The organism is uncultured Bradyrhizobium sp. (assembly GCF_936943645.1).
In the GTDB taxonomy this organism is placed as follows: domain Bacteria; phylum Pseudomonadota; class Alphaproteobacteria; order Rhizobiales; family Xanthobacteraceae; genus Bradyrhizobium.
The window spans coordinates 115,344-229,066 of sequence record NZ_CAKZJO010000057.1; the positions used below are offsets into that span (position 1 = coordinate 115,344).

At 64.0% G+C, this 113,723-nt stretch carries 102 protein-coding genes and 1 tRNA gene (1 of these 103 only partly in view); 33 read left to right on the top strand and 70 right to left on the bottom strand.

The window, feature by feature from the left end; translation table 11 throughout:
• Positions 1-37: 37 nt before the first annotated feature.
• The 4 genes from Q0743_RS16875 (at position 38) to glsA (ending at position 5,679) form a co-directional block, all read left to right on the top strand.
• Positions 38-259: a biotin/lipoyl-containing protein gene (locus Q0743_RS16875; RefSeq protein WP_128917705.1), complete on the top strand. Its 222-nt coding sequence runs from the start codon at positions 38-40 to the stop codon at positions 257-259.
• Positions 260-426: 167 nt separating this feature from the next.
• Complete coding sequence (locus tag Q0743_RS16880) at positions 427-1,593, top strand: TAXI family TRAP transporter solute-binding subunit (protein WP_298242640.1); 1,167 nt, start codon at positions 427-429, stop codon at positions 1,591-1,593.
• Between the two features lie 141 nt (positions 1,594-1,734).
• Complete coding sequence (locus Q0743_RS16885; protein ID WP_298242641.1) at positions 1,735-3,810, top strand: TRAP transporter permease; 2,076 nt, start codon at positions 1,735-1,737, stop codon at positions 3,808-3,810.
• Between the two features lie 21 nt (positions 3,811-3,831).
• On the top strand, positions 3,832-5,679 hold the full coding sequence (glsA, locus tag Q0743_RS16890; RefSeq protein WP_298242642.1) for a glutaminase A: 1,848 nt from the start codon (positions 3,832-3,834) through the stop codon (positions 5,677-5,679).
• Between the two features lie 5 nt (positions 5,680-5,684).
• On the opposite strand, the gene Q0743_RS16895 is transcribed toward glsA, so the two are convergent.
• From Q0743_RS16895 to Q0743_RS16960, 14 genes are all read right to left on the bottom strand, one after another.
• A complete protein-coding gene (locus Q0743_RS16895) occupies positions 5,685-5,987 on the bottom strand; it encodes a nucleoside triphosphate pyrophosphohydrolase family protein (RefSeq protein WP_298242643.1) in 303 nt (100 codons plus the stop codon).
• A gap of 26 nt (positions 5,988-6,013) precedes the next feature.
• A complete protein-coding gene (locus tag Q0743_RS16900; protein ID WP_298242644.1) occupies positions 6,014-6,541 on the bottom strand; it encodes a carboxymuconolactone decarboxylase family protein in 528 nt (175 codons plus the stop codon).
• A 482-nt stretch (positions 6,542-7,023) separates the two neighbouring features.
• Positions 7,024-7,383 (bottom strand): OB-fold domain-containing protein, encoded by a 360-nt coding sequence (locus Q0743_RS16905; protein ID WP_298242645.1) that lies wholly within the window; start codon positions 7,381-7,383, stop codon positions 7,024-7,026.
• Positions 7,380-8,516, bottom strand: coding sequence for a thiolase family protein (locus Q0743_RS16910; RefSeq protein WP_298242646.1), 1,137 nt, complete (start codon positions 8,514-8,516; stop codon positions 7,380-7,382). Before Q0743_RS16910 ends, Q0743_RS16905 begins: the two co-directional genes overlap by 4 nt.
• 28 nt (positions 8,517-8,544) lie before the next feature.
• Positions 8,545-9,744: a CoA transferase gene (locus Q0743_RS16915; protein ID WP_298242647.1), complete on the bottom strand. Its 1,200-nt coding sequence runs from the start codon at positions 9,742-9,744 to the stop codon at positions 8,545-8,547.
• 126 nt (positions 9,745-9,870) lie between these two features.
• Entirely contained in the window at positions 9,871-10,077 is a 207-nt protein-coding gene (locus Q0743_RS16920; RefSeq protein WP_035674530.1) for a hypothetical protein, read from the bottom strand.
• Between the two features lie 122 nt (positions 10,078-10,199).
• Positions 10,200-11,369, bottom strand: coding sequence for an acetyl-CoA acetyltransferase (locus Q0743_RS16925; RefSeq protein ID WP_298242648.1), 1,170 nt, complete (start codon positions 11,367-11,369; stop codon positions 10,200-10,202).
• A gap of 60 nt (positions 11,370-11,429) precedes the next feature.
• Positions 11,430-12,080, bottom strand: a complete 651-nt coding sequence (eda, locus tag Q0743_RS16930) for a bifunctional 4-hydroxy-2-oxoglutarate aldolase/2-dehydro-3-deoxy-phosphogluconate aldolase (RefSeq protein ID WP_298242649.1) — start codon at positions 12,078-12,080, stop codon at positions 11,430-11,432.
• Positions 12,081-12,112: 32 nt separating this feature from the next.
• Positions 12,113-13,081, bottom strand: coding sequence for a sugar kinase (locus Q0743_RS16935; RefSeq protein WP_298242650.1), 969 nt, complete (start codon positions 13,079-13,081; stop codon positions 12,113-12,115).
• A gap of 24 nt (positions 13,082-13,105) precedes the next feature.
• A complete protein-coding gene (gene denD, locus Q0743_RS16940) occupies positions 13,106-14,092 on the bottom strand; it encodes a D-erythronate dehydrogenase (RefSeq protein ID WP_298242651.1) in 987 nt (328 codons plus the stop codon).
• A gap of 64 nt (positions 14,093-14,156) precedes the next feature.
• Positions 14,157-15,080, bottom strand: coding sequence for a carbohydrate ABC transporter permease (locus Q0743_RS16945; RefSeq protein WP_298242652.1), 924 nt, complete (start codon positions 15,078-15,080; stop codon positions 14,157-14,159).
• Positions 15,073-16,026, bottom strand: coding sequence for a carbohydrate ABC transporter permease (locus Q0743_RS16950; protein ID WP_298242653.1), 954 nt, complete (start codon positions 16,024-16,026; stop codon positions 15,073-15,075). Before Q0743_RS16950 ends, Q0743_RS16945 begins: the two co-directional genes overlap by 8 nt.
• Before the next feature lie 64 nt (positions 16,027-16,090).
• A complete protein-coding gene (locus Q0743_RS16955) occupies positions 16,091-17,410 on the bottom strand; it encodes an ABC transporter substrate-binding protein (RefSeq protein WP_298242654.1) in 1,320 nt (439 codons plus the stop codon).
• A 47-nt stretch (positions 17,411-17,457) separates the two neighbouring features.
• Positions 17,458-18,525: an ABC transporter ATP-binding protein gene (locus Q0743_RS16960; RefSeq protein ID WP_298242655.1), complete on the bottom strand. Its 1,068-nt coding sequence runs from the start codon at positions 18,523-18,525 to the stop codon at positions 17,458-17,460.
• Positions 18,526-18,727: 202 nt separating this feature from the next.
• On the opposite strand from Q0743_RS16960, the gene Q0743_RS16965 reads away from it, so the two are divergent.
• From Q0743_RS16965 to Q0743_RS16995, 7 genes are all read left to right on the top strand, one after another.
• On the top strand, positions 18,728-19,828 hold the full coding sequence (locus Q0743_RS16965) for a LacI family DNA-binding transcriptional regulator (protein WP_298242656.1): 1,101 nt from the start codon (positions 18,728-18,730) through the stop codon (positions 19,826-19,828).
• 136 nt (positions 19,829-19,964) lie between these two features.
• A complete protein-coding gene (locus tag Q0743_RS16970; protein WP_298242657.1) occupies positions 19,965-21,794 on the top strand; it encodes an IlvD/Edd family dehydratase in 1,830 nt (609 codons plus the stop codon).
• 153 nt (positions 21,795-21,947) lie between these two features.
• Entirely contained in the window at positions 21,948-22,679 is a 732-nt protein-coding gene (locus Q0743_RS16975) for an SDR family oxidoreductase (protein ID WP_298242658.1), read from the top strand.
• An 18-nt stretch (positions 22,680-22,697) separates the two neighbouring features.
• Positions 22,698-23,444, top strand: coding sequence for an SDR family NAD(P)-dependent oxidoreductase (locus Q0743_RS16980; RefSeq protein ID WP_298242659.1), 747 nt, complete (start codon positions 22,698-22,700; stop codon positions 23,442-23,444).
• Between the two features lie 7 nt (positions 23,445-23,451).
• The gene (locus tag Q0743_RS16985; protein WP_298242660.1) at positions 23,452-23,844 is read left to right on the top strand and encodes a GFA family protein; all 393 of its coding nucleotides are present in this window, start codon (positions 23,452-23,454) and stop codon (positions 23,842-23,844) included.
• A 156-nt stretch (positions 23,845-24,000) separates the two neighbouring features.
• Entirely contained in the window at positions 24,001-24,681 is a 681-nt protein-coding gene (locus tag Q0743_RS16990) for a site-2 protease family protein (RefSeq protein ID WP_298242749.1), read from the top strand.
• Positions 24,682-24,741: 60 nt separating this feature from the next.
• The gene (locus Q0743_RS16995; RefSeq protein ID WP_298242750.1) at positions 24,742-25,164 is read left to right on the top strand and encodes a hypothetical protein; all 423 of its coding nucleotides are present in this window, start codon (positions 24,742-24,744) and stop codon (positions 25,162-25,164) included.
• Here the strand turns inward: Q0743_RS16995 and Q0743_RS17000 are convergent.
• The 6 genes from Q0743_RS17000 to Q0743_RS17025 all read right to left on the bottom strand — a co-directional run bounded on the left by Q0743_RS17000 (position 25,152) and on the right by Q0743_RS17025 (position 30,975).
• Positions 25,152-25,982, bottom strand: a complete 831-nt coding sequence (locus tag Q0743_RS17000; protein WP_298242661.1) for an energy transducer TonB — start codon at positions 25,980-25,982, stop codon at positions 25,152-25,154. The genes Q0743_RS16995 and Q0743_RS17000 overlap by 13 nt on opposite strands.
• Before the next feature lie 8 nt (positions 25,983-25,990).
• Positions 25,991-26,449 (bottom strand): biopolymer transporter ExbD, encoded by a 459-nt coding sequence (locus Q0743_RS17005; RefSeq protein ID WP_298242662.1) that lies wholly within the window; start codon positions 26,447-26,449, stop codon positions 25,991-25,993.
• A 3-nt stretch (positions 26,450-26,452) separates the two neighbouring features.
• Complete coding sequence (exbB, locus tag Q0743_RS17010) at positions 26,453-27,418, bottom strand: tonB-system energizer ExbB (protein ID WP_298242663.1); 966 nt, start codon at positions 27,416-27,418, stop codon at positions 26,453-26,455.
• Positions 27,415-28,104, bottom strand: a complete 690-nt coding sequence (locus tag Q0743_RS17015; protein WP_298242664.1) for a Fe2+-dependent dioxygenase — start codon at positions 28,102-28,104, stop codon at positions 27,415-27,417. Before Q0743_RS17015 ends, exbB begins: the two co-directional genes overlap by 4 nt.
• 2 nt (positions 28,105-28,106) lie before the next feature.
• Positions 28,107-30,512 carry a TonB-dependent siderophore receptor gene (locus Q0743_RS17020; RefSeq protein ID WP_298242751.1) on the bottom strand — a complete coding sequence of 802 codons (2,406 nt, stop codon included), beginning with the start codon at positions 30,510-30,512 and terminating at the stop codon, positions 28,107-28,109.
• Positions 30,513-30,735: 223 nt separating this feature from the next.
• Positions 30,736-30,975 carry a hypothetical protein gene (locus Q0743_RS17025; protein ID WP_027571757.1) on the bottom strand — a complete coding sequence of 80 codons (240 nt, stop codon included), beginning with the start codon at positions 30,973-30,975 and terminating at the stop codon, positions 30,736-30,738.
• Between the two features lie 377 nt (positions 30,976-31,352).
• Between Q0743_RS17025 and Q0743_RS17030 the strand changes: the two genes are divergently transcribed.
• The 3 genes from Q0743_RS17030 to Q0743_RS17040 all read left to right on the top strand — a co-directional run bounded on the left by Q0743_RS17030 (position 31,353) and on the right by Q0743_RS17040 (position 36,299).
• Positions 31,353-32,522 carry an efflux RND transporter periplasmic adaptor subunit gene (locus tag Q0743_RS17030; protein WP_298242665.1) on the top strand — a complete coding sequence of 390 codons (1,170 nt, stop codon included), beginning with the start codon at positions 31,353-31,355 and terminating at the stop codon, positions 32,520-32,522.
• Complete coding sequence (locus tag Q0743_RS17035; RefSeq protein WP_298242666.1) at positions 32,519-35,665, top strand: multidrug efflux RND transporter permease subunit; 3,147 nt, start codon at positions 32,519-32,521, stop codon at positions 35,663-35,665. The genes Q0743_RS17030 and Q0743_RS17035 overlap by 4 nt, the downstream gene beginning before the upstream one ends.
• 64 nt (positions 35,666-35,729) lie before the next feature.
• Positions 35,730-36,299 carry an invasion associated locus B family protein gene (locus tag Q0743_RS17040; protein ID WP_298242667.1) on the top strand — a complete coding sequence of 190 codons (570 nt, stop codon included), beginning with the start codon at positions 35,730-35,732 and terminating at the stop codon, positions 36,297-36,299.
• An 11-nt stretch (positions 36,300-36,310) separates the two neighbouring features.
• On the opposite strand, the gene Q0743_RS17045 is transcribed toward Q0743_RS17040, so the two are convergent.
• A complete protein-coding gene (locus tag Q0743_RS17045; RefSeq protein WP_298242668.1) occupies positions 36,311-38,599 on the bottom strand; it encodes an arylsulfatase in 2,289 nt (762 codons plus the stop codon).
• A gap of 117 nt (positions 38,600-38,716) precedes the next feature.
• Between Q0743_RS17045 and Q0743_RS17050 the strand changes: the two genes are divergently transcribed.
• Positions 38,717-39,373 carry a TetR/AcrR family transcriptional regulator gene (locus Q0743_RS17050; protein ID WP_298242669.1) on the top strand — a complete coding sequence of 219 codons (657 nt, stop codon included), beginning with the start codon at positions 38,717-38,719 and terminating at the stop codon, positions 39,371-39,373.
• On the opposite strand, the gene Q0743_RS17055 is transcribed toward Q0743_RS17050, so the two are convergent.
• Together Q0743_RS17055 and Q0743_RS17060 are read right to left on the bottom strand one after the other, a co-directional pair.
• A complete protein-coding gene (locus Q0743_RS17055) occupies positions 39,368-39,853 on the bottom strand; it encodes a hypothetical protein (protein ID WP_298242670.1) in 486 nt (161 codons plus the stop codon). The genes Q0743_RS17050 and Q0743_RS17055 overlap by 6 nt on opposite strands.
• 136 nt (positions 39,854-39,989) lie before the next feature.
• Entirely contained in the window at positions 39,990-40,352 is a 363-nt protein-coding gene (locus Q0743_RS17060; protein ID WP_298242671.1) for a DUF1428 family protein, read from the bottom strand.
• Positions 40,353-40,414: 62 nt separating this feature from the next.
• On the opposite strand from Q0743_RS17060, the gene Q0743_RS17065 reads away from it, so the two are divergent.
• The 3 genes from Q0743_RS17065 to Q0743_RS17075 are packed head-to-tail and all read left to right on the top strand — an operon-like array spanning position 40,415 to position 44,967.
• Positions 40,415-41,614, top strand: coding sequence for a DUF3616 domain-containing protein (locus Q0743_RS17065; RefSeq protein WP_298242672.1), 1,200 nt, complete (start codon positions 40,415-40,417; stop codon positions 41,612-41,614).
• Positions 41,615-41,646: 32 nt separating this feature from the next.
• Positions 41,647-43,680 carry a hypothetical protein gene (locus tag Q0743_RS17070; protein WP_298242673.1) on the top strand — a complete coding sequence of 678 codons (2,034 nt, stop codon included), beginning with the start codon at positions 41,647-41,649 and terminating at the stop codon, positions 43,678-43,680.
• A 60-nt stretch (positions 43,681-43,740) separates the two neighbouring features.
• Positions 43,741-44,967: a peptidase S8/S53 subtilisin kexin sedolisin gene (locus Q0743_RS17075; RefSeq protein ID WP_298242674.1), complete on the top strand. Its 1,227-nt coding sequence runs from the start codon at positions 43,741-43,743 to the stop codon at positions 44,965-44,967.
• Between the two features lie 87 nt (positions 44,968-45,054).
• On the opposite strand, the gene Q0743_RS17080 is transcribed toward Q0743_RS17075, so the two are convergent.
• The 7 genes from Q0743_RS17080 to Q0743_RS17110 all read right to left on the bottom strand — a co-directional run bounded on the left by Q0743_RS17080 (position 45,055) and on the right by Q0743_RS17110 (position 52,047).
• Positions 45,055-45,128: transfer RNA gene (locus Q0743_RS17080), tRNA-Gln, on the bottom strand.
• Positions 45,129-45,344: 216 nt separating this feature from the next.
• On the bottom strand, positions 45,345-46,316 hold the full coding sequence (locus Q0743_RS17085) for a tripartite tricarboxylate transporter substrate binding protein (protein WP_298242675.1): 972 nt from the start codon (positions 46,314-46,316) through the stop codon (positions 45,345-45,347).
• Positions 46,317-46,373: 57 nt separating this feature from the next.
• Positions 46,374-47,504 (bottom strand): iron-containing alcohol dehydrogenase, encoded by a 1,131-nt coding sequence (locus Q0743_RS17090; RefSeq protein WP_298242676.1) that lies wholly within the window; start codon positions 47,502-47,504, stop codon positions 46,374-46,376.
• 10 nt (positions 47,505-47,514) lie between these two features.
• Positions 47,515-48,552 carry a 4-hydroxythreonine-4-phosphate dehydrogenase PdxA gene (gene pdxA / locus Q0743_RS17095; protein ID WP_298242677.1) on the bottom strand — a complete coding sequence of 346 codons (1,038 nt, stop codon included), beginning with the start codon at positions 48,550-48,552 and terminating at the stop codon, positions 47,515-47,517.
• Positions 48,549-49,655, bottom strand: coding sequence for a four-carbon acid sugar kinase family protein (locus Q0743_RS17100; RefSeq protein WP_298242752.1), 1,107 nt, complete (start codon positions 49,653-49,655; stop codon positions 48,549-48,551). The genes pdxA and Q0743_RS17100 overlap by 4 nt, the downstream gene beginning before the upstream one ends.
• 2 nt (positions 49,656-49,657) lie before the next feature.
• Positions 49,658-51,097, bottom strand: a complete 1,440-nt coding sequence (locus Q0743_RS17105) for an FAD-binding oxidoreductase (RefSeq protein WP_298242678.1) — start codon at positions 51,095-51,097, stop codon at positions 49,658-49,660.
• 26 nt (positions 51,098-51,123) lie between these two features.
• Positions 51,124-52,047 (bottom strand): dihydrodipicolinate synthase family protein, encoded by a 924-nt coding sequence (locus Q0743_RS17110; RefSeq protein ID WP_298242679.1) that lies wholly within the window; start codon positions 52,045-52,047, stop codon positions 51,124-51,126.
• A 122-nt stretch (positions 52,048-52,169) separates the two neighbouring features.
• On the opposite strand from Q0743_RS17110, the gene Q0743_RS17115 reads away from it, so the two are divergent.
• Complete coding sequence (locus tag Q0743_RS17115) at positions 52,170-53,003, top strand: IclR family transcriptional regulator C-terminal domain-containing protein (RefSeq protein WP_298242680.1); 834 nt, start codon at positions 52,170-52,172, stop codon at positions 53,001-53,003.
• 16 nt (positions 53,004-53,019) lie between these two features.
• Here Q0743_RS17115 and Q0743_RS17120 read toward each other — a convergent pair whose 3' ends face one another.
• From Q0743_RS17120 to Q0743_RS17135, 4 genes are read right to left on the bottom strand one after another with little or no spacing between them, the layout of a single operon-like run.
• Positions 53,020-53,925: a ribonuclease Z gene (locus Q0743_RS17120; protein ID WP_298242681.1), complete on the bottom strand. Its 906-nt coding sequence runs from the start codon at positions 53,923-53,925 to the stop codon at positions 53,020-53,022.
• 51 nt (positions 53,926-53,976) lie between these two features.
• Complete coding sequence (locus Q0743_RS17125; RefSeq protein WP_298242682.1) at positions 53,977-54,960, bottom strand: antibiotic biosynthesis monooxygenase; 984 nt, start codon at positions 54,958-54,960, stop codon at positions 53,977-53,979.
• A gap of 11 nt (positions 54,961-54,971) precedes the next feature.
• Positions 54,972-56,369 carry a guanine deaminase gene (gene guaD, locus Q0743_RS17130; protein WP_298242683.1) on the bottom strand — a complete coding sequence of 466 codons (1,398 nt, stop codon included), beginning with the start codon at positions 56,367-56,369 and terminating at the stop codon, positions 54,972-54,974.
• A gap of 15 nt (positions 56,370-56,384) precedes the next feature.
• The gene (locus Q0743_RS17135) at positions 56,385-57,602 is read right to left on the bottom strand and encodes a multidrug effflux MFS transporter (RefSeq protein ID WP_298242684.1); all 1,218 of its coding nucleotides are present in this window, start codon (positions 57,600-57,602) and stop codon (positions 56,385-56,387) included.
• A 375-nt stretch (positions 57,603-57,977) separates the two neighbouring features.
• Here Q0743_RS17135 and Q0743_RS17140 point away from each other — a divergent pair, with 375 nt between their 5' ends.
• Positions 57,978-59,468: an amidase gene (locus Q0743_RS17140; RefSeq protein WP_298242685.1), complete on the top strand. Its 1,491-nt coding sequence runs from the start codon at positions 57,978-57,980 to the stop codon at positions 59,466-59,468.
• Between the two features lie 286 nt (positions 59,469-59,754).
• Here Q0743_RS17140 and Q0743_RS17145 read toward each other — a convergent pair whose 3' ends face one another.
• Positions 59,755-60,783: a transglycosylase SLT domain-containing protein gene (locus tag Q0743_RS17145; protein WP_298242686.1), complete on the bottom strand. Its 1,029-nt coding sequence runs from the start codon at positions 60,781-60,783 to the stop codon at positions 59,755-59,757.
• 244 nt (positions 60,784-61,027) lie between these two features.
• A complete protein-coding gene (locus tag Q0743_RS17150; protein WP_298242687.1) occupies positions 61,028-61,630 on the bottom strand; it encodes a TetR/AcrR family transcriptional regulator in 603 nt (200 codons plus the stop codon).
• Positions 61,631-61,829: 199 nt separating this feature from the next.
• Here Q0743_RS17150 and Q0743_RS17155 point away from each other — a divergent pair, with 199 nt between their 5' ends.
• Complete coding sequence (locus Q0743_RS17155) at positions 61,830-63,071, top strand: efflux RND transporter periplasmic adaptor subunit (protein ID WP_298242688.1); 1,242 nt, start codon at positions 61,830-61,832, stop codon at positions 63,069-63,071.
• 187 nt (positions 63,072-63,258) lie between these two features.
• Entirely contained in the window at positions 63,259-66,459 is a 3,201-nt protein-coding gene (locus Q0743_RS17160) for an efflux RND transporter permease subunit (protein WP_298242689.1), read from the top strand.
• Here the strand turns inward: Q0743_RS17160 and Q0743_RS17165 are convergent.
• From Q0743_RS17165 to Q0743_RS17235, 15 genes are all read right to left on the bottom strand, one after another.
• The gene (locus Q0743_RS17165; protein WP_298242690.1) at positions 66,456-67,184 is read right to left on the bottom strand and encodes a sulfite exporter TauE/SafE family protein; all 729 of its coding nucleotides are present in this window, start codon (positions 67,182-67,184) and stop codon (positions 66,456-66,458) included. The two genes, Q0743_RS17160 and Q0743_RS17165, sit on opposite strands and share 4 nt — an antisense overlap.
• A 14-nt stretch (positions 67,185-67,198) precedes the next feature.
• The gene (locus tag Q0743_RS17170) at positions 67,199-67,432 is read right to left on the bottom strand and encodes a hypothetical protein (protein WP_298242691.1); all 234 of its coding nucleotides are present in this window, start codon (positions 67,430-67,432) and stop codon (positions 67,199-67,201) included.
• Positions 67,371-67,607: a hypothetical protein gene (locus Q0743_RS17175; RefSeq protein WP_367184921.1), complete on the bottom strand. Its 237-nt coding sequence runs from the start codon at positions 67,605-67,607 to the stop codon at positions 67,371-67,373. The genes Q0743_RS17170 and Q0743_RS17175 overlap by 62 nt, the downstream gene beginning before the upstream one ends.
• A 251-nt stretch (positions 67,608-67,858) precedes the next feature.
• Complete coding sequence (locus Q0743_RS17180; RefSeq protein ID WP_298242693.1) at positions 67,859-68,977, bottom strand: helix-turn-helix transcriptional regulator; 1,119 nt, start codon at positions 68,975-68,977, stop codon at positions 67,859-67,861.
• A 112-nt stretch (positions 68,978-69,089) separates the two neighbouring features.
• Positions 69,090-70,208 carry a helix-turn-helix transcriptional regulator gene (locus tag Q0743_RS17185; RefSeq protein ID WP_298242753.1) on the bottom strand — a complete coding sequence of 373 codons (1,119 nt, stop codon included), beginning with the start codon at positions 70,206-70,208 and terminating at the stop codon, positions 69,090-69,092.
• Between the two features lie 145 nt (positions 70,209-70,353).
• A complete protein-coding gene (locus Q0743_RS17190) occupies positions 70,354-73,566 on the bottom strand; it encodes an autotransporter domain-containing protein (RefSeq protein WP_298242694.1) in 3,213 nt (1,070 codons plus the stop codon).
• Positions 73,567-73,786: 220 nt separating this feature from the next.
• Positions 73,787-76,525, bottom strand: a complete 2,739-nt coding sequence (locus Q0743_RS17195) for an autotransporter outer membrane beta-barrel domain-containing protein (protein ID WP_298242695.1) — start codon at positions 76,523-76,525, stop codon at positions 73,787-73,789.
• Positions 76,526-76,824: 299 nt separating this feature from the next.
• Positions 76,825-77,073, bottom strand: a complete 249-nt coding sequence (locus Q0743_RS17200) for a hypothetical protein (RefSeq protein WP_298242696.1) — start codon at positions 77,071-77,073, stop codon at positions 76,825-76,827.
• Positions 77,074-77,173: 100 nt separating this feature from the next.
• Positions 77,174-78,139, bottom strand: coding sequence for a helix-turn-helix transcriptional regulator (locus Q0743_RS17205; protein WP_367184924.1), 966 nt, complete (start codon positions 78,137-78,139; stop codon positions 77,174-77,176).
• Between the two features lie 237 nt (positions 78,140-78,376).
• Complete coding sequence (locus Q0743_RS17210) at positions 78,377-79,516, bottom strand: LuxR C-terminal-related transcriptional regulator (protein ID WP_298242697.1); 1,140 nt, start codon at positions 79,514-79,516, stop codon at positions 78,377-78,379.
• A gap of 304 nt (positions 79,517-79,820) precedes the next feature.
• Positions 79,821-80,318 (bottom strand): hypothetical protein, encoded by a 498-nt coding sequence (locus tag Q0743_RS17215; RefSeq protein ID WP_298242698.1) that lies wholly within the window; start codon positions 80,316-80,318, stop codon positions 79,821-79,823.
• Between the two features lie 428 nt (positions 80,319-80,746).
• Positions 80,747-81,169, bottom strand: coding sequence for a hypothetical protein (locus Q0743_RS17220; protein ID WP_298242699.1), 423 nt, complete (start codon positions 81,167-81,169; stop codon positions 80,747-80,749).
• 12 nt (positions 81,170-81,181) lie between these two features.
• Positions 81,182-81,403: a hypothetical protein gene (locus Q0743_RS17225; protein WP_018319783.1), complete on the bottom strand. Its 222-nt coding sequence runs from the start codon at positions 81,401-81,403 to the stop codon at positions 81,182-81,184.
• 185 nt (positions 81,404-81,588) lie between these two features.
• A complete protein-coding gene (locus tag Q0743_RS17230) occupies positions 81,589-82,404 on the bottom strand; it encodes a lytic transglycosylase domain-containing protein (RefSeq protein ID WP_298242700.1) in 816 nt (271 codons plus the stop codon).
• A 120-nt stretch (positions 82,405-82,524) separates the two neighbouring features.
• The gene (locus Q0743_RS17235) at positions 82,525-83,328 is read right to left on the bottom strand and encodes a shikimate dehydrogenase (protein WP_298242755.1); all 804 of its coding nucleotides are present in this window, start codon (positions 83,326-83,328) and stop codon (positions 82,525-82,527) included.
• A 149-nt stretch (positions 83,329-83,477) separates the two neighbouring features.
• Here Q0743_RS17235 and Q0743_RS17240 point away from each other — a divergent pair, with 149 nt between their 5' ends.
• On the top strand, positions 83,478-84,818 hold the full coding sequence (locus Q0743_RS17240) for an AAA family ATPase (RefSeq protein WP_298242701.1): 1,341 nt from the start codon (positions 83,478-83,480) through the stop codon (positions 84,816-84,818).
• A gap of 10 nt (positions 84,819-84,828) precedes the next feature.
• Here Q0743_RS17240 and Q0743_RS17245 read toward each other — a convergent pair whose 3' ends face one another.
• Entirely contained in the window at positions 84,829-86,646 is a 1,818-nt protein-coding gene (locus Q0743_RS17245) for an NAD(P)/FAD-dependent oxidoreductase (RefSeq protein ID WP_298242702.1), read from the bottom strand.
• Positions 86,647-86,824: 178 nt separating this feature from the next.
• Between Q0743_RS17245 and Q0743_RS17250 the strand changes: the two genes are divergently transcribed.
• The 4 genes from Q0743_RS17250 (at position 86,825) to Q0743_RS17265 (ending at position 91,808) form a co-directional block, all read left to right on the top strand.
• Positions 86,825-88,450: a long-chain fatty acid--CoA ligase gene (locus Q0743_RS17250; protein ID WP_298242703.1), complete on the top strand. Its 1,626-nt coding sequence runs from the start codon at positions 86,825-86,827 to the stop codon at positions 88,448-88,450.
• Between the two features lie 102 nt (positions 88,451-88,552).
• Positions 88,553-89,662, top strand: coding sequence for a glycoside hydrolase family 172 protein (locus Q0743_RS17255; RefSeq protein WP_298242704.1), 1,110 nt, complete (start codon positions 88,553-88,555; stop codon positions 89,660-89,662).
• A 27-nt stretch (positions 89,663-89,689) separates the two neighbouring features.
• Positions 89,690-90,901: an acyl-CoA dehydrogenase family protein gene (locus tag Q0743_RS17260; RefSeq protein ID WP_298242705.1), complete on the top strand. Its 1,212-nt coding sequence runs from the start codon at positions 89,690-89,692 to the stop codon at positions 90,899-90,901.
• A 13-nt stretch (positions 90,902-90,914) separates the two neighbouring features.
• A complete protein-coding gene (locus Q0743_RS17265; RefSeq protein ID WP_298242706.1) occupies positions 90,915-91,808 on the top strand; it encodes a CoA ester lyase in 894 nt (297 codons plus the stop codon).
• Here Q0743_RS17265 and Q0743_RS17270 read toward each other — a convergent pair.
• From Q0743_RS17270 to Q0743_RS17310, 9 genes are all read right to left on the bottom strand, one after another.
• Positions 91,805-92,671, bottom strand: coding sequence for an HlyD family secretion protein (locus Q0743_RS17270; protein ID WP_298242707.1), 867 nt, complete (start codon positions 92,669-92,671; stop codon positions 91,805-91,807). The two genes, Q0743_RS17265 and Q0743_RS17270, sit on opposite strands and share 4 nt — an antisense overlap.
• A complete protein-coding gene (locus Q0743_RS17275) occupies positions 92,668-92,874 on the bottom strand; it encodes a DUF1656 domain-containing protein (RefSeq protein WP_298242708.1) in 207 nt (68 codons plus the stop codon). Before Q0743_RS17275 ends, Q0743_RS17270 begins: the two co-directional genes overlap by 4 nt.
• The gene (locus Q0743_RS17280; protein ID WP_298242709.1) at positions 92,871-94,922 is read right to left on the bottom strand and encodes an FUSC family protein; all 2,052 of its coding nucleotides are present in this window, start codon (positions 94,920-94,922) and stop codon (positions 92,871-92,873) included. The genes Q0743_RS17275 and Q0743_RS17280 overlap by 4 nt, the downstream gene beginning before the upstream one ends.
• Before the next feature lie 3 nt (positions 94,923-94,925).
• The gene (locus Q0743_RS17285) at positions 94,926-95,399 is read right to left on the bottom strand and encodes a MarR family transcriptional regulator (protein ID WP_298242710.1); all 474 of its coding nucleotides are present in this window, start codon (positions 95,397-95,399) and stop codon (positions 94,926-94,928) included.
• A gap of 136 nt (positions 95,400-95,535) precedes the next feature.
• Positions 95,536-96,444, bottom strand: a complete 909-nt coding sequence (locus Q0743_RS17290) for an amino acid ABC transporter substrate-binding protein (protein WP_298242711.1) — start codon at positions 96,442-96,444, stop codon at positions 95,536-95,538.
• Positions 96,445-96,590: 146 nt separating this feature from the next.
• Complete coding sequence (locus Q0743_RS17295) at positions 96,591-98,030, bottom strand: amidohydrolase family protein (protein ID WP_298242712.1); 1,440 nt, start codon at positions 98,028-98,030, stop codon at positions 96,591-96,593.
• 16 nt (positions 98,031-98,046) lie between these two features.
• Positions 98,047-99,072 (bottom strand): ABC transporter substrate-binding protein, encoded by a 1,026-nt coding sequence (locus Q0743_RS17300; protein WP_298242713.1) that lies wholly within the window; start codon positions 99,070-99,072, stop codon positions 98,047-98,049.
• A 40-nt stretch (positions 99,073-99,112) separates the two neighbouring features.
• The gene (locus tag Q0743_RS17305) at positions 99,113-99,889 is read right to left on the bottom strand and encodes an ABC transporter permease (RefSeq protein ID WP_298242714.1); all 777 of its coding nucleotides are present in this window, start codon (positions 99,887-99,889) and stop codon (positions 99,113-99,115) included.
• Positions 99,889-100,752 (bottom strand): ABC transporter ATP-binding protein, encoded by an 864-nt coding sequence (locus tag Q0743_RS17310; protein ID WP_298242715.1) that lies wholly within the window; start codon positions 100,750-100,752, stop codon positions 99,889-99,891. Before Q0743_RS17310 ends, Q0743_RS17305 begins: the two co-directional genes overlap by 1 nt.
• 192 nt (positions 100,753-100,944) lie before the next feature.
• Here Q0743_RS17310 and Q0743_RS17315 point away from each other — a divergent pair, with 192 nt between their 5' ends.
• Positions 100,945-101,703 carry a GntR family transcriptional regulator gene (locus Q0743_RS17315; RefSeq protein WP_298242716.1) on the top strand — a complete coding sequence of 253 codons (759 nt, stop codon included), beginning with the start codon at positions 100,945-100,947 and terminating at the stop codon, positions 101,701-101,703.
• Here Q0743_RS17315 and Q0743_RS17320 read toward each other — a convergent pair.
• The gene (locus Q0743_RS17320; protein WP_298242717.1) at positions 101,700-102,116 is read right to left on the bottom strand and encodes a nuclear transport factor 2 family protein; all 417 of its coding nucleotides are present in this window, start codon (positions 102,114-102,116) and stop codon (positions 101,700-101,702) included. The two genes, Q0743_RS17315 and Q0743_RS17320, sit on opposite strands and share 4 nt — an antisense overlap.
• A gap of 149 nt (positions 102,117-102,265) precedes the next feature.
• On the opposite strand from Q0743_RS17320, the gene Q0743_RS17325 reads away from it, so the two are divergent.
• The 3 genes from Q0743_RS17325 (at position 102,266) to Q0743_RS17335 (ending at position 105,261) form a co-directional block, all read left to right on the top strand.
• Positions 102,266-103,507 (top strand): amidohydrolase family protein, encoded by a 1,242-nt coding sequence (locus tag Q0743_RS17325; RefSeq protein WP_298242718.1) that lies wholly within the window; start codon positions 102,266-102,268, stop codon positions 103,505-103,507.
• A 74-nt stretch (positions 103,508-103,581) separates the two neighbouring features.
• A complete protein-coding gene (locus Q0743_RS17330; RefSeq protein ID WP_298242719.1) occupies positions 103,582-104,787 on the top strand; it encodes an amidohydrolase family protein in 1,206 nt (401 codons plus the stop codon).
• A gap of 156 nt (positions 104,788-104,943) precedes the next feature.
• Complete coding sequence (locus Q0743_RS17335; RefSeq protein WP_298242720.1) at positions 104,944-105,261, top strand: hypothetical protein; 318 nt, start codon at positions 104,944-104,946, stop codon at positions 105,259-105,261.
• Between the two features lie 13 nt (positions 105,262-105,274).
• Here the strand turns inward: Q0743_RS17335 and Q0743_RS17340 are convergent, their stop codons facing one another.
• The 8 genes from Q0743_RS17340 to Q0743_RS17375 form a co-directional block, all read right to left on the bottom strand.
• Positions 105,275-106,192, bottom strand: coding sequence for an NAD(P)-dependent oxidoreductase (locus Q0743_RS17340; RefSeq protein ID WP_298242756.1), 918 nt, complete (start codon positions 106,190-106,192; stop codon positions 105,275-105,277).
• Positions 106,189-107,058 carry a hypothetical protein gene (locus tag Q0743_RS17345; RefSeq protein WP_298242721.1) on the bottom strand — a complete coding sequence of 290 codons (870 nt, stop codon included), beginning with the start codon at positions 107,056-107,058 and terminating at the stop codon, positions 106,189-106,191. Before Q0743_RS17345 ends, Q0743_RS17340 begins: the two co-directional genes overlap by 4 nt.
• 24 nt (positions 107,059-107,082) lie before the next feature.
• Positions 107,083-107,766: a 4-carboxy-4-hydroxy-2-oxoadipate aldolase/oxaloacetate decarboxylase gene (locus tag Q0743_RS17350; protein ID WP_298242722.1), complete on the bottom strand. Its 684-nt coding sequence runs from the start codon at positions 107,764-107,766 to the stop codon at positions 107,083-107,085.
• Positions 107,763-108,476: a PIG-L deacetylase family protein gene (locus tag Q0743_RS17355; protein WP_298242723.1), complete on the bottom strand. Its 714-nt coding sequence runs from the start codon at positions 108,474-108,476 to the stop codon at positions 107,763-107,765. The genes Q0743_RS17350 and Q0743_RS17355 overlap by 4 nt, the downstream gene beginning before the upstream one ends.
• Before the next feature lie 69 nt (positions 108,477-108,545).
• Positions 108,546-109,847, bottom strand: coding sequence for a C4-dicarboxylate transporter DctA (gene dctA, locus Q0743_RS17360; protein ID WP_298242724.1), 1,302 nt, complete (start codon positions 109,845-109,847; stop codon positions 108,546-108,548).
• Positions 109,844-110,728, bottom strand: a complete 885-nt coding sequence (locus Q0743_RS17365; protein ID WP_298242725.1) for an amidohydrolase — start codon at positions 110,726-110,728, stop codon at positions 109,844-109,846. Before Q0743_RS17365 ends, dctA begins: the two co-directional genes overlap by 4 nt.
• Positions 110,728-111,681 carry an amidohydrolase gene (locus Q0743_RS17370; RefSeq protein ID WP_298242726.1) on the bottom strand — a complete coding sequence of 318 codons (954 nt, stop codon included), beginning with the start codon at positions 111,679-111,681 and terminating at the stop codon, positions 110,728-110,730. The genes Q0743_RS17365 and Q0743_RS17370 overlap by 1 nt, the downstream gene beginning before the upstream one ends.
• 75 nt (positions 111,682-111,756) lie before the next feature.
• The gene (locus Q0743_RS17375; RefSeq protein ID WP_298242727.1) at positions 111,757-112,467 is read right to left on the bottom strand and encodes a TetR/AcrR family transcriptional regulator; all 711 of its coding nucleotides are present in this window, start codon (positions 112,465-112,467) and stop codon (positions 111,757-111,759) included.
• Positions 112,468-112,584: 117 nt separating this feature from the next.
• Here Q0743_RS17375 and Q0743_RS17380 point away from each other — a divergent pair, with 117 nt between their 5' ends.
• Together Q0743_RS17380 and Q0743_RS17385 are read left to right on the top strand one after the other, a co-directional pair.
• Complete coding sequence (locus Q0743_RS17380) at positions 112,585-113,565, top strand: tripartite tricarboxylate transporter substrate binding protein (RefSeq protein ID WP_298242728.1); 981 nt, start codon at positions 112,585-112,587, stop codon at positions 113,563-113,565.
• A 10-nt stretch (positions 113,566-113,575) separates the two neighbouring features.
• Positions 113,576-113,723, top strand: the 5' portion of a protein-coding gene (locus tag Q0743_RS17385) for an ABC transporter substrate-binding protein (protein ID WP_298242729.1). 653 nt of this gene lie beyond the right edge of the window; 148 of the gene's 801 nt are visible here — the first part of the coding sequence; its start codon is at positions 113,576-113,578; its stop codon lies off the right edge, out of view.

Sequence of the window (113,723 nt, forward strand, 5' to 3'; positions counted from 1 at the left end):
CTCAGGCATTTTGCGACGACAACAAAAAGGCGATGGCATGCCAGAAATTAAGATCGTCACGGAGGTCGCCGGACGCATCTGCGCAACTCCCGTGCAAGTTGGAGGAACCGTCGCGGATGGCGATGACGTTGTGGTGGTCGAAGCCATGAAGATGGAGATACCGGTGCCCTCGCCTGCGAACGGCACGATCACATCACTTCTGGTGAAACTCGACGACGTCGTTGCGGAGGGGCAGGCGATCGCAATCGTCGCGAGCTGACTGCATTCTCCGTCATTTCCGCGACAATCTGTCAGCGTCATTCCTCCATGCGCGGTACGGCGTTGCCATCGCTTGATGGCGATGACATGATCTCTTGCAAACAAAACGTTGTTTCAAACAAAGAAAGAAAGCCCTCGCAGCAAAGCGAGGGATCATTGGAGGGAAACATGCTTCGTGGGCTGTTCATGCTCGCGCCTGCCTTGGTTGCGGGCATTTCTTTTGCGTCTACACGCTATGCATCCGCCGAAGACATCAAGCTGCCGGCGACGCTGACCTTCACCGCCTATGACACCGGCACCGCCGGCTTCAACATCGCGGTCGGCGTCGGCAAGATGATGAAGGACAAGTTCGGCACCGACGTGCGCGTGCTTCCCGCGGGCAACGACGTCGCCCGCCTCGCGCCGCTGCGTTCCAAACGCGCGGCATCTGCGGCGATGGGATCGGGCACCTATTTCGCGCAGGAAGGCATGTTCGAATTCGGGGCAAAGGAGTGGGGCCCGCAGCCGCTCCAGATCATGCTCTCGACCGTCGACTGCAACTGCGGCTCGCTTGGCGTTGCCGCCGACACCGGCGTGAAGGAGTTGAAGGACCTGAAAGGCAAGCGCGTCGGCTTCGTGGTCGGCTCGCCCGCGCTGAACCAGAACTCGCTCGCGGTGCTCGCCTTCGCCGGGCTGACGCAGAAAGACGTCAAGGCCGTCGAATTCGCGAGCTATGGCGCGATGTGGAAGGGCCTGATCAACAACGACGTCGATGCCGCCTTCGGCACCACCATCACCGGCCCCGCCAAGGAAGCCGAGACCTCGCCGCGCGGCCTGATCTGGCCGCCGCTGCCCGCCAAGGACAAGGAGGGCTGGGCACGGATGCAGAAGGTCGGCTCGTTCTTCTTCCCGCAAACCGCAACCTGTGGCGCCGGCATCTCGCCGGAGAAGCCGGTCGAGCTCGGCAATTATCCTTACCCGATCTTCGTTACCTACGCCTCGCAACCGGCCGACCAGGTCTATGCGATGACCAAAGCGATGATCGTCAACTACGACGTCTATAAGGACTCCGCCCCCGGCGCCGGCGGGCTGGCAGCCGACCGCCAGACCAAGAACTGGGTGGTACCCGTGCATCCCGGAGCGGTGAAGGCCCTGAAGGAAGCCGGTCAATGGAGCGATGCGCAGGAGGCGCACAACACCAAGCTGATCAAGCGGCAAGAGGTGCTCGGCGCCGCATGGACGGAGTACGGCAAGTCCAATCCGCCGTCGGACGACAAGGCCTTCCTTGACGGCTGGATGAAGGCGCGCGCCGCGGCGCTTGCCAAAGCCGACATGCCGAATGGATTTGAGAACTAGAACAGGATGGGTTCGTTTGTGGCCTAGCGCGAGAAGAGTGCCCTCTCCCGCTTGCGAGAGAGGGTGAAGAATGCGCGGCCCTATCGATCCAACCGACGGCCATTCGCTCAGTTAGTTACCAGCCCATGCCCGGGGTCGATGATGTCTTCTGCTCCCATCTCCACCGCCCCTCAAGACGAACCCAAGAGGGTCGTGTTCGACGACCCGCATGGGGCTGCCGGCAACATGCAGGAAGCCGAGGTCACGCGCGTGCGCGCGCTTCGCGGCGCCTGGCGCTGGCTGCTGGTGGCCGCGACCGCGGCGACCATCCTGCTCTGCATCAACCAGCAATTCTCGCTCCGCTTCTTCATCGGCTACACCCAGCTCAACACGGAGTATTTCTATCTCCTGATCGCCCTGATGCTGCCGTTCACCTTCCTGATCTTCCCGGGCACCGAGCGCGCGCCGCTCGACCGCATTCCCTGGTATGATCTCGTCCTGTTCGTCGTGACCTTCGCCGCGGCGCTTCTGTTGATGTCGAACGTGCGGAAGGCTGCCGAGGCCGGCTGGGAATTCGGCGGGGCGCCGAACAACGTGATCGCCGCGGGCCTTGTGATGTGGGTGATGCTGATGGAGGCACTGCGCCGCACCGGCGGCTGGAGCCTGCTGCTCAGCGTGCTCCCCTTCACCGTCTATCCGCTGTTCGCCGAGGCCGGCTGGCTCGGGCCGTTCCGCGGCACGCAATCGACGGTCGAACAGGCAACCGCCTATCACGTGCTGTCTGGCGAGAGCCTGCTCGGCATTCCGATCCAGGCTTTTGCCGACACCGTGATCGGATTCCTGGTGTTCGGCACCGCGCTGATGATGACCGGCGCCGGTAAGTTCTTCATCAACCTCGCCTTCGCGCTGTGCGGCACGTTCCGGGGCGGCGCGGCGAAGGTCTGCATCTTCGCGAGCGGCCTGCTCGGCATGATGTCGGGCTCGATCATCTCCAACGTGCTGACCGCCGGCACCATGACCATCCCGGTGATGAAGAAGAGCGGCTTCCGCGCCTCCTATGCCGGCGCCATCGAGGCCTGCGCCTCGACCGGCGCGGTGCTGGCGCCGCCGGTCATGGGCGCGACCGCCTTCGTGATCGCCCAGTTCCTCAACGTCAGCTATGCCGACGTCGCGCTCGCCGCGATCATTCCGGCCGTGCTCTACTATATCGGCCTGTTCATGCAGGTGGACGCCTATGCCGCGCGCCACAAGCTGAAGGGCATTCCGCGCGCCGAGCTGCCGCGCATCATGGATACGATCAAGGACGGCTGGTACTACGTCTTCGTGATCGCGCTCCTGATCGTGATGCTGCTCTACTTCAAGCGCGAGAGCCATGCCCCGTTCTATGCGACAGCGCTGTTGCTGGTGCTCAACCAGCTCTTCTCCAAGGACACGCGCTGGACCTTTGCGACGATCGGCAAGTTCCTCGAGGTCAACGGCCGCACTTTCGTCGAGCTGGTCGGTATCCTCGCCGGCTGCGGTCTCCTGATCGGGGCATTCTCGATGACCGGTGTGGTGTCGAGCCTCGCCAACGACCTCTTGCACATCGCCGGGGACAATCCGTTCCTGCTGCTCGCCATGTGCGCGCTGACCAGCCTCATTCTCGGCCTCGGGCTGACGACGACGGCCTGCTACATCTTTCTCGCCATCCTGGTCGCGCCCGCGCTGGAGAAGCTCGGGCTGAACAGGATGGCGGTGCACATGTTCATCTTCTATTGGGGCATGCTGTCGTCGATCACACCGCCGGTCGCGATCGCGTCCTTCGCAGCCGCAGGCATTGCCGGCTCGCCGGCGATGAAGACCGGCTGGGAATCGATGTGGGTCGGCAGCATCATCTATTTCATCCCGTTCTTCTTCGTGCTCAATCCGGCGCTGGTGCTGCAGGGGCCGAGCCCCTATTTGGCCGGCCTCGGCCTGATGGGGCTCGCCGCATTCGGCACGCTGTTCATCTGCGGCGGCATCCAGGGCTACCAGCCCTTCGTCGGTGACCTCCGCGGCACTGGCAGCCTGGAATGGCCGATCCGCGTGCTGCTGGTGATCGGCGGCTTCGTGGTGGCCACACCCGGCGGCGGGATCATGCCGCTGTCGCAGCTGCAGGTGACGCTGCTCGGGCTCGCGATCCTGCTGCCCACGATACTGATTGCCCTCTTGCTGGTAAGACGGCAGTCGCCCTTGCCGAACGGGTTGCGCGTGCCCTGATTGCGTTGCACAAGTGAGGCGATGACACCGCCCTCGCCTCTCGCCGCCGCCTGGACCCGTTCGAAACCGCCCTTGCTGCGGTTTCTGGACAATTGCCTGAACGAATTCTCGGCCGAGACGTCGGGCCACGTCGCCGATTACATCCCGGAGCTGAGCAAGGCCGACCCTGCCTATTTTGGCATCAGCCTCGCCACCCTCGACGGCCACGTCTACGAGGTCGGCGACTCCAGGGTGCCCTTCACCATCCAGTCGATGTCGAAGCCGTTCGTGTTTGCGCTGGCGCTGGACCTGCTGGGCGCAGGCCGGGTCGAGAGCGCGATCGGCGTCGAGCCCTCGGGCGATCCCTTCAATTCGATCCGGCTCAACGCCGAGAACCATCCGTTCAACCCGATGGTCAATGCCGGCGCCATCGCCTGCACTGGCTTGATTTACGACCGCAAGGGCGCGGAGGCCTTCGAGCAGATCCGCCTCGCGCTCAGTCGTTTTGCCGGGCGCGACCTTGCCGTGGACGAGGCCGTCTACGCCTCGGAAAACCAGACCGGCGACCGCAACCGCGCTATCGGCTATCTCCTCAAGACCAATGCGGTGATCTCGGACAACGTCGCGGCCGTGCTCGACGTCTATTTCCGGCAATGCGCCGTGCTGGTCACCGCGCGCGACATCGCGGTGATGGCGGCAACGCTCGCCAATCGCGGCGTCAATCCGGTCACCGGCGAGCAGGTGCTGAGCGCTTACGCGATCTCGCGCACCCTGTCCGTGATGACGTCCTCGGGCATGTACGACTATGCCGGCGAATGGATCTACCGGATCGGCATTCCCGCCAAGAGCGGTGTCGGCGGCGGCATCCTGGCGGCACTCCCTGCCCGGCTCGGCCTCGGCAGCTATTCGCCGAAGCTCGACAAGCACGGCAACAGCGTGCGCGGCATCAAGGTCTGCGAGGCGCTGTCCTCGCATTACGACCTGCACATGCTCAACCGCAGCGACGATGCCCGCAACGCCGTCATCGCCGATTACGACATCGGCAAGAGCCCGTCGCGCCGCGTGCGCCGGGCGCAGGAACGGGAGATCTTGGCCACACACGAGCAGGAGGTGCGGGTCATCGAGCTGGTCGGCACGTTGTCGCTGTCGGCCGTGGACTACGTCTCACGGCGGCTGGCCGGGCGACCGCGGCCGCAAATCGTCGTGTTCGACCTGCACCGCGTCACCTCCACCACCCGCGCGGGCGCCCGGCTGATCGCCGAAGCGTTCGAGGAGCTCGCGGCGCTGAATGTCACCGTCGTGATTTCGGGCGTCAGGCGTGCTTCCAAGGAATGGGACTCGTTGCGGGAATGGACCGCCGAACTGAAGAACGTCCGCGACTTCTATCTGCTCGACACCGCGATCGAATGGGCCGAAGACCAGATCGTCTACCGCTATGGCGGCTCGATCGACTTTCACGAAACCACCGAGCTGGCCGAGCAGCCGCTGCTCGAGGGCATGAGCGAGGAAGAGCTGACCGACCTCGCCTCGATCTGCACGATCAGGACCTTTCAGTCCGGCGCGAAGATCCTCACCAGCGGCGATCCCGCCGACTCCCTGTTCTTCCTGCGCAGCGGCGCGGTGCACGTCACCTTGCCCGACGGCGTGCGCCTGGCGACGCTCACCGCCGGTATGGCCTTTGGCGAAATGGCGCTGCTGGAGCCGACGCGCTCGGCCGACGTGTTTGCAGACATGGCAGCGACCGCGTTCGAGGTTCCGCTGAGGGATTTTGAGCGCTTCCGCAAGCAGCACCCCCGCGCCAGCGAGCGCGTCATGCGCAACCTGGCGCAGCTCCTCGCCGACCGCCTGATCGTCGCCAATGCGAAGGTGGACATTCTGACGTCGACGTGAGCGGCCTACCGGCTCGCCGCCTCGCTCAGCCGCCGCTTGATCTTCGCCGCACTCCTGTCGAGCAGCTCGGACGGCTGCTGGCCGGTGGCCGCGCACAGGCAGGCCCAGTAGTAGACGACATCGCCGAGTTCATCGACAAGGCCTGCCTTGTCGAGCCAGTCGTCGCGCAGCAGCTTCTTGATGTGCTCGGCGACCTCGCCGGCCTCACCGGCGAGGCCGAGCCCGAGATAGGACAGCCGCTCGTTGGACGGATGCTCATCGACCTTGGCAATGGTTGCGGCCCATGCCGCGTATTCGTCGATTGTCATCGGCATCCCTCGCCGTGTCTTTGGGGTCAGCCTACCACGTCGGTGACCGGCTGGAGGTCGATCTCGAACGTCTCCAGGAATTTCGAGGTCATGATGTAGAAGCCGACCGAGAGCTGCAGCTCGACCAGGGCGGCTGGCGTCAGCTTCGACGCGATCGCCTTGAAGGTCGCGTCCGTCGGCTTCTTCAGCTTGACGATCTCGTCGGTGAAGGCGAGCGCGGCGCGCTGCACCTCATCGAAGCAGGTCGCGGCCTGCCAGTTCTCGAGCGCCTCGTTCTGCGCGTCCGTGACGCCGACATTCTTGCCGATGCGCTTGTGCGCGACGATCTCGTAAGGCGCCTCGCACAGAATGCCGGTGCGCGTGATCGCGAGCTCGCGCACGATGGGATCGAGCTCGCCCTTGTGGCGGATCGCACCGCCCAAGCGGCAGTACTGCTCGAAATAGCTCGGCGAGTGCGCCATCATCCGGAAGATGTTGGCGTTGCGGTTCTTGTCGAGGATTTCGCAGGTGCGGTCGGAGGCCTTGGACGGGTCGCTGTAGTTGATGCGGGCCATGATTTTCCTGAAGTTTTCCCTGAATTTTGATGCTTTTTGTCGTCGTCCGCGCAAGTTCCCAAAGACTCTATTCGCGCGAGGACGCCGGAGCAACATCATCGAGTCAAATTGCCGCCGCATTGCTGATCGACCTTGAGACAGTCGATATTCGCCGTGTGGGGACAAATCGCGGTGAGTACTCGCAAATGGGGTGTTCCGAGTAAAACAATTGGCCGTCGGGTGCGCTAGCCGCACAACGATGAGTCACGCCCAAGTCTAGGGAGAAAAAGGCATGAAGGAAGCCACCAAGGGGGCGGCCTCGGGAGCGCTCGCGCATATGCTGGCGGTGACGGCGATGCTCGTCATCGCTAGCATCTTGTTCTACGGGCGTTGAGTTCAGAGTTTTAGCGTTTTCGTCATTCCGGGGTGGCCCTCGCACAGGCCAGGCCCAGAATACCCGTTCCAGGCTCGGTCCTATGACCGCCCCCGAATGACGAATCCCGTTACGTTTCCTTCGCGAAGAACGGCACGAGTTTTCCGGCAAACGGCTTGAAGCTCACGACAACCGAATCGCCGATGGCGAGATCGTTCCCGCCGTGCGCCATCATGCGGAACCCTTCCGCGCAATCGACCAGCAGGATGTTGTAGGGCACGTGCGCCCGTGTCTCGGGCGTGGCGGCGCGGCAGACCAGCGAGGTGGCGTAGACCTTGCCCTTGCCGCTGGCGCGCTGCTCGCGCGGATCCGATTCGCCGCAAGCCGCGCAGAAGGCGCGATGGAAATACTGCACATGCCCGCATGAGCTGCAGGTCTGGTAGGTGATGGCCTCTTCACCCTTGGTCCAGTCGGCCAGACGCTCGCTCATCGCACCCGCTCCAGGAACATGCTCACATGGGACGACAGCACGCCGCCGTCGCCATGCAGCAGCGCGACGGAGGCGTCGCGCACCTGCCGATCGGCCGCCCGCCCCGTCATCTGCAAATGCGCCTCGACCAGATGCGCCATGGCGCCGCCGACGCCGCAATGACCGTAGCTGAGTAGCCCGCCATGGGTATTCAGCGGCATGGCACCATCGCGACCGAAATGTCCCGCGCGCACCCGCGCGGCCGCCTCGCCGCGACCGGCAAGACCGAGGTCTTCGAGCAGCATCGCGAGCGTGATGGTGAAACTGTCGTAGATGGCGGTGTAGCGCACGTCGGAGATCGCAAGACCGGTTTGCTTCTTCGCACGCGCGATGGAAATCTCTGCACCGAGCTCGCTCAAGCCTGGTGCGGCCGTGACATGCTGATGCGTGTGAGCCTGCGCGCAGCCGCGGATGCTTACGCCCGCCTCGCCGGTCCGCTCGCGGCTGATGACGAAGGCAGCGCCGCCGTCCGACACCGGACAGCAATCGAGCAGCTTCAGCGGCATCGCCACAGGCTTCGAGGCCATGACGTCGGCAACCGTGATGGGATCGTGGAATTGCGCGCCGGGATGGGTGCAGGCATGGGCACGCATCAGCACCGCGAACTCGGCGAGATCTTCTTCGCTCACGCCATATTCGTGCATGTACCTGTTGGCAACGAGGCCGTAATAAGCGGGAATGGTCGGCCCCAGCGGCACTTCGTGGTCGGGATGGCCGACCTGCGCCAGCGCCTGGATCGAGGCATCGCGGCTCTGCCCGGTGAGGCGGTTCTCGCCGGCGACGACAAGCACGTTGCGGCAGACACCCGATACGACGAGATGATGGGCCAGCATCGTCATCGCAAGGCCTGTGGCGCCGCCGCCCTGCACGGCGTGGGCGTAGGACGGGCGGATGCCAAAGTGCTCAGCGAAGACGGTGGCAAGCATGATGTGCGGCGAGACCGTGGAGTAGCCGCAGAGGATGCCGTCGATCTCGCTGCGCTTGAGGCCGGCATCGTCGAGCGCGGCTTGCGCGGCCTTGCTCATGAGGTCGAGCGAGGACGAGCCCTCATGCTTGCCGAAGGACGTGAGGCCGACGCCGGTGATGAAGCTCATGCTTTCTCCTCCTCGTCATTCCGATCCCCTACTCCGGCGCCGAGCGCGTGACGCCGTCGCGGACCATGGCGGCGATGTCGTCGGCCGAATAACCGATCTCGCGAAGAATCTCCGCGCCGTGCTCGTTGAGCCGGGGCGCCAGTCGCACCGGCTCGGCCTCGGTCTCCGACCAGGTCGCCGTCACCTTCATGCTGCGGATCGCCCCTTCGGTCGGATGCGTCACCACAGGAAAGAAGCCGGTCGCCTCCAGATGCTCGTCATGCAGGATGGAGCCGAGGTCGTGCATCGGCATGACAGGCACGTCGGCCTTGGTGAGCAGATCGATCCATTCGGCCGTGGTGCGCGTCTCGAAGATGCGGGCGAGTTCGGCGTAGACGACGTCGATATTCGCGGCGCGGCCGGCGAAGGTGGCGAACTTCGGATCGGCGCGGAGATCCTCGCGGCTAGTTGCCTTGAAGAAATTCTCCCACTGCTTGTCGTTGTAGACGATGACGCTGAGATAGCCGTCCGAGGTCTTGTAGGGCCTGCGGTCGCGCGAGAGGTGGCGGGCATAGCCGCCCTTGTCGAGCGGCGGCTCGTAGGTGAGCCCGCCCATGTGGTCGCCCATGACGAAGCCGGCCATGGTCTCGAACATCGGGATATCCACGCGCTGGCCACGCCCGGTGCGGTCGCGGTGCACGAGGCTGGCACAGATCGCGCCGACCGCGGTGAGGCCGACGATGCGGTCGACCAGCGCGTTGGGCACATAACGCGGCACGCCGTCGCCGGTCTGCGCCATCAGCGCGGGCAGCGCGGTCGCGCCCTGGATCAGATCGTCATAGGCGGGCTTTGCCGCATAGGGCCCGTCCTGTCCGAATCCGAACACGCCGGCATAGACGAGGCGCGGATTGACGGCGGAGACGACGTCGTAGCCGAGCTGCAGCCGCGCCATCGCCTGCGGACGGACGTTATAGACCAGCACGTCGGCGTCCTTCAAAAGCCGCAGCACGGCCTCGCGCCCGGCAGGCTTCTTCAGATCGAGGCAGATCGAGCGCTTGCTGCGGTTGGTGTTGAGGAACACCGGGCCCATGCCGGCATGCCGCATCGGGCCGATCAGGCGGGTGACATCGCCGTCGAGCGATTCCACCTTGATGACATCTGCGCCGTAATCGCCGAGCATCTGGGTCGCATAGGGCCCCATCAGCACGGTGGTCATGTCGATGACCTTGATGCCCTTCAGCGGCCCCATCGTTCGCTCCCGATTGCGCAGGCGCCAAGGCGCGGCCCCGCGATTTCGGTCAGCTAAAGGCAGTGATGCCGCGCGCGCAAGGGCGGCCGGCGTATGGCCGCATGCGTCGCGCGGTGATATCGGCCGCTATTTCTTCTGGCGGGATTCGCGGATCTTGAGCAGCCGGTCGAGCTCTTCGTTCTGCTGGCTGATCCGGTCGGCGATACGCGACTCGTTCTGTTCGCCCGAAGCGGCCGCGGCCTGCTCGATGAGCTGGCGAATATTGTCCTCAAGGATCGCAATACGGTCGTTGAGTGCGTCCATCGACAGCGAGTCTTCGTAGTCAGTGCTCATGATGCTTTTCCGCCAATCAATCAGGAGCCGTAGGGTGGGCCAAGCGAGGCAGGCCCACCATGATCTAACGCAAGGAAGGCGGTGGGCACGGCACCTTGGCGCCTTTGCCCACCCTGCAAGGCCTATTTCAACGGCTCCAGCACGGAGACGTAGTTCGCAACCGCAGCACCGCCCATGTTGAAGATGCCGCCGAGCTTGGCGTTCTTGAGCTGCATGCCCTCGGGCGCCTGGCCGGCGAGCTGCATCGCGGTCATCACATGCATGGAAACGCCGGTGGCGCCGATCGGGTGGCCCTTGGCCTTGAGGCCGCCGGACGGATTGACCGGCAGCTTGCCGTCCTTGAGCGTCCAGCCTTCCTTGATGGCGCGGGCGCCCTGCCCCCGCGGCGTCAGGCCCATCGCTTCGTACTCGATCAACTCGGCGACGGTGAAGCAGTCATGGGTCTCGACGAAGGAGAGATCGTTAAGCGTGACACCCGCCTTCTCCAGCGCGCGTTGCCAGGCGACGGTGCAGCCCTCGAATTGCAGGATGTCGCGCTTGGACATCGGCAGGAAGTCCTGGGCGTGCGCGGTGGCGCGGAAACCGATCGACTTGGCCATGCCCTTGGCGGTCTCGGCATCGGCCAGCACCAAAGCCGCGGCGCCATCGGAGACCAGCGAGCAGTCGGTGCGCTTCAGGGGGCCGGCGACGTAGGGGTTCTTCTCGCTCTCGGCCCGACAGAAATCGAAGCCGAAATCCTTGCGCATCTGGGCGAAGGGATTGGCGACGCCGTTCTTGTGGTTCTTGGCCGCGATCAGCGCCAGCGCATCGGACTGGTCGCCGTATTTCTGGAAATAGGAGCTGGCGATCTTGCCGAACACGCCGGCGAAGCCGCCGACCGTGTCGCCGTCCTCGGGAAGGTACGAGGCCTTGAGCAGGTTCTTGCCGATCTCGGGACCGGGGGTGCGGGTCATCTGCTCGACACCCACGACCAGCACGATCTTGGCAGCACCTGCGGCGATCGCGCGCAGGCCCTGATGCACGGCTGCAGATCCCGTGGCGCAGGCATTCTCGACCCGCGTTGCGGGCTTGAAGCGCAGCTTCGGGTCGGCCTGAAGCACCAAGGAGGCGGTAAAATCCTGCGGTGAGAAGCCGGCGTTGAAATGGCCGAGCACGATCTCGTCGACGTCGGACGCCGAAATGCCGGCATCGGCCATCGCCTCATTGGCGACGCGGGTGACGAGGCTTTCGACGGTTTCGGTGTCGAACTTGCCGAACGGCGTATGCGCCCATCCGACGATGCTGGCGGTCATGGTCATGTCTCCCTGGGGGTCTTGTCCTGAGCCAAGTCTTAGCCCAGCGATGGCAAGACTTCACGCAGGTTTAAGGGCCTGAAGCGTGCGCTGGCAGATGGCAGTTATGCCGGCCCAGTTCCCGGCCTTGATCTCTGCCGTCGGGCACAGCCAGGAACCGCCGACCGCGACCACATTGGGTTCGGCGAGCCAGGTTGCCGCATTGGCCTCGCCGACCCCTCCGGTAGGACAGAATCGCACGTTCGGGAATGGGCCGCCCAGCGAGCGCAGGCCCTTGATGCCGCCGGCCTGCTCGGCCGGGAAGAATTTTGCCACGTCGAAGCCGTGGGACAGCGCCATCATCAGCTCGGAGGCCGTGGCGATGCCCGGCGCGAACGGCAGGGAGCTGTGGGCTGCGGCCTTCAGGAGATCGGGCGTCAGGCCCGGGCTGATGCCGAACGCGACGCCGAGCTTCTCGACCCGGGTGAAGTCGGCCGGATTGAGGATGGTGCCGATGCCGACCACCGCCTCGGGCACTTCGGCCATCACCGCCCTCGCCGCTTCGATCGCAACGGGGGTGCGCAGGGTCACCTCCAGCGTGCGGACGCCGCCGGCGACCAGCGCACGCGCCAGCGGCACGGCATCCTGGATGCGCTCGATGGTGAGAACGGGAATGACGGTCGCAACCTTGAACAGCGCGACGAGATGATTCTGTTGGGCAGCTGTGGGCATCTCAGGGATCTTTTCGTTCTAGGTGCGTCGCTTTACTTGGTCGCCTGACGCGTCGGCGTCGACCGATGCCGTTTCTTCGGCGGCATGGCATAACCCGGAATGATGGCGCCAGCATAGCAGATCACAACGCTGGCGAGGCGATGTCCTGATAGTGCCGCCTCGACCGGATCGGAGCCGGCGAGCCGGGCTGCGATATAGGCTGCGGCAAAGCTGTCGCCGGCCGCCGTGGTGTCGACGACGGGGTTCGTCATGGGGTCGGCGCGGACCTCGCTGGTGCCGCCGGGGAAGCGCAGCAAGCTCACGGGCTCGGCAAGGCGGAACACCAGCTCCGGGGTCGGGATGCGCGCCATCAGCTGCTCATGACTCTCGCCGGGATAGAGCGCGAGCAGATCCTCGGTCGAGGTCAGCACGATGTCCGCGGCCGCGAACGCCGCGGCGAAGACCTCGCGGGCGACGTCGCGATCCGGCCAGCCGCGTGCGCGAAAATTGGTGTCGAACACGAAGCGGGTGCCGAGCAGGCGCGCGCGCTTGATCGCCGCGAACAGGCGATCACGGCCGGCCTGATCGTAGATCGAGAGCGTGATCGCGGAGAGATAGACGATGTCGTAGCTCATCAGCGAGTTGAGCAGCTCGTCGGTCTCCGGCAGGCTCATCAGCTGCCGCGCCGCCGCGCTGTCGCGCCAGTGAAAGAACTGGCGCTCGCCCTTCGCATCCGTCTGGATCATGTAGAGGCCGGGCAATTTGCCCGCGAGCCGTGCGACGCGCCGCGTGCCGACGTTCTCCGCATTCCAGGCGGCGATCATCTCATCGCTCAAAGCGTCATCTCCGAGCGCTGTGAGATAGTCGACCTTGACCTCGAGCCGCGCCAGATACACGGCGGTGTTGAGCGTGTCGCCGCCGAAGCCGCGCGAGTACAGCCCGCCGCCCTGCCCGGCAGACGCGCCGCCTTGCGCCTGCCGAAGTTCGACCATGCACTCGCCGATGCAAGCAACGCTCGCCATCACCAGGGCCCGCTCTGCTGGAGATCAGGCGACGAAATTGCCGCCGAGCTCGTCTTCGATGTGAATGCGGATGATGTCGTCGAAGTTCTTCTCGGCGGTGGTGAAGCCGAGCTCGAGGGACCGCTTGGCGTTGAAATTGCGCGGCCAGCCGCCGACGATGCCGACGATGAAGGGATCCGGCTCGCGCTTGATGCGCGCGGCAACCTTTTCACCCGCAACCCGCTTCAACGCGGCGATCTGCTCGCCGACCGTCGCCGACAGGCCCGGCATGGTCAGGTTGCGGCGCGGGCCGACCTTTTCGAGGTCCATGGTGCCGGCGTGGAGCAGGAAGCCGACGGCCGAGCGCGGCGTGGCATGCCAGTGACGAACATCCTCGGAGACCGGGAGTACCGCTTCCTTGCCGGCCAGCGGCTCGCGCAGAATGTTGGAGAAGAAGCCCGATGCCGCCTTGTTGGGCAGGCCGGGACGGATGCAGATGGTCGGCAGGCGGATGCCGATGCCGTCAAGGAAGCCGCGGCGGGAATAGTCGGCCAGCAGCAATTCGCCGATCGCCTTCTGCGTGCCATAGCTGAGCAGGGGCGTGTGGAAGAACTCGTCGCCGATGGCATCCGGGAACGGCGCGCCGAACACCGCGATCGAGGAGGTGAACACCACGCGCGGCTTGTAGCCGCCGCCGACCAGCCTGATCGCGTCGAGCAGCATCCGCGTGCCGTCGAGATTAATGCGATAGCCCTTGTCGAAATCGAGCTCGGCTTCGCCCGAGACGATCGCGGCAAGGTGGAAGATCACGTCGGGTCGGCCGGCGATCAGCTTTTCGGCCGCGCCGGGGACTGCGAAATCGCCAGATACGGTCTCGACCGGGAAACCGGCCTTCTCCGGCTTCTTCGGCTCGACCACGTCATGCATGGTGAGCTTGGTGATGTCGCTCTTGCCGAGCCGGCCGTCGCGCAGCAGCCGTTCACAGAGTTTGCGGCCGACCATGCCGGCGGCGCCCAGAACCAGAATGTGCAAGAGCTCAACTCCTTCTTATTGGCCGGAACGCGCAGCCTCCGGCGCGCTCCCGTGGCAGCGCCCGTTATTCCTTCACGGCGCCGGTCATCGCGGACACATAATGCTCCACGAAGAAGGCGTAAAGGATGACGAGCGGCAGCGAGCCGGCCAGGGCTCCCGCCATCAGCGACCCCCAGCGATAGATGTCGCCATCGACGAACTCGTTGACGATCGCGACCGGCACCGTCTTGTTGCTGGTCGATTGCAGGAACGTCAGGGCGTAGATGAACTCGTTCCAGCACAGCGTGAAGCAGAAGATGAAGGCCGAGATCAGGCCGGGGATGGCGAGCGGCAGAACGATCTTGATCAGGATCTGCCAGCGGCTCGCCCCGTCGATCAACGCGCATTCCTCGAGCTCGAACGGGATGGTCTTGAAATAGCCCATCAAGAGCCATGTCGAGAACGGGATCAGGATGGTCGGATAGGTCAGGATCAGCGCCAGCGGCGAGTCGAACAGGCCGTACTGGAACACGACGGTGGCGAGCGGAATGAACAGGATCGACGGCGGCACCAGATAGGCGAGGAAGATCAGCCCGCCGACCAGATTGGCGCCCTTGTAGCGCAAGCGCACGATCGCGTAGGCCGCAAGCACCGACGCGATGATCGAGAGGATCGTGGCGCAGATCGCCACATACATCGTGTTCCAGAGCCAGTGCGGATAGTAGCTTTCGAACAGCAGCTTGTGGAAATGCTTGAAGGTCGGATTCCAGGTCCAGAACGGATTGTACTTGTCGAGGTCGAGCAGCTGGTCGTCCGGCTTCACCGAGGTCAGCGCCATCCAGTAGAACGGGAACAGCAGGACCACGACGATGATCGTGAGCGGCAGGTACAGCGTCACGAGCCGGCGCGGCACCGACTGCAGGTAGCTCATGCCCTCGCTGTTATCGACCCGCGCGGGCGACGATATGACCGTTTTGAGGTCGACTTTCGCGGCAGGAAGATCAGTCATTGTTCTCTCCCTGTTGCCATTTCCTTCGCTGCAGGCCGAACCAGGACACCATGATCGCAGCGAGCAAGAACGGAATCATGGCACTGGATATCGCCGCGCCCTCCCCGAGCTGCCCGGCGATGATCGCGCGCTGGTAGGACAGCGTCGCCATCAGATGGGTGGCGTTGACCGGGCCGCCGCGCGTCATCGCCCAGATCAGCTGGAAGTCGGTGAAGGTGAACAGCACCGAGAAGGTCATCACGACGGCGATGATCGGCGTCAGCAGCGGATAGGTGATGAAGCGGAAATTCTGCCAGCGCGTGGCACCGTCGAGCGTTGCCGCCTCATAGAGCGACGGGGACACCGTCTGCAGGCCTGCCAGCAGCGTGATCGCCACGAACGGCACGCCGCGCCAGATATTGGCGAAGATCACGCAAATCCGCGCCCAGGTCGTGTCGCCGAGGAAGTTGATGTTCTGGTCGATCAGGCCGAGATGCCTGAGCGACCAGGAGATGATGGAGAATTGCGAATCGAAGATCCACCAGAACGCCAGCGCCGAGAGCACCGTCGGAACGATGAAAGGGATCAGGACCATCGCGCGCAACATCGCCTTGAACGGCATGTTCTCGTTCAGCAGCAGCGCGAGATAGAGTCCGATCGCAAATTTGAGGGCGCTGGCAACGAAGGTGTAGAGCAGCGTGTTGAACACCGACAGCCAGAAGATGGAATCGTCCCACAGCCACTCATAGTTCTCGGTGGCGACGAAGTGCCCGACCCTGCCGATACGGGTGTCGGTGAACGACAGCCAGATGCCGAGCCCGAGCGGATAGGCCAGGAAGAAGATCAGGAAGGCCATGGCCGGCACCATGAACCAGAAGCCGAGCCAGTTGCGATTGTGTTTGAGCTGGGTCCAGGCGCTGTCCTCGCTGATCTGAGGCTTGGCCCGGGGAATTGCGACATCAGCCATGCCCGATATCCCTGATCGAAATGTTGAGGAGCGGGCGGCACGACGGCCGCCCGCTCCGTGACCCTCAGCGATAGATGCGCTTCAGCTGGCGCTCGGCTTCCGCCATCGCGCCCTTCGCATCCTTGGTGCCGGTGCAGTAATTGGCGAACATGTCGACGACGATGAAGTCGGCGATTGCCGTTGCCGCCTTCTCGCCGACGTGGCCGATGCCGGAGGCCGGGAGCGTGCGCTTGGAGGCCTGCGAGAACACCTCGTTCTTGGGATCGGCCTTCCAGATCGGCGCCGATTCATAGGCGTTCAGGGTCTGTGTGAGATAGCCCTGCGCACCGTCCAGCCACTTCTCGTAGTTCTCCTTCTCCAGCATGAAGGCGACGAAGGCCTTCGCTGCATTCGGATATTTGGTGAAGTTGAAGGCGAGGATCGGCAGCGCCAGCTGCAGCTCGGTCGGCTTGCCGACCGGTCCGACCGGCCAGAGCGCGTGATAGGTGTCCTCGGCCAGCTCCTTCTTGCTGGCGTCGGTCTTCTCGGCCACATAGATCGAGATGCCGTTCGCCGTGCAATAGAGCTCGCCGGCGAGGAACGCCTTGTTGTTGGAGGAATCGTTCCAGGACGCGGTGCCCGGAATGAAGCTGTCATACAGCGCCTTGCAATATTCCAGCGCCTTCGCCGTCTCCGGCGAATTGATGATGATCTTGTCGTTCTGGTCGACGGTGTAGGCGCCGTGGCCCCACAGCACCCAGTGCAGCCACGAATTGCCGTCGCCCGAGGCATGACCGAGCGCAAAGCCGGCCGGGGTGTTATTCTTCTTCAGGGCCTTGCACATCTCTAGGAAACCCGGGAAATCCTTCGGGAATTCCTTAAAGCCTGCCTTCTCGAGCGCCGATTTGCGGTAGGTCATGTAACCGCCGTTGGTGGCGACGGGAATACCGAGCCAGTCATTGCCCTGCATACAGGTCTTGGCCGCCGCATCGGTCCAGCCACCGTACTTCTTGCCGAGATAATCGGCGACGTCGTTCATCTTCAGCACTTTGGTCGGGAACAGCTGCGGCAGCGTGTGCAGGCCCCAGGCAAGGTCGAGCCCCGAGCCGGTATTGGCCGCAACCGAGGCCTTCGGCTGCACGTCCTCGAAGGATTCGCTGAACACGTTCATCTCGGTGCCGGTCGCAGCCTTGAACGCTGCCACCATCGCGTTGAACGCATCGTCCTCCTGCGGCACGAAGCGCTTCCAGCGCATCACGGTGAGCTTGGCGCCCGCCTCCGCCTTCCAGGGCGAAGTCTGCGCCCAGGCCTTGGCAAAGTCGAACAATGCCGGCCCGGTGAGCATGCCGGTTGCAGCCAGTGCCGTTCCGCCCTGAAGCAGAGTCCGGCGGGTAAAGTCTTGCATGTCGTCCTCCCTGTGATGCTTTTTTATTGTCTCAACTCAAACCTACGCTACGCGTTCAGGCGTTTTCCCGTCGCGTCATCGAACAAGTGCACCAATGCCGGGTCCGGCTTCAGCCGCACCTTGTCGCCGGGATTGAACTGGTGACGCTCGCGGAAGACCGCGACGACCTGCTCGCCGCCGATCTTGGCGAACACTTGCGTCTCCGAGCCGGTCGGCTCGACCACGACGATCTCGGCTTCGGCGCCGTCGTCGGCAATGGTGAAATGCTCGGGCCGCACGCCGTAGACCGCGGGGCGCCCGTCGGAGGCCGCAGGCGCGGTCTTGAGCGGCAGCTTGACGCCGTTCGGCCCTTCGAAGGTCGCCACGCCGTTGACGCGCACATGGCCCTTCAGGAAGTTCATCGCGGGCGAGCCGATGAAGCCGGCGACGAACTGGTTGTCGGGCTTGTCGTAGAGTTCGAGCGGCGTGCCCATCTGCTCGACGATGCCGTCATGCATGACGACGATCTTGTCGGCCATGGTCATGGCCTCGATCTGGTCGTGGGTGACGTAGACGGTCGTGGTCTTCAGCCGCTGGTGCAGCTCCTTGATCTCGGTGCGCATGGCGACGCGCAGCTTGGCATCGAGGTTCGACAAGGGCTCGTCGAACAGGAAGACCTGCGGATCGCGCACGATGGCGCGGCCCATCGCCACGCGCTGGCGCTGGCCGCCGGAGAGCTGGCGCGGGTAGCGATCGAGCAGCGGCGCCAGCGCGAGGATCTCGGCGGCGCGCTTGACGCGCTTGTTGATCTCGTCGGCGCCCGCATTCCGCAGCTTCAGCGAGAAGCCCATGTTGTCGGCGACCGTCATGTGCGGATAGAGCGCGTAGTTCTGAAACACCATCGCAATGTCCCGCTCCTTGGGCTGGACATTGTTGACGACGCGGTCGCCGATCGAGATCGTGCCGGAGGTGATGTTCTCGAGACCGGCGAGCATGCGCAGAAGCGTCGACTTGCCGCAGCCGGAGGGGCCAACCAGGACAACGAACTGTCCATCCTCGATCGGTACAGTCACGCCGTGCAGGACTTCAAAATTGCCGAACGATTTCCGCACGTCGCGGATTTGCACAGACGACATCTAGCTCCCTCCTCGAAAGTCCACGACGCCTTGCGCGCCGCGACCGTCTTGTTTTTTCAGACTTCGCCGAACGAAGCCCGATCTTAGCGGGCAACATTGTCGGCAGTTTGTGCGGTTTTGGCAATTTGTCTTTGGTTAGTCGTTGCTGGTAGCGCTGTCAACGTTCCTTTGTTTGCGGGACTGACTGTGTTAAGAGCAGCAAATGGGTCGAAAACGCACCAAGTCAGGCAAAATCCGGTTGGCGGAAGTCGCCGAGCTTGCCGGCGTCAGCCCGATTACGGCGTCCCGCTTCTTTCGTAATCCCGAAGCCTTATCGGTCGCCAAGCGGACGCGGGTCGAGAGCGCGGCCAAGGAGCTCGGCTATGTGCCGAATCTTGCGGCACGCGCGCTGGCTTCGCAACGCACCGAGGTGATCGGTGTCCTGATCCCCTCTCTCACCAACAACGTGTTCTCGGACGTGCTGCGCGGCATCTACGACGCCTCCGAAGGCAGCCGCTACTCGATCCAGTTGTCCAACACGCGCTACAGCATTCTCCAGGAAGAAAAGCTGCTGCGGCTGTTTCTCGCGCAGAAGCCGGCGGGGCTGATCGTCACCGGCATCGACCAGACCACGGAGTCGCGCGCGATGCTGGAGGCCGCCGACTGCCCGATCGTGCAGATCATGGAGATCGGCCCCGATCCGGTCGACATGATGATCGGCTTTTCGCACTATGATGCGGCCCGCGCAGCGGTTGCGCACCTGTTCGAACAGGGGCGCCGCAGAATAGGATTCGTCGGCGCGCGCATGGACCCGCGCGTGCAGCGGCGGCTCGACGGATATGTCTCCGCCATGAAGGACGCCGGACTGTTCGAGCAGCGCCTCGTCGTCACGACGGCGACGCCGACCTCGGTGACGCTCGGCGGTGCCCTGTTCACCGATCTGCTGGCGCGAGAGCCCGACCTCGATGCGGTGTTCTGCGCCAATGACGACCTCGCGCTCGGCGTTCTGTTCGAATGCCGGCGCCGCGAGATCGCGGTCCCCGACCAGATCGCGATCGTCGGCTTCAACGACCTCGAATTCATGGCGTCCGCCGTCCCCACCCTCACCAGCGTGCGCACCAACCGCTACGAGATGGGCAGGACGGCCGCCACCATGCTGATCGAGGCGATCGACGGACGGCGTCCCGAGCAGGCGGTGCTCGATCTCGGCTTCAAGGTGATCGAGCGGCAAAGCTCGACCTCGCGCCATTCGGACAGCAGGCCGTCCACTTCAGGCGCGGGTGCGGCGAACAAAATGGTAGCGTTACCAAGTAGCCATGACTAGTATCGGATTTGTGAGGAAACGACCCGCCAGCGGGCCAGCGATCCATCATTCGCGCCGTTCGGCATCGCACAAGCGGACGCCCCAGGACTGATGTAAGTGGACGGACGCCAGTGCGTTTGCATTGCAGGAGAAACCAATGACAAAAAAGCCAACCAATGGGCATGCCCCCGCCGGCAACGGCTCGCGCCGCCACCTCCGTTCGCAGGAATGGTTCAACAATCCGCATAATCCGGGCATGACCGCGCTCTACATGGAGCGCTACCTGAATTACGGCCTCACCCGCGCCGAGCTGCAGTCCGGCAAGCCGATCATCGGCATCGCCCAGACCGGCAACGACCTGTCCCCCTGCAACCGCCACCATCTCGAGCTGGCCCACCGCGTCCGCGAGGGCATCCGCGAGGCCGGCGGCATCGCGATGGAATTCCCGACCCATCCGATCCAGGAAACCGGCAAGCGCCCGACCGCGGCACTCGACCGCAACCTCGCCTATCTCGGCCTCGTCGAGATCCTCTACGGCTATCCGCTCGACGGCGTCGTGCTCACCACCGGCTGCGACAAGACCACGCCGGCCTGCATGATGGCGGCGGCGACCGTCAACCTGCCCGCGATCGTGCTGTCGGGCGGCCCGATGCTGAACGGCTGGCACAATGGCGAGCGCACCGGCTCCGGCACCATCGTCTGGAAGTCGCGCGAGCGGCTTGCCGCAGGCGAGATCGACTATGAAGAATTCATGGAGATCGTGGCCTCCTCGGCGCCTTCGGTCGGCCATTGCAACACCATGGGCACGGCATCGACCATGAACGGGCTTGCCGAAGCGCTCGGCTTCTCGCTGCCGGGCTGCGCGGCGATCCCCGCCCCCTATCGCGAGCGCGGCCAGATCGCCTACGAGACGGGAAAGCGCATCGTCGAGATGGTGTGGGAAGACCTCAAGCCTTCGGACATCCTGACCCGCAAGGCGTTCGAGAACTGCATCGTGATCAATTCGGCGATCGGCGGCTCGACCAACGCACCGATTCACATCAATGCCCTCGCCCGCCATATCGGCGTCGAGCTCTCGATCGAGGACTGGCAGAAGGTCGGTCACGACGTGCCGTTGCTGGTCAATATGCAGCCGGCCGGCTTCTATCTCGGCGAGGAATTCCACCGCGCCGGCGGCGTGCCGTCGGTGGTGCGGGAATTGATGAAGCACAAGCGCATCCATGAAGACGCCGTCACCGTCAACGGCCGCGGCATCGGCGAGAACTGCAAGGATGCGCCCAAGCCCGACAACGACGTGATCTGGACCTACGACAAGCCGCTGGTGAAGGACGCCGGCTTCCTGGTGCTGAAGGGCAATCTGTTCGATTCCGCGATCATGAAGACCAGCGTGATCTCGAAGGAATTCCGCGACCGCTATCTCAGCAACCCGAAGGACCTCAACGCCTTCGAGGGCCGCGCCATCGTGTTCGAGGGCCCGGAGGACTATCACGAGCGGATCGACGATGCCTCGCTCGACATCGACGAGCGCTGCGTGCTGTTCATCCGCGGCACCGGCCCGATCGGCTATCCCGGCGGTGCCGAGGTCGTGAACATGCAGCCGCCTGCGGCGCTGATCAAACGCGGCATCCTGTCCCTGCCCTGCATCGGCGACGGCCGCCAGTCCGGCACCTCGGGCTCGCCCTCGATCCTGAACGCCTCGCCGGAAGCCGCCGCCAACGGCGGCCTTGCCATCCTCAAGACCGGCGACAAGGTCCGCATCGACCTCAACAAGGGCAGCGCCAACATCCTGATCTCGGACGAGGAGCTGAAGAAGCGTCACGCCGAGCTGAAGGCCGCCGGCGGCTTCAAGCATCCGGCGAACCAGACGCCGTGGCAGGAGATCTATCGCAACACCGTCGGCCAGCAATCGACCGGCGCATGCATGGAGCTCGCCACGCGCTATCAGAACGTCGCCGGCACCTTCGGTGTGGCGCGGGATAATCACTAGGAAAGACCGTCATTCCGGGATGCGCCGCGAGGCGCAGGCCCGGAATCCATACTCCCGATCGTGGTTATGGATTCTCAGATGCGCAATTGCGCATCGTAGCTCGCGACTGCGTCGCGCCCCGGAATGACGGCGGACACATCAAAGGAGAACAACATGGCAGACCGCCTCAAGGGTAAACGCGCCGTCGTCACGGCAGCAGCCGCAGGTATCGGGCGCGCCTGCGCCCTCGCATTCGCGCGTGAAGGCGCAACCGTCATCGCTACCGATATCAACGAAGCCGGCATCGCGGGCCTACCTGCGGAAGGTATCGCCGAGGTCGCAAAGCTCGACGTCCGCAACACCGCCGACGTCAACGCCTTCGCCAAGCGCGTCGGCAAGATCGACATCCTGCTCAACGCGGCCGGCTTCGTGCATCACGGCACCATCCTCGAGTGCTCGGAGGAGGATTTCGACTTCTCCTTCGACCTCAACGTCAAGTCGATGCACCGGACCATCAAGGCCTTCCTGCCCGACATGATCGCAGGCGGCGGCGGCAGCATCGTCAACATCTCGTCCTGCGCGGCCCTGCGGCCGCCGGCGAACCGCTACGTCTACAGCTCGTCGAAGGCGGCGGTGTCGCTGCTGTCGCGTGCGGTCGCCCTCGACTTCATCACCAAGGGCATCCGCTGCAACTCGATCTGCCCCGGCACCGTCGAGACGCCCTCGATGCTCGACCGCGCCGCAGCCCAAGGGCCGCAGGGCAAGGAGATGTTCATCTCCCGCCAGAAGATGGGCCGGCTCGGCACCGCCGAGGAGATCGCCAACATGGCGGTCTATCTCGGCAGCGACGAGAGCGCCTTCACCACCGGCGTCGACCTCGTCGTCGACGGCGGCTACATGCTCTGACGTCAGGGGGCAGCGGGCATGAACAAGATCGATCTCAACGGCCGCGTCGCCATCGTCACCGGCGGCGCGCAGGGCTTTGGCCGCGCCATCACCGAGCGCCTCATCGCCTCCGGTGCCAAGGTCGCGATCTGGGATTTTGACCAGGCGCTGGCCGAGAAGACGGCCAAGGAAGTCGGCGGTGACACGAAAGTGTTCAAGGTCGACGTCACCGACACCGCAGGTGTCGAAGAGGCCCGCGACGCAACGTTCAAAGCCTTCGGCAAGATCGACATCCTCGTCAACAATGCCGGCATCGCCGGGGTCAACAAGCCGGTCTGGGAGACCGACCTCGAGGAATGGCGGAAAGTCCTGCGCATCAACCTCGACGGCCCTTTCATCGTCTGCAAGGCGATCGTGCCGACCATGCTCAAGCAGAAGTATGGGCGCATCGTCAACATCGCCTCGATCGCCGGCAAGGAAGGCAATCCGAACGCGGCGCACTATTCGGCCTCCAAGGCCGGCCTGATCGCGCTGACGAAATCGCTCGGCAAGGAGCTCGCCGCGCATGACATCCTCGTCAACGCGGTGACGCCGGCGGCTGCCAAGACCGCGATCTTCGACCAGATGACGCAGCAGCACATCGACTTCATGCTGTCGAAGATCCCGAAGGCTCGCTTCGTCCTCGTCGAGGAGCTCGCCGCGATGGTGGCCTGGCTCGCGTCCGAAGATTGTGCCTTCTCGACCGGCGCGGTGTTCGACATCTCGGGCGGACGCGCAACCTATTGAGGACAGCATGATCCGCGAAGGTGGATGCCTGTGCGGCGCGGTGCGCTTCAAGGCGGAGGGCGAGCCGCTCAACGTCCGCGTCTGCCATTGCCGCCTCTGTCAGAAGGCGATGGGCTCGCCCTTCTTCGCCCGCGCGCAATTCGACCAGCGCGCACTGAGCGTCGAAGGCGACACCGGGCGTTATGCCTCGTCCGAGAACATCGACCGCGTGTTCTGCAAGCGCTGCGGCACCCGCCTGTTCGCGTGGCGCCGCAACGGCACGCTGGCGGGCGTATCTCTCGCCGTTTTCGATGATCGCAACGCCTTCGCGCCGACCGAACACATCTGGGTCTCGGAGAAGCCCGCCTGGCTGAAGCTCGACGACGGCCTGGTGCAGTATCAGGGAACGATCCCGGCGTGACATCGTGCGACGGCCGGCCGCGGCGCGGCACGGCTCGCCGGTCATCGACGCCGTGGCATTTCGGAACCGGCCATCCTATCTTGAGCCGAAGCGTTGCTGCACCGCCGGTTGGCTGGGACGGCTGCAAGGCCGCAGGCAAACCGGGACGGACGAGCCGTGAACATTTCCTTTTATGACCTCTCGGTGTGGGTGCTGCCACTGGTGCTCGCCATCACCTTTCACGAGGCCGCGCACGCCTTCGTCGCGGACCGGCTCGGCGACGACACGGCCTCGCAGCTCGGCCGCGTCAGCTTCAACCCGGTCAAGCATATCGACCCGTTCGGCACCCTGATCTTGCCGGCGATGTTGCTGTTCGCGCACTCGCCGTTCCTGTTCGGCTATGCCAAGCCGGTGCCGGTGAACTTCCGCAAGCTGAACAATCCCCGGCTCGACATGGTGTGGGTGGCGCTGGCGGGGCCCGTCACCAACATCCTGCTGGCGCTGGCCGCGGCCCTCGCCTTTCATGCCCTGCCCCTGGTCCCGGCCAGTTCGGCGAAATGGGTGGCCGACAATCTCAAGAATGCGCTCATCGTCAACGCCATCCTCGCCGTGTTCAACATGATGCCGATCCCGCCGCTCGATGGCGGCCGCGTCGCCGTGGGGCTGCTGCCTCGCGCCCTCGCCATGCCGCTGGCCCGGCTCGAGCCATTCGGGATGCTAATCCTGATCGGCCTGTTGATCCTGCTGCCTCTTGCAGGTTCCCAGTTCGGTCTAAATCTTGATGTTATTTCAGGAATACTGCGAACGTTGACCGGTCATGTGATTCAGGCTGTTCTCTTCCTGACCGGCAATGCGTAGTTGAACAGCACCACCCGAACAGCCGAAGGGCCCGAGGCCGACTTGGTCAAAGCTGCCGATATGCTCATCGCGCGACGCGCCGACACCCGCGCCCGCGCCGATTTTGCCACCTGGAAGATGATGGCCAAACTCAACGGGGCGTCCGCATTGCCTCCGGAAGCCCAGGAATTCCTGGTGAGCTACCAGAACCTGCTGGCGCAGATGAGCGAGGGTGAGGCCACCGAGGCGACCATCGGCGCGATCTACAAGGCCTACTATGCCGAGATGGGCGGCGCGGGAACCCCGCCTGACGTCCGGCCCCGCCCGGCAGAGCCGGCAGCGGACAATGTTACCGCCTTCCGTCGCCCGGCACCGGCGCCAAAGACGACCAGGTTCTTCGGAGCAGGCGCGGCGAGTGGAGCCCAGAAGCGGCCCCTCCCCGTGGCGCTGATCTTCGCCTGCCTGGTCGTGGTCTATGTCGGGATCAGGCTCTACTGGCGGTGAGCCGTCTTCTTCTTCTTTTTCTTGTCTTCCGGCGGCTTGAAGACGATGTCGACCGTGCGCTCGAACTTGTCCCCGCCCAGCTCGGGGCTTGGGCGGGGGAAAGGATCGGACTTCCGGACCATCGCTATCGCGGTCGCGTCAAATGTCGGGTCCTGGGATGACTCCAGAACATCGACGGAAAGCACATTGCCCACGCGATTGATGACGAACCTGACCTTGACCTTCTGATTGTTCTGCTTCCTGTCTTCCCGCTTGATCTGGTGGGCCAGGAGGTGGGCGCTGATCTGAATGTTCCAATCATCCGTCAGCTTCTTGTTGTCCTTGCCCATGCCACTGTTCTGAGCCGTAGGCTTCTTGGACTCGCGCGCCGCGTCTTCGAAAGTCTGCTGTTCCATATCAACCGACTTCTGAGACGCTTCCATGGCCGGCGTTTCGACGGCTGCGACCTTCGGAGTTTGGTCCTGCTCCTTCTCCGGCTTGTTTTCAGTGACGACGGTGTCGGGATCGTCCTCCTGCTGTGGCCGATCCTGCGGAAGCTCAGTCTGCTTCGTTTCAGCTTTCTGCTCGGGAAGCGCCGGGCGCTCCTCCTGCGCGACGGAGTCCATCGGGCCAGGAGGCAGGTCGGATTCCTTCGCCTCCGGCGAAGTCATCTCGATTGCAAAGTCCGCCCCGGCAGCACCCAGCCCTTCATCACCGGGATCGGCACGCAAATTTGCCAGCGCCAAAGCCGCCCCGCCCAAATGGAGCGCAAGCGCCGCCACCGCTGCCAAAATCCACAGCTTGCGGGACGGCTTGGCTTCGATGTCGATGTTCGACATAGCGGCTTCTATCGCTTCGAGGCGGCTTCGGGCGCCGACGCGGGCGGACCTTCGAGCGCGACCAGCTTCACATGTGTATAGCCGCCTGCGCGCAGCAGCTCCATGACGGGCCACATTTCGCCGTAGGGCACAGAACGATCGATGCGCAGGAACACGTACTTGTCCTTGGTCATCTCCGGTGTGCCGTCGAGCGTCGTCGCCAAATCGGCTCGCGCCACCGGATTTTCCCCGATCGCGAGCGTCAGGTCAGACTTGATCGAGACGAAGGTCGGCTTGTCCGGCTGCTTCTGCGGCGGTACCGCGCTCGTCTTGGGCAATTCCACGGGCAGATCGACCGTGGAAAGCGGCGCGGCGACCATGAAGATGATCAGCAGGACCAGGATGACGTCGATGAACGGCGTGACGTTGATGTCATGCGTTTCCGAGAAATCGTCGTCGTCATCATTGTCTGCGAGCGAGACGGCCATGGTTCACTCCGCCGCACGCGAATGCACGCTGCCGTGGCTGCGGTCGAGATCGCGCGAGAGCAGCCGCGCCGCGGCACCCGAGGCGCGGCTGACGAGCTCGAGATAGCCCTTCGTCACACGCGAGAAGTGATTGTAGATGATGACGGCGGGAATGGCGGCGACGAGGCCGATCGCGGTGGCGAGCAGCGCCTCGGCGATGCCGGGCGCGACGACGGCAAGGTTCGTGGTCTGCGACTTCGAGATGCCGATGAAGCTGTTCATGATGCCCCAGACCGTGCCGAACAGGCCGACGAAGGGCGACGTGGAGCCGATGGTCGCAAGCACACCCATGCCGATCCGGATGCGCCGCGCCTCGGCGCGCACGATCTCGGAAAAGCTGGAGGCCGCGCGCTCCTTGATGCCGGCGTCGCTGGACAGGCCGGCCGACATCCGCGCCTCGCGCAGGGCCGCCGCCAGGAAGGACGGCAGGATGCCCTCCTTGGCACCGAGCGCCATTTGCGCTTCGGCAAGCGAGCGCGTCTCCGCGACCTTCTTCAGGGCAGAACGAAGCTTGGTGGATGCGACCGACAGCTCGATCGACTTGGCGATGAAGACGGTCCAGGTCATCAGCGATGCGAAGGCGAGCCCGATCATCACCGCCTTCACGATGACGTCCGCCGACATGAACATCACCCAGGGCGACAATTCCTTCATGGCCGGCGCGATCGCGGCGGACGCATCGGACTTGGCCGAGGTCGAAACGCTGGCCGCGGGGGACGGTGCCGGAGCCGCCGGGGCGGTCGTCGCGGAAGGCGCCGGGACAGCAGGCGTTGTGATTGCCGGTGCCGCCGGAGCGACCGGGGCTGGCTGAGGGACCGATTGCGCCGGTGCCGAAGGGGTTTGTGTCTGGGCAGAAACGGGGGATGCGAGCCAGGCAGCCGCCAGCATCGCGGCGGCGGCAAGGCTTGCTCTAGAGGTCATGGTCTTCATACTTCGGCCCAGTAGCGAATGAGATTGTGATAGATACCCGTCAATTTGACCGTTTCGGGATCGTCACGCCCGAGCCGTTCCACCAGCGCCTGTATCGCGGTGTCGAGGTCGAAGATCATGCTCCGGGCTTGATCGTCCCGTATCATGCTCTGCAGCCAGAAGAAAGACGCAACCCGCGTTCCCCTCGTCACGGGGGTGACGAGGTGGAGGCTGGTCGAGGGATAGAGCACGCAGTCGCCGGCCGGCAACTTGACTTCGTGCGAGCCGTAGGTGTCCTCGATCACAAGTTCGCCACCATCGTACTCTTCCGGCTCGGCGAGGAACAGCGTCACCGACAGGTCTGTGCGGATGCGAAGTCCGGTCAGCCGGTCGCCGCGGATCGCATTGTCGACATGCAGGCCGAAATGATGGCCGCTGCTCGCCGCATAGCGGTTGAACAGCGGCGGGAAGATCTGCAGCGGGACCGCCGCCGCGATGAAGCGCGGGTTCGACGTCAGCGCCGAGATGATCCGGTTGCCGAGCTTTCGCGCGACCTCGCTGTCGGGCGGCAATTGCTCGTTGCGCTTGACCATGGCCGACTGCGCGCCCGCGGTGGAGCGGCCGTCTTCCCATTCGCTGGCGTCCATGATGCGGCGGAAATCCGCCACATCGTCCTTGCTCAGAATGCCAGGCAGGCACGTCAACATGATCAGAACTTCGCCGTCGTGACGATGTAGAAGGCCCGGCCCGGAGCGACCGACACGAAGGGCACTGCGCTGCGATACAGCGTGTCGTAGTACAGCTTGTTGGTCAGGTTCTGGGCGTAGAGCTTCATGGTCCAGTTCTTGTCGATCTTCTTCTCGACAAAGGCGTCGAAGCGCCAGTAGCTCGGCAATTCATTGCCGGTGTTGGCTGCGAACGTGCCGCCATAGACCTTCGATCGGTACACCGCCTGGCCACCGAGCTCCCAGCCGTCGTCAAATTTGTACTTGGTCAGCAAGCTGAACGATTGGTGGGCGACGTTGGCAAGCTGCAGGCCGAGATTCGAGGCAACGCCGCTCTGCGTCACCTTGGATTGCATCAAGACGAGACCGCCGAAGATGCTCCAACGATCGGTGATCCGGCCCTCTGCTTCGATATCGATGCCCTGGATTCTGTAGGCCGCGCCCGATGTGAGCAGGCCATTGACCGTCTCGCGCGCATTGTCCTTCGTGGTCTGGAACAGCGCACCGGTCACCAGCAAGTGGCGATCGGCAAGCTCCCATTTAGTGCCCACTTCAATCGCCTTGTTGCGCTCGGGTCCGAGCAGGATAGTCGAATTGGCAGGCACGCCGCCGTAATCGGTACCGGTCGCGTCGAGCTCTGACCCGAACGGATTGGCCGAAGTTGCGTAAGCCGCATAGACGCTACCGATCGACATCGGCTTGTAGACCGCGCCGACGTTGTAGTTGACGAGGTCGCTGCTCTGCTTGAGGAACGCCGAATTGGTCGAAGAGCTCTGGCTGTAGCCGTCGTAACGGATGCCGCCATTGAGGATGACGGTGTCCTGCCAATTCGCGGTGTCCATGACGTACACGCTGCTGGTGTTGACTCCGTAGCGCGTCGGGTTCCCAACCAGCGAGGGCGTGTTGCTGAAAGGAATGTTGGTGTATTGCGGCGAGTAAAGATTGACTCCTGTGACGGCGCCATTGCTAGTCGAACCACCGCCGAACAGCTCGGACGAGAGGCCGGTGTAACGGTCGATCGAGATGTTCTCGTTCGAATATTCGACGCCGAACACCGCGGTGTGCTTGACCCCGCCGGTGTCGAGCTTGAACGTAGCCTCGTTCTGGTTGGCCCATACGTCCACGTTCTGGTACCGGCTCTGCGCGCTCGCCGTCGTGGTCCAGAGCAGCGGATTGGAGCTCGTCGTGATCGGATTCTGCGGCAACGTGCCGATATAGTTGAGCAGCGAATGCTCGCCGCGCACCTTGCTGGTCAGCGTGATGGCCTCGTTGACCTTGTACTCGATGGTACCGGTGCCGAAATCCTGCCGCGCCGTCTGGAAGTCGCGGTTGAGGAATCCATACCAGTTCTGACGCGGAATGCCGGCTGAGGTCACCGGCACGTTGCCCTGCTTGTAATAGGGCACGCCGAAATCAGGATAGCCGCTGAGGTCGGTGTGGACGTAGTTGGTCGTGATCTTGATGTCGCTGGTCGGGGTGTATTTGGTCGAGATGAAGCTACCCCAGCGATTGTCGGTGACGTAATTGCGTCCGGCGACGTTGGCGTCCTGGAACAGACCACCGGTGCGAACCGAGAAGGTGGGATCGATGACCTGGTTGACGTCGAGCGTGACGCGCTTTGTGTAGTCGGTCCCGAACTCGGTATCCATGCGCTGGAAATTGCGATCGCCGGCCTGCTTGGTGACGATGTTGATGGCGCCGCCGGCGGTGCCGCGGCCGGCATAGGAAGACGCGGGACCGCGCAGGATCTCGATCTGCTCGGTGAAGAAGTTCTCGCGGATGGACACGGCGGGATCACGGATGCCGTCGATGAACACGTCGTTGCGCGCATCGAAGCCACGGATGAAGAAACGGTCGCCGAACGCGTTGCCGCCCTCGCCCGAGCCCAGTGTCACGCCCGCGGTCGAGCGTCCGATCTCCTTCAGCGTCGTCGCGTTCTTGTCCTCAAGCACTTCCTTGCTGAGCACCGTGATGGTCTTGGGCGTGTTCAGCATCTTCTCGGGAAACTTGCCCGAGGCCTGGACGTGGTCGATCTTGTAGGGCGCGGCCGCATCGGCATAGGGATTGCCGTCCGGAGCGCCCGACGGCGTGGCCGGCGCCGCCTGCTGCGCCGCCTGCTCGCGTTGCGCGGCGCGCCGAATCGCGTTGCGGGCGCGGACCTGCTCCGGCGAGGGCTTTGATGCCGTCGGACGCGGCCGCTCGACAGGCGCGTCGACCGCGACCGGCGGCAAGTTCGACTGCTGCGCCTGCGCGCCGCTCGACACCGACGCCACCGCGATCAAGCTCGCAACTGCAGAAGCCTTCTTGCCGGAAACGCCCGCGAACTTTTCATCCACCAGATCGAATGCTGCGACCGAACGCAACGACTTCGGTGCGACCACCTGCCCCATTACCAAACGCCCCATCTTTCTGTTCGCTCATTCCCTTCGGCGAACCATGCGATGTTGGTATCGGCAGCAAAATAACGGGTCAATGCGAGCGGCTCGCAAGAACCCTTGAATCGATCCAGATCAAAACAATTCTAAACTACAGTTTGAAACCGTTCTAAACTTAGATTGGACTCGTTCTAAGAAGCACGCCGCAAGCGATGCAATCGCAGCCTTCTGCGCAGCATCAATCGCTGCTCGGTGGCTTCATCAGCGAAAACAATTCATCGACGGTTTTCTGTGCGACGGCGCGCACGCGATCGGTCGAGTCCATGCCGGCGATGTTGACGCCGTTCACGACGGCTTTGATCTCGTCGCGAAAGTCGGTGAGGAAGCGCAAGGGATCGCGCTGCTCGTTGGCCACGCGCGCGATCAATCCCGTGATCAGAATCTGACATGCGATCAGCTTGCCGTTCAATTCGTCCATCCTACGCTCCCTGTGTGGCGGCGCCGATATGGACGATGCGGAAATTCCTGACAACCGAAACAGCCTCCGCGCGATTTAGAACCATTCTTCACACCGGGCACCGGACGACGGTTCGGCGCGGCACCGGGCGGGCCGGGTTCACCGTCTGCGAGTGCCGCACGAGACTTGCGCGCCGGTCGCATAGCCGGGAAAATGCAGCACTGCACATCGCCGCGCCACGACACTGCCCAGGCGGTGCAAAGCTTTCCAATTGTTTAGGATTCTCAACGGATAGTGCTGTTTACACTGGAACTTGGCGTGTATTATACAAACGCGCTGGAACCCTGCGATTGCCCTATAATTCGTAAGCGAGGGCACAAGAGCCGACACGAGACAACATGAAAAAGTCCCGGCCGATCCTCTGGCTTCTGACCGTCGCGGCCGTGGCCACGGCGGGTTACTATGGGTGGCAGACATTCCGGCACGGGGCCGGCAAAGCCCAGACCGCCCAGAAGGGCCCGACCCGCCCGGCCGCCGTGCCGGTGAGCGTTTCGCCGGTGCAGAAGGTCGACTTTCCGGTCTACCTGACCGGTCTCGGCACGGTTCAAGGTTTCAACACCGTACAAGTCCGGACCCGCGTGGACGGTCAGATCGACAAGCTCGCCTTCAGGGAGGGCCAGATCGTCCAGCAGGGCGAGCTTCTGGTCTCGATTGACCCCCGTCCCTATCAAGCGACGCTCGACCAGGCCAAGGCCAAGAAGGCGCAGGACGAGGCTAGTCTCGCCAACGCCAATCTCGAACTGCAGCGCGCCATGAAGCTCGGCGAATTCGCGACCGCACAACGGGTCGATACCCAGCGCTCGACCGTCGCCCAGCTGACCGCCCAGATCGCCGCCGACGAGGCCGCGATCGCCAACGCCCAGACCCAGCTCGACTACACGCAGGTCAAGGCGCCGATCACCGGCGTCGCGGGGCTTCGCCAGGTCGACGTCGGCAACATCGTCAACGCCTCGACACAGACCGGCATCGTGACGATCTCGCAGGTCGAGCCGATCGCCGTGATCTTCACGGCGCCGGAAGACCAGCTTCCCTATGTCAGCGAGGGCCAGAAGAGCGGCGCGCTCAAGGTGATCGCCTTCACCACCGACGGCAAGAAGACTCTGGCCGAGGGCAAGCTTGCGGTCATCAACAACCAGGTCGACACGAGCAGCGGAACGATCCGGCTGAAAGCGGTGTTCGACAACAAGGAGCACACGCTGTGGCCGGGTCAATCGGTCTCGACGCGGCTTCTGGTGCGGACGCTGAAGGACGCGACCGTGGTTCCCGATGACGCGGTCCAGCATTCCACCAACGGCCTCTACGCCTATACCGTCAATCAGGACAACAAGGCCGAGGTCCACAAGGTCAAGGTCAGCTACGCCATCGACGGACGGTCGGTCATCGAGGAAGGCCTCAGCCCAGGGCAGCAGGTGATCGTCGGCGGTCAGTTCAAAGTCCAGCCCGGGAGCCTCGTGTCGACGGCGGTGGCAAGCTCGGATCCGGCCCAGAACAAGGTACGACAGGAATGATCGGCGGCGGGATTTCGGCACCTTTCATCCGTTATCCCATCGGCACGTCGCTGCTGATGGCCGGCATTCTCTTCGTCGGTCTCGTCGCCTATCCCCTGCTTCCGGTCGCACCGCTGCCGCAGGTGGATTTTCCCACCATCCAGATCACCGCGAACCTGCCCGGCGGCAGTCCTGAAACGATGGCCTCGTCGGTGGCGCAGCCGCTCGAGCGCCAGTTCGCCCAGATTCCCGGCATCGCGCAGATGACCTCGACGAGTTATCTGGGCACCGCTTCGGTCACCATTCAGTTCGATCTCAACCGCAGCATCGACGGTGCCGCCAACGACGTTCAGGCGGCCATCAATGCGGCCTCCGGACAGTTGCCGAAGAACCTGCCGTCGCCGCCGACCTATCGCAAGGTCAACCCCGCCGACGCACCGATCCTCATCATGTCCGCCACATCGGACACTCTGCCGCTGACCACTGTCAGTGATTCCGTCGATGCGCAACTGGCGCAGCAGATCAGCCAGATCTCCGGAGTCGCGCAGGTCATCATCGGCGGCCAGCAGAAGCCGGCGATCCGCATCCAGATCGATCCGGCCAAGCTCGTCGCCAAGGGCCTGTCGCTGGAGGACGTGCGCAGCCAGATCGCGATCACAACGGTCGACAGCCCCAAGGGCAATATCGACGGACCGAAGCGCGCCTACACGATCTACGCCAACGATCAGCTCACCCACTCCAAGGACTGGAACGACGTCGTCATCGCCTATCGTAACGGCGGGCCGCTGCGCATTCGCGACATCGGGCAGGCCGTCACCGGTCCGGAAGACGCCAAGCAGGCGGCCTGGGCGAACGGCAAACGCGGCGTCTTTCTGGTCGTGTTCAAGCAGCCCGGCGCCAACGTCATCGAGACAGTTGACAAGATCAAGGCCGCCCTCCCCCGCCTGGTGGCGGCGATCCCGCCCGCCATCAAGATCGAGTTGATGAGCGACCGAACCCAGACGATCCGGGCCGCGGTCGAGGACGTCCAATTCACGCTACTCCTGACCATCTTCCTGGTGGTCATGGTGATCTTCATCTTCCTGCGCAGCTTCTGGGCGACGGTCATTCCCACGATCACGGTGCCTCTTGCGCTGCTCGGCGCTTGCTCGCTGATGTGGGTGGCCGGCTATACGCTGGACAACCTCTCCCTGATGGCGCTGACGATCGCGGTCGGCTTCGTGGTCGATGACGCCATCGTCATGCTCGAAAACATCTCGCGCTACGTCGAGGAAGGCGAAACGCCGATGGCGGCCGCCTACAGGGGCGCGAAGGAAATCGGTTTCACCATCGTATCCATCAGCATCTCGCTGGTCGCCGTGCTCATCCCGCTGCTGCTGATGGGCGGCATCATCGGGCGCCTGTTCCGCGAGTTCGCGGTCGTGCTGGCGATGACCATCTTCGTCTCGATGATCGTCTCGCTGACGCTGACCCCGATGATGGCCTCGCGCTTCCTGCGCGCCCATGGTGAGGTCAAGCACGGCCGCTTCTATCAGTGGAGTGAAAGCGCCTTCGACGCGATGCTGCGCGGCTACGAACATGTCCTCGACATCGCCCTGAGCTGGAAGCGCACCACGCTCCTCATCTTTTTTGCGACCCTCGCCTTGTCGGTCTATCTCTTCGTGCTGATCCCGAAGGGCTTCTTCCCGCAGCAGGACAACGGCCTGATCACCGCGACCTCCGAGGCCTCGCAGGACATTTCGTTCGCAGCCATGAAGGAGCGGCAGGAGGCACTTGCCAAGATCGTGCAGGCCGATCCCGGCGTCGCCAGTGTCGCCATGGCGATCGGCGGCAGCGGCAGAGCCGGCAACAACGGCAATCTCTTCATCACGTTGAAGCCGCGCAATCAGCGCGACGCTTCGGCACAGGAGATCATCGCGCGCCTCCGTCCCCAGCTCGACAAGGTGCCCGGCGCCCGCCTCTACATGCAGGCGTCCCAGGACGTCCGCCTCGGGGGCCGGCCGACGCGCACTCAGTTCGAATTCACGCTGCAGGACGCCAATCTGGACGAGCTCAACGAATGGGCGCCAAAGATCCTCGCCAAGATGCAGACGCTGCCGCAGCTGCGCGACGTCGCGACCGACCAGCAGACCCAAGGCACCACCGTCCAGCTCAGGATCAACCGCGATACCGCCTCACGCTACGGCATCCAGCCGCAGCTGATCGACGACACGTTATATGACGCCTTCGGACAGCGACAGGTCACGCAGTATTTCACCCAGCTCAACACCTACAAGGTGATCCTGGAGATCCTGCCGGAGATGCAGGGCAACCTCGACACCCTGAACAAGCTGTACTTGAAATCGCCGCTGACCGGCGACCAGGTCCCGTTGTCGACGTTTGCGACCTGGACCACCGATCCGGTCCGTCCGCTCTCGATCAGCCATCAAGGCCAGTTCCCGGCGACCACGATCAGTTTCAACCTCGCACAAGGCGTCGCGCTCGGCCAGGCCACCGAGGCCGTGCAGAAGGCGATGGCCGATCTCGGCGCGCCGCCGACGCTGAACTCGAGCTTCCAGGGCACCGCGCAGGCGTTCCAGCAGTCGCTCGGCACCGTGCCGCTGCTGATCCTCGCCGCGCTCGTCGTGGTCTACCTGATCCTCGGCATCCTCTACGAGAGCTACATCCACCCGATCACGATTCTGTCGACGCTGCCCTCGGCCGGCGTCGGTGCGCTCGCGATCCTGATGGCGGCCGGCTTCGACTTCAGCCTCATTGCGCTGATCGGGATCATCCTTCTGATCGGCATCGTCAAGAAGAACGGCATCATGATGGTCGACTTCGCCATCGCGGCCGAACGCGACGAGCACAAGACGCCGGAGGAATCGATCCGCCAGGCCGCACTGCTGCGCTTCCGTCCGATCATGATGACAACGATGGCAGCGCTCCTCGGCGGTGTGCCCTTGATGCTCGGTCACGGCACCGGCGCGGAGATCCGCCAGCCGCTCGGCTACGCCATGGTCGGCGGCCTGATCGTCAGCCAGGCGCTGACGCTGTTCACCACACCCGTCGTCTACCTCTATCTCGACAAGCTCAACAACTGGTTCTCCACCTGGGGCCGATCGGATGACGGCGAAAGCGGCGAGCCGTCCGAGCACGGTGGCGTCAAGCAAGCCGCCGAGTAAGCTTGCACCGCGCCTCCCGCAACGCTACAGCGAGACCTCCGGTTCACGCCAACGCGGTTTCGCCATGCTCATGCAATCCAGACTTGTCGCCCTCGCCGCTGCTCTCCTGTTACCCCTGGGCGCCGCGCATGCCCAGCAGGGCGCCAAGAAGAACGCCGCCCCTGCCCCGGCAGCGCAACCCGCGCCGGCCCCGACGCAGGCACAGGCTGACGGCGCGCAGGCGCACCAGCCCGGCTGGGTCGTGCGCTGCACCAGCGTGAGCCGCGATGCGCCACTCGAATGCGCGATGGAGCAGAATGCGGTGCTGACCAAGACCGGCCAGACCGTCGTCCTGATCAACATCCGGATCGCGCCCGACACCCGCACGCCGATCGCGCTCCTGCAATTGCCGCTCGGCCTCAACCTACCCGTCGGCGCCAAGCTTCAGGTCGACGAGGGCAAGACGGTCGACCTCCAGATCCAGACCTGCGAGAACCGCGGCTGCTACGCCTCGACACCGATCGCGGCGGACCTGCTCGCAGCGTTGCGGTCGGGCAAGCAGCTGAAGGTCTCCTTCCAGAACATGGCCAAGGAGACGATCGCGATCCCGATGCCACTCGGCGATTTCGCGGCGGCCTACGACAAGATCAAGTAGCCGGCCTCTCGTTACTGCCGCGCCATCTGCGCGTTGCCGACGGCTTCGCCGTCGAGCTTCTGGTCGCCATGCATGGTGACCGTGACGCGCAGAAGCCGGCCCTCGAACTCGAACGGCGCCTCGTAATGTGACACGGGGCTGCCGCGGTCGCGGCCGATGTCGAGGCCCGACCACGAGATCAGCGTGTGGAAGCCGAGCTGGGTCTGCAGCGATCCCGCCTTCTCGCCGTCGATCAGCAACGTGTATTCACTGACGCCGGTGCGCGAGCCCTTGGCCGGCGGCTCCTTGCGCACGAGACGTTCGACATGCACGCCGAGCCGGCGCGCGCCGGAGAGCACCTTGCGATCCGATCGCACGAGCTGATGGCTGCCGCCGATGTTGAGATCGTGCACGAGATGGCCGTCCTTGACATAGAGGCTGTAGCCCGACGTCGCATCGCCGTGCGAGATCAGCACGCCGTCTGCGCTCTCTTCGTCGATCTCGACATCCGCCTCGATCGTATAGCTGCGGCTGCGCACGTCGGGCGCGACGTCGGTCGGCACATGGCCCATGCCCGCGTGGAAAACGAAACGGTGGCGCGCACCGTGGAAGCGCGCGGCATTCTCGGCAAAGCGCGGCCCGAAGCGGTCGTCGAGCGGCAGCACCTTGTGCTTCTCGGCCTCGTCCCACCACATCGCGATCATCCGGCCAAGGCGCTCCGGCTCCGTAGCCGCAAGGTCGTTGGTCTCGGAGAAGTCCGCGTCCAGATGGAACAGCTCCCATTTGTCGTTCTCGAACGGCGTCCCCGACGGATGAAAGGCGACCGCCTTCCACCCGGCGTGCCACAGACCGCGATGGCCGAACATCTCGAAATATTGCGGCGAGCCTTTGGACGGCGCCGATGCATCCGTGATCGAGCGCGCAAAGCTCTCGCCTTCGAGCGGCATCTGCGCACAGCCTGCAATCGTTCCGGGAGGCTCGATGCCGATCAGTTCGAGCAGCGTCGGCGTGAGATCGCAGGCATGGACGAATTGGTGCCGCAACTCGCCATTGGCCGCGATGCGCCTCGGCCAGTTGATGACGAAGGGATCACGGATGCCGCCGCCATGGGTGTTCTGCTTGTAGCGCCGCAGCGGCGTGTTCGAGGCCATCGCCCAACCATGCGGGAAATTGCTGTGGGTGTCGGGGCCGCCGATGTCGTCGATGCGGGCGAGCTTCTCGGCGATCGGCTCCGGCTTGAAATTGAACGGGCCCATCGCATTGACGAAACCGAGCGGCCCGCCCTCCTGGCTCGCGCCATTGTCGGACATTACGATGATCACGGTGTTGTCGCGGATGCCGGATGTATCGAGGAATGCGACGAGGCGCGCCAGATGACGGTCGGAATGGTCGAGCATGCCGGCGAAGGCCGCCTGCAGGCGCGTGAACACGCGGCGCTCGTCGGCCGAATGCTCCTCCCAGGCCTTCACGCCGTCATTGCGCGCCGGCATCCGTGTGTCCTGCGGCACCAGACCCATCGCCTTCTGGCGCGCAAGACGCTGCTCCCGCTCGACGTCCCAGCCATTCGCAAAGGCGGCATCATAGCTCCGGATGATCTCGGCCGGCGCCTGGTGCGGGGCGTGGCAGGCGCCCAGCGCGACCCAGGTCAGCCAGGGCACATCAGGTCGATCGGCGAGGTGATCGCCGATGAAGCGGATCGACTGGTCGATCAGATCCTCGGTGAGATGATAGCCGTCGGCATAGGTCCCCGGCGGATCAATATGCGTGTTATCCGAGACGAGCTCTGGCGCATACTGGTCGGTCTCGGCGTCGAGGAAGCCGTAAAAGCGATCGAAGCCGCGCCCGAGCGGCCAGCCGTCGAACGGACCGGTGGCGCCGCTCTCGGTCAGCGGCGTGACGTGCCATTTGCCGATCATGTAGTTGCGATAGCCGTGCCCACGCAGCATCTCGGCCAGCGTCCCCGCCTCGCGCGCGATCTTGCCGCGATAGCCGGGGTAGCCGGAATCGAAATTGGCAAGACACCCGACGCCGACGGAATGATGGTTGCGCCCCGTAAGCAGCGCCGCGCGCGTCGTCGAGCACATTGCGGTGGTGTGGAAGCCGGAATAGCGCAGCCCTTCGGCGGCGAGCTTGTCGATGGTCGGCGTCCTGATCGCCGAGCCGTAGCAGCCGAAATCGGAGAAGCCGACGTCGTCGAACAGCACGATGAGGACGTTCGGCGCGCCCGCGGGCGGCTTCGGCGCCTCGGGCCACCAGGGCTTTGACTGCGCAACCGTCTTGCCGATGCTGCCGCCGAACGGCGTGGCGCTGCCTGCGCTCATCTGATCCTCCCTGCTGGCCTCAGTGTTCGTCTCGGCGCCTGCGGTTGACCCGCAGCGCGTCCGGTTCTAAATTATAATCAGAACTATGATTATGATTTTTGGCGGATGCAAGCCCAGATGCGCCCACGGTCAGACCAGCCGGAGCTTCGCGATATCGACCTGCCGGGCGTCGCCCCGTCCCGTCAGAAGCGCAGTCGGAAAACGACGCTGGCGCTGCTGCGCGCGGGCGCCGCGATGCTGCGAGCGCGCAGCCTGGCGGAGCTTTCGATCGAGGCGCTCTGCACCGAAGTCGGGGCCACCGTCGGCGCCTTCTACAGCCGCTTCGAGAGCAAGGAGACCTATTTCAACGCGCTGATGGCGCTGGCCGCCCGTGATGGCGAGCAGCGCCTCGACGAGATCAGGCCCCCGTCGCAGGACGCAAGCGTTGACCAGCTCTGCCACATCATCGTCGGCGGCATCATCGCCTGGATGCGCAGCCACGAGGGCGTGCTGCGCGCTGCGCTCCAGCATGACGACACCCGCCCCGACAAATGGACGCCGTTCAAGGCGCTCGCGCAGGCCACCACTGCACGCGCCACCCCTCTCCTGCTGCCGGCCATGGGCAAAGGCCGCAAGGCGGCAAAGACCCGCACCATCGCCTTCGGCTTCCAGATCGTGCTGGGCACGCTGGTGAACGCGATCCTCAACGACCCCGGGCCGCTATCGCTGTCGTCGAAAGAGATGGAAGCGCGGCTCGCCGGCTGCCTGTCGCTGCTGCTGCAGGCCGAGCTATGACAGACCTTCCTCGCGAAGGATCTGCTGCGCTTCCGCGTCTCCGAGAGCAGCGGCTTTTCTGAGCCAAAAGCTGGCGCGTTCGCTGTCTTTCGGGGCTCCGTTGAAGGCATGAAGACAATTCATGATCATCTCGCGGATGGTCGCCAAATGGCCCGCCTCTGCAACTCGTTCCTTCAGAGCCGAGGATCTGAAGTATCTCTCCTTGGCTGTCCCGGCCCCGAGCCCCCTTCGTAAGGCTCCGGCGAGGAAGAGCAGTGTCTCGAAATCGTCCGCGGCAATCGATGCCTCGGCTCGTTCCATCCATGCCAGGCTGGAGGCCGAATCCCCCTTATCATCAAGATGTTCAGCCATCTCGATCATGGCCATGACCGATCCCTTCCCGATGAACTGCTCGAGATAGGCGACGCCCTCGCTCTCCTCACCCTGCTTCAAAAGACATCTGGCAGTCCCGACATCGAAGCCGAGCGCGTCTGAGAACACGATGCAGTCTCCCGGTCGCCTCGCGAGCTGCGCAAGCTATCATTATTCGCTGCCGCCTGTCGCTGTTGTTCCGGTGGAAGATCGTTCGGCCCGCGCGAGATGCCGGCCGGCCGAACGCCTCGTGCATGAATTGCCGTCAGCCAACGATATCGCTGGCGCGGAGCAGCGTCGTGAAGCCGCCATAGATCATGCGCTTGCCGTCGAACGGCATGCCCTCCATCTTCAGCCGCGGGTCCGCCATCACCTTCTTGTTGACGGCATCGCGGGTCTCCCGATCGCGATAGACGATCCAGGCGAACACCACGACCTCGTCCTCCGCAGCCATCACCGCGCGCGGAAACGAGGTCAGCTGCCCGTAGGGGACGTCATCGGCAATGCATTCGACATAATCGAGCGCGCCGTGCTCCATCCAGAGCGCGCAGGCGGTCGTTGCCAGCGTCTTATAGGCCTCGACCTTGTCCTTCGGCACGGCCAGAACGAAACCATCGACATAGGGCATCACGGATCTCCTTGGGTTGTATGACCCAAGGACGAGGAAGAGCACGGCGATCCGACGGCGAGATGCAAATTTCAGATGAGGCAAACCGTCGCGCGGCGGCAGCACAGCGCCATGCGGCGCGCCTCAGTTGCACTGAACAGTTTGACACGCCTGCGATGCAAGTGCATGCTGGCTTTTTTTATTGGTTGTTCGGGGAATTGCGCATGGTCCGTATTGCTCATGCATTGCGCTTGCTGATCACCACCATTCTTCCGTCGGTCGCGGTTCCCGGGCTGGCGGTCGCCCAAGCTCCCGGCGAGATCTTCACCTATCGCGGCGCTTGTGACGGCTCGGCGGCGGTCGCACTCGACCAGGATCGTTTCGCCGTCGCTGACGACGACAGCAATGTTCTCAACATCTTCCAGATCGGAAAGCCGGACGCCCGGGCACTCAATCTCGATCGGTTTCTCGAAGCGCCGCTCAAGAAGAAACAACCCGGACCGGACGGCCAACCGGCCTTCAAGGAAGCCGACATCGAGGGAGCGGCGCGGATTGGCGATCGCATCTATTGGATCGGTTCGCATGGCCGCGATTCCGAAGGAGATGCCGAGCCGGGCCGTGCGCGGCTGTTCGCAACTCGTATCGTGTCGGATCCTGCGGGGCCCCGCCTCGAGCCAGTCAATTCCGTCGCCTACAAGAACCTGCGTGAGGACATGTTCGGCGATAAGAAGTTCGAGTTCTTGAAGCTTGCCTATGCGCCCGACAAGAAGAAGAACGGGCCGTCCCCGGAATCGGACAACGGATTCAACATCGAGGGACTAGCCGCTACGCCGGATGGACGCCTCCTGATCGGATTCCGCAATCCGCGCCCCGGCAACAAAGCCGTGGTGATCCGGCTCGACAATCCGGCCGAGGTGGTGGACGGCAAGCAGGCGGTGTTCGGCAAGACATGGCAGCTGGAGAATCTCGCGGGGCGCGGCATCCGCAGCATCGAGCGAATCAACAACACTTACGTCATCGTTGCGGGACCTCATCTCAACGCCGAGGATTCGAAGATCAAGCCGCCGTTCGCCCTCTACACCTGGAGCGGCGCGGAGGACGACAACAAGCCGGCAGAGATGAAGGACGTGACAATTCCCGGTGATCTCACACCCGAAGCAGTGTTTGCGATTCCGGGCAGCGCCAACATGATGCTGCTATCCGATGACGGCAGCAAGGCCTGCAAGAAGGCGGAAAAGCCCGACAAATCGTTCCGGGCGATGACCCTGCCGGCGCCCAAATGACAGCTCGCGATCGATAACGCAGGGCGCTCCTGATGAAACTGTCGCGAAGCCTTTTGTGGCAGCTCATGGCAACGTTGCTGCTGACCGCATCCGCGGCGGCCCATCCGCTCGACCGCGGCCTCGCGATCGTCGATCCGGCCGTCGTCGAAGAGCTCGACCGCGATTTTGGCGTCGCCCAGATGCTCGGAGGCATTGCACCCGGCGGCGGCACCATCAGCAACGACAAGCTGTTCGCTCGCCCCGGCATGGCAGAGGTTCGCAGATACATCCTGCAGCGGATCGAGGCATACAATCAGGAGTACAATCACGGCCACGACGACCCGCGCGTGCTCGACGCGCGGTTCGTGCAAGGGGCGATCGCACGCTTTCAGCTCGCTGGTGTCGTCAACCGCATGGACCGCGGTTTCGTCGGCGAGTTGAAGGAAGCGTGCGGCGAAATCAGGCTGATCTATCGCCTGTTCTACAAGGGTACTGCCACGGTCGGCGAAATCTCCGCGCCCGTGGAATCGCGCCTGCCGATGACGCTCAACGTCACCTTGAAGGCGAACACCGGGGACGGCTGCGCCGCCGTGGCGAAGCGCTGGCTCAATGCTCCGGCCGAAACGACCTCGGTTGCCGAGCAGGTGCAGCACTTCAAGACCAAGGGTGCGCTGGCGGGGGTCAAGCCGGCGCAGATCGACCGGCTCGAATTCAATTACCAGATTCTGCGCCGGCCTGCCGGCGAGTCCGACGTTGGCGTAGGCGACTTCGGCGGGCGCGCCGAATATCTGCTGTCCGTCTTCCGCTGGAGCAAACAGGACAAGGCTTTTGTCCGCAACCGGATGGAGAACCAGATCGATCCGGAGCGATTCCGCAACAACCCCGCCGATCGCAAGGCACTGAACGATGCCGTGATGTTGCTCGATTTCCTGCGCGATCTCGACAATGGCCGGGCCATGCTGCCGACCGCGCTGACCACACGCGAGGCGGTATCGATCTCGCCGGGGGGCCAGACCCGCACCCGCAACCGGCCGTTCGATAATTTGATGGACGAGAAGCGTTTCCAGCAACTGATGGCGCAATTCAAGGCTAAGGGCGAACGGCTGCAAAACATCGCCTCGTTTGAGAGCTTCGTGGCGCGGCTCAACGATCTGACCTGCGCGGGCTGTCACCAGACCCGCGCCATCGCCGGGTTCCATTTTCCCGGCGCCGATTGGGCCGCCGCCCCAAAGATCAACGCCGTGTTCGTGGCGGGCTCGCCGCATTTCTACGGCGACATGCCGCGCCGCCGTGCTATCGTCGAGGCTTATGCGAACGGTGCCGCACCGAACTTCCGCCGCAGCTTCGCAGCCCGGCCGGAGCCCTCAACGGTGGCCGCACTGGCGGGCACGGAAATCGCCGATGGCTGGGGCGCGGTCTGCTACAAGCCGCCCGACCCCAGCAAGCCGGACAGCTCCTTTGCTGCCATAACGAGTTGCGCAAGCGGCCTCGAGTGCCAAGTCATCGCGCGCAGCAAGCGGCATTCCGGGATGGGCATGTGCCTGCCACCAGAAACATCCGTTCAGGTCGGCGATCCCCTGGAGATCACGACGGTCACCTACGGTGAGACCGGCGATGCCTTTGACCACGAACGTCTCAGCAAGCCTGAACCGGATGCAGGACGAGAACGCGCGCCGCACGTCGGGGAATTGCCCGAGAATTCGACGACGTCGAAATATGTCCGACAGCATCAGCGGGGGATGAGCGGTTTTGGCGGCTTCCCGGCAGGCATGCTGCGAATCCGCGGTTGCAGCGGTGCGCCCGGCGAGCCAGCGAGCGCGAACAATCCTGAATCCATCTGCGTGCAAATGGCCGATGACGGCTTCAACAAGTGCGTCGGAGAGAAGCCGTTTTCGCTGTGCCTCTCGGCGAGCGTTCCCAACCCCGTAGTCAAACCAGGGGGCGCGCGTGCCTGTGACATCGCCAAGCCCTGCCGCGAGGACTACATCTGTACGGGCAGTGAGAAAGTCGGGACCGGCGCCTGCATCCCTCCCTATTTCGTTTTCCAGTTCAGGGTGGACCGCCACCCAAGCAACATTTCTCCATAATACGCGCGCTGACGGAGCTTGCAGGAACCTTCAATCGCGGATCGTACAAGGGAGCGTCAAATGCCAATCGTGGGAACGGGATGGGAGCTTCATCTCAAGCGCCTTGGGATGCACAAGAGCGGATCGAAACAACGCACCTATGGCAGTTACCAGGTCTATATCGACGGCGAAGCTCAGCCGTCCCTGGCAGGTTTCATCTGCGAGAGATTGGGGCCCGGCGACAACACGACCGCGAGCAACGGCAAGCGCATCGAGGCAAAGACCTATCCCCTATGGACGCAGTTCGGTCACTACCGTTCGATCGGCTATTCCACGAGTGAGGACGTGGCCGGCAAGCCGCCGATGCCCGCCATCCTGCTGCTGGGGACCGGCGCGCGAACGGGGATTCTGATTCATCCCGCGCATCCGCCGAACCTCTATTTGTCGAGCATCGGCTGCCTCAATCCGACCAGCGCCGTCGGCCCCAAGGACCTCATCGACTTCTGGGATTCACGCCGCCGCGTGATCGCCCTGTTGGAGAGCCTGAAGGTCCATGCACCCGCCGCTTTCGCGCATGAGGTCACCACCCGGATCAAGGACGCCTCGATCGTCATCGACGGCGAACCGACCAAGCAGCTCACCGCGACGCCCACTCCTGCTTTCGAAGCGGTATCGGCGGAGACGGCGCTATTACTACCGATCTCCAAGGCGTCGGCGCTGATCTGCGCCAGATGGCTGATGCAGAATTTCGGCGACAAGCTTACGAACGCCTGCGCCGGCAAGGCCTACCAGCCCAAACATCTCTGCGCGATCGTGTGCCAGGAAACCGCCTATAAATGGATTCCCTGGATCGGCACCCAGTCGGTTCAGACCATCGTCGAGCGGGCAGTGTTCGATGCGAGCGGCGACTACCCCGGTACAACGCGCACAGCCTTTCCAGTGAACACAAAGGCGTTCCGCGACAAATACGGAAAGCCATTCACCGACATGCTGATCGCGGAGGCGAACAAGACCCGCCAGCTGCAGGGCTGGGGTGACAAGCCCTGGGTCTACAAGGGCTACGGCCTGTTTCAATACGACTTGCAGCACGTCAAAACCGCTGAAGATTTTTTCAAGAACAGGGAATGGTACAGTTTCGACAATTGCCTGCGCCGCGTCGTCGAGGAGCTCGACAGCAAACTGACCGCGCAGGGCGGAAACCTCTGGAAGGCCATCAAGGCCTACAACGGCTCAGGCGCAGCCGCCGAGCGATACATGCAAAACGTCAAGGTGTTTACGGATTATTGCGAGGAGGTGACCGGACCTTGAGGACAGGCCGACATATCGGTGGCGCCGAACATGGTGGCAGACCTGCGGGGCCGCTCCGGCGGCGACGACCAATCCTCGTCGGGCGACTGGCTGGGGAACCTGGATTCGAACCAAGACAAACAGAGTCAGAGTCTGTTGTGCTACCGTTACACCATTCCCCAACGGAATAGTCGAACAAATTCAATGACTTGATTATTTGTTCGACTGTCGCCGGAAGCGCGTTTGGCGCAAATCACGGCTCAGGCGTGGCAGGGTTCTACCCGCTCGCCCCCGGGCTGGCAAGCGTTGCGGTGGATGGGGCATCTCTCCTCAACAGGAGGAGCAGGACCCGGCCATTCACGTGCTTCGCCAGCCGACCTTCGCCGTGGCTTTGCCGTCTAGTCCAGCTTGATGTTCGCGGCCTCGATCACCTTCTTCCAGCGCGCCGTCTCGGCGGCGATGTAGGCCGCGAACGGTTCGGAATCCATGGCGACGGCGGTGGCACCGAGCTCAGCCAACTTCTGCACCGTCTCCGGCTGCTGCATGAAGGCGCGGATTTCGGCCGACAGCTTTTCGACGATCGGCTTCGGCGTCCCTGACGGCACGAAGAAGCCGTGCCAGGCCACCGCCTCGAACCCGGGCAGGAATTCGGCAACGGCCGGCGCCTGCGGATCGAAGTCGGCGCGCTTGGGCGATGCGGTCGCGAGCAGCGCGAGCTGGCCGGTCTTCACCTGCGGCAGCAGCAGCGGTACGTTGTCGAAGGCCAGATCGATCTGGCCGCTGAGGAGGTCCGTCAGCATCTGGCTGGAGCCCTTGTAGGGCACGTGCACCATCTTGGTGCCGGTCATCTGCTGGAACAGCTCGCCGGCAAGATGCTGGGACGTGCCGACGCCGGCCGAGCCGAACGAGACCTTGTCCGGATTGGCTTTCAAATAGGCGATCAGCTCCGGCACGGTGCGCGCCTTGATCTTGTTGGGATTGACGACGAGCACGTTGGGCACGACGCTGATCTGGGCAACCGGCACCAGATCCCTCTCCGGCTGGTAGCTGAGCTTGGGCCCGTAGAGCGACGGATTGATCGCAAGCGCGGACGTGCTCGCAAGGCCGAGCGTGATACCATCCGGCGCCGACTTCGCCAGCCGCGTCACGCCGAGGATCGAGCCGGCACCGGCGACATTCTCGACCACGAACGGCTTGCCGAACTTCGTCTGCAGATGGTTCGAGACCATGCGCGCGAAGATGTCAGCCGTGCCACCGGCGGCGAAGGGAACGATCACCGTCACCTGCTTGGACGGATAAGCATCCTGCGCCTTCACGGGTGACGTCGCCAGCAGCACTGCCGACACAAGACCAAGCCACATCGATCTCATCGAAGTTTCCTCTACCTTTGCTGTGTTGTTGATTTGGTGCCGCGCGTGACAGAAGCGTCAGAACGCGACTTCGTACATGTTCAGGATCGCATCCCGGCTCAGATCGCGCGGATTGTTGTCGAGCAAGCGGCGAATGGCGTGCGCCTCATCCGCCATCACGCCGAGGTCGTTCCTGGGCACGCCGAGCGCCGACAGCCGCATCTCGACGCCGAGGTTCTTGCAGAAGTCGTAAGTGGCGTCGAATGCGAGCTTCGGATCGGTGCGTTCCGGCAAGCCCAGCGCGCCGAGCACCGCGACCGTCTTCGTCTCCACGGCCGGCATGTTGAAGGCCAGCGTGTGCGGAAAGATCACCGCGCAGGCAAGGCCATGCGCCACGTGGTGACGCGTGCCGAGCGGATAAGCCACCGCGTGGCCGGCGGTCGTGTTCACCGGCCCCAGGCAATAGCCGCCATAGAGCGAGGCCAACGAAAGACCTGCGCGCGCCTCGCGGTCGCCGCCATCGGCCACCGCGCGCTTGAGATAACGTCCGACCAGCCGCGCGCCCTCGAGCGCATAGAGGTCGATGGTCGGATGCGACTTGCGGCTGGTATAGGCCTCGACGCAATGCGCCAGCGCATCGACGCCGGTCGCCGCGGTGACCTCCTTCGGCACGGTCATGGTCAGGTCCGGATCGACGATGGCGATATCGGCCAGCATGAACCGGCTCTGTACCGCCTGCTTGTTCTGGCTGACGGGATCGGTGACCAGCGCACGGGTGCCGGCCTCGCTGCCGGTGCCTGACGTGGTCGGGATCTGCATCAGCGCAACGCTGCGGCCCGCCACCTTCTCCGGCCCGACGATGTCGGCGAAGGGCACGTCGGACGTGCACATGACCGCGACCAGCTTGGCGAGGTCCATTGCACTGCCGCCGCCGAAGCCGACGACGAGATCGGGCTTGGTGTCCTTCGCCATCGCCACGGCCTTCTCGAGATTGGGCAGGTCCGGCTCGGGCTTGACCTCGCCAAACACCTTGACGGCCCCCGGCAGCGCCAGCGTGTCGACGCGGGCAGCATTGAAGGGATCGGAGATCACCAGCGGCCGCTTGGCGCCGACCCGCTGGGCGAAGCGCGCTGCGGCGGTGATCGTGCCGTTGCCGAACTCCAGGATGGTGGGACGTTGGATTTCGATGGGCGTGAAGGCGTTGGTCATAGGCTCGATCTCAAGACTTCGATGCAGAGGCGCCGGCGGCCAGCCGCTCGGCATAGTCGATGGCTTCGATCAGGCTGTGCTCGTTGGCGATGCCCTTGCCGGCGATGTCGAAGGCGGTGCCGTGATCGACGGAGGTGCGGATGATCGGCAGGCCCAGCGTGATGTTGACGCCCGAAAGCTCCTGCCAGCGGCCGGTGGCGGGATCGACCTGGAAGCCGAGCAGCTTGACCGGGATATGGCCCTGGTCGTGATACATCGCGACCGCCGCATCGTACTGACCGGCGCGCAACTTGACGAAGATGGTGTCGCCGGGCACGGGGCCGACGACGTCGAGGCCATCCGCAACAGCCTTGGCGATCGTCGGCGCCGAAACGTCGATATCCTGCCGGCCGAACAGACCGCCCTCGCCGGCATGCGGATTGAGCGCGGCAATCGCGATCTTCGGTTTGGCGATGCCGAGCCGCAGCAAGGCATCGTTGGTGAGGTCGATCACCATGCGCAGACGCTCCGGCGTCAGACGCTTCGGCACGTCCTCCAGGGCAACATGGGTCGAGACATGGCTGACGCGCATGTTGCCGTGGGCAAGCAGCATCACCGACCCGCGCACGCCGGTGAGATGCGCCAGCATCTCGGTATGGCCGGGGAAGTGATAGCCGGCCTTGTTGAGCGCTTCCTTGTTGAGCGGCGCGGTGACGATCGCCGCGGTCCGGCCGGCCTGCGTCAGGCGCACGCCCTGCTCGATCGCCTTGTAGGCAAAGCGGCCGCCATCGGCGCTGAGCACGCCGGGCTTGATCGGATCCCCCTCGGTGTCGGCCTGGAGGTAACAAAGATTGGGCCATTCGCGATCGTCGGCCATGACCTGGGGGATGGCGACGTCAGCGCCGAGCGCAGCCTTCGCGCCTTCGAGTGCCGCGCCGCTGCCGATCACGAGCAGGCGCAGATCCCCCTTCGCGATCCGCTCCTTCAGTCCGACGCAGGCTTTGACGATGATCTCCGGCCCGATCCCGGCCGGATCGCCCATGGTGATGGCAAGATGACGAGAGGTCATATCGGACTCTCCATTCTGAGCAGATGATTGTCCCGGAGCAGGTCGCGCCACAGCTCGCTGGGACCGAATGCGCCGGATTTCGAGACGACGTCAACACCGGCCCAGCGCCCGCCTTGCAGGATCGAGCGCGGCAATCCCGGAACGATACGTCCCGTCACCTGGAGGGCGTGTGCATCAAGACCAACGCACGCCGCCTTCAAGGTCTCGCCGCCGGCCACGATCAACGTGCCGGGCGGATCGAGCGTCGCGATCAGCGCGGTCAGTTCGCGCGCGATCCGCCGCGCCGCCTCGGTTCGCGTCAGGTCTTCGGCGAGCGAGAACTTGACCATCGCCACGCGATCGTCGACCAGCTTGCGCCGAACGCGGTCCACGCCCTCGCCTTCCGCAAGCGCAATCGTCGCCTCGCCGCACGCGGCGAGCTGAGAGGCGGTGGCGGGCTGATCGGAGCCGAACAGCCCCAGCACGGGCAGCTTCAATTGGCCCGGCGCGTCGGCACGGTGACGGCGCGCGAGCGCACCGGCCAGCCCGCCGCTTCCGCACCACAGCACGGGACCCGGCATGCGTCGTCCCATCTCGACGACGCGGTCGAGGTCGATGTCGCTCTCGGCGTCGAAGACCTGAACACCGCCCCGCGATAGCGTATCGGAGCTGCCCTGCCGCGCCTCGAGGCCCTCGCGTTGCAACTGGGTCAGGAGATCGTCGCCGACCCGATGCCACTCGCCCTGCACCGTGCGTGCGAATTGCTGCCCGCCGGCGGTGCGGCGCCCCTGATAATCGAATGCCGGCGCGACCACGCAGGATGCGAAGTGACCGCCCTCCAGGCAGCCCCCGAGCTCTGCCGCCCACGCCCCCCGCAACAGGCTATCGATCTTCTTGTAAGCGATTGTCGCGCCCAGAAGATGGGGCGCTAGGCGGCCGACAATCCGGACGCTCTCGTCCTTCGAGCGTTCACGGGTACCGCTATCGATCGCCAGGCTTCCAGAGTCCGGCGGCTTGAACCCCTCCGACCAGACGACATCGAACGGTCCGCACAGGCCGACGAACTCCGCCGCGGTGTCGAGCGCACCGGTGAGGTCGTCAGCAAGCAGCCGGACGCTCGTCATCGTCATGCAGCTCCCGCGCTGAAAATCTTGCCGGGGTTCATCAGCCCGTGCGGGTCGAGCAATCGCTTGATGTCGCGCATCAGGTCAATGTCGAGCGGATCGGCGACGCGGGCAAGCCTGCCGCGATTGGTGATGCCGATGCCGTGCTCGGCACTGATCGCCCCGCCCTGCGCCGCGGTCTCGTCATCGACGATCTCGTTGATATCAGCCACCAGCCTGGCCGTCGCTTCCGGATCCCGGCAATGCATCCGATTGATCAGCGCCACGACGTGGATGTTGCCGTCGCCGATATGGCCGTGCATCACGACGTTGGCATGAGGGACGGCCGCCTTGATGCGGGCTTCGACATTGTTGACGAAAGCCGCTTGACGCTCCAGCGGAACCACGCTGTCATGCGACACCACATAGCCGCTGCGCTTGTTGCCTTCGGAGACGCTGTGCCTGACGGCCCAGATCGCCTTCGCCTGCCCCAGATTGGAGGCCAATATGGCGTCCTCGGCCAGCCCTGCTTCCATCGCATCCGCGAGGACGGCGGCCAGCGGCTCGGTGAGGTCGACGCCTGCGAGCGTGTCGGTCAGCTCGACGATCAGATACCACGGCGTCGTCAGCTCGAAAGGAACGGTGACATGCGGAACGGTCGCGGCGATCGCCTCGATCTGCGACCGCGACATGATCTCGAGGCTGCCGATCCGGTCGCCGACCGCGCCGCGGAGGCGCTGCATGATCTCGAGCGCCTGCTCGACGCCCCGCAATTTCAAAAGCGCCAGGGCCGAGCTGCGCGGCGGCGCAAACAGTTTCAGCACGGCCGCGGTGACGATGCCGAGCGTGCCCTCCGCACCGATGAAGAGCTGCTTGAGCGCGTAGCCAGTATTGTCCTTGCGCAGCGCGCGCAATCCGTTGAAGACGCGCCCGTCGGGCAGCACGACCTCGAGACCGAGCACGAGGTCGCGCGTCGGACCGTAGCGCAGCACCGCGGTTCCGCCGGCATTGGTCGAGATATTGCCGCCGATCTGGCAGGAGCCCTCGGCGCCCAGGCTCAAGGGAAAGTAGCGATCGACGTTCCGCGCCGTGTTCTGCACCTCCGCGAGGATGCAGCCGGCCTCCACGGTGATCGTGTTGGCGAGCGGGCTGACGTCGCGCACGGTGCGCATGCGGTCGAGCCGGATCACCACATTGCCGGCGTGATCGTCCGGCGTCGCTGCCCCGCACATGCCGGTGTTGCCGCCCTGCGGCACGATCGCGAGGCGCCTTGCGGCGCAGAACTTCACGACGGCGGCGACCTCGGCTGTCGAGGCTGGCTTCACCACCGCGACCGCGCGGCCGTGATAGCGCCCGCGCCAGTCCGCTACGTAAGGTTCCTGGTCGACCCCGGATGCGATGACGTGCTTGTCGCCGACGATTGCGGCGAGGCCGGCCAGCGCATCCTGGAAAGAGTCAGACATCGGTTCGCCTCGTCGCCGGTCCAGGTCTAGATGGTGGCAGCAGCGAATGCCGTGGCATCCGCAAGCAGCTCTTTCACTTGGGTCGGCGGCAAGGACTCCAGCGGCGGCCGCAGGCGTTGCCATCCGGCATGACCGGTGCGCTCGGCAACGATTGCCTTCAGCGATGGCATCTGCGGGAAGCGCGAGACCAATTCGCGCGCCTTCACGATGCGCGCCTGCGCCGCCTTGAGCGCCGCGTCATCGTCGCTGTCGCGAAAATGCTTGTAGACATAGGCAAGATCGCGCGCGACCAGATTGGACGTCGCGGTGATACACCCCGCCCCGCCCTTGCGAAGCAGCGGCAACAGCAACGGATCTGCCCCGACCAGAACCGAAAAGCCGGGGAAGCGATCGACCATCGCCGTCATGTTCGCAAAATCGCCGGAGGAATCCTTGATGCCGGTGAAGGTGGCCGGATAGGCCTTGCGCAAACGCTCGATCAGCGCATGCGAGATCGGCTGCGCCGACATCTGCGGGATGTGATAGAGCACGATCCTGAGCCTAGCATCACCGACGCGCTGCACGATTTCGCTGTAGGATGCGTAGATGCCGTCGTCGCTGACGCCCTTGTAGTAGAACGGCGGCAGCATCACCACGGTGTCGACACCGACCGAAAGCGCATGACGCGTCAGCGCAACGGTCTCGGTGAGCGCGGCAACGCCGGTTCCGGGAAGCAGCCGCCGCGGCGCGATGCCCGCAGCCGCCGCCGCCTCGAGCAGCGCCATGCGCTCCGCCGCGGAAAAGGAGTTCGCCTCCCCGGTGGTCCCCAGCAGGGCGATGCCGTCGCAGCCTTCGTCCAGCAAGTAACGGCAATGCGCGACGAAGCGCGCGTGATCGGGGGTGAACTCGGCATCGAGCGGCGTCAGTGCGGCGGAGAACACGCCACGGGGGTGCAGCGATGGTGTCGACAAACTTCCTCCGATCGTCAAATCAACGTTGTTCGGAATGCGAACATTTGTTATTGAGTTGTCCTGTCGTAAAATCAGCTCGCCGCCGCGTCAAGGGCGCTGGCTGTCATGGCAAGGCATCGAGCATGGCGAGGGCCGAAAAGAAGGCCGCGAAACGCAAAGCGGAAAGGCCCCCGAAAAATCCAAAGAACTACGTTGCTTCCGTCGGGAAGGCCTTTGCCGTGCTCCAGAGCTTCAGCAGCGAGGCCTTCGAGCTGACCCTGAGTGAGATTGCCGCACGGGCCGATCTCGATCGCGGAACGGCATTTCGCCTGATCCAGACCCTGGTCGAGCTCGGCTATGTCCAGGCGGTGCCGCAGAGCCGGCGGTTCCGCCTCGGGGTCGCCTGCCTCGACCTCGGCTACACCGTGCTGACGCGCGGATCGCTGCGGCCCATGGTCGAGCCGCTGCTGCGCAACCTCGTGCCTGAGGTCGGCGATGCGGCTTCGCTCGGCATTCTGGACGGCGGCGACGTGGTCTATCTCGCACGGGTTGGCGCCGGTCTCGACCGCCACAAGATGGACCGCCGGCCGGGAACGCGCATTCCCGCCTACAGCGCCGCACTCGGCCACGTCATGCTGGCACAGCTGATGCGAGACGAGCAGATCGCGCGGCTGGAATCGCGCCCTCGCGTCAAGCTGTCGGAGCGGACGCTGACCGATCTCGATGCCCTGCTCGCCCGGCTCGACCTCGTGAGGAAGAAGGGCTACGCCGTCTCCGACGGAGAGAACGCCTATGGCCTGCGCACGCTGGCAACACCGATCTTCAACGCCCAGGGCGTGGTGATCGGAGGATTGAGCGTCACCATCGATGCGGTGCGCATGGACATGGCAGCCTTCCGCGACCAGGCACTACCGCTGCTGATGCAGCAGACAGCCCAGGTGCAGGATCTCGCGATCAAGTCGGGATTGACGAGCTGAGCCCGGGCCGGCGCAACTAGACCACGATGTGATCGAAATCGGCGGCGATCCTGGTGTTCGGAAATATCCTCGCCGCCTCGGCCAGGATCTCGGCGTCCTCGTAACGTCCGGACATATGGGTCAGCACGAGCTGGCGGACGCCGTTCGCGGCTGCAAGGGAAGCGGCCTCTGCCGCGGTGAGATGGCCGTAATCCCGCGCGGTTGCGGCGTCGCGATCAAGGAAGGTTGCCTCGATCACCAGCAAATCGGCGCCAGCGACCTCATTCGACAGGCCGTCGGTGGCTTCGAGGTCACCGATCACCACGAGCTTCTTGCCGCCGCTTGGCGGCCCCAGCACGTCTTCTGGATCGATCGTTCGATCGCCCTCGATCACGACGGCTCGGCCCGCGGCCAACTCGCCGCGCAGGGGACCGTCGGGAACGCCCAGCGCCGCGAGCCGATCCGGCTGAAGGTGACGGCGTGAGGGGCTTTGGAACACGAATCCAAAACTGTCGGTGTCGCGATGACGGACCGGAAAACAATCGACGACGAAGTCGCCGGCATCGATGAAGCGTCCCGCGGCCAAGGCGACGAACTCCGCCGGAAGCGGCGCCCTGCCCGCGCCCCACAAACCTGCCAGCATCTGGATGACGATCTCGAGCGTCGCCGGGCCACCGTGCACCGTCATCACCTCGGCGCTCTGCCTCAGGCGCAGCGTCGAGAACAGGCCGGGGATGCCCAGCACGTGATCGAGATGCGCATGCGTCAGCAGGATGCGGTCAAGCCGCCGGAAGCCGGCGCCGCTGCGCAGCAATTGGCGCTGCGTGCCTTCGCCGCAATCGACCAGCATGCGCTGGCCGGCAGCCTCGATCAGCAAGGCCGGATGGTTGCGTTCCGCCGAGGGAACGCTTGCGGAGGTGCCGAGGAATGTCAGGGCAAACATGGTCGTCGCTATCCGGCGCCGCGCCTCGCCGCGATGGCGCGGTGGACGGTCCTACCGTCCCCAATGCCACGCGAGCAGCAGCGCGTACAGGCCCATCGAGGCGGCATAGAGCACCGCAAGGAGTGCGTAGCCTGCGACTTGGCGACTGACCGCCGCCTTCGGCGTGATCCACCAGTCGAGCGCCTTGAAGGCGGCAGGCACCAGCCACCATCCGAGCAGCTGGGTGCTGACGAGATTGCCGACGAAGAGCGAGAGCCAGATCGGCACGCCGTGGCTGTCGATCAGCGGCCCGCTGACGAAAATGCCCCAGAGGTAGACCACCGGATAGAGCACCAGGAGAACGATCAAATTGCTCTTCCAGATGAAGTCCGAACCCTGCTCCGGCGCCTGCGCCTTGGCGGCCGGGAACCAGAAATTGAAGCCGTAGCTCGCGCGCTTCACATTCATGCCGGCGTTGAAGCGCTCGCCTTCGCTGAGCAGCGTCTGCCGCACGGGCGAGTCAAGCCATGCATTGAGGCCGGCATCCGAGTCGAACGACAGGATGACGATCCATTCGTCATGCAAACCCGGTATCGGCCGCTCGATCTTGTGGCGCAAGAATCCCTTGAACTCGGCTTCGGCGGCCTGGATGCGCTGCTGCCATTTCAGGAACGCATCCTCGAGCCCGTCGGGGACCTTGAAGGAGATGACGGCGGACACCGCGCTGTCGCGCTGGACGCCGCTGTCGGGCAGGATATGGACGTTTTCCGAACCTACCAAATGGCGCTGCACCTCTCCGATCAGTTTCGCCCGCACTTCGCTCTGAAGCCAGGCGCGCGCGGCGGCCGGGCTGGCGAAACGCAGGATCGTCACCCAGTCCACATGCGCCGGCGGCTGCGGCGGAACGACCTCCTGGCTGAGGAAACCTGGCCATGCCTTCAGCACCTCGCCGACTTCGCCATTCCAGCGTATGAACGCGGCGAAGCCGTCGTCCGCGATACGGCGCTGGATGACGAGAGCGACCGGTTGGCCGGCTGGATCCGCAGATGCGCTCATGAGCTGCCGTCTCAGCTCTTCTTGTAGAGACGCTTGCCCATCACCCAGGTCTCGTCGACGCAGCGATCGTCGCCGACCATCATGACGGCGAACAGCATGCTCGCGGCCTCATCCATCGTGCGCGGCCCGGCACCGTCCGCAATCAGCGACTGGTGCCAGGCTTGCGCGATCTGCCCGCCGTTCGGATCGAGCGCGACGAAATCGGCCTCCTTGCCCGGCTCGAAATTGCCGAGCTTGTCGTCGATGTAGAGGCCTTCGGCGCCGCCGAGCGTGATCGACCAGAAGCCGCGATAGGGCGACAGCTTGTTGCGCTCGGCTTCGGCGAGATCCTTGCGCGTGGGATCAATGCTGCCGTCGAGCAGCGTGTTGTTGCACATGCCGACCTTGTAGGCATCGTCGAGCACGGAGATCATGGAGAAGCGGTTGCCGCCGCCGACGTCGGTGCCGAACGACATCTTGACGCGATGCTCGGGATCGGTGGCGCGGCCGAGGCGGAACAGGCCGCTGCCGAGGAACAGGTTCGAGCACGGGCAGAACACCACCGCCGCACCCTTCTTCGACATGCGGCGGAACTCGTTGTTCGAGAGATAGACGCCATGGCCGCCGGAGAATTTCGGTCCGACCAGGTCGAACTTCTCGTAGACGCCGAGATAGTCCTGGCAGTCCGGATGCTCGACCAGCACGCCGCTGCATTCAGCCGGATTCTCGGAGATGTGGGTGTTGACCCAGCAGTCCGGATGCTCGTGCTTGAGGCGCTGGCAGGCCTTGAGCAGCTCCGGCGAGGCACCGAAGGCGAAGCGCGGCGTGATGGCGTAGAGATTGCGGCCCTTGTTGTGATACTGCGCGATCAGCCGCTTGCTGTCGCGATAGAAATTTTCGGGCGTATCGATGAAATCGGCCGGCGCGTTGCGATCGATGCCGGTGAGGCCTGCGATGACGCGCATGTTGCGGCGGGCTGCTTCCTCGAACAATTCTTCGGTGGATACAGGCGAGGAGCTGGTGAAGGCCTGGCAGGTGGTGGTGCCGGACGCCAGGAGCGCATCGAGGAAGCGTTTCACGCCCTCGCGCGCGTAGTTGCGATCGCGGTATTTGAGCTCTTCCGGATAAACCCATTTCTGGAGCCACGGCAGGAGCTGCTCGCCATAGGCGCCCAACACGCGGGTCTGCGGCAGGTGGATGTGGCCGTCGATGAAGCCCGGGACGATGATGCGGTCCTTGATGTGGGTGACCTCGATGCCCGGATGCGCAGCGGAGATCTTGTCATAGGGACCGAACGCCTTGATGACGCCGTCCGCGACGATCATCAGGCCGTCCTGATGAAAGCGCGCAGCCGCCTGCTCGTTGCCGACGTGCTTCCAGGGATCGTCGACGAAGTCGAAGAACGTGCCACGAATACCGACGGTGGCCATGAACTGGTTCCTTCCTTAGGTCTGTGTGGCGTGCCGCACTGGGGGCAGTGAGATCGCGAGCAGCACGCCCGCAATGGCGCAGAGGCCGAGATAGAGCCATCCGATCGGTGCCTGTGTGGCTTCCGGCAGCACCGCCGCGATCGCCATGGCACCGCTGACTGCGAGATAGCAGAGCGCGCTGATGAGGCCGCCGATCAGGCCATGGTCGCGCTCGAACAGGCCGAGCGCCATGCCATACATCATCGGGCACAGCACGCCGCAGCCGCCGAGCACCAGCGCGCCGCCGATCGTGATCGACGCGACATCGATACCGAAGATCATGCCGGTTGCGGTCAGAACCGCTGAGCCTGCGAGAAACAATGCGAAGGCGCCGAAGCCCAGCAGACGAGCCGGCAAAAGCTGCGCGAAATGCGCGCAGCCGAGCTCGCCGGCGAGGTTGACGCCGCCAAGGCCGAGCGCGACGAGGCCGTAGATCGCAGCCGAATAACCGAGACCGGTCTGGTAGAAGAACGGCGCGACGACGCCGAACGCCAGCTGTGCGCTTGCTGCCGCGGCAAACACCAGCACGAAAGCGAGGAAGCCCGGGCGGACCAGCGCCTCGCGCAGGGTGCCGGCCGTGCGGCGCGGATCGAACGGTGCGCGCCGATCAGCGGGCAGCGTCTCGGGCAGCAGAAACACGACGATCGCGGCGACGATGGCTGCCGTGATGGCAATGACGACAAAGACCCCGCGCCAGGAGGTCAGCTCGACGATGAAGCCGCCGGCCGCGGGCGCCAGCACTGGCGCGAGGCCCCAGGCGGCTCCAAGCAGGCCGGAGATCGCCGTGAGCTCGCGACCGCGAAAGCAGTCGGCCGCAACGGCATAGGCGACGACGAGGCAGGTGCAGCCGCCGATGCCTTGCAGGAAGCGCAAGGCGAGCAGCAGTGAGGCGCTGGTGGCGAGCGCACAGGCAATGCTCATCGCGATCAGCACGGACAGACCTGCGAGCAGGACGTTGCGGCGGCCGAGCGTGTCGGAGGCGATGCCCACAGGCACCAGCGCCAGGCTCATGCCGAGCATGTAGGCGGTGACGGTGTTCTGCATCGAGGCGGAATCGGTTGCGAGATCCACCACCATCTGCGGCAGGCCGGGCGTATAGGCATCAAGCGGAATCTGACTGAACGGCACGACGCACAACAGGATCGGCACGATCCCACCCCTCGCGCGACCGGCGTCCGATGCAAGTGCAGTCATGGCTTTACGCCCCCTCGATGTCCGCGGGCCCCGTCTTTTCGTGCGCGCAATGAGAGGCGCCGATGCGAGTTGCGGATATTGACGCGGAAGCTGCCAGAACTGTGTGTAGAAACTCTTAGGAGCGGCCGTGTCGGTCCGCTTCCGGCAATTGGTGCTCGAGTCGCACCTCCCAAAAACAAAAATGCGAAAACAACCCCATGCACAGTACAAATCGTTGAGGAATTTTGCCGCACGCCTCCGAACCCGATGAGGCGTTTGACACGTCGGGCAAAACAGCGGCACGATCACACGATCGCCATCTCGAGTTTGCCTTCGTCCGAATCCATTAACCGATCGGAAGGCATGGCTATTTCGGATCGCGAGGTGGAGGTTCTGATGCAGAAGGCCGCGGACGCTGCTGACTTGGATTTCGGCTCGATCGGCGCCCTTCTCGGCGCCCTGCACGCGCGCAAGACGTCAGCGTCGGAGTTGCTCGAACACACCATCTCGCGCATCGAGGCGCTGGACGGCAAGATCAACGCCATCATCGTTCGCGATTTCGATCGCGCCAGAGATGCCGCGCGCGCCGCCGATGCTGCGCTTGGCCGAGGCGAGCGGCGGCCGTTGCTTGGCATCCCCGTCACCATGAAAGAACCGTTCAACGTCGCCGGCCTGCCGACGACATGGGGCTTTCCGCAATTCACGGATTTTCAGCCAACGGAAGACGCTCTCGTCGTCTCGCGGCTGAAAGCTGCGGGCGCCATCATCATCGGCAAGACCAATATTCCGATCGGCCTCAGGGATTTCCAGAGCTACAACGAGATCTACGGGACGACCAAGAATCCGTGGGATCTCGACCGGTCGCCCGGCGGCTCCTCGGGCGGATCGGGTGCAGCGCTCGCCGCGGGCTTCGGCCCGCTCTCGATCGGCTCGGATATCGGCGGCTCGATCCGGGTGCCCGCGCATTTCTGCGGCGTGTTCGGACACAAGCCGAGCCTCGGCCTGGTGCCGCTGCGGGGATACAGCCTGCCGCCGGCACCGCCGGTTCCCGGCCAGGGCGATCTCGCCGTCCTTGGGCCGATGGCGCGCACCGCCTCGGATCTTGCCTTGTCGCTCGACGTCATCGCCGGCCCCGACGAGCTGAGCGATGGAACCGGCTATCGGCTTGCACTGCCCGCCTCTCGCCATGCCGATCTCAAGAACTTCAGGATCTTCGTGATCGATACGCACCCCCTGATGCCGACGGGTGACGCCGTGCGTTCTGCCATCGGACGATTGGCCGACCGGCTTGGCAGATCGGGCGCCCATGTCGCGCGCGCCAGCGCCTCGCTGCCTGATCTTGCGGACTCCGCGCGGCTCTACATGAGGCTGCTCAACGGCGCGCGAAGCCCGCGCCTGACACCGGCCGCACTCGCCGAGGCGCAAGGCCTTGCCGCGGCACTCTCGCCCGACGACCGCAGCCTGCAGGCCGAACGCGCCCGCGGCTGGGGCATGCTCCATCGTGAATGGCTCGCAGCCGACGCAGCCCGCCTGCAGCTGCAGCAACGCTGGCGGCAATTCTTCCGCGAGTTCGACGCGGTGATCTATCCCGTCGCCGCCGTGCCGGCCTTTCCGCACGACCATTCCGAGCCGTTCGAGGCGCGGCAGCTCGACATCGACGGCAAGCTCTACAATTACTCCGACGCGTGCTTCATCTGGGCAGATCCGGCTTCGACTTGCGGCTTGCCGGCGACGGCCGTTCCGATCGAGCGCGCGCCCACAGGCCTGCCGATCGGCGTCCAGATCATCGGACCTTATCTGGAGGACCGCACGACCATTACGCTCGCGAGCTTGATCGAACGCGAATTCGGCGGCTTCGTCGCGCCGCCGTCGCTCTCTGCAATGTAGTTTTGTGAGATGGCTGAGGCCGACGGTGCAGTCACGTTTTGCCGGCCGACTGCGCTTCGACGACCCACGCTGCAAACCAGCGACGCAGCCAAGAGCATCGCCGCCGCTGATTCCCGACATCAGCCGTTATCGGGCCCTAACGATGTCGGCCACGAGAGGCAACTTCGCGCCTGCGACAGGACAATCTTTCAAGCCTTCAAGGAAATTGGCAAGCGGCGCGGCGAGCCCGCCGAGCGGGACACTCTGCGGCTTGACAGTTGAGGCCACCGCCCTGGCTACAACGGAATTATTGGCTTGCCGCCGCAGCGGCGGTCGCCACGTACTTCGTGTAGAATTCGGCGACCCGGCCGCGCCACATCCCGACGAACGCCTCCGACGTCACGTTGTCCACCGATTTCCAGGTGCGCTTGAACGCCGGAAGGGCATTGCCCCAGATCGCGCGCTTGCACCAGCGCTCGCCCTTCTCCTTGCCTTCGCTGGTGGCGCACATGGATTTCCAGGCGGCGCGAGCGGGCTGGCTGATGTGCTGAGCGGCGCCTTCCCAGCCCTGCTGATGGATCAGGTAGAGATCGCTCATGTCCGGGGTCCGGTGCGTGATCCACCCGAACTGGACTCCTTCGGTAATGATCTTGTAGGCGGCCGCAACGGCATTGTCCCTGGGATCGCGAATCTGCCCGAAGCCGAACTTCCCGAACTCATACTGGCTCAGCTGAAACAGGCCGATATACGAGCCGGTGCGCTGATTGGGGTTGAAGCCGGATTCGATCTTGGCAACCGCCATCATGAAATTGAAATCGAGACCAAACGCATCGGAAGCGCGCTTGATCTCCTCGGCCGGCGTTCCGACCGGAATGTCCTTGAACGCACGCAGGACGATCTCCGCCGGTTTCTCGGCGGGCGGCAGTTCGGACCAGACGTAATAGACCAGATAGCGGAAATCCTGCGTCGACGCCGCTTTCGCAGCATCGCTTGGCGCATCGCGTTCTGCCGGCAGCGGCTGGACGATATCCTGTCCCAACGACGCCAATTTTGGTCCGACGGGTTCATCGACGATGTCAGCTCCGGTGCTCAGCGCCCCGGAACCTGCTGACGTCACCGAGCCAGGTTCTGCTCTTTCTGCCCGAAGCGCTGCCGCAAGCCTGGCTGATGCCTCTGCGTACAGGGCAGGCGTCACCATGTTCACAGGAGGCGCCATGTTCGCTGCCGCTTCCGGCATGACATCCGGCACCGTCGCGGCCAGTCTGTTACCGGCGGCCAGACAAAGCCCAAGGGATGCGATGACAACCAGGATGCAGCTAACTTGCAAAGCCTTCACTGCCGGAAGTCCACGGATGGCTTCTGTATGAAGGCTATGCGCATGTTCCTGCAGCCTAGGTTAGTCCTCCTTCGTAGAATCGTATGGTTTAAATGTGGTGAACGAAAGCAGACTTTCTGTCTCGCCACACGTCTGCGCTATGGGTGCCGCCGATATCCGATCGAGCCGGCCGCTCCCGCTGCATCACCGCAAGCCGACGAAGTACACGCCCTGGCTTGAAGCTCGGGCCCCATAGCTCCGCATTTTACTTTCGCGCCGACTGCGCCTCGACTGCCTGCACCGCGACATCAGCGACCTGCCGCAGTGCTTCGCGATCGGCGCCGGAGGACGCCATTACGCCCATGCCGACCGACACCGCCGAAACGTAGCGCGCGAGTGCGGCGGGGTCTGACGTCGACTTGAGATCGCCTTCGGCCTTGGCGCGAACAAAACGGTCGCGAAGCTGGTCCTCGTTCTGGGCGCGGCGGGCGGCGAGCTCGAAGGGGACGTTCTCGGAACCGGTGCCGCAGGCGATGCCCCCCTGCACGAGCAGGCAGCCGGGGGGATTTGCGGGATCAGTCTGCTTGTCGGCGATGCCCATCAGCATCCGCTCGGCGACGTCGCGGGCGGTGGCAGCGGCAACCACCTCTTCCATCCAGGCGCCGCGCAATTTGGTGTAGCGGTCGAGGGCTGCTTTCAGCAGGCCTTCCTTGTTGCCGAAGCACGCATAGAGGCTGGGCGGATTGATGCCCATGGCCTCGGTCAGCTGGGCGATAGTGGCGCCCTCATAGCCATGGCGCCAAAACACTTCCATCGCCTGGTCCAACGCCATTTCGGCGTCGAATTCGCGGGGGCGTCCCATGCGCATGTGCCTGTCTCCTCGGAAGCGGCGGGTGATGTCAGCCTAACGCCGGCCCCTATCTATTTGTTCTAACTTTCTTTTTCTTGTGTCTTCCAATTGTCGCGGTATCGACGTACATTTTTCTTAGCGATTGGTACATAAGTATCTTGCGCTGCGGTATCCAGCTCCACATCTGTAGTGAACACTACATATTTGGAGCGCGCAAATGCCCCCCTCCCAAGAAACACATCCCGCCGGCCGTTTCCGTCGCCTTCTCGGCGGCGTCGCCATTGTCGGCGCCCTCGCCGCCGCCGGCTCGATCGCAACCGGCCGCTACTTCCATGCCGCCCAGGCGACGGCAACGGCCGCTGCGGCTGAACAGGCCGTGCCCGTCACCATCGCGCTGGTCGAACCGAAGCAGACCGCGCTGTGGGATGATTTCTCCGGCCGGCTCGAGGCCATCCAGCGCGTCGAGCTCCGCCCGCGCGTCGCAGGTGCGATCCTGGCGACCAAGTTCACCGAAGGCGCGCTGGTCAAAGCCGGCGACGTCCTGTTCAAGATCGACCCGGCGCCTTACGCGGCGGAGGTCGACAAGGCCAACGCCCAGCTCGAGGCGGCGAAGGCGCGCGTCGTCTTCACCCAGGGCGAAGTCGAACGCGGCGCGCAGCTCGTCGGCAACGCCGTCGTGACCCGTCGCGATTTCGATCAGCGCGAGAATGCCAATCGCGAAGCGATCGCCAATGTGAAGGCCGCCGAAGCGACGCTTCAGACCGCCAAGCTCAATCTCGACTATACCGAGGTGCGCGCCCCCGTGGACGGTCGCGTCGGCAAGATCGAGGTCACCGTCGGCAATCTCGTCGCCGCCGGCACCGCCTCCCCGGTGCTGACCTCGCTGGTCTCGGTTAATCCGATCTACGCCTCCTTCGATGCTGACGAAGAAGTCGTGCTGCATGCGTTGAACGCGATCGCAGACGCCTCCGGCCAGCGCGGCAATCTCGACCAGATCCCGGTCGAGATGGCGACCTCCGGCGGCCTCTCGGCAAAAGGTCACATTCAGCTCATCGACAACCAGGTCAACGGCCAGAGCGGCACGATCCGTGTCCGCGCCGTGTTCCAGAACGAGGACGGGCGTCTCATCCCCGGCCAGTTCGCGCGCGTGCGCATGGGTCAGCCGAAGCAGCAGACATTGGTGATGATCGACGAGCGCGCGATCGGCACCGACCAGGACAAGAAGTTCGTGATGACGGTCGGCGACGACAGCCGCGCGGTCTATCGGCCGGTCACGCTCGGCGGCGCCGTCGACGGGTTGCGTATCGTCACTGCGGGTCTGAAGCCCGGCGACCGCATCGTCGTGAACGGCCTGCAGCGTGTGCGTCCCGGCGCCCTCCTCAAGACAGAGGTCGCGGCGATGGGCGCGCGCGGGCAGCAGGCGTCCAACCATAGCAACCAGGATGTGGTGCAACGCTAGTGCACCTCGTCATCCCGGGGGCGCGCGTCGCGCGCCCTACGGTGCGCGAATGCGCGCCTGAGGATCTCGAGTTTACAAGATTTCGACCACACCACCTCTGGATTCCGGGTTCGCGCGCGTTGCGCGCGTCCCGGAATGACGGGGGGAGCTGTCGGCGACACGCAGGATATTGCCCAGGGGCAAGACCATGAATCTCTCAAAGTTCTTCATCGACCGTCCGATCTTCGCCGGCGTTCTCTCCGTCCTGATCTTCCTCGCCGGGCTGATCTCGCTGTTCGCGATGCCGATCTCGGAATATCCCGATGTGGTGCCGCCCTCCGTCGTGGTGCGCGCCACCTATCCCGGCGCCAATCCCAAGGTGATCGCGGAGACCGTCGCGACCCCGATCGAGGAACAGATCAACGGTGTCGAAGGCATGCTCTACATGTCGAGCCAGGCCACCACCGACGGCGCCATGACGCTGACGGTGACGTTCCGCCTCGGCACCGATCCCGACAAGGCGACGCAGCTGGTGCAGAACCGCGTGCAGCAGGCCGAACCGCGGCTGCCGGCCGTGGTGCGCCAGCTCGGCATCATCACCAAGAAGTCCTCACCCGACCTCACCATGGTCGTGCATCTGTTGTCGCCCAACGGCCGCTACGACATGACGTATTTGCGCAATTACGCCGTGCTCAACGTCAAGGACCGCCTGGCGCGGATCGACGGCGTCGGCGACGTCCAGCTCTACGGCGCCGGCGACTATTCGATGCGGGTCTGGGTCGATCCGCAGAAGGCCGCCGAGCACGGGCTGACCGCGAGCGATATCGTCAAGGCGATCCAGGCGCAGAACGTCGAGGCTGCCGCCGGCGTGGTCGGCTCCTCCCCGAACGTGAGGGGTATCGACCTGCAGCTCTCGGTCAACGCCGAGGGGCGCCTCGCCAACGAGGAGCAGTTCGGCGACATCGTGGTGAAGACCGGCACCCGCGGCGAAGTGGTGCGGCTGCGCGACGTCGCGCGGATCGAGCTCGGGGCGTCCGAATACGGTCTGCGCTCGCTGCTCGACAACAAGCAGGCGGTGGCGATCCCGATCTTCCAGGCCCCCGGCTCCAACGCGCTGCAGATCTCCGACAACGTCCGCGCCACCATGGCAGAGATCAAGAAGAACATGCCGGAGGGCGTGTCCTACCAGATCGTCTACGACCCCACCCAGTTCGTGCGCTCCTCGATCGAGGCGGTGATCCACACGTTGCTGGAAGCGATCGCGCTGGTGGTGCTGGTCGTGATCCTGTTTCTGCAGACCTGGCGCGCCTCGATCATCCCGCTGCTGGCGGTGCCCGTCTCGATCGTCGGCACCTTTGCCGTGATGCACGTGTTCGGCTTCTCGATCAACGCGCTCAGCCTGTTCGGCCTCGTGCTCGCCATCGGTATCGTGGTCGACGACGCCATCGTCGTGGTCGAGAACGTCGAGCGCAACATCGAGGCCGGGCTGTCGCCGCGCGACGCCACCTATCAGGCGATGCGCGAGGTCTCCGGACCGATCATCGCGATCGCCATGGTGCTGATCGCGGTGTTCGTGCCGCTCGCCTTCATCTCCGGCCTCACCGGACAGTTCTACAAGCAGTTCGCGCTGACGATCGCGATCTCGACCGTGATCTCGGCGGTGAACTCGCTGACCTTGTCGCCGGCGCTCTCCGCCCTGCTGCTCAACGGACACCACGAGCCCAAGGACAAGCTGACGATCGTCATGGAGAAGGGTCTCGGCTGGTTCTTCCGCGGCTTCAACAAGGCGTTCACACGCTCCTCGGAGAACTACAGCGGCACCGTGACCAAGGTGATCTCCGGCAAGGCCGCCGTGATGGGGCTCTATGTCGTGCTGGTCGGCCTCACCGCCTTCCTGTTCCAGCAGGTGCCTGGTGGATTCGTGCCGGGCCAGGACAAGCAATATCTGGTCGGCTTCGCCCGCCTGCCCGACGGCGCCACGCTCGACCGCACCGAAGAGGTGATCCGCAAGATGAGCGACATCGCGCTGACGCAGCCCGGTGTCGAGAGCTCGGTGGCCTTCCCCGGCCTGTCGATTTCCGGTTTCACCAACTCGTCCAATGCAGGCATCGTGTTCTCCACACTAAAACCGTTCGACGAGCGCAAGGGCGCGGCGCTGAGCGGCAATGCGATCGCGGCCGAGCTGAACAAGAAATATGCCGGCATCCAGGAAGCCTTCATCGCGATGTTCCCGCCGCCGCCGGTCAACGGTCTCGGCACCATCGGCGGCTTCAAGCTGCAGATCGAGGACCGCGCCGGTCTCGGCTATGACGCGCTGAACGAGGCGACGAACGCGTTCATGGCAGCGATGCAGAAGGCGCCGGAGATCGCCGGTGTGTTCTCGAGCTTCCAGGTCAACGTGCCCCAGCTGTTCGCCGACATCGACCGCACCAAGGCGCTGCAGCTTGGCGTGCCCGTGACGGAGGTGTTCAACACGCTGCAGATCTATCTCGGCTCCTACTACGTCAACGACTTCAACAAGTTTGGCCGCACCTATTCGGTCCGCGTCCAGGCCGACGCGCCGTTCCGCGCCCGCGCCGACGACATCAGGCAGTTGAAGGTGCGCTCGGCCTCAGGCGACATGGTGCCATTGTCGGCGCTGCTCAAGATCCGCCAGAGCGCAGGGCCAGAGCGCGCGATCCGCTACAACGGGTTCCTGTCGTCCGACATCAACGCAGCGGCAGCGCCCGGGTTTTCCTCGGGCCAGGCACAGGAGGCCGCGACGCGAATCGCGGCCGAGGTGCTGCCGCCTGGCTTTGCCTTTGAATGGACCGACCTGACCTATCAGGAGTTCATCGCCGGCAATTCCGGCATCTGGGTGTTCCCGCTGGCGATCCTGCTGGTGTTCCTGGTGCTGGCCGCGCTCTATGAGAGCCTGACGCTCCCGCTCTCGATCATCATGATCGTGCCGATGGGCCTGTTGGCCGCGATGTTCGGCGTCTGGGTCTCGAACGGCGACAATAACGTCTTCACCCAGATTGGCCTCATCGTTCTCGTCGGCCTCTCCGCCAAGAACGCGATCCTGATCGTCGAATTCGCGCGCGAGCTCGAATTCGCCGGGCGCACGCCGATCCGGGCCGCGATCGAGGCGAGCCGCCTGCGGCTACGCCCGATCCTGATGACCTCGATGGCGTTCATCATGGGCGTGCTGCCGCTAGTGCTCTCGACCGGAGCGGGCTCTGAGATGCGGCGCGCGATGGGCGTCGCCGTGTTCTCCGGCATGATCGGCGTCACGGTGTTCGGCCTGTTCCTGACGCCGGTGTTCTACGTGCTGCTGCGGACCGTCACCGGCAACAAGCCGCTGGTGCATCACGGCAGCGACATCAGCGCGGCGCCGGTCCAGGGCTCCGTCACCAGTCCCGGGCACTAGACGAGGGAAATCCCCGAGATCAACAACAGAACGAGCACGGTCTTGCGAAAGACCGCCTCGTTGACGCGGTGAAAGGCGATCACGCCGAGCGCAGAGCCGGCGAACAGCGCCGGCAGGCTGACGGCAAGATCGACGAAGACCTTTGACGACAGATCCTGGTGCCCGACCAGCAGCACGATGGCGAACAGCTGCATCGCCGCGATGAAAGGCTGCACCAGACCGCGCTGCTCGCTCTTGGGCATGCCGCGCATGTCGCACCAGATCGTCGGAACGGCACCCGGCATCGCCGTAAGGCCGCCGACGAGCCCTCCTCCGAACCCGATCAGCGCGACCCAGTGACGGCCGACGGCTTCGCCGGCGGTCACCAGCGTCGGCCGCAACAGCATGTAGGCAGCATATAGCGCCACGACGATGCCGAAGCCGCGCCGCAGCAGATGCGTGTCCGTCGACTGCAGGAGCGAGATCGCGATGGGGACGCCGATCAATCCGCCGACGATCAGCATCAGACTGCCTTCCCAGCGGATGTTGCGCCGGAGCGCCCACAGATTGGTCGCCTGCACGCCGATGCTGCACGCCATCATCAGCGGCACGGCCTCAAGCGGCTGGAACACGCGCAGCAGGATCGCACCTGCAACGGCCGAAAACGCAAAGCCGGAGAGTCCCGAGACGAAGGCGCCAGCAAACACGGCAACGCTAAGCAGAAACAGAGTCGCGACATCAGGCACGGACCGACCTCCGGTCAATCGTAGGGAATCTGCGGAACATCGACATTGACGCCCTCGGGGCAGACGGCCGCCTCGCTCGGCAACGACACGTGCATCGCGTGGGCGTGGGACCGCTCCAGGATCGCGAGGCCAACCAGTTGAAGAATGACGAGCGAGACCGTCAGCACGACTGCAACGACGTTGAAATTACGCGCGCTCGAACGCCGGTTGGCCGGGAGCGTGCTCGCGCGTATCAGATCCGTGGGCATGTCTCGAAATATCCTCTTCCTTGCTGACCGAAATGATCTCGTTCAACGGCAATGTTTCGTCCGGCCGGGCCAGCAAATGGTGATAGCGCCGCAATGCGCGCTGCGCCTCGATCCTGCGCTGCTCGTGAAACACGGCGCCGACGCGGGCGACGATGTCGCGGAACTTGTCGGCCATGGTAAGCGATGTCCTTCGCATGACGATCTCCTCTCAACCTGCACGAGAGAATGATGAGGTTCACTCCGGACCGCTGTGAGTTGCTTCACAGAGGACATCGAGACGTCGAACAAGAAATCGTGTGACGAGTCACTAAACGAGAACGCAAAAAATCGCGTCATTCGATCGAATGACGCGCGATAACTTACTGATGATGTCTCGGCTTGAACCTTTCGCGAGCTGCAGTGACGCGCTCGCGAGCGCGATGCCGGTCAGTGCAGCAGCGGGTTGGAGAATCCCGCGGCGAGCTTGACCAGATCGGCCTGGCGTGAGACGCCGGTCTTGGCGAAGACGCGATGCAGATGCGTCTTCACCGTCGTCTCGGCGATCCCCAATGCCGCCGCGGTCTCCGGCACGCCGCCGACTTCGACGATCGACTGCAGGACCCTCAGTTCCGCCGGCGTCAGCTCGAACGTGCGATCGATCAGACCGGCGCACGAGCGACTGTCGAGTTCCGCCTTCCAGACGAGCAAGGCCCCGACCGCCGATGTACGCTCTGTTGCGCCGTCGCGCAGCAGCGACGGCAACGCAATCACGTGAGCGACGTAGTGCGATCCGTCATGCGCCATCAGAGGGATCTTCCGGCCAATCGCCGCCGCGACGGCCACCTCTGCCGGATCACGGAAGATGTTGCGCAGGGCGAGATTCGCCTCGGAGGATCTCGTCACGAGCCGGCCCGCCATCGAACGCAGGACGTCGTCGGCCGCGAGGATCGTCTCCGCGGCCGGATTGCTGTGAACGATGCGGCAAGCCGAATCGAGCAGGATGACGCCGGCATTCAGCCGATCCACGACGTCGGCGAGCGCGGTCGCGCGCTGCTGCTTCCGCTCGATCGCGCGATTGATCAGCAGCGCCCGGCTCGCATGCGGGGCCAGGGACCGCATGCGCGCACGTTGCTCGGCGTCGAGCATCTCCTTGCCCGGAATGACGGTCATCAACATCGGGCACGGCGACTTCGACTGCTCCAGCACGACGTTGGCAACGTCGACGCAGCCCTGGGGACGCAGCCATTCCTGGTAGAAGCGCCCGCGGCGGTACTCGTCGAAATTCACGAGGTCCGGAATGTTGCGCACCTCGCCGTACTGGGGAAGCCGAGCGAGCGGATCGTAGCGGGAGTAAGTCTCGGAATAGAGCTGGATGTAGTGCGGATCGACGCCGCAATAATAGTGGGTGGCTCCCGACTTGCTGACCGTGTCCTTCGAGATCAGGCCGCAAGCCTGGCTGCCAATGAACGCATTGAGCATGACGACGACATCGCTCCACAACTCAGGGTGGAGCCCTGCATCGTAGATGCTCTCGATCAGCTCGGAATGCTTGGGAACTCGGGACATCCGAAGAGCCATGATTGAACGCGGAGATTGCGGGAATGTTTGTTCATGCCCTGCGGCTACTGTGAGTCTGTCAGGGCGACAAAAGGTTCAACTCCGGCAACGATTGGGCGGATCAATTCACGAGCGGATTGGCAAATCCAGCCGCGAGCTTGACGAGATCGGCCTGCCGGCTGACGCCCGTCTTGGCGAAGATGCGATGCAGATGTGTCTTTGCCGTGGTTTCCGCGATGCCCAGCGACGAAGCGGTTTCCGGGACGCCGCCGATTTCGACGATCGCCAGAAACACGCGCAGCTCTGCCGGCGTCAGATCGAAGGTCCGCGCGATCAATTCACCATATGATGGCCCGCCAAGCGACACCTTGCGCAGCAGCAGCGCACCGGCGGCATCGACGACACGTTCGCTGCCGTTCCGCAGCACGGACGACAACGGCAAGAGATGAGCGACGTAGCGCTCGCTGCTGGACGACAGCAGCGGCATGGCATGACCGCCTGAGGCGAGCGGCGGAGCATCGCCGCGGTCCGCGAGCGCTTCGCGCAACGCCTGATTGGCCTCCATGCTGGAGGTCACGAGCTGCCCGGCGACCGACCTGACCACGTCGTCGGCCGCGAGAAGAGCGTGACCGGCCGAATTCGCGTGCACCACCCGGCAGAGGCCGTCGAGCAGGAAAATCCCGGCCGTCAAATTGTCGAGGACATCGGCCAGTGCCGTCGCCAACGTCAGTTGCGCGCCCATGGCGCGGTTGATCAGGAGCGCCCGGCTGGCGTGCGGCACAAGGAGCGAGAGGCGATCCTTCATGCTCCGATCGACCATGCGGCGGCCCGACAGCACGGTCATCATCACGGGGCAGTTTGCATTGGACATCTCGAGCACGACGTTGGCCGCATCGCTGCAGCCCTGCGGCTGCATCCATTCCTGGTAAAAACGCCCCTTGCGATACTCCACGAAATCGACGAGGTCCGGCACACTCACAACCCAGCCGTGTGGCGGCAGGACGCTGAGCGGGTCGAACTTCGAATGCGTGTCGGCATAGAGCCGGATGAAATGCGGGTCAGCTCCGCAATAGTAGTGAGTGACGCCGAACTTGCTGATCGAGTCCTTCGAAAATACGCCGCAAGCCTGGCCGCCGACGAAATCCCGAATGCCGGCGACGGCCTCGTTCCAGCGGGACGGATCGATCCCGGCATCGTAGATGGTCTCGACGAGGTCCGGCAGTTTCTGCGGTCCGTGCATGGCTCGAAATGACAATGATTGATCAATGCCGGCGAGAATAACACGACCCACGCATGCGACATCCTCCGATCGGAGGAGGCGTCGGCCGGGCGGATGGCACCCGGCCGACGCGCACCGCGTTCGGGCCGCCAGGGCTGATGCCGGCTCAGAACGCGACGCGAACACCACCCTTGGCCGAGCCGGTGCGGCTCTGGTCGGACATCACCGTGCCCTCCACCGCGCCGAACACGGAGACGTTGGCCGTGGCGTGATAGTCGAAACCGAGGCCGGCGACGGCACCGACGGTGCTGCGGCTGCCCGGGGTGACGAAGGACAAATTCTGGCCGAGCAGCACCGTATTGATGCTGGTGTCGCCCGCGCGCTGCAGCGCGATCACGCCACCATGGATGTTGGCCTTCAGCTCGCCGCCGGCGAAGCCGGTGACGCGGGACAGGTCGACCTCGCCGCGCTCCTCGAAATCCTGCAGCGTGCGACCGCCGACGGACAGCGACTGCGCCGAGCCGCTCTCGCTATACCCGTCGAAGCGGCCGGCGACGTAACGCAGCCGCGCCGTCGGCGTCAGCACGTAGCCGTTGCCGATGTTGAGCCTGTAGCCGTAGGCCACCTCCGGGCTGACATACCAGCCGCTGTAGTTCGCCGTGGCCGTCTCCATACCGCCGACGGCCGCATTGTTCAGCACCAGACGGCGCGACCTGTTGTCGGCATTGCCGCCCTGGATCGTGAAGTCGAAGAACTGCGAGGCCCATTCGAAACGGCTGTAGGCGCCGGCGAAGACGTAGTTGGTGTCGACCGACTGCGAGTTGAGGTCGACCGAGAGACCGCCCTGCCCGCCGCCGAGGAAGGCGCCGACCAGCCAGTCCGGCCGCACCTTGCGGTCGATACCGATCGCCCCACCCCATGCCGTCGAGGTCGCGCGCAGCGTCGACGCCGTCTCGTCCTGGATACGCTGCCCGCCAAAGCTGTTGGCCCAGACCGTGATCGGCGCCGGATCGGTCCAGAGGCTGCGCGGCGCTTTGGTGAAGGGCCCGGCCTGCGCCGTTTCAGGCGCATAGGCCATCGCCATCATGTTGCTGCCGGCTGTACCCGTGCCGCCGCTCAGGCGCCCCTGCACCAGCGAAGAGACGCCGCCGGTGAAGTCCATCAGCGTACGGTCGGTCTGCGCCAGCGCGGTCGGATCGAGCGTCGCCAGCGTCAGGCCGGAGGTGACCGAGGGACCGTTGAAGCTGCCGTTGGAGATATTGGTCTTGATCGTACCCTCGAAGTTGACGAAGGTCGGCAGGTTGATCGTCGTCAGCGAAGACACCTTGCTGCTGATCGGCGACAGGTTGACGTTGACGACGTCGGCACCGAATTCGAAATCGACCACGCCGTTGATCTTCGAGCCCGGCAGCAGCGTCAGCGTGTCAGCAGCATTCGACAGCAGGATCGCGGTGCCGCCGGTTCCGGTGATCGTGCCCGAATTCGTGATGTTCGCGCCACCACCCACGCTGATACCGGTGCCACCGGAAATGACGCCGGAGTTGAACACGGTCGCGGTGGTGGCCGCTCCGATGCCGCCGCCTGCTGTTCCCGAGATGGCCCCCGCGTTGTTGACGACGAGATTCCCCTGCGCAACGATGCCATGAAGGCTGCCCGAAATGCTGCCGCCCCCAGCGTTCGTCAAGCCGAGACTGCCGAGGGTCTGGATGCCGTACCTTCCCGAGATCGTGCCCGCATTGAAGATCTGCGCCTGCCCTTGCGCAAAGACCCCTGGAGCAACCAGCGCACCCTGGATGGTGCCCGAGTTGCTCAAGGTGAGATCGCCGAAGACCTGAACCGCGCTTCCAGCCACCGACCTCAGGATGCCGGAATTGCTGATGGCGGCGGACTGCGCGTCGATGGCAGCCCCACCGAGGGTCGATTCCATGATGCCGGCGTTGCTGACCCTGACGTCGGCGCCTCTAACGGCAAACTGGCCGGCGGAAATCAATCCGCCCGCCGCGTTCTCGACGGTCGCCGTGCCGGTGGCGAGGACACCGATTCCGCCGCCAATCCCACCCTTGATTGTCCCCGCATTGAATACGCTGGCGTTTGCGCCCGCAGAAATCGCGACAGCCCCTAGGCTCGTGCCCTGGATCGTCCCGCCTGCATTGTTGTTCGCGGCAACTGCGCCTGTCGACGTGCGGATCGCGTATCTTTCGCCCGAAATCAGACCGATGTTGGCCGTCACATTCACTGTGTCGCCGTCGATGCCGATACCTCCGGTCGCTAGCGCAGATATTTGCCCGGCATTGGCGACCGTAACCGTGGTCGCCAGGATGGCCTTGCCGTTGGCGTCGAGCGCCGAGATCGTGCCGCCCTCATTGTTGGAAACGTTTGCCGTGTTTGCCGTAATGCCACGTGTGCCGCCGGAGATGATGCCGGTATTTGCCGACAACACCACCCCATCTGCTTCGATCGCCGCGCCGTTGGTGACTTTTGCGGAGATTTCGCCGGCATTGGTCACCGTCGCCGTACCGCCGGCAACAAAGACGGCAATTCCGTTTGCCCCGGTGGCCTCGATCAGTCCACCGGCGTTGTTGTCGATGGTGGTCGACGTCCTGGCAGAGATCGCGGCGAAGTAACCTGCAATCCGGCCGGTATTGCTTGCAATCGTCACGGAGTCGCCGGAGACACCGATTTCACCGGTGCCAGGGGCGGAAATGATGCCGGCGTTGTCGATGACGACCTTGTTGGTGGCGACTATCGCGAAGCCGTTCGATCCACCGACGAAGATCGTGCCCCCGCTATTGTTCGTGACCGTGATATCGGTCGCATTGATCCCGAACCGATCGCCGTAGATGGTGCCCGAGTTGGCCGTGACGTTGACTGCGTTCGCCCAGATCGCGGTCGCGTCCGTCCCGAATGCGACGATCGTGCCGGCGTTCTCAAGGTTCACTGTCCCGGTGAGAGCGTTGATCGCGATGCTGTTCGCACCACGCGCATCGATGCGGCCGGTGCTGGCGTTGTTCAGATCCACGCCCTGAAGCGCGGCGATTCCGGTTAGTCCGTTCGTCGGATCGGTCCGAATCGAGCCGGCATTGTTGACGGTGACACGGCTCTGCTCGATACCGATTTTGGTGCCGATGACGCTGGCCCCCGCTGAGATATTGATGGTGTTACCGCTGTCCGCGGCAGTGCCGTAGCCGGTTGTCCCGTTCGCGTCGGTCGTCGTCCCCGTACAGGTTACGATGGTGCCGCTCGCCGGCGACGGAGGCGTACATGCCGCCTCGACGCGGCCACCGAGGACCCAGGGCGCGAGCGCCAGCGTAAGCGCGGTGGTCGATCCCCAGCGCAGGAGGCGGCGGCTTTGCGCGACGGACCAATTCATTCCCAGCATCTCGATGTCCTCAGACGAACCCGCAGGCCGGAAGCGTCATCCCGCGCTGTCCGCGGCAAAGGCGAGACGCAGATCGAGACGAACGATTCTTCGATTAACAGCGTAGGCACGCGGTTTCCTGGAGGCTTGGAGAGAAACGACCGCGGCTTTGCCGGAAACGAACCGGCGCACAATCCGCGGGCATGTTGCATGAACGCCATAGAACGGCATGCACGCGCGCTCAGAAGGCGACGCGGACTCCGCCCTTGGCCGAGCCGGTGCGGCTCTGGTCGGACATCACCGTGCCCTCGACCGCGCCGAACACGGACACGTTGGCCGTGGCGTGATAGTCGAAGCCGAGGCCAGCGACGGCGCCGACCGTGCTGCGGCTGCCCGGGGTGACGAACGACAGGTTCTGGCCGAGGAGTACTGTATTGATGGTGGTATCGCCCGCGCGCTGGAGAGCGATCACGCCGCCATGGATGTTGGCCTTCAGCTCACCGCCGGCGAAGCCGGTGACGCGGGACAAGTCGACCTCGCCGCGCTCCTCGAAATCCTGCAGCGTGCGGCCCCCGATCGACAGCGACTGCGCCGAACCGCTCTCGCTGTAGCCGTCGAAACGGCCGGCGACGTAGCGCAGCCGCGCCGTCGGCGTCAGCACGTAGCCGTTGCCGATGTTGAGCCTGTAGCCGTAGGCCACCTCCGGGCTGACATACCAGCCGCTGTAGTTCGCCGTGGCCGTCTCCATACCGCCGACGGCCGCATTGTTCAGCACCAGACGGCGCGACCTGTTGTCGGCATTGCCGCCCTGGATCGTGAAGTCGAAGAACTGCGAGGCCCATTCGAAACGGCTGTAGGCGCCGGCGAAGACGTAGTTGGTGTCGACCGACTGCGAGTTGAGGTCGACCGAGAGACCGCCCTGCCCGCCGCCGAGGAAGGCGCCGACCAGCCAGTCCGGCCGCACCTTGCGGTCGATACCGATCGCCCCACCCCATGCCGTCGAGGTCGCGCGCAGCGTCGACGCCGTCTCGTCCTGGATACGCTGCCCGCCAAAGCTGTTGGCCCAGACCGTGATCGGCGCCGGATCGGTCCAGAGGCTGCGCGGCGCTTTGGTGAAGGGCCCGGCCTGCGCCGTTTCAGGCGCATAGGCCATCGCCATCATGTTGCTGCCGGCGGGCCCGGCGCCGCCGCTCAGGCGACCCTGCACCAGCGAGGAGACGCCGCCCGTAAAATCCATCAACGTGCGGTCGGTCTGCGCCAGCGCGGTCGGATCGAGCGTTGCGAGCGTCAAGCCGGAGACGACCGACGGACCATTGAAGCTGCCGTTGGAGATGTTGGTGTTGATGGTTCCCTCAAAGTTGACGAAGGTCGGGAGCTGTATACTCGTCAACGACGACACTCGGCTGCTCGGCGCAGTGAGGTTGACGTTGACGACGTCGGCCCCGAAGCCGAAATCGACCACGCCGTTGATCCTCGAGCCCGGCAGCAACGTCAGTGTGTCGGCGGCGCTCGACAGCGCAATCGCGGTGCCGCCGGTTCCGGTGATCGTGCCGGAGTTTGTGATGCTGGCAGCGCCATGCGAGAGCACGCCGACGATGCCAGCAATGGAGCCGCTATTATTGACGTTGGCGACGTTGGCGAGCACCGCAGTTCCGTCGATCGAATTGGTTCCACGAATCGTACCGGCATTCACAAGGTTCACCGTACCCGCCGACAATATTCCGTCCGCGCCTATGATCGTGCCGGAAGCTGTGTTTGTGATCGCCAAGGGCACGTCAGGACTAGCAAATTGGAGTATCGCCGCCCGGTCTGCCACAATGCTTCCCGTATTGACGATCTTTCCGCCACTCCCAATTTGAAGGCCGACCGATCCGCCGCTGCCTCTGATCGTTCCGGAATTGTCCAGATCGAGCGTGTGCACCGTTCCTATCGCGTACGCAGTTCCTGCTCCCGAGATTAAGCCTGAATTCCTGACCGTGACATCCTCAGCAAATATTCCGAGGACGTCTCCGGAGATCGTGCCTGAATTCGCGATCGAGACATTGGTACCTGAGACACCCCACGATCCTGAGATGGAGCCGGTGTTGACGACCGTCGTCTGAAGGCCCTGAATTGCAACGCTGTTTGCGGCAAAGGACTCGATCTTTCCGTCGTTTGTAACCGTCACGGTCCTGCCCTTGACGCCTCCCAGGTCCGCCTGGATCAGTCCGGTATTGTTCAGGTTGACGATGTCGGCATCGATCGCACGGCTGTTGCTGGCAAGTCCGACGATCTGCCCGGCATTCGAACCGGTGAGCACCCTGACGGATATCACGCTGCCGTTCGCATCAATTTGATTGATCCGCCCCGCTCGGTCGTTCACCAGATTGATCGTGTCGGCCGTGATCGCAAAGCGACCACCGGTAATTGCGCCCGTGTTGCCCAGGAGGTTCAGGTTGGTGCGGGCCAAAATCGCCGTTCCGCCTGAAGCGGCTTCTATCCTTCCGGAATTCGTCACAGCGATCGTTCCGACGCTGCCGATGCCAACCGCGGTTCCCTCGATGGCGCCTGAGTTGAAGACCTCGTTCCGCTCGGTGTTTCCCGCATCGACCGCAGTTCCGTTGACCCCTGAAGCCGTAATGGAGCCCTCATTCCGGACATGCAGCTCAGATCCCAAGACGGCACTGGCATTGTCTCTGGTGGCAGAGATGATCGAGGACGTCCCGATGTTATTGACGATGGCAGTGCGATTCGCCTCGACCCCAAAATCGCCACCCGTGACGGTGCCGGAATTGTTGACTGTACCGGTGTCGAATACCAGACCGACGTCCGTTCCGGTCAGCGTCGCGCCGGGTCCGACCACGTAGGTGTTGCCGACGTCGACAAGCGTGCCGTAGCCGCTGGTGCCGTTTGAATCCGTCGTCGTCCCTGCGCAGCTCACGGTCGCGTTGTTGACGGGGGAAGCCGGCGAACAAGCGGCTTCCGCGCGCTTGATCGCCAAGCAGGGCGCCAGCAGCAGCGCGGATGCAGAAATTCGCAAAAGCCGATCATTGACGGTCGTAAGACGTTTACGTTGCATAGTTATTCCCGGTCGATGCCTTCATCGCCAGGGGCGTTCAGGCGTTCACCACCGACCTCGTCCGCTCGGATGAGACCGGTCGCCGCGAACTGGATTCGCGGACCCTAAGGTAGAAATGTCAGCAAGGTTCGACTTGGACGAATACGACCGGAGCTCGTCTCAAAACGAACTGATGTGGTTTGACCAAGGACTGATGCAGATGCGCGACACATCCCAAAGAACTACGCCTGGTCCCAGCCCACTCGTTCGGCACATTCCGCGAACACCGCAGCGCGATAGATCTCGTTGCCGCCGGAGTCCCTGACGCGGATAAAGGCGTCGCGATCGCGCAGATCGTCGCGCCAGACGAACAGGTGCCTTGCCATCTCGTCGGCAACGACGAACGTTGCGCTGGTCTGCTCGAAGACCATGCCGCCGGGATCAATTTTCACGACATTGCCGACGAGGAGGTCGAAAAAGAAACGGCGCATTCCATACTCCGGCTGCCGATGCCGCACGCAACGCTGTGGCTATGACTTCGCGATCAGGGGCAAAATTCCCGCCCGCGGATCGAAATTGGCAGGCGCGCCCTTAAGGCATCTCGCCGCTCCTGACGTCGCTCGGCGTGGCATTGTAGGTTCGCCGGAAGCAACGATTGAAATACGAGAGATCGCCGAAGCCGACGTCGTAGGCGATCGAGCTTACCGTTCGTTCGGCATATCCGGGCTCCCGCAGCATGCGATGCGCGCGCTTGACGCGCTGCTCGATCAGGAAGGATGAGAAGGTCTTGCCGTCGGCCTCGAACAGGCGCTGGAGATAGCGCGGCGTCACGCCGAGCTCCTGGGCGACCGAGTTGACCGACAGATCCTGGCGCCAGCAATTGTTGGCGATGGAGACCTTCGCCCTCTGGAGCCGGGCCGCCTTGATGCCGCGCCGTCCGGCCAGCTCCCGCGTCTCACCGGTCGCGCCGAGCACGAGCGCCAAGAGGTCGTGCAGATGCGCGACTCCAAGCTGCCGGAGTTCAGGCATCGCGAACGCCTTCTCCCGCACCAGCGTCACCGCGTAGTCGACCAGCAGTCTGAGCCCGGCGGAGCTTTCCGGCATGACACGCATCACGGCATCATCGACATCCACGATCATCGGTGCCAGCACGCGTCTTGGTACACGCAGCGAGAAGCAGCTGCCCAACGACAACCGCTCGAACGTCGTGACGTCCTCTGCGCTCGTCAAGACCGCCTCTCCTGGATGAAGCCTCAGATCGAGCCCTCGTTCGGATATCCCGAGCACGCCCGACCGGTTCACGATCAGAGCGAGACTGTCGTCGCCGTCGGCCACCAATTGCTTGGTGCGGATGACTCGCGCTCCGCACAGCCCTCCGATCAACAACTGGGCTTCCGGCAGGACGTGGGACGTAAAGCTCGCTGCTGCCGGCTTTCCTTCCCTTGCTTCGACCTCTGCCTTCAACACCCCGCGACAATAGAAATCGCGAAGCATCGGGATGCGCTCGCCTTCGGGAATTTCGTTCGTTGAAACGTTGAGAACGGAAAAATCAACCATGCTGCTCACTGCAATCTCTCCAACCGACGAGCAGGCCGGCAATACGCTGTCGCTTCCTCATACGCGCGTTCGATGCCGGCGCGGCATGCTCGTGCGACGTACGCTGCTCTTGTTGTCAGGAGCGCGATATACGAAAGTCTCGAATGACTCGCGTCCTGCGTTCGGAGGACCCACGAGTCCGGTCCATCACAATGGATTGAGATCGCGGCGCGTAACATCGCGGCACGCGAAAACGTATTACGTGGCCCTGTCGTCTCCGCTCGTCCGCCGCGCGAAAGGCACGGCAAAGCCGGCGGCGATCTTCACCAGATCGGCCTGCCTGCCAGCGCCCGTCTTTTCGAACAAGCGACCGAGATGCGTTTTCACGGTGGTTTCCGCGATGCCTAGCTTTGCAGCAATATCGGGAACTCCGCCGATCTCGATGATCGCCATCAGCACGCGCAATTCGGAAGGTGTCAGCCTGAAGGCCGCTGCAATCGCGTCTGCAGCGAGCGAAGGCAACATGGACGCCCTTTGAACGAAGAGCATCGTGGCTGCAACATCCCGCGGAAGATTGCGGTCCCGCTTCAGCGGAAAGGCGTGGAGCAGATAATGCTGTCCATCGGTCGACGTCGCAAGCTCGACCTGACGTCGCGCGCCTCCATCGATTTCGCACAGGCCGCGGAATATTTTGTCGGTCTGGGTGTTGCGGGCTACGATCCTGTCACCGACCATCGCGAGCAGACTGGCATCGGCGAACAGCTGACGGCACGCCGCATTGGCATGGACGACACGGCCGTCCGCGTCGAGCAGGCAGATTGCCGTATTCAATCCGTCGAGCACGTCGGCGAGATCGTCGACCGTGTGGGAACGAGCGCGAATCTGCCGGCCCATGATCTGCGATCGCTGGATGTGCGGAGCCAGCAATCGCATGCGCTCGCGCATCGCGTCGTCGACGGTTCCACGGGAACGATGGCGCAACACCTGCAGGATCGTGGTGCGGGCGGACGTCTTCTCCAGCGCGATGGTCGCGAGGTCTATCGCCCCCTGCGGTTCCAGCCATTCGCGATAGAAGCTCGTCGCCAGAAAGTCCTCGCGGGGCATGATCTCGGTCACGTCGATGGTCTGCTCGGGAGCGAGATTGAGATGACGATCGAGCAGAAGGTCGAGCTCGACATAGCGGTCACGATAAAGCTGGCGGAAGCGGGCATCGATGCCGAAATGCTGGTGAATCTCGATCGAGAGCCGCGCCGAGTCCCTCGAGACGATCATCGCGGCACAACCGCCGACGAAATGCGCGACCTGCTCCAGCACGCCGCTGCGCAATGCGGGGGCGATCGCCGCATCGTAGATCTCGCCGATGAGGGACGAGAATCGATTTGCCTGATGGGTCGTCATCGGGCGGACGACGCGATCTGCGTGCGGCCCGCGCGAGGCGAACAGCCCGCGATCCGGGAACTGACGGAGAAGGCGGGCCGGTCAATTGCCGCCTTCGACAATGAAAATACGTTGCAGCTGGATGCTGGAATATCGAACATCGTCCTTGCGTAACGTCAACCGCAGGGAGCGGCTTGGACGGTTTCGCCAAAGACTAGGATAAATGCGAACAGCGAGCGGACTGTGTGCGAAGAGTCACGCGCCTGCCCGCTGCGATCGACTTCATGGCCGCCGTGTTGTCGCCCTCACGGCCCGAACCGGCAACTTATTTCCGGTTCTCTTCGCAGAACTTCAACGCTGCCAGCGCTTCGCCGGCACGCGGGATCTGCATCTCGATACTGTCGTCGTCATCGTCCTCGAAATCGAGCGTGAGGCGCTTTGCCTTCGACAGGCGGTCCATCATCGACTGGTCGTACTCGAAGATGCCGCGCACGGTGGTCTTGTCCATGACCTCCCACTTCGCCTTCTTCATGATGTCCGCATCGTCAGTACCGACATCGGCTCGAAGGATCTCGCCGACCGTCTCCCACTCCCAGCCGTCGTAGATCATCACGATGACGATCGCCTTCTCGGAATAGGTGATCACGATGACGTAGTCGCGGTTCTCATCGTCCTTGTCCTTGTAGCCGCGGCTCGCATTGCAGTGCGTGTCCTGCGTCCGTTTTTCGATGGTCCAGTCGCCGACCTTGGATTGTTGCGCAACCGCCGGCCCGGCCGTTAAGGCGCCCGCGGTCAGCAAAACGGCGAGAAGGAATCGTTTCATGGCAGCCTCCAGCGCGTTCCCGAGCTGAGATGACCATCTCCGGAAGAGAGCCGCAAGGGCCGGCGGCGGCCGGAAGACGGGCCGGCGCCCCTCTCGGGCCGCGGCATTTTGGCGAGACTGCAGCGCACAAACCGGCCCGAGGGTTCCCTGCGAAACCCCATTCCGGATGCGACGAAACACGCCTGAAACAGATCGCCGGTTAAATGGTTGTCAAAAGAGATACAGGGACGGCCACCATGCAATTCCTCCTCGATCTGATCTACGAATATTCCTGCTGTCAAAACCTCGTCGCCCAGCCACCGCAGGAGGACGAGCTATGATCGAGCTGATCTCCGCCCTGCTCGCCCTCTGCAGCGTCGGCGTTTTCGCAGCGCATGCGCTGGATGCCTACCGCACCACGCACTACTGACCGCTTCGCTTCCCCACGGCTAGAACGGCCGCCGGTAGAAATGCTCCGAATGCGTTGCCGGTGGAAACCGGTTGGCAAGCGCCAGCGCCCCCTTCTCGTCCGTCTCGAGCGCGATCTTCTGCGCCAGCATGACGTCGCCCGGAACCAGAAAACCCGACGGGACGAAGCACCACCCCATCGTCGCAATGCCGGCGTCGTCGATCTCGTGGACGTTGGCGGCCGTGCCATAATGAATACGGTAGATCCTGCCGGTGTCGCAGCCGACGACGTCGAAATAGCGGTGCTGCTCGAACTGGGCGCGCTGCGCCGACGACAGCCATTCGGCCAGAAGCCGACGGCCACGTGCGTCCGGCGTGTTCTCGCCGAAGAACCGCCGATAGAGTTCGCGCAGCGCATGCAGACGCGCACGCGCCGGCGCGCGGAGCCAAACTGCCGCGATCATGAGCAGCTCAGATCAGCCGCCGACCAGGCGCGGATAGAATAGCGTTTCCTGCGCGGTCGGGTCGAACGATCTGATGCGGGTGACTTCGCCGGGTCCGTTTCGAAGGGCGGCGGTGAAGCCAGCGCCGGTCAGCTCCCGAAAGCGCCGTTCGGCTCGCGCCAGCGCTTCGGCATTGCCAGGATCAAACTCGTGGCGCGTATCGCCAGTCTGGTCCATCACGATCTGGGTTGCCATGGTGAGTCTCCTCATGCCCAGCCCTGAATCTGATCAAAGCAAACCTCGTGCCGTCGGTTCCCAATGGCAACAACTTTCTCGCGCCGGCGCATCACGCCTTGCTGAGCAGGAGCGCTTTCGAGCGCAGCGGATGCCGGTTCGGCGCGTCAAAACGAGAATGGAGCCCGTTCGAAACGGGGTCTCTGTCAGCGGGAGGCGGCCGCCCCTCCGCCCTCGTCGATCTGCCGGCCCATCAGCGCGATGGCCTTCTGATAGACGCCCGCGGCATTCCAGGCCTCGATCGCGGCGAAATTCGGCTCGCCCGGCTGGTATCCGGCTCCCGCGCGCCAGCCATGAGCCTTTAGGAAATTCGCGGTCGAGTTCAGGGCATTGGCGGCAACTTCGAGATTGCCGGTGCCATAGGCCAGGATGTTCTTGGGCATGAACTGGGTCTGGCCGACCTCGCCATGCATGGAGCCGCGCGTCGCCCCCGACAGCGTGCCGCGGTCGATCAGCTTCAGCGCGGCATAGAGCTGGTCGGTGAAGAATTCGGGACGGCGGCAGTCATAGGCAAGGGTTGCGATCGACGACAGCATGTTCTGATTGCCGCGCTGGCTACCGAAGCCGGTCTCCATGCCCCAGATTGCGATCAGGGGTCCGGGCGGGACGCCATAGCGCTGCTGGATCGAGGCGAACAAGGCTCCTTGTGATTGCTTGAGCTGCCGCCCCTTGGCGACGATGGTGGTGGCACCGCGCTTGGCGAGGAACTGGTCGAGCGTCAGCGAAAAGCTGCGCTGGCCGCGATCGGCGGCGATGGTGGCGCTGGCGTAGTTGGCCTGCATCAGGGCCGCGAGCGCGGTCTGGCCGATACCCTTGCCCTGCGCCTCCGCACTGAACTCGCGCTTCCAGGCCTCGAAGCCGCCGGGCCCGTTGCCGCAAGTGGCGGCCTCGGCCATGGGCAGAGAGAGGAGCAGCGCGGCCACGCCAATCACTGCTGTCGCGACTGTCCTGCCCTTGATCATTGCTCGTTCCTCTCAACTGCCACGCGACCGGCTCGCGCAAGCGCATGATCCTACGTCAATTGCCATCGCTCAAGTCCCGAAGCCACCAATCGATCCAGGCAAAGCCCTTGACACCGGGGATCACGGCTCGTCCGTTCCCAGCAGGAAATTCACCATGATGCTCTGGTGCTGCCGGTACATATCCGTTCCGGTGCCCGTGACACAGCCGAGCTTGCGAGCTTCCGCGATGAACGGCGAAATCTCGGGCTTTGTGATGACGCAGCCGCAATAGGCCGATGGTGCGAGCCGCGCCACATCGACCGGCAGCGGATCGCCCTCTTTCATCCCCGCGGGCGTCGCATTGGCGACAAAATCGAAGCCGGAAGGATCCATGGCGCCGGCCCGCACGGGCGTCTTGCGGAGACCGTTGAGCCTGTCGATCAGCGCGTCGCGGCGCTCGGCCAGGCCATCATGAATGGCGAGGTCGCTTACCCCGGCTTCGATCAACTCGAGCGCGATCGCCGAGCCCGCGCCTCCCGCGCCGACAAGCAGCGCCCGCATGCCCGCGGGAGCGATCCCCTTCGCCCGTGCCGCACCGACGAAGCCGAGACCATCCACCATGTCGCCATGCCACGAACCATCGGCGCGCCGCCGCATCAGGTTCACGACACCCAGGAAATGAGCGCGATCGGTCGCACTCGTGCAGGCCTGGTAGCAGGCGAACTTATGCGGAATGGTCACGACGATGCCGTCGAGATTCTTCAGCCGCCTCGCGACCGAAAGGAAATCGGGCAAGTCCGCCGGCGCGACCTGAACGGGCATGAGAATGCCATCGTGCCCCCGCGCGGCAAAGGCGGCACTGACGCCGGCCGGCGAGCGCACCTGGGCGATGGGATCGCCAACGATGACGTAAAGCCGGGTCGCACCTGTCGGGGCCGGGATCATAGAACCCATCTCACCGACCCCAAGCCCTCGTCAATTGAAATGCCATTATACACTTTATAGTTGTTTTATTGTCTTTTGGGCACCAAAATGCAGATGATTAGCTTCTCTTTTCAGCCCAAATCATATTCCTCTCCGGAAGACCAACTCCAATGAGCGATGAACGCAAGGAAGTACAAGCAGAGCTCTACGCAAGAGCGGCTCAGGTATCTCTCGCGTTTAGTACACAGCCGACGCGAGGCGACAACGAGGAGCTTTGGCTTCGCCGCGAAGCACTAGAGAGAGAGGTCTCGTACCAACTGGGGACCACAGATCAACATCTCTGCATCGACGGCCCCAGCGGAACGGGCAAGACTTCTTTGGTTCAGAAGATTTTCTCGAACCGCAGCAGAGATTTTATGCATGTGCAACTCTCCAAGGACATGCACTGGAAGGATTTTTGTCGGCAATTTGTAGAAATTCCACGGCGAACAAAGGTGTCTAGAGAGGCTTCTGCTAAAGGCATTCTAAATCTCTTCAAATTTGGCGGCGAATTTAACTTCAAATACGGAGACGAATTCTCTGAGAAAGATAGCTACGAACTACAATTAAAGAAAGCAGAACAGTGGGGCGCGCACGACGTCGCCAAATGGGTTCACGACAATAAACTGGTACTCGTTGTTGATGACTTTGAAGTAGCAGACGAGGATACGGTCGGAAGAATTGCGGCCGTTTGCAAATTGCTGGGTCAGAGCTTTGAAGGCAAGCTAGTTCTCGTCGGAACCGATGATATCCTCAAACGGCTCTTGAAAGCAAATCCGGCTCTGACACATCGCATATCCGAAATAACGGTTGGCGGCCTTGCCAACGCTGGCGAGTCCGTCGGCTACCTTAACTCGAAATTCGACTTCTTAGATATCAAGACCCCAGCGTCAGATCGAAGGCTTACTCGAACCGAAAAATTGCAATATGCGGAGTACATCTTTGATGCAGCCAATGGGCTGATGAAGCAACTAAACTGGCTCGGACAACATCTCGTCGCCAAGGTCGGTTCGGGCAATCGCTTAACTTTGCCGACCGTGCGCGAAGTATGCAGGAAAATTATCGCGGACTTTCGCTTAGAGAATCGCGATAGCATTCGCAATATCTCTCGTGTCATCGAAAACAACGCCGACTTCTCAGACGTGTTTTCCTTTCTCGTTTCGCGATCAGTATCCTCGATCACTAGATTGAGTGAGATTGATGAACACCTCAGCGGCAAGTATCGCGCGGACTCGATAAAGTCCGCGTTAGAGTACCTTGAAGAGAGCGGGATCATCGTAACAACGGGAGTCAGCGAAGTTAGAGTATTCTTCAAGAACCCGCCCCTGATGAATTGCATTGCCGCTCACTTGAGCCATGGCGCAGATTATGGGTGGGAGCCTCGACTGGACAGAGAAATGAAGGGCGGCCTTGAACAAATTTCGCTGGGACTGATTGGAGGCAAGGTTCGCGATCGTGACCCGTCCGGCTAGACCATGCCGGCTAGGTCAATTCGAGACCTTCCAGACGGCCTTCCTTCCGCCATTTGTCGAGCAGCCGCAGGAACGCCATTGGCCCGCGCCAATATTGGCTGTTTCTGGCCGCGACCGGGTCGAACACGCCTTCATTGTTGTAGTAGCCGGGCGTGCATTCGGCGAGATAGGTCTGCCGGCCGATCGCGGCCTTCACGACCTCGTCGACCCAGGCGTTCTCGGCAGCAAGCGTCGGCTCCAGCGTCCGGGCGCCACGCTTGCGCGCCTGATCGATCACATAGGCGATGTGCTGCGACTGCTCGTCGATGATGTGCGGGAAGTTGGCGCTCTGCCCGGCCTGCACGGTGACGATCAGGAAGCAGTTCGGAAAGCCGCGGCTATAGAAGCCGTGCATGGTCTTGACGCCGCCCTGCCAGCGCTGGGACAGGCTGGTGCCATCGCGGCCGTAGACCTCGAAGCCCATGCGGCGGGCGTAATCCGTGCCGACCTCGAAGCCGCTGGCGTAGATCAGGCAGTCGAGCTCGTAGGCCTTGCCCTCGACCACGACGGCATTCTCGGTGATGCGCTCGACGCCCTGTCCTTTGGTGTCGACGAGATGCACGTTGGGACGATTGAAGGTGTCGAGATATTCGTCGTGGAAGCACGGCCGCTTGCAGAACGCCTTGTACCAGGGCTTGAGCGCGTCCGCGGTCGCCTTGTCCTTCACGATCGCATCGACGCGGGCGCGGATCTCCTCCATCTTGCGATAATCGGCCTGCTCGATGACCTTCAGCGCCTCCTCCATCGTAGTGACCGGCTGCGCTTGCCGGCGCGGCGCCAGCAAGATCTCACCGAGGAGACCAGTCCAGCCGTCCTGCACCAGGTCCCGATCGAACGGCTCGCCTGAGATCACCGCCGTGAAATTGTCCATGCGCTCGCGCTGCCAGCCGGGCTCGAGGCTCTGCGCCCAGTTCTGGTCCGTCGGGCGGTCGTCACGCACGCCGATTGCCGACGGCGTGCGCTGGAAGACATAGAGCTCCTTGGCCGAGCGGCCGAGATGCGGCACGCATTGCACGGCGGTGGCGCCGGTGCCGATAATGCCGACGCGCTTGTCGGCAAGTCCGGTGAGACCACCATCCGCGTCTCCGCCGGAGTAGCCGTAATCCCAGCGACTGGTATGGAAACTGTGGCCCTTGAAGGTCTCGATGCCGGGAATGCCGGGCAGCTTCGGTCGGCTCAGCGGACCGCCGGCGAGAATGACGAAGCGCGCACGGATCCGGTCGCCCCTGTTGGTCTCGACCAGCCAGCGCGCCTCCTGCTCCTGCCATGCCATCCGGGAGATGACGGTCTGAAACAACGCGCGCTCGTAGAGCTTGAAGTGACGACCGATGCGGCGCGAGTGCTCGTAGATCTCCGGAGCCCGCGCATATTTGCGCACCGGCATGTAGCCGGTCTCTTCCAGCAGCGGCAGGTAGATGTAGCTCTCGGTGTCGCAGGCCGCACCGGGATAACGATTCCAGTACCAGGTGCCACCGAAGTCGGCAGCCTTTTCCACGATGCGGAAATCATCGATGCCGGCCTCGCGCAAGCGCGCGCCACACAACAGACCACCGAAGCCGCCGCCGACGACGAGCACTTCCGTCTCTTCATCGACAGCTGCGCGGGTAAAGCCGGGATCGGCCCAGGGGTCATCGAGGTAGCGGCCGAAATCGCCTGTGACCTCGACATATTGCGCCTTGCCCTCGGCGCGCAAACGGCGGTCGCGCTCGTCGCGATAGCGCGCGCGGAGTGCGGCAACATCGACGGTAGGATCGCTGGCCGCGCCGGTCTTGTGTCTTTCCGCTGACATGAATTTCCTCCACGGCGAACGCTGCTTCGCCGGCAGCTCAGCTCAAATTAGCCCTGAAAAAGTGACGCATGCAATCGCGTCCCATGCTTTTTGCGTGAACGCCGCGTGCCGTTCCGCTAACCTCGCGCACAAATCACTGGCGTCCGCCACGCAACGACGTGGCTATTCGGAGGAGACCATGCAGGGATTGATGATGGACATGCCGCTCCTGATCAGCGGCCTGATCCAATATGCCGCGGACTATCACGGTGAAGCCGAGATCGTCGCGCGCGAGATCGAAGGCGACATCCATCGCTACACCTATGCCGACGCGCATCCGCGGATCAAGCGCATGGCACTGGCGCTGAAGCGGATCGGCATGACGCCGGGCGACCGCGTCGGCACGCTGGCCTGGAACACCCACCGGCATTTCGAGATGTTCTACGCCGCGCCGGGCATGGGCTACGTGCTGCACACCATCAATCCCAGGCTGTTTCCCGAGCAGCTCGTCTACATCATCAACCACGCCGAGGATCGCCTGCTGTTCATCGATCGCGCGACGCTGCCGATCGTCGAGGCCATCGCGCCGCAGCTGAAGACGATCGAGGCTTACGTCGTGATGTCGTCGCGTGAGCGGATGCCGGAGACCAAGCTCGCCAACGTGCATTGCTACGAGGATTTGCTGGAACGAGAGAACGACGCCGGCTTCGCCTGGCCAGAGTTCGACGAGAAGTCGGCGTCCACGATCTGCTACACGTCGGGCACCACAGGCAATCCCAAGGGCGTGATCTACTCGCACCGCGCCGCGATCCTGCAGACGATGACTTGCTGCAATTTCGATTTTCTGCCCGGCCATGTCGAAGGTGTGCGCGAGGTGATGATGCCGATGGCGCCGCTGTTCCACGGCAACGGCTGGAACATGCCGTTCACCGCGCCCTACACCGGCTCGAAGCTGGTGCTGCCCGGCCGCAATTACGAGCCCGACAAGCTCTATGAATTGCTCGAAGGCGAGAAGGTGACGCTGTCGGCGGGCGTGCCGAGCTTCTGGCTGATTCTGCTCGACTGGCTGGGCCGTACCGGCAACAGATTCTCCACACTGCGCGCAACATTGTCGTCCGGCTCGGCGCCGCCGCGTGCGATGGTCGAGAAGCTCAAGCGCGACTATGGCATCGACTACATCCAGGCCTGGGGCATGACGGAGGCGCTGGGCTGCTCGATGCCGGGCCTGCGACCGGGCTCGGAGCATCTCAGCGACAAGGAAAAATTCGACCGGCGCCAGGTTTCGGGCCGGGCCTGCTTCGGCACTGCCTTGCGCATCGTCGACGATGCCGGCAATGAGCTGCCGCGCGACGGCAAGACCGTCGGACACTTGCGCGCCCGCGGCCCCTGGGTCGCGTCCGGCTACATGAAACTGGACGAAGGCCTCGACCGTGACGGCTGGCTGATCACCGGCGACATGGCCGTGATCGACCCGCAGGGCCACGTCACCCTCACCGACCGCTCCAAGGACGTAATCAAGTCCGGCGGCGAATGGATCTCCTCGATCCAGCTCGAGGATGTCGCCCTGTCGCACCCCGACGTGCTGCAGGCCGCGGTGGTCGCGATCCACCATGAGAAATGGCAGGAGCGCCCCCTGCTCCTCGTCGTCCGCAAGAAGGGTGCAACCGTCGACGGCAAGACCCTGCTCGACCACATGCGCCCGAAGATCGCGAGCTGGTGGATGCCTGACGCCGTCGAATTCCTCGACGAATTCCCGATGACCGGCACCGGCAAGGTGCTGAAATCGGCGCTGCGCGATAAGTTCAGGGAGTATCGCGTCGCGTGACGACGCTCGATCGCGTGCGGACAATTCCGCGCGCGGTCTTCATCTTTTGGTAGATCGAGGAGCGATATATCGAAGCCTCGCTCACCCTGGATCGAGGACACCATGGCATTTTCCGGATTGGGTCTGCATCTCGGCAATCTCTCGCGCCTGTCGACTGCGCAGGCGCGCTCGATCAGCCCCGAGAATTTTTCGGGCGACAAGGGCAAGGGCGGCATGTCCGTCGATGGCCCCGCTGCGCGCCAGGCACGCGATCTCGGCCAGGGCTGGAAGGTCTCGCCTTACGTCGTCATCGAGCCCGGCGCGACGTTCACGCTTGCCGACATCGCGGGACAAGGCGCGATCCAGCAGATCTGGATGACGCTCGCGCGCGGGCGCCTGCGTCATTCGATCCTGCGCGTCTACTGGGACGACCAGGAACAGCCGAGCGTCGAATGCCCCGCCGGCGACTTCTTCGCCTGCGGCTGGGAAGAGTTCGCGCAAGTGTCCTCGCTTGCGGTCTGCGTCAACCCCGGCCGCGCCTTCAACTGCTATTGGGAGATGCCGTTCCGCAAGCGTGCGCGCTTCACGCTGGAGAACCGCAGCGAGGAGCAGCTCACCGTCTACTACCAGATCAACTATGCGCTCACGGACGTGCCCGAGGACTGCGCCTATTTTCATGCACAGTTCCGGCGCACCAATCCACTGCCCTTCAAGGAGGTCTACACCATCCTCGATGGCGTGAAGGGCGCGGGCCATTATGTCGGGACCTACATGGCCTGGGGCGTCAACAACAACGGCTGGTGGGGCGAAGGCGAGATCAAGTTCTTCATCGACGGCGACGGCGAATTTCCGACCATCTGCGGCACCGGCACCGAGGACTATTTCTGCGGCTCCTACAATTTCGACCCCCATGTCGCGCATGCCGGTCAAGGGCAATCACGCTATCTGGAATTCACCACGCCCTATTCCGGCCTGCCGCAGGTGATCCGCCCCGACGGCGTCTACAAATCGCAGCAACGCTTCGGGCTCTACCGCTGGCACATTACCGATCCCGTGCGATTCCGCTCCGACCTGCGCGTGACGATCCAGGCGCTCGGCTGGCTCCTGGGCGCAAAGGAGGCCAAGTATCTTCCCTTGCAGGACGACATCGCGTCGGTCGCATTCTGGTATCAGACGCTGCCGACCGCGCCATTCCCTGAACTGCCCGGGCCCGATTATCTCGAAATCGGCTAGGCCGCTGATCGATCAAGGAGACCAGACATGCTCTACCCGATGTCGCCGAAAGTCGTCGAGCTCAAGCGCAAGCTCGAAAGCTTCATGGACCGGCACATCTATCCGAACGAGGAGCGGTTCTATCGCGAGGCCGAGGAGCTAGGACCTTGGAAGGTCTATCCGGTCGTCGAGGAGCTGAAGCCGCTGGCGCGCGCGGAGGGCCTGTGGAATTTGTTCCTGCCGGAATCCAGCCACGGCGTCGGCCTCACCAATCTCGAATATGCCCCGCTCTGCGAAGTCATGGGCCGCTCGCATCTGGCGCCCGAAGTGTTCAACTGCTCGGCACCGGACACCGGTAACATGGAGGTGCTGGAACGCTATGGCACCGAGAAGGACAAGGAGCGCTGGCTGAAGCCATTGCTCGCCGGCGAGATCCGGTCGTGCTTTGCCATGACCGAGCCGGCGGTCGCCTCCTCCGACGCGACCAACATCGAAAGCTCGATCGTGCGCGACGGCGACCATTACGTCATCAACGGCCGCAAATGGTACACGACGAATGCGACCGACCCGCGCTGCAAGATCTGCATCTTCATGGGCAAGACCGACCCCGACAATGCCGACCGCCACAAGCAGCAATCGATGATCCTGGTGCCGATGGATACCCCGGGCATCGAGGTGAAGCGCCCGCTGCCCGTGTTCGGCTTCTACGGCGTGCCTGATCGCGCCTCCGAAGTCATCTTCACCAACGTGCGCGTGCCCCGGGAGAACATGCTGCTCGGCGAGGGCCGCGGCTTCGAGATCGCGCAAGGCCGCCTCGGCCCCGGCCGCATCCATCATTGCATGCGGCTGATCGGCCTTGCCGAGCGCACGCTGGAAAAGATGTGCCGCCGCGTGCGCAGCCGCGTCGCCTTCGGCAAGCCGGTCTCCGAGCAGACGGTGACGCAGGAGCGCATCGCCGAAGCCCGCATCATGATCGAGCAGGCCCGGCTGCTGACGCTGAACGCGGCCTATGCCATGGACACAGTCGGGAACAAGGTGGCGAAAGCCGAGATCGCGATGATCAAGGTTGCCGTACCCAACATGGCCTGCCAGATCATCGACTGGGCGATCCAGGCGCACGGCGGCGGCGGCACCTCGAACGATTTCGGCCTGACCCAGGCCTATGCGACCGCGCGTCTGCTGCGGCTCGCCGACGGCCCGGATGAAGTCCACCGCAACCAGATCGCGCGGTTCGAGTTGAAGAAATATTCGAACGCTTGAGGAGCAACCGGTTATGGTCCTTCTCGACCCTGACCTCCGCCGCACCTGGCTATTCGGGCCGGGTGCCGACGCGACGGCTCACACCAGGATGCTGGACAGCGGCGCGGATGCTCTGATCGTCGATCTCGAGGATTTCACACCGCCTGCACGGCGTGCCGAGGCACGGAGCCTGCTCGACGCCTACGTGCGTGGATGCCGCCAGCAGCAACGGCTCGCCGCCGTGCGCATCAATGCACTCGAGACCGACGGACTGCTCGATCTCGCCGCAGCCATGACGGCGCGCCCCGACGTCATCGCCTATCCTATGAGCGACAGCGCCGCCCAGATGCACGCCCTCGACGCGGCGATAACGCATTGGGAACACCAGCTCGGCCTGAACCCCAGCAGCACGGAGATCCTTCCCGTCTGCGAAACTGCATTGGGTGTTGTCGAGGTGCGCGCGATGGCCGCGGCGACACCCCGGATTCGCGGTGCCCTCCTCGGCGCCGAGGATTTGGCCAATGACCTCTGTGCCGAGCGTGGCGCAGATGGCCTTGAGCTTGATTACGCCCGAAAGCGCTTTGTGCTGGAAGCGCGCGCAGCAGGCATCGAGCCGATTGATGCTCCCTATACCTTCAGCGACGTTGAGGGCGCCATTCGCGAGGCAACTCTATCGCGGCGCCTCGGTTACCGCAGCAAATCCCTGGTGCTGCCCGAACATGCGCAGCGCCTCAATGAGGTCTTCACGCCCGGCGCCGAAGAGATCGCCCACGCAGGCGCAATCGTCGCTGGTTTCGACGCCGCGCGCGGCCGAGGTGAAGATCGCGCGCTGGTGAATGGCCTGTGGGTCGAAGTGCCGACCTACCGCAACGCGCGCCGGCTGCTGGAGCGGGCACGTCGCCTGGGTACGCTCCCGAACGAGCCCTAATCCAGAACTTCCACCGTCGCCGAACGGCCCGCAACCAGCGACATCCCTGCCGGGACCGGGTCCAACGCAATCCGCACCGGCACACGCTGGGCCAGTCGCACCCAGCTGAAAGTCGGGTTGACGTTGGCAAGCATGCTCGCGCCGTCGGCGCGGTCGCGATCCTCGATGCCGGCGGCGATGCTCTCGACGTGGCCCGGGAGCACGGTCCTCTCGCCCATCAGCCGGACCTGCACCTTGTCACCGACGCGGATGCGCGCGAGCTTCGTCTCCTCGAAATAGCCTTCGACATGCAGCGTGTCGGTGTCGACCAGGGCCATCACGCCCTTCCCTGCCGTGACATAGGCGCCGGGACGCAAATCCATGTTGGTGATCACGCCGTTGACGGAGGCATGAACCTCGCTGCGGTCGAGGTTGAGCTGAGCCACCGCGCGGTCGGCGACGGCCGCATCAAAGGCTGCCTTCGCCTGCAGCTGGGTAGCGAGCACCTGCTCCTGCTTCTGCTGCGACACCGCATCGGTCGTCAATGCATTGTAACGCTTCAGATCGGCGTCAGCTTGGTCGAGCGTCGCCTGATGACCGGCAACCGACGCATCGGCCTGCCGCAGCGCCAGCGCGAACCTCTCGCGGTCGATCCGGAACAGCAATTCGCCGCGACGGACCTTCTGATTGTCCTTGACCAGCACGTCCGTGACGAAGCCGGACACGTCGGGCGCGACCTGAACGACGTCGGCACGCACGCGGCCGTCACGGGTCCAGGGCGATTCCATGTAGTAGACCCAAAGCCCGCGGCCGACGGCGAGTGCTGCGACGACGGCAAGGACGGTCAATGCGAGGCGGCCAAGCCCGGCGAGATTTCCTTTCATGACAGATACTCCGAGAGATAGACGACACCACCGAGAAGGCAGACGAAAATAGAGAAATCGAACAGCGGGCGGTGCCAGACCAGCCGGTAAAGGTTGAAGCGCTGCATCAGTCGGCGCAGCAGCGCGCTCAGAACGTAGGCGACGATGACCCACAGCAGCAGCGCCGGCACCAGCACGCCATAGATGTCGACCACATATCTCATGCCGCAACACTCTCGCCTGCGCGCGGCCGATAGGCCGGCGCGTCTGGAAACAGGCCCCGGCGGATGCCGACGAGGCCGATCAAAGCGTCCTCGCGTGCGGTGTCGTTGGGATCTTTCACCGCCCGGGCCAGCGCCCGATCGACGCTCGTCAGCAGCTCGATCGGCATGCCACCACCCGCATAGCTGCCGCAGGCCATCGCAAGCTGATCGAGCATGTCGTCGATGACGGCAATAGTGGCGGCAGCCAACCCGTAGCGCGCCCGCCGCAGATCGATGATATTGATGCCGATACGGAGCTGGACCAGGCTATCGGCATCGCGGCGATCGCTCTCCGAGAGGAATGCGATACGCTGCACCAGAAGCCCGAGCCGGTGCAGCATGAGGCCTGCAAAGGCCGCTCGATCGTGCTTGCCGCGACGTTCGGCGGCGACCGCGATCGTCGTCCAGCTCGAGCGCACCAGACGATTGGCGATCCACTCGGCCCCCGCCCCGCGCGCGATCCGCGTCACCAGCTCGGCAATGACGACGCCGACGAAGAATGCGAGCGCGGAATTGGCGTAGGACGCAAAATCGGCGCTGTAGGTCGATTGGATCGCAAGCAGGGTCGCGGTGTTGGCCGCAAGCGCCATGCCGGTGCCCGTCGTCGCCGGCCGGCTGATCAGGAAGCCATAGAGCAGGAAGGTCGGCGCCAGCGCGACGATGAGAACCTCGAGATGCGAGATCGCGGGCACCAGCGCGAACAGATAGACGGCGACGACCACGATCGCGACCAGCGACCACAGCCCAAAACTGCGGATGAAGCGCGCCGGCTCGTCCTGCGCGGCGAAGAACGAGCATGCGACGGCCGCCATCATCGGGGCCGACGCACCATCCGGCCAACCGGTGCCGATCCAGAACGCGCAACAGATCAGGATGGCAATGGCCGCCCCGGCCGCTGACCACAGCGCAAGGCCGCGATCCCGGTGGCGCGCCGGCGCGGCGCCGGCTTCGGAATGGAAGACCAGTTCGACGGTCGCGACGTTGCGGTTGTCGGCGATCGCCTCGGTCAATTCACGACAATCGCGCGACAGATCGACGAGCTCGCGCAGCCGCAACAACAGGCTGGTGGCGATGATCCGCTCCCAGTCAGCGCCGTCATCGAGCACGGCCTGCCGCTCCGCAATCATGGCGCGGATCCGTTCGGCCGGCTGCCGTGCACCGGCCTCGCTCACGATCCATTGCGCGAGGTCCTCCAGCAGCCGCGTCAACTCCGGCTGCCTGCGCAACGCCTCTTCGCCGAGCGCGGCCAGCCGGTCCTCGAGCGAGGCGATCACTGGCAGAAGCATCAGCATGCGTAGCCGGATTTCGCCGAGCCCGTTGATGGCATTGCGGTCGGTCAGCCGGTCGTAGGCCAGATGGGTGGCGAGCGTGTCGATATCGACGATGTCGGTTGCGAGCTTGACGCGCTTGCCGCGGCGGGTCTCGTTGGTGCCCTCGCGCAGCAGCACCGCCCTGCTCAGGCGGCGCGCGTCCGCCAGCCAGCTATCGACGCGGTGAGCGACCGCAGGCGCGACGCTGCGGGGAAATACGATCGTGGAGACGAGGCTGGCGCAGATGATGCCGAGCGAGATTTCCTCGAGTCTCGCCACAGCGGTATCGAAGATGGCCCCCGGCTCGGACACCGAGGGAAAGCCGATCAGCGCCACCGTATAGCCGGCCAGCATGAAGACGTAGCTGCGGGGCGTACCGTCGAGCAACGACAGATAGAGGCAAAGCCCGATCCAGAGCGCGATCGCGAGGCAGAGCAGCTCCGGCGCATCGATGAGGTTCGGCACCAGCGCCACCGTCATGATCGCGCCGACCAACGTGCCCATCACGCGGAAGAACGCCTTCGAGCTGGTCGCACCGGCCAGCGGCTGCGAGGTGATGTAGACCGTCGCCATGGCCCAATAGGGCCGCGGCAAGTCCATCGCGAGCGCGACGACGAGCGCCAGGATCGACGCAGCGAACGTCTTCAAAGCAAAAACGAGGTCCGCGTGGCGGACCAGGAACGGCTCGTCTGCGCGCATGGATTACTTCGCCTCGGGACCGGTCTTGACGTCCTGCAGGCGACCGGCCCGCTGTTCGATGCGCTGGAGAGTTTCGAAGGTTATCGCAAGTTCCTCGGGCCCGATATCCTTCAGCAGGCTGGCCCGAACGCGCCGCAATACCCGGTTTGTCTCCTCGACCTTCGCCTCGCCTGCCCTCGTCACATGCAGCGTCTTGGCGCGCCGGTCGGTCGGGTCTTCGCGGCGTTCGACGAGACCCTCCGCTTGAAGCAGGTCGATCAGCCGCACCAGCGACGGGCCTTCAATCCCCAGCTCGTCCGCTAGCACGCCCTGGCGCACATTCTCGCCGTGGCGCGACAGCACCAGCAGCGGAATGGCGGTGGCATAGGATAGCCCATGGTCGGACAGGGCCTGGTCCGACTGGCGGCGCCAAACCCGGCCAAGACGCGCGATGAGCCGGCCGAGTTCAGCATGAATATGAGCTTGCGAGGGAGCCACCCCGATTAGATAGGAAACTATCTATTAGGCCGCAATCATATGGGCGATCACGAAACGGCGACCAGATCGCGACGGCGGCCCCAGCAGTTCCGGATGCCGGCGTGCCCGCGGATCCCGGCAGGCCGACGTCCTCGCCTCAATTTGCCACATACACATCCGGATCCGCGCTCGAGCTCGGCTTCTTGAACACGTTGCGCAGAGCGGCCGACATCGGGACGTTGTAGTTGAGGCCGTTCGGCGGCGTCGGCGATTGCAGCCATTTCTTGTAGAGAACCTCGATCTCCGGGCTTGCGTAGAGCTCCGCGGTGGCGCGATCCGCCAGCGCCTTGAACGGGGCATCCTCGCGGCGCAGCATGATGCCATAAGGCTCCGGCTTCGAGAACGCCTCCTCGCTGATCATGAAGGCTTGCGGCTCCTTCGAGCGCGCGATCGCGACCGCGAGCTGCACGTCGTCGAGCGCATAGGCCTGGGCGCGGTCGGTCTCCAGCAACAGGAAGGCCTCGGCCTGATCCTTTGCCGGCATCAGATTGATGCCGAGATTGCGATCGGTATTGACCTTGGCGAGTTGTGTCAGGTTGACCGAGCCGGCGACGGCCGTGACCGCCTTGCCCTTGAGATCGTCGATCGTGTTGATCTTCGCGGCCTTCTTGGCGGCGAACCGGGTCGCACTGAGGAAATGCGTATTGGTGAAGGCGACCTGCTTCTGGCGATCGGCATTGTTGGTGGTCGCCGAGCAGTGCAGATCGAGCGTGCCGTTGACCATCAGCGGGATCCGGTTCGACGAGGTCACGGCGAGCGTGTCGACGGCGATGTCGGGCATGCCGAGCTGCTTCTTCACGGCCTCGACGATCCTCAGGCAGATATCCATGGCGAAGCCGACCGGCTTCTGGTTGCCGTCGAGATAGCTGAAGGGGACGGAGGCTTCCTGATAGCCGAGCGTGATCTTCTTTGTCTCCTTGATCTTCTGGAGCGTGCCGGTGAGATCTTCAGCCGAAGCTGCGCCGGCAAAGCATGTGACGGCCAGAAGAACAGTAGGAAGACGCATCGGGAGCTCCTTGAACAGGTGTCGGCCGCGCCGACGCACAGCCGCGCGTGTGATAGCCCAGAGCTACACCAATCGCCAGACGAGGTTCCGCTTACCAGCTATCGCGGTTTTGTATCGGCCGGACCAAGGCGACGCCGAGCTCCGCCCTAGTCACAGGTGAGCTGTTGCTCGAACCAGCCGGCGACCCGCTCCGACAGCGCCGGCCATATCCGCTTGAAACCGGCGAGCTTGCCGATATTAGCGCGGTACATCGCCCGTAATTCCTGCTCGATGGCCGGCAGGTCGACGCCGGTACACGCCCCGTCGCCGACGATCGTCCTGCCTGAAACGACGACCTCCTTGACCAGCGAGGCATTGCCGCGCGCGAACAGCAGCGTCATGGGATCGACGGGCATGATCCGGTCGCGGTCGAGCCGATCGAGGTCGATCACGACATAGTCGGCGGGATTGCCGATGGCGAGCTCCCCGCTCCCGGGCGCCCCGGTGGCACGGCGTCCATTGCGGATGGCAAGGGAGAACAGTTCGGCCGGCGTCCAGGTTTGCTTGAACCCCAGGCCGCCATGGGCCATCTGCACCAGCCGCATCTCGCGCAGGATATCGTCATCCTCATCCAGCGCCAGCCCGTCGACGCCGACCGCGATGGCGCAACCGCATTTGTGCGCGGCGGCGATCGGAGCGAGGCCCGAGCGCAGATGCATATTCGAGCTGAAATTGGTGACGATGCGTGCACCTGACGCAGCGATCATCTCCAGCTCGTCCGGGCGGGCGTGGATGCAATGCGCCAGCGTCAGCCGCTCCGAGAGGAAGCCGATGTCGCGCAGCCACCGCATCATGTCCGGAAAGTTCTGGTCGGCCCAGGCGCGCTGATACACGGTCTCCAGCAGATGCATATGGATGCGCCGGCCGGTTCGCGCCGAGTTCTCCGCGATGGCCTCCAGCAGCGGCTTCGAGCACCATTGCACGCCGGCCGGCCCGAGCTGCACGTCGACCATTGGACCGGCGATCCCTGAGGCAATGGCCTCGGTCAGCTCGATATAGGTCTTCGGCGACATTGGCGTGCGGATGAAAAGGTCATCGATGGTCTTGCGATCGCCGGCGGAAAACCCCGAGAGCGCCGGCTCGGCATCGCCATAAACGATCGGGTTCTGGTCGCGCACGGCGAGCGCAAAGGCCATGCGGATGCCGACGTCGGATGCCGCCCTTGCGATTGCCATGGCTTCGTCGAGCAACGGCATCGTCCCGCTCGGGCGGGTACAGTGCACCATCATGGCCGCGCAGCCAGCCTTGGCCGAGCGGCCGAGCGCGGAAGCGGCGGTCAGGTAAGGATCGACCGGCGCACCGAGCGCGGTGCGCAGGATCCAGCTCTCCAGGGGCATCCCGACCGCGCCGAAGGACGATGCCGTGGCGCGGGCATGGTCGTGCGCATTGACGAACGCGGGAATGACGAAGGAGCGCGTGCCGCTCGCGGCCCCCGCTCCTTCCGAGATGTCGGTAATGACACCGGCCTCGTGCCGCAGCACAACATTGTCGCTGATGCCGAGATCAGGGCCACGGAACAGGCTGGTTGCCGATACCTCCGTGGCCATGGCGGTCTCTCCGAGCTCAGTTGGCGGTATACACAAGCTCCCGCTCGGCGCGCGGCGGCAGGAACTCGCGCGAGAACACTTCGGCCGGAGCAGGGGCGCGGGCGAGCTGGTAGCCTTCGACGATGATGCCGATGGCGCGCGTCATGCGCTCGTCCTTGATGTCGCCGACACCGATCTCCTTCATCTCAGGCGAGACGATCAGCTTGTCGAAGGAATATTGCAGCCGCCGCTTCTCGACCGCGACGTCGATCAGATTGTCGTAGTTCAGCGCCGCTTTCATGCCAGCGTTCTGGTCCTTGGCCACCGCGATCGCCCCCTTGTTGATGGCACGCACGAGACCTGCGACCGCTTTCGGGTTCGAGGCGATCAGCTTCTTGGAGACCATCACGCCGTTGGAATAGAGGTCGAGGCCGTATTCACCGAACGAGAACCATTTGAAGTCCTTGTCGGGGTCCTGGCGGTTGAGCACGAGGTTGAAATAGCTGGTGATGTTGAAGACGAGCGCACCGTCGATGTCGCCCTTGATCAGCATCGGCTCCTGCAGGTTCGGCGCCATGTTGGAGATCTTGATCTTCTCGTTGTCGAGGCCGTTCTTGCGGGTGAACACCGGCAAGAGGCGCGTCGTCGGCGTGCCCTGCGCGCCGCCGAGGGTGTGCCCCTCAAAATCCTTGATGGTGTTGATGCCGCTGGTTTTCTTGGCGACGATCGCGAACGGCGGCTGGTTCCACATCATGTAGACCATGACCGGCGCCTCCTGCGGCTTGGTCGAGGCATTCTGGATGATGGCGTTGACGTCGCCGAAGCCGGCGTCATAGGCGCCGGACATGATGCGCGTCACGGTGGCACCGGAGCCCTCGCCCTGGTCGATGACGACGTTCAGGCCTTCCTCTTTGAAGAAGCCGTTGTCCTTGGCATAGAAGAAGGCGGCGTCGCTGCCTTGCGTCTTCCAACCCAGCGTGAACTTGATCGTGGTCTCCTCAGCCATCGCGGCCCCCGTGGACAGGGCCAATCCCAACAGCGCTCCAGTTACTTTTCTCAACATCGAGACCTCCTCAAGCTTCGTTGCGTGACGGTTCAGAAAATCAGGTGGCAATCACGTCATTCTTGCGCGTGGCCCAGCCGGTGACGCGGCCCTCGATCAGCGAGAACACGACGTAGAGCGCGACGCCGAGGCCCGCGAGCACGAACAGGCCCGCGAACACCAGCGGCACGTTGAAATTGGAGGACGCCGTCATCATGACGTTGCCGATGCCGCGGTTGGAGGCAACCGTCTCCGACAGCACCGCGCCGACGAACGCGTAGGAGATCGCAACCTTCAGCGAAGCGAAGAAGAACGGCATCGTGCGGGGCAGACCGACATTCCAGAGGATGTCGAACTTGCTGGCGCCGAGCGCCTTTAGGACGTCTTCGAGCTCCGGCTCGGTGGTTGCCAGCCCCGTCGCGATGTTGACCACGATTGGGAAGAAGCAGATCGACAGCGCCGTCAGCACCGCGGGCACCGTGCCCGAGCCGAACCACAGCACGAAGATCGGCACCACCGCGACCTTGGGAATCGAAGAGAAGCCGATCAGCAGCGGATAGCAGGTGTCGTAAGCCGTCTTCGACACGCCGATGATGGCGCCAAGGGCAACACCGAGCACAACGCCGAGGACGAAGCCGAACATCGTGGTCGCGAGCGTCTGCACGATGTGCGGCCACAGCACCGGAAAACGCTGGACCAGCGTCACGAACACCTGGGACGGCCGCGGCAACACCAGGTCGGACATGCCCGTCATCAGGCAGAACAGCTCCCAGCCCACGAAGAACAGCACGATCAGTCCGGCCGACCACGCCTTCTGCCTGATATCGATCCCGAACATCAGCCTGTCCCCTGCGTAGCTGCGCTGCGCGCGTCCTCGATGAAAGCGCGCAGCTTCTGGTTCAGCGTGACGAAATCCGGTTCGAAGGTCATGGCGACGGTGCGCGGCCGGGCGAACTCGACACGGCTGTCGTCGAGGATGCGGCCGGGGCGCGCGCTCATCACGCAGATGCGAGTGGCGAGGAAGCCGGCCTCGCGCAGATCGTGCGTCACCAGCAGCACCGTCGGCTTGTGCGTCATCCAGAGGTTCTGGAGGATCGCCCACAGCTCTTCGCGGGTGAACTGGTCGAGCGCGCCGAACGGCTCGTCGAGCAGCAGCATGCGCGGCTCATGGATCAGCGCGCGGCAGAGATTGGCGCGCTGGAGCATGCCGCCGGAGAGCTGCCAGGGGTAACGGTTGCCAAAGCCCTTGAGGCCGACCTGCTCCAGCAGCGCATTGGCCTTGTCGCGGAATTCGGTCTTGCGCAGCTTGCGGAAATTGGAACGAAACGGCTCGACGATCTTGAGCGGCAGCATGATGTTCCGCTCGATCGTCATCCACGGCAGCATGGTCGGGTTCTGGAACGCCATGCCGACCCGCATCGCCCGCGCCGCGACCTCGCGCCCGCCGACGATGACGACGCCGCTGGTCGGCTGCACCAGGCCGCTGACCAGACGGAGAATGGTCGATTTGCCGCATCCGGATGGGCCGACCAGTGCGACAAACTCGCCGTCGGCAATCCGAAGCGTGGTCTTCGACAGAGCCGGCACGGCGCGGTCGCCGCGCCCGAAGGTCACGGCGGCCTCGGACAGCTCGATGGCGGTGACGGCGGCGCCTTCAGGAACTGGCTGGCCGTCAAACTGGTCTTTGGGGTGCATGCGCATCACAGCCAAAGTGCATGCAAGCTGGATGCCAGCCGCCGTCCCTCGGAAAATCAGGGATTTGGCCAGAGCGAGCCCTGAACGACCGGATTCGAATTAGGCAATCCGGACACCAAACTGCATGCAATTGGAGCGCTGGATTGCGCCACGGCTGTGCTACAAAGAAGTTTCGACCCTACCCTCAAGGATTCGCCGATGGCGGCGCGCCCCACCAGCAAGACGTCTGAATCATCCGACAAGGTCAGCGTGATCTGCCGCGCGCTCCGCCGCGCGATCATTGAGCAGGCGCTGGAGCCAGGCGCCAAGCTGCCCGAGGATTCGCTCGGCGAGCGTTTCGGCGTCAGCCGCACCATTGCCCGCCACGCGCTGGGGCAGCTCGCCGCCGAAGGCCTCGTCGAGCTCCGCCGCAACCGCATCGCGGTGGTGGCGACGCCGAGCTGGCAGGAGGCGCGCGATGCCTTCGACATCCGCATCGAGCTCGAACGCCTCGTCGTCCGCCAGCTCGCGGGCAAGCTGACCAAGGCGCAGATCGCGGAGCTGAACGCCCATGTCGACGCCGAGGACGGCGCACGCGGCGGCGCGGACGCGGTCTCGATTCGCCTCGCCACCGAATTCCACATCCTGCTCGCGCAGATGACGAACAGCCCGATCCTGGTGCGCTATGTCAGCGAGGTCGCCTATCGCTGCTGCCTGACGCTGTCGCTCTACAGCCGGCCGCATTCGACCGAATGCGCCATCAACGAGCACCGCGCCATCATTTCGGCTCTGGCCAAGGGCGACGAAGCCAAGGTGATGGAATTGATGCACCATCATCTGGATTCCGTGGCCAATCGCGCACTGGTCGCCCCCACCCCGCAGCGTGGGCGCGACCTGCTCGACATTCTCGCGCCCTATGCCGACGAGGTCGCCGGCAACCGCGTGGTCAAGCTGCCGAAGGTCGCGCGAAGAGGTTAAGCCTCGATCCCGCGCTGGACGAGAATCCGCTCGGCGCTGTCGTTCCAGACGTCCATCTTCACGATCTGCCCGCCCCTGACCACGAAGCGGTCGACATAGCGATTGCCCTCGAACGGCGTGCCGTCGATCCACTCGCCATAGAGCGTGCCGACGCTGTAGACGACGGTCTCGTCCGAGCCCGGGCACACGTCGAACCGGTCCATCTTCTTCTTTACCCAGCGATAGCGCTTGGCGTTGAAGCCGGTCGGGCCGCGCGGATGATCGAACTCGCGGCCGCCGGTAAACGTGATCACGGTGCCCGGCTTCATAAAGGCCGCCGCGGCATCAGGATCGGGTATCATCGAGGCCGTCAGATAGGCCTCCACGATTTCGGCGTCGGTCATCGGGCGTTCGGCTTTGGCGGCAGCGGACATGGTGGGTTTCTCCGGGCTGCCGGCATTCTACAATTCAAGCCACAAAGTGCATGCACATTTTTTGAACAATTTTCCGGAACAACTGCACACAATCTGGAGCTGCCCACCTCTGGGCCTTCCGCTAGGCTACCACAGCTGAATTCGATGTCATGACCACGCAGACCGCTTTCGACCTGATCTTCCGTCACGCGCTGTTGCGCTCTTCCGCCGCACCCGTCGATATCGGCGTGAAGGGCGGCCGCATCGCTGCGATCGCGCCAAAGCTCGGCTGCGAGGCGCTCGAGATCGATCTCGGCGGGCATCTGGCCCTGCCCGGCTTCGTCGACACCCACATCCACCTCGACAAGGCCTGCCTGCTTGGCCGCTGCGCGCACGATCACGGCAGCGTCTCGGAAGCGATCCGCGCGGTCGCCGGAATGAAGCAGGATTTCACCGTCGAGGACGTCTACGCCCGCGGCCAGAGAGTGCTCGAACGCGCCATCCTGAACGGCACGACGCGGATGCGCACCCATGTCGAGATCGACCCGCGCATCGGCCTGCGCGGCTTCGAGGCGGTCAAGGCGCTCAAGCGCGACTACGCCTGGGCGATCGACCTGTCGCTCTGCGTCTTTCCACAGGAAGGCCTGACCAACGACCCCGGCAGCGACGAGCTGCTGGTCGAGGCGCTACGCGACGGCGGCGAGGCCATCGGCGGCTGTCCCTACATGGACACGGACCCGAACGCCCATCTCGCGCGCATCTTCGATCTCGCAGAGGCGTACAACGTCGACGTCGATCTCCATCTCGATTTCGACCTCGATCCCTCCTGGTGGCATCTCGACGAGGTCTGCCGGCAGACCGAACGGCGCAATTACGGCGGACGCGTCGCGATCGGGCACGCGACCAAACTCTCGGCCCTGCCCCCGGAGCGGATGAAGACGGCCACCGCGCAACTGGCGAAGGCGGGCGTTGCCGTCACCGTGCTGCCCGCGACCGATCTCTATCTCATGGGCCGCGAGGCCACCCATAACGCGCCGCGCGGACTGACCCTCGCCCACAAGCTCGTCGGCGACGGCGTCCTGTGCTCGGTTGCCACCAACAACGTGCTCAACCCCTTCACGCCGTTTGGCGACGCCTCCTTGCTGCGGATGGCGAATTTCTACGCCAATGTCGCGCACGCCTCGGTCAACGATTTCGACACCTGCCTCGATCTCGTCACCGAGCAGCCGGCGCGGCTGATGAACCTCGATGATTACGGCATCGCGGTCGGCAATCCCGCCGATCTCATCGTGCTCGACACGCAGGACAGCCGCTTCGCCATCGCCGAACTGCCGGATATCGTGATGGGCTTCAAGGCAGGACGGCAGACGTTCGAGCGGCAGCGCCCCACGTTGTTCCGCCCGCAGAGCTGAGCGGCTCTCGCCGCATCTTGCGCCTGCCGCGCGGCTTGCGCGACACTCACCGCAACTCATCGACGGAGGACTAAATGGCGTTCGACAAAGCCTTCCTCAACGCGCGGTTCGACGACGGCACCCGTCATCACATCGCAGTCAAGGACGGACGCATCGCCGAGATCACTTTGGCCGAGAACCCGCCCACCGCCGCCGAGACCATCGACCTCAACAACGCCCTCGTAGTTCCCGGCTTCGTCGAAGGCCACATCCATCTCGACACCAGCTTCTATGGCGACGCCTGGCGGCCGCACAAACCCTGCACAGCCGGCTTCAACGTGCATGAGCGCGTCGCCTTCCAGGCGGAGAACATGGCCGAGGCGGCGCCGATGGACGTGCGAGCGCGCAACCAGCTCGATCTCTGCATCGGACATGGCACCACCCAGATGCGCAGCCATGTCATAGTGGACGGCTCGGTCGGCTTGAGATCGCTGGAGACGATTCTTCGCGTGCGCGAGGAATATAGAGGCTTGATCGACATCCAGCTCGTCGCGTTTCCCCAGAGCGGCATTCTGGCCAGCCCCGGCACGCCGCAATTGCTGGACGAGGCCATCGCCCTCGGCGCCAATCTCGTCGGCGGTCTCGATCCCGCGAGCTTCGACCGCGACGTCGAAAAGCATCTCGACGTCGTGTTCGGCGTCGCCGGCAAGCACGGCGTCGATATCGACATCCACCTGCACGACATGGGCACGCTCGGCGCCTTCGAGATCGAGCAGATCGCCGCGCGCACCCGCGCGCTGGGCATGGAAGGCCATGTCGCGATCAGCCACGCCTACGGGCTCGGCGACATCCCTGCGGAATATCTCAAGAAGATCGCCGACGTGCTGGCCCGGTCGGGCGTCGCGATCATGACCAACGCACCGGGCGCCCGGCCCTTCCCACCGATTCTGGCGCTGCGTCGCGCCGGTGTCACGGTCTTCAGCGGCAACGACAACATCCGCGATTCCTGGTGGCCCTATGGCGACGGCGACATGCTGCGGCGGGCGACGACGCTCGGCTATCGCTCCGGCTTCAATATCGACGAGGAGCTGCGCGCGGCGTTCGACGTCGTTACGGACGCCGGCGCCAAGGCCCTGCGGCTGGAAGGCTACGGCCTGCGGGTCGGCGCCAAGGCTGACTTCGTGACGCTGAATGCGACCCATGTTCCCGAAGCGGTGGCCGCGGTGCCGCAGGGCCGCGCTGTGTACAAGGCAGGTATGCTCGTCGCGTCTAACGGTACGATCGTCGGGAAACGTCGCTGACTGCGGGTCGTTTTCACCCTTTTTTCCGCCGATTCTCCGCTGAATCCGAGTCCGGTAGAATCCCGGACCGTAGCCCAACGCGTTGCGAGAAAGGTCCTGCTAACCCTACTGAGAGATGCGCACTGACCGTCTGCGTTCTCAGGGGAAGTTATGGATATGTTCAGCGCATTCAACAGTATCGATTATCAATCGATCCGGGCCAGTACGCCGGCCGAAACCGCCGTCAAGCGTTTGAGCGGCATCGGCGAAGTTCTATCCGGCCTCGACATCTCCGCGATCCACACGCAGCAGGACATGACCCGCGCCTTGTGGACGCTCGACACCGCCGACAAGTGCATTCGCATGATCCTGTCCGAGTTCAGGACCGAGCGCAGCAGGGATGTCGTCCGCGAGGCCGAGAGCTTGATCGACCTGATCGAGGCCGCCCGCGACGAAGTCTCCAGCTATCGCAACAACGGCAGCTCCCTGAGCTGAGCCATATCCGCCTCTAACGCTTGATCTTCGCGAGGATCCGGTCAGCTTCGGTACGCCAATCGGCGCTGCGGGCGAACTCCTTCGTACCCTTCGGTCCAAACAGCCCTTCGTCGGCGAGATCGGCCACCCAGGCCTGACGCTCGGCCGTGCCCTGCGCCGACCACGGCGCCAGTCCCGCCTCGCGCACGGTCTCGGCGACCTCGCGCACTTCCTCGGCGCGGCGACGGCCGTGCTCGATCACGCGCTGGAAGCAATAGGCGCCCTGCTGCTCCCAATCGATCGCCGGAAAGGTCTCGGCGAGCGACGCCAGCACCGCATCCTCGACGCCATAGGCGCGCGCGGTCGTGAAGCTCTCGATCACCATGGCCTCCAGGCCCTTGATCATGACGCTGCGGCACATCTTCACCGCCGATGACACCCCAAGCTGGTCGCTCGCAACCTTCGCGGCAAAGCCGATCGCGTTCAGCAGCGGCTCCAGCTCCCTCGCACCGGGACCGCCCAGCAGCAGCGGCACCTTGATGCGATAAGGCGGCACCGAGGTCATCACCGCGCCCTCGACATAGCGTCCGGCGGCGCCGTCGATAAGCGCGGCAGCCCGCTGCTTGGCGCCGGGAGATGCCGAGTTGAAATCGAGGAACCAGATGCCCTGGTTGATCGCTGCTGCGCAGGCTTTTGCCACCGGGACGGCCTGGCTCGCCGTGACCGCGGAGATGATGAAATCGGATTTCGCGGTCAGCTCCGCATGAGACGCCGCGAGCACGACACCGAATCTGGTCGCGTGCGCCTTCAGCGGCGCGCCCTGCTCGCCCCCGAGCTTGATATCATAGGCCGCAACCTTGATGTCCTGTTGGCGCAGATCCTCAGCCAGAATACGGCCGACCTCGCCATAACCGACCAGCCCGATCTGCCACCGTTTCGGATCCGCCATCAGTTCAATCCTCGTGTCGTCTCGTCGAACAGTTCCTCGACCGCATAGCGGCGCGGGATCAGCGCCTGCTGGAATGCGTAGTCGACGATCAGCTCGAGCGGCTTCCTGTTGGCCTCGATCCCGAACGGAACGAAGTCGGGATGTCCCGCAGGTCCCATCTGGTCCTTGTTGCGCTTGAGCAGATCATAGACGCCCGCGACCACGTCGGGACGCGATTTCGCGAGCTGCTCGGTCACGACCACGAGATGATTGACCGGGACGACGCCACGCCGCGCGTACCACTTTGCGGCCTCCGCGGCCGGATCGGGGAATAGCGGCTTCAGGTTCGGATCGTTCGAGGTCTCTCCGAGGACCGCATCGAGCTCGCCATCGAGCAGCATCTGTAACACCTTCTTGTCCTTCGGCACGCGCTCGGTGGTGTCGACATATTCGGCGACATGCGGGTCCTCGAACGTGACCCATTTGATCTTGTCGAGATCAACGCCGTAGTCGTTGGCCAAAATGCCTCGAATCCAGGCACCGGTCGTGGTCGTGAAGGAGCGAATTCCGACGCGCTTGCCTTCGAGATCGGACGGTCCGAGCGGTCCCTGCGCGGGATTGTAAAGCGCGTAAGAATGCTGGAAGCGTCCCATCATGGTCGCCGGCAAGAGCACCAGCGGCTTGCCGTGCGCCTTCGCCATCAAATAGGTCACGATCGCCATTTCGCAGACATCGAAGGCCTGCTCGCGAACCATCGGCTTGAACGCGGTGTTGGTCGGCGTGTAATCGATGAAGTCGAGCTCGAAGAGGTCGGAGCGAAGCGCGCCGCCCTTGACCGCCATGACATGAGGGTGACTGCCCAGCACGGTCTTCAGCTTGAGACGCTCCATCCGCCCGCTCCGCTTGTCTTCGCCTTAGACATCCTCGGGATTGTCGACATAGACGAGGCCGGCCTTCGCCAGTGCCTCGCGCATGCTGTACATGTCAAGACCCAGCTCGCCCGAGGCGAGCCGCTTGCGCTTGCCGCCCTCGTCCGCGTTGCGCTTCTTGGCCTTCTCGGCCACTCCGGCCGCATAGCGCTTTGGCACCACGACCACGCCGTCGTCATCGGCGACGATGATGTCGCCGGGGTCGACATTGACGCCCGCACAGACCACGGGGATGTTGACCGAGCCGAGCGTCGCCTTCACCGTGCCCTTGGCCGAGACCGCGCGCGACCAAACCGGAAAGTTCATCTCGTGCAGCGCTTTGACGTCGCGGCAGCCGGCATCGATGATCAGCCCCTGCACGCCCCGCGCCTGCAGCGAGGTCGCGAGCAGCTCGCCGAACATGCCGTCGGTATTGTCGGTGGTGCAGCCGACGACGAGGATGTCGCCCTTCCTGCACTGCTCGACCGCGACATGGATCATCCAATTGTCGCCGGGCTGCGCCAGCACGGTGACGGCGGGCCCAGCAATCGACGCGCCGGCCCAGACCGGCCGCAGATAGGGCTTCATCAGGCCGAAGCGGCCATAGGCCTCGTGCACCGTCGAGACGCCGTACTCCGCCATCCCTGCGGGATCGGCGCGCTCAATGTTGCGAACGACGACCGGCTTCATGCCAGTTCCTCCGCAACCGTCGGGAACAGGCGCTGATAGGCCTCGCCATAGGTCATGGGTACGCCGGTGTTGCGGCTGCCCTGGATGCCGCGGTTGAGCGCGACGCGCTCGTAATAACCCCAGAGATGCTTTTGCGCGGCGAGGATCTGGAACGCCTCGTACTTCTCGTTCCAGACCTCGTCGATCTTGAGCAACAGGTCCGGCTTGTAATTGCACTGCTCGGGCTGGTGCGGCTCGAACAGGAACACCGGCGGCGCCGAATATTTGTACTGCGCACCGGGTTTGTGGCCCATCGCCTGCGCGACGACCCGCGTCTCCTGCGCGAAATGCGCCGCGTTCGGATGGTCGAAATTATAGGGATCTTCCAGCGCGTGCGTCAGCACGAAGCTTGGATTGAGCTCGCGGTAGATGTCGACCATCCGGTCGAAATGCGCCTCGGTCAGCTTGAGCGGATAATCGCCGCAATCGAAGAACTCGATCTCGGCACCGAGCAGCTTCGCCGCCCGCTCCGCCTCGTCCTTGCGGCCGGCCTTGACCGATTCCAGCGTCGCGCCCTTCTCCTTCCAGGCGAACTGGCTTTCACCGCGCTCGCCGAAGGACATGCACACGATCTTCATGCGATAGCCCTTCTTCGCATGCAGCGCGATGGCACCGCCGGCGCGCCAGACGAAATCGCCGGGATGGGCGGTGACGACGAGACCCGTTTTCATGGGACCGAACTCCCCTCTTTCATTCGTAAGCATCATAAGCCGCCCGCTTCATGCAGGCAGCAGGTTCATTCAGGCAGTTGCAGCCACCGGTTCCTCGCCATTGAGCACGCGCTTCAGACGCTCGCCGTCGAGCGCGCCTTCCCATTTGGCAATGGCGATGGTCGCAACCGCATTCCCGATCAGATTGGTCGGCGTCAGCCCCTGCGACATCAGGCGATGGATGCCGAGCACCAACGCCACGCTCGTCACCGGAATCGTGCCGGTCGCCGATAGCGTTGCCGCCAGCACGACGAAGGCCGCGCCTGCGATTCCCGCCGCGCCCTTGGACGTCACCAGCAGGATCAGCAAGAGCTCGATCTGCTCGGCGAGCCCGAACGGCGTGTTGGTCGCCTGCGCCAGGAACACCGAGGCCGCAGCAAGGTAGAGGCAGGTGCCGTCGAGATTGAAGGAATAGCCGGTCGGGATCACGAGCCCGACCACGCTCTTCTCACAGCCGGCCTTCTCAAGCTTGGTCAGCATCCGCGGCAGCACTGTCTCGGACGACGTCGTAGCGATGCAGATCAGCAGCTCTTCCCAGATGTAGCGGATCAGCTTGAGCAGCGAGAAGCCGCAAAGACGCGCGACAGGGCCGAGCGCCACCACGATGAAGATCACGCAAGTCAGATAAAAGCCGCCGAGCAGCTTGCCGAGCGAGGCCAGTGATCCCACCCCGAACTTGCCGACCGTGAACGCGATGGCGCCGAACGCGCCGATCGGCGCCGCCCACATCACGAAGCCGACCACCGCGAACACCATCTTGGCGGCGATGTCGATCAGATGAACCAGCGGCGCGCCGCGCTCGCCGAGCTGCACCAGAGCAAAGCCGCAAAGCACGGAGATGAACAGCACCTGGAGGATGTTGCCTTCGGCGAAGGCGCCCACGAAGGTCGCCGGCACGATGTTCATCAGGAAGGGCACGAAGCCGATCACGCCGGTCTGCTTGACGTAGGGCTCGATCGCGCTGGCGTTGATGCTGGCGGGATCGATGTTCATGCCGACGCCGGGCTTGAGGAGATTGACGGCAATAAGCCCGATGATCAGCGCGATCGTGGTCATGATCTCGAAATAGACGATCGCCTTCACGGCGACGCGCCCCACCCGCGCCATGTCCGCCATGTGGGCGATGCCGTGCACGACCGTGCAGAAGATGATGGGCGCGATCAGCATCCGGATCGCCTTGATGAAGGCGTCCCCGAGCGGCTGCATCTTGGCGCCAGCCTCAGGGCTTGCCATCCCAAGCGCGATGCCCGCGGCCATGGCGATGAGCACCTGGATCCAGAGCTCTTTCCACCAGGCGCGGCCGCGGGGCTTGTCGATCGCGAGTGCCGTCATGGAACGAACTCGAACAGACGCGCGGGATTGTCGACCAGGATCTTCTGCTGGAGCTCCGGCTCCGGCGCGAATAGCGGAATGAGATCGACGAGGTCGCCGTCGTTCGGCATCACCTTGACGTTGGGGTGAGGCCAGTCGGTGCCCCAGATGACGCGGTCCGGCGCGGTTTCGACGATTTTTCGCGCGAAGGGTACCGCATCGGTAAAAGGCGGACCGGCGGAGGAGACGCGCTCGGAGCCGCAGATCTTGACCCAGCACTTCTGGTCCCGCTGCATCAGCTCGACCAGGATCCGGAACGGCAACTGGTCGAGCCCCTTGGACGCCTTCACCCGGCCCATATGGTCGATAGTGTAGCTGAGCGGCAGCCTGGTCAGCATATCGGCATATTCAGGCAGATCGATCGCATCGAAATGCAGGTCGATGTGCCAGCCGAGCGGCGTGACCATCGCGACGATCCGGTCGAACACGCGCTTGTCGGGCACGCCGCCAAGATGGCGGACGAAATTGAAGCGGCAGCCACGGAAGCCGCCCTCATGCAATACACGCAGGCCACGCTCGGTAATGCCGTCGTCGATATTGGCGACCGCGCGGTAGGCGCCGTTGCTTTGCGCAATCGCATCGAGCGCGACCGTATTGTCGGTGCCGTGCACACTGGCGTTGACGATGACGGCGCGCTCCACACCGAGCTTGGCATGCAACGCCCTGAAATCCTCCAGCGGCGCGTCCGGCGGGGTGTAGGAGCGATCGGCTGCATAGGGATATTTCGAGCCGGGCCCGAAGATGTGGCAATGTGCATCGCAGGACAGCCTTGGAAGCTTGAACTTCGGCGTGCGCGTGTTGGCATCAGGCGGCGGAATGGTCGGCGTGTACATCATTTTCATCAGGAGAACTTGAACAGGCGCGCGGGATTGTCGACCAGCAGCTTGTGCTGGACCTTGGCATCGGGTGCGAAGAGAGGAATGAGGTCGACGATCTCACCATCATTCGGCATGACCTTGACGTTGGGGTGCGGCCAGTCGGTGCCCCACAAGACGCGATCCGGCGCGTTGTCGATCAGCGCCTTCGCAAACGGCACGGCGTCATGGAACGGCTTGCCGGCGCCGGACGCGCGCTCCAGGCCGGTGATCTTGACCCAGCACTTCTCGTCCTTCTTCTGCAGATCGAGCAGCGCGGTAAAGCCGGCATCGTCCAGCCCCTTGCCAGCCTGCACCGTGCCCATGTGGTCGATCACATAAGGCGTCGGCAGAGCGGTGAGAACAGGAGCGAATTCGGCGATCGTGCCCGGCTCGAAATAGACGTCGATGTGCCAGCCGAGTTCGGCAACGCGATGCACGATGCGCTGGAACTTGTTCATGTCGCCGACGCCGCCGAGTCGCTTGAGGAAGGCGAAGCGGCAACCGCAGATGCCGGCCTTGTCGAGCGCCGCCAGCTCCTTCTCGGTCATCTCGTCGTTGACGTTGGCGATGCCCTTGTAGGCGCCCTCGCTCTGGGCGATGGCATCGGTGACGACCCGATTGTCGGTGCCGTGAACGGTCGCATTCACGATCACGCAGCGCTCGACGCCGATCTTCTCGTGAACGCTTCGGAACGTCTCCAGCGGCGCGTCAGCGGTGTTGTAGGGGCGCTTCTCCGAAAAGGGATAGCGCGACGCCGGTCCGAAGATGTGGGTATGGCTGTCGCAGGATTTGGGCGGCAGCTTGAACGACGGCGTCTTGGGATTGGGATCCGGCGGCGTAATCGTCGGCATCGCCTTCGGCTCTTCCGCGCGCCCCTCGCCCGCGAGCACCACGCTTGCCAGCCCGGTCAAGAGATGCAAGCACTCCCGCCTGTTCATGTTCCCAACACCCTGTCACATCGTCTGCCTGCGAGCGGAAGCGCCGTGACGCGCCTCCCCTCGGACGGCTCTTTTTCAAGTCTTGTTACTGACGACCGGGCGCCGCCGTGCCGACGCGGCCTGATCCAGGGGCGGAGCCTGGAATGCGGCAACGGTGGCCTGCACCAATTGCTCGATCGCATTGGCGGGATCGCTGCCATCGGCCTCGCCGCGCGACAGGCGCGAGACCCGGTCCGGCGTCACCAGTGAATAATAGAGTGCCCCCAGCAGGAAATGGCTGCGCCAGACGATGTCGGTGCGCGGAATGTGCGGCAGGCTCTCGTGGATCGCATCGATGAAGGCGTGGCTGGTGTCGTCAAACGTCTGCGCGATGATCTTTCGCGCGACCTCGTTGCCCTCGGCCGACATCACCGCTCTTAGCCGCGTGAAGCGGGCCCCGCCGCCGGCGAGATCGCTGCCCGAGGTGAAGGCCGGCACCACATAAGCGCGCACGATCGCCTCCAGCCGGTCCTGGAGATCGCGCACGCGTTTGGCCGCCGCGAGCAGCTCCGAGCGGCGCAGGTTCATCGGCCCGCAATGGCGCCGGTAGATCTCCAGCAGCAGGCCGTCCTTGGTCTTGAAATGATAGGTCACGCTGCCGGGATTGGCCCCGGCGGCTTGGGCGATGTCGCGGACCGAGACGGCATTGAAGCCGTTGGTGGCGAACAGCTCCTCGGCCGCGGCGAGGATCGCCTCGCGCATGTTCGGCTTGCGGGCCGATTCCTTGCTGGTGGGCTTGCGTACCATGTGATTTGTACTATCGTACAAAAGATCAGGTCTCGTCAACAAAAACCATGGGCGGCGTCCGGGCGCGTCGGAAGACCGGCGGCAAGCAACGCAAACGCCCGCAAGGAGTGCTGGAAAATGCTGGGTTTGAACAAAATGATCGGCGGTGTGATGCTGGGTGCCAGCTTGCTGCTGGCAGGCGGTGCCGCGCAGGCGGCCGACACTTATCCGAGCAAGCCGGTCCATATTCTGGTGCCCTACGCCGCCGGAGGCGCGGTCGACGTGCTCGCACGCACGCTGGGCCAGGCACTCGCAAAAACCTGGGGTCAGCAGCCCGTGGTCGACAATCGTCCCGGCGCCGGCGGCATCGTCGCCTCGCAGGCGCTGACGCAGGCCGCCCCCGACGGCTACACGCTGATCCTTGTCGCGAGCGGCCATCCGCTCAACCAATTCATCTATCCGAGCGTGCCCTACGACACGTTCAAGGATTTCACCGCGATCACGGAAGTGGCCTCCTCGCCGCTCGCGATCGTGGTCGCCAAGGACAGCCCGTACAAGACGCTCGGCGATCTCCTCGCCGCCGCGAAGAAGGAGCCGGACAAGCTCTCCTATGGCATGTCCGGCAACGGCACCTCGGCGCATCTTGCCGGCGAGCTCCTGAAATACATGTCCGGCACCAAGATCGTCCCGATCCCCTACAAAGGCGGCGCGCCGGCGCTGACTGCCGTCATCGCCGGCGAGATTCCGCTCAGCATCAATCCGCTCGCGGAAGCCATCGGGCAGCTCGAAGGCGGTCCGGTGCGCGCGCTCGCAGTCACCTCGGCCGAACGCTCCAAGGCATTGCCCGATGTCCCGACCGTCGCAGAGTCCGGCGTCCCCGGCTACGACGTCTCGGTCTGGTGGGGCGTGCTCGGTCCGGCCAAGATGCCGCCGGAGATCGTGGCGAAGCTCGAGACCGACCTCAAGGCCGCGCTGCAGGACCCGAACGTGATGTCGACGCTCGGCAAGATCGGCGCCGCCCCGGTCGGCTCATCCGCCAAGGACTTTGACGCCTACATGCATGCCGAGGCGACCAAATGGGAGCCGGTGCTGAAGGCCGCCAACATCCGCGCGCAGTGAGGCTCGACCCATGAGGACCTCTCTTCGCCACGTTGCGCGCACAGCCCTGCCTGCGCTGGCCGTCATCGGCCTGCTTGGTGCGCCCGCGCGCGCCGATGGCGAAGCCAAGCTGCTGGCGCCGAGCAGAACCTTGCGCGTCGGCATCTATCCGGGCAGCC

What these genes read in the sequence shown, in the direction of transcription:
- Q0743_RS16875 (WP_128917705.1), top strand. Translation starts at nt 38, where the DNA reads ATGCCAGAAATTAAGATCGTCACGGAGGTCGCCGGACGCATCTGCGCA.
- Q0743_RS16880 (WP_298242640.1), top strand. Translation starts at nt 427, where the DNA reads ATGCTTCGTGGGCTGTTCATGCTCGCGCCTGCCTTGGTTGCGGGCATT.
- Q0743_RS16885 (WP_298242641.1), top strand. Translation starts at nt 1,735, where the DNA reads ATGTCTTCTGCTCCCATCTCCACCGCCCCTCAAGACGAACCCAAGAGG.
- glsA (WP_298242642.1), top strand. Translation starts at nt 3,832, where the DNA reads ATGACACCGCCCTCGCCTCTCGCCGCCGCCTGGACCCGTTCGAAACCG.
- Q0743_RS16895 (WP_298242643.1), bottom strand. Translation starts at nt 5,987, where the DNA reads ATGACAATCGACGAATACGCGGCATGGGCCGCAACCATTGCCAAGGTC.
- Q0743_RS16900 (WP_298242644.1), bottom strand. Translation starts at nt 6,541, where the DNA reads ATGGCCCGCATCAACTACAGCGACCCGTCCAAGGCCTCCGACCGCACC.
- Q0743_RS16905 (WP_298242645.1), bottom strand. Translation starts at nt 7,383, where the DNA reads ATGAGCGAGCGTCTGGCCGACTGGACCAAGGGTGAAGAGGCCATCACC.
- Q0743_RS16910 (WP_298242646.1), bottom strand. Translation starts at nt 8,516, where the DNA reads ATGAGCTTCATCACCGGCGTCGGCCTCACGTCCTTCGGCAAGCATGAG.
- Q0743_RS16915 (WP_298242647.1), bottom strand. Translation starts at nt 9,744, where the DNA reads ATGGGGCCGCTGAAGGGCATCAAGGTCATCGACATGACCACCGTGCTG.
- Q0743_RS16920 (WP_035674530.1), bottom strand. Translation starts at nt 10,077, where the DNA reads ATGAGCACTGACTACGAAGACTCGCTGTCGATGGACGCACTCAACGAC.
- Q0743_RS16925 (WP_298242648.1), bottom strand. Translation starts at nt 11,369, where the DNA reads ATGACCGCCAGCATCGTCGGATGGGCGCATACGCCGTTCGGCAAGTTC.
- eda (WP_298242649.1), bottom strand. Translation starts at nt 12,080, where the DNA reads ATGCCCACAGCTGCCCAACAGAATCATCTCGTCGCGCTGTTCAAGGTT.
- Q0743_RS16935 (WP_298242650.1), bottom strand. Translation starts at nt 13,081, where the DNA reads ATGGCGAGCGTTGCTTGCATCGGCGAGTGCATGGTCGAACTTCGGCAG.
- Q0743_RS16945 (WP_298242652.1), bottom strand. Translation starts at nt 15,080, where the DNA reads ATGACTGATCTTCCTGCCGCGAAAGTCGACCTCAAAACGGTCATATCG.
- Q0743_RS16950 (WP_298242653.1), bottom strand. Translation starts at nt 16,026, where the DNA reads ATGGCTGATGTCGCAATTCCCCGGGCCAAGCCTCAGATCAGCGAGGAC.
- Q0743_RS16955 (WP_298242654.1), bottom strand. Translation starts at nt 17,410, where the DNA reads ATGCAAGACTTTACCCGCCGGACTCTGCTTCAGGGCGGAACGGCACTG.
- Q0743_RS16960 (WP_298242655.1), bottom strand. Translation starts at nt 18,525, where the DNA reads ATGTCGTCTGTGCAAATCCGCGACGTGCGGAAATCGTTCGGCAATTTT.
- Q0743_RS16965 (WP_298242656.1), top strand. Translation starts at nt 18,728, where the DNA reads ATGGGTCGAAAACGCACCAAGTCAGGCAAAATCCGGTTGGCGGAAGTC.
- Q0743_RS16970 (WP_298242657.1), top strand. Translation starts at nt 19,965, where the DNA reads ATGACAAAAAAGCCAACCAATGGGCATGCCCCCGCCGGCAACGGCTCG.
- Q0743_RS16975 (WP_298242658.1), top strand. Translation starts at nt 21,948, where the DNA reads ATGGCAGACCGCCTCAAGGGTAAACGCGCCGTCGTCACGGCAGCAGCC.
- Q0743_RS16980 (WP_298242659.1), top strand. Translation starts at nt 22,698, where the DNA reads ATGAACAAGATCGATCTCAACGGCCGCGTCGCCATCGTCACCGGCGGC.
- Q0743_RS16985 (WP_298242660.1), top strand. Translation starts at nt 23,452, where the DNA reads ATGATCCGCGAAGGTGGATGCCTGTGCGGCGCGGTGCGCTTCAAGGCG.
- Q0743_RS16995 (WP_298242750.1), top strand. Translation starts at nt 24,742, where the DNA reads ATGCTCATCGCGCGACGCGCCGACACCCGCGCCCGCGCCGATTTTGCC.
- Q0743_RS17000 (WP_298242661.1), bottom strand. Translation starts at nt 25,982, where the DNA reads ATGTCGAACATCGACATCGAAGCCAAGCCGTCCCGCAAGCTGTGGATT.
- Q0743_RS17005 (WP_298242662.1), bottom strand. Translation starts at nt 26,449, where the DNA reads ATGGCCGTCTCGCTCGCAGACAATGATGACGACGACGATTTCTCGGAA.
- exbB (WP_298242663.1), bottom strand. Translation starts at nt 27,418, where the DNA reads ATGAAGACCATGACCTCTAGAGCAAGCCTTGCCGCCGCCGCGATGCTG.
- Q0743_RS17015 (WP_298242664.1), bottom strand. Translation starts at nt 28,104, where the DNA reads ATGTTGACGTGCCTGCCTGGCATTCTGAGCAAGGACGATGTGGCGGAT.
- Q0743_RS17020 (WP_298242751.1), bottom strand. Translation starts at nt 30,512, where the DNA reads ATGGGGCAGGTGGTCGCACCGAAGTCGTTGCGTTCGGTCGCAGCATTC.
- Q0743_RS17025 (WP_027571757.1), bottom strand. Translation starts at nt 30,975, where the DNA reads ATGGACGAATTGAACGGCAAGCTGATCGCATGTCAGATTCTGATCACG.
- Q0743_RS17030 (WP_298242665.1), top strand. Translation starts at nt 31,353, where the DNA reads ATGAAAAAGTCCCGGCCGATCCTCTGGCTTCTGACCGTCGCGGCCGTG.
- Q0743_RS17035 (WP_298242666.1), top strand. Translation starts at nt 32,519, where the DNA reads ATGATCGGCGGCGGGATTTCGGCACCTTTCATCCGTTATCCCATCGGC.
- Q0743_RS17040 (WP_298242667.1), top strand. Translation starts at nt 35,730, where the DNA reads ATGCTCATGCAATCCAGACTTGTCGCCCTCGCCGCTGCTCTCCTGTTA.
- Q0743_RS17045 (WP_298242668.1), bottom strand. Translation starts at nt 38,599, where the DNA reads ATGAGCGCAGGCAGCGCCACGCCGTTCGGCGGCAGCATCGGCAAGACG.
- Q0743_RS17050 (WP_298242669.1), top strand. Translation starts at nt 38,717, where the DNA reads ATGCGCCCACGGTCAGACCAGCCGGAGCTTCGCGATATCGACCTGCCG.
- Q0743_RS17060 (WP_298242671.1), bottom strand. Translation starts at nt 40,352, where the DNA reads ATGCCCTATGTCGATGGTTTCGTTCTGGCCGTGCCGAAGGACAAGGTC.
- Q0743_RS17065 (WP_298242672.1), top strand. Translation starts at nt 40,415, where the DNA reads ATGCAAATTTCAGATGAGGCAAACCGTCGCGCGGCGGCAGCACAGCGC.
- Q0743_RS17070 (WP_298242673.1), top strand. Translation starts at nt 41,647, where the DNA reads ATGAAACTGTCGCGAAGCCTTTTGTGGCAGCTCATGGCAACGTTGCTG.
- Q0743_RS17075 (WP_298242674.1), top strand. Translation starts at nt 43,741, where the DNA reads ATGCCAATCGTGGGAACGGGATGGGAGCTTCATCTCAAGCGCCTTGGG.
- Q0743_RS17085 (WP_298242675.1), bottom strand. Translation starts at nt 46,316, where the DNA reads ATGAGATCGATGTGGCTTGGTCTTGTGTCGGCAGTGCTGCTGGCGACG.
- Q0743_RS17090 (WP_298242676.1), bottom strand. Translation starts at nt 47,504, where the DNA reads ATGACCAACGCCTTCACGCCCATCGAAATCCAACGTCCCACCATCCTG.
- pdxA (WP_298242677.1), bottom strand. Translation starts at nt 48,552, where the DNA reads ATGACCTCTCGTCATCTTGCCATCACCATGGGCGATCCGGCCGGGATC.
- Q0743_RS17100 (WP_298242752.1), bottom strand. Translation starts at nt 49,655, where the DNA reads ATGACGAGCGTCCGGCTGCTTGCTGACGACCTCACCGGTGCGCTCGAC.
- Q0743_RS17105 (WP_298242678.1), bottom strand. Translation starts at nt 51,097, where the DNA reads ATGTCTGACTCTTTCCAGGATGCGCTGGCCGGCCTCGCCGCAATCGTC.
- Q0743_RS17115 (WP_298242680.1), top strand. Translation starts at nt 52,170, where the DNA reads ATGGCGAGGGCCGAAAAGAAGGCCGCGAAACGCAAAGCGGAAAGGCCC.
- Q0743_RS17120 (WP_298242681.1), bottom strand. Translation starts at nt 53,925, where the DNA reads ATGTTTGCCCTGACATTCCTCGGCACCTCCGCAAGCGTTCCCTCGGCG.
- Q0743_RS17125 (WP_298242682.1), bottom strand. Translation starts at nt 54,960, where the DNA reads ATGAGCGCATCTGCGGATCCAGCCGGCCAACCGGTCGCTCTCGTCATC.
- guaD (WP_298242683.1), bottom strand. Translation starts at nt 56,369, where the DNA reads ATGGCCACCGTCGGTATTCGTGGCACGTTCTTCGACTTCGTCGACGAT.
- Q0743_RS17135 (WP_298242684.1), bottom strand. Translation starts at nt 57,602, where the DNA reads ATGACTGCACTTGCATCGGACGCCGGTCGCGCGAGGGGTGGGATCGTG.
- Q0743_RS17140 (WP_298242685.1), top strand. Translation starts at nt 57,978, where the DNA reads ATGCAGAAGGCCGCGGACGCTGCTGACTTGGATTTCGGCTCGATCGGC.
- Q0743_RS17150 (WP_298242687.1), bottom strand. Translation starts at nt 61,630, where the DNA reads ATGCGCATGGGACGCCCCCGCGAATTCGACGCCGAAATGGCGTTGGAC.
- Q0743_RS17155 (WP_298242688.1), top strand. Translation starts at nt 61,830, where the DNA reads ATGCCCCCCTCCCAAGAAACACATCCCGCCGGCCGTTTCCGTCGCCTT.
- Q0743_RS17160 (WP_298242689.1), top strand. Translation starts at nt 63,259, where the DNA reads ATGAATCTCTCAAAGTTCTTCATCGACCGTCCGATCTTCGCCGGCGTT.
- Q0743_RS17170 (WP_298242691.1), bottom strand. Translation starts at nt 67,432, where the DNA reads ATGCCCACGGATCTGATACGCGCGAGCACGCTCCCGGCCAACCGGCGT.
- Q0743_RS17175 (WP_367184921.1), bottom strand. Translation starts at nt 67,607, where the DNA reads ATGGCCGACAAGTTCCGCGACATCGTCGCCCGCGTCGGCGCCGTGTTT.
- Q0743_RS17180 (WP_298242693.1), bottom strand. Translation starts at nt 68,977, where the DNA reads ATGTCCCGAGTTCCCAAGCATTCCGAGCTGATCGAGAGCATCTACGAT.
- Q0743_RS17185 (WP_298242753.1), bottom strand. Translation starts at nt 70,208, where the DNA reads ATGCACGGACCGCAGAAACTGCCGGACCTCGTCGAGACCATCTACGAT.
- Q0743_RS17190 (WP_298242694.1), bottom strand. Translation starts at nt 73,566, where the DNA reads ATGCTGGGAATGAATTGGTCCGTCGCGCAAAGCCGCCGCCTCCTGCGC.
- Q0743_RS17200 (WP_298242696.1), bottom strand. Translation starts at nt 77,073, where the DNA reads ATGCGCCGTTTCTTTTTCGACCTCCTCGTCGGCAATGTCGTGAAAATT.
- Q0743_RS17205 (WP_367184924.1), bottom strand. Translation starts at nt 78,139, where the DNA reads ATGGTTGATTTTTCCGTTCTCAACGTTTCAACGAACGAAATTCCCGAA.
- Q0743_RS17210 (WP_298242697.1), bottom strand. Translation starts at nt 79,516, where the DNA reads ATGACGACCCATCAGGCAAATCGATTCTCGTCCCTCATCGGCGAGATC.
- Q0743_RS17215 (WP_298242698.1), bottom strand. Translation starts at nt 80,318, where the DNA reads ATGAAACGATTCCTTCTCGCCGTTTTGCTGACCGCGGGCGCCTTAACG.
- Q0743_RS17220 (WP_298242699.1), bottom strand. Translation starts at nt 81,169, where the DNA reads ATGATCGCGGCAGTTTGGCTCCGCGCGCCGGCGCGTGCGCGTCTGCAT.
- Q0743_RS17225 (WP_018319783.1), bottom strand. Translation starts at nt 81,403, where the DNA reads ATGGCAACCCAGATCGTGATGGACCAGACTGGCGATACGCGCCACGAG.
- Q0743_RS17230 (WP_298242700.1), bottom strand. Translation starts at nt 82,404, where the DNA reads ATGATCAAGGGCAGGACAGTCGCGACAGCAGTGATTGGCGTGGCCGCG.
- Q0743_RS17235 (WP_298242755.1), bottom strand. Translation starts at nt 83,328, where the DNA reads ATGATCCCGGCCCCGACAGGTGCGACCCGGCTTTACGTCATCGTTGGC.
- Q0743_RS17240 (WP_298242701.1), top strand. Translation starts at nt 83,478, where the DNA reads ATGAGCGATGAACGCAAGGAAGTACAAGCAGAGCTCTACGCAAGAGCG.
- Q0743_RS17245 (WP_298242702.1), bottom strand. Translation starts at nt 86,646, where the DNA reads ATGTCAGCGGAAAGACACAAGACCGGCGCGGCCAGCGATCCTACCGTC.
- Q0743_RS17250 (WP_298242703.1), top strand. Translation starts at nt 86,825, where the DNA reads ATGCAGGGATTGATGATGGACATGCCGCTCCTGATCAGCGGCCTGATC.
- Q0743_RS17255 (WP_298242704.1), top strand. Translation starts at nt 88,553, where the DNA reads ATGGCATTTTCCGGATTGGGTCTGCATCTCGGCAATCTCTCGCGCCTG.
- Q0743_RS17260 (WP_298242705.1), top strand. Translation starts at nt 89,690, where the DNA reads ATGCTCTACCCGATGTCGCCGAAAGTCGTCGAGCTCAAGCGCAAGCTC.
- Q0743_RS17265 (WP_298242706.1), top strand. Translation starts at nt 90,915, where the DNA reads ATGGTCCTTCTCGACCCTGACCTCCGCCGCACCTGGCTATTCGGGCCG.
- Q0743_RS17270 (WP_298242707.1), bottom strand. Translation starts at nt 92,671, where the DNA reads ATGAAAGGAAATCTCGCCGGGCTTGGCCGCCTCGCATTGACCGTCCTT.
- Q0743_RS17275 (WP_298242708.1), bottom strand. Translation starts at nt 92,874, where the DNA reads ATGAGATATGTGGTCGACATCTATGGCGTGCTGGTGCCGGCGCTGCTG.
- Q0743_RS17280 (WP_298242709.1), bottom strand. Translation starts at nt 94,922, where the DNA reads ATGCGCGCAGACGAGCCGTTCCTGGTCCGCCACGCGGACCTCGTTTTT.
- Q0743_RS17290 (WP_298242711.1), bottom strand. Translation starts at nt 96,444, where the DNA reads ATGCGTCTTCCTACTGTTCTTCTGGCCGTCACATGCTTTGCCGGCGCA.
- Q0743_RS17295 (WP_298242712.1), bottom strand. Translation starts at nt 98,030, where the DNA reads ATGGCCACGGAGGTATCGGCAACCAGCCTGTTCCGTGGCCCTGATCTC.
- Q0743_RS17300 (WP_298242713.1), bottom strand. Translation starts at nt 99,072, where the DNA reads ATGTTGAGAAAAGTAACTGGAGCGCTGTTGGGATTGGCCCTGTCCACG.
- Q0743_RS17305 (WP_298242714.1), bottom strand. Translation starts at nt 99,889, where the DNA reads ATGTTCGGGATCGATATCAGGCAGAAGGCGTGGTCGGCCGGACTGATC.
- Q0743_RS17310 (WP_298242715.1), bottom strand. Translation starts at nt 100,752, where the DNA reads ATGCGCATGCACCCCAAAGACCAGTTTGACGGCCAGCCAGTTCCTGAA.
- Q0743_RS17315 (WP_298242716.1), top strand. Translation starts at nt 100,945, where the DNA reads ATGGCGGCGCGCCCCACCAGCAAGACGTCTGAATCATCCGACAAGGTC.
- Q0743_RS17320 (WP_298242717.1), bottom strand. Translation starts at nt 102,116, where the DNA reads ATGTCCGCTGCCGCCAAAGCCGAACGCCCGATGACCGACGCCGAAATC.
- Q0743_RS17325 (WP_298242718.1), top strand. Translation starts at nt 102,266, where the DNA reads ATGACCACGCAGACCGCTTTCGACCTGATCTTCCGTCACGCGCTGTTG.
- Q0743_RS17330 (WP_298242719.1), top strand. Translation starts at nt 103,582, where the DNA reads ATGGCGTTCGACAAAGCCTTCCTCAACGCGCGGTTCGACGACGGCACC.
- Q0743_RS17335 (WP_298242720.1), top strand. Translation starts at nt 104,944, where the DNA reads ATGTTCAGCGCATTCAACAGTATCGATTATCAATCGATCCGGGCCAGT.
- Q0743_RS17345 (WP_298242721.1), bottom strand. Translation starts at nt 107,058, where the DNA reads ATGGAGCGTCTCAAGCTGAAGACCGTGCTGGGCAGTCACCCTCATGTC.
- Q0743_RS17350 (WP_298242722.1), bottom strand. Translation starts at nt 107,766, where the DNA reads ATGAAGCCGGTCGTCGTTCGCAACATTGAGCGCGCCGATCCCGCAGGG.
- Q0743_RS17355 (WP_298242723.1), bottom strand. Translation starts at nt 108,476, where the DNA reads ATGAAAACGGGTCTCGTCGTCACCGCCCATCCCGGCGATTTCGTCTGG.
- dctA (WP_298242724.1), bottom strand. Translation starts at nt 109,847, where the DNA reads ATGACGGCACTCGCGATCGACAAGCCCCGCGGCCGCGCCTGGTGGAAA.
- Q0743_RS17365 (WP_298242725.1), bottom strand. Translation starts at nt 110,728, where the DNA reads ATGAAAATGATGTACACGCCGACCATTCCGCCGCCTGATGCCAACACG.
- Q0743_RS17370 (WP_298242726.1), bottom strand. Translation starts at nt 111,681, where the DNA reads ATGAACAGGCGGGAGTGCTTGCATCTCTTGACCGGGCTGGCAAGCGTG.
- Q0743_RS17375 (WP_298242727.1), bottom strand. Translation starts at nt 112,467, where the DNA reads ATGGTACGCAAGCCCACCAGCAAGGAATCGGCCCGCAAGCCGAACATG.
- Q0743_RS17380 (WP_298242728.1), top strand. Translation starts at nt 112,585, where the DNA reads ATGCTGGGTTTGAACAAAATGATCGGCGGTGTGATGCTGGGTGCCAGC.